At 69.4% G+C, this 113,630-nt stretch carries 86 protein-coding genes and 15 pseudogenes (1 of these 101 cut by a window edge); 53 read left to right on the forward strand and 48 right to left on the reverse strand.

The genetic code is table 11. The features are described 5' to 3' along the window. From ACHMXE_RS21605 to ACHMXE_RS21635, 7 genes are all read left to right on the forward strand, one after another. Positions 1 to 8,428 carry the 3' portion of a hemagglutinin repeat-containing protein gene (locus ACHMXE_RS21605; RefSeq protein ID WP_395351204.1) on the forward strand. The gene continues 1,925 nt to the left of window position 1, outside the view, so the window shows 8,428 of its 10,353 coding nt (coding positions 1,926-10,353); its start codon lies beyond the left edge, outside the window; the stop codon is at positions 8,426 to 8,428. After that, on the forward strand, positions 8,425 to 8,862 hold the full coding sequence (locus tag ACHMXE_RS21610) for a hypothetical protein (RefSeq protein WP_395351205.1): 438 nt from the start codon (positions 8,425 to 8,427) through the stop codon (positions 8,860 to 8,862). The genes ACHMXE_RS21605 and ACHMXE_RS21610 overlap by 4 nt, the downstream gene beginning before the upstream one ends. After that, positions 8,859 to 9,518 (forward strand): hypothetical protein, encoded by a 660-nt coding sequence (locus ACHMXE_RS21615; protein WP_395351206.1) that lies wholly within the window; start codon positions 8,859 to 8,861, stop codon positions 9,516 to 9,518. The genes ACHMXE_RS21610 and ACHMXE_RS21615 overlap by 4 nt, the downstream gene beginning before the upstream one ends. A gap of 34 nt (positions 9,519 to 9,552) precedes the next feature. Continuing rightward, entirely contained in the window at positions 9,553 to 10,215 is a 663-nt protein-coding gene (locus tag ACHMXE_RS21620) for a hypothetical protein (protein WP_395351207.1), read from the forward strand. Positions 10,216 to 10,247: 32 nt separating this feature from the next. Continuing rightward, on the forward strand, positions 10,248 to 10,871 hold the full coding sequence (locus tag ACHMXE_RS21625) for a hypothetical protein (protein WP_395351208.1): 624 nt from the start codon (positions 10,248 to 10,250) through the stop codon (positions 10,869 to 10,871). A gap of 138 nt (positions 10,872 to 11,009) precedes the next feature. Next, on the forward strand, positions 11,010 to 11,594 hold the full coding sequence (locus ACHMXE_RS21630) for a hypothetical protein (RefSeq protein ID WP_395352740.1): 585 nt from the start codon (positions 11,010 to 11,012) through the stop codon (positions 11,592 to 11,594). Positions 11,595 to 11,605: 11 nt separating this feature from the next. Next, positions 11,606 to 13,345, forward strand: coding sequence for a ShlB/FhaC/HecB family hemolysin secretion/activation protein (locus ACHMXE_RS21635; RefSeq protein WP_395351209.1), 1,740 nt, complete (start codon positions 11,606 to 11,608; stop codon positions 13,343 to 13,345). 682 nt (positions 13,346 to 14,027) lie between these two features. Here the strand turns inward: ACHMXE_RS21635 and ACHMXE_RS21640 are convergent. After that, positions 14,028 to 14,219 (reverse strand): hypothetical protein, encoded by a 192-nt coding sequence (locus ACHMXE_RS21640; RefSeq protein WP_395351210.1) that lies wholly within the window; start codon positions 14,217 to 14,219, stop codon positions 14,028 to 14,030. 392 nt (positions 14,220 to 14,611) lie between these two features. Between ACHMXE_RS21640 and ACHMXE_RS21645 the strand changes: the two genes are divergently transcribed. Next, a complete protein-coding gene (locus tag ACHMXE_RS21645; protein ID WP_395351211.1) occupies positions 14,612 to 15,262 on the forward strand; it encodes a DNA-3-methyladenine glycosylase I in 651 nt (216 codons plus the stop codon). Between the two features lie 193 nt (positions 15,263 to 15,455). Here the strand turns inward: ACHMXE_RS21645 and ACHMXE_RS21650 are convergent, their stop codons facing one another. Further along, positions 15,456 to 15,737: a hypothetical protein gene (locus ACHMXE_RS21650; protein WP_281081431.1), complete on the reverse strand. Its 282-nt coding sequence runs from the start codon at positions 15,735 to 15,737 to the stop codon at positions 15,456 to 15,458. On the opposite strand from ACHMXE_RS21650, the gene ACHMXE_RS21655 reads away from it, so the two are divergent. Both ACHMXE_RS21655 and ACHMXE_RS21660 read left to right on the forward strand, forming a co-directional pair. Continuing rightward, positions 15,628 to 17,223 carry an Ig-like domain-containing protein gene (locus ACHMXE_RS21655; RefSeq protein ID WP_395352743.1) on the forward strand — a complete coding sequence of 532 codons (1,596 nt, stop codon included), beginning with the start codon at positions 15,628 to 15,630 and terminating at the stop codon, positions 17,221 to 17,223. The two genes, ACHMXE_RS21650 and ACHMXE_RS21655, sit on opposite strands and share 110 nt — an antisense overlap. Before the next feature lie 34 nt (positions 17,224 to 17,257). After that, positions 17,258 to 18,337, forward strand: a complete 1,080-nt coding sequence (locus ACHMXE_RS21660) for a hypothetical protein (protein ID WP_395351212.1) — start codon at positions 17,258 to 17,260, stop codon at positions 18,335 to 18,337. 69 nt (positions 18,338 to 18,406) lie between these two features. Here the strand turns inward: ACHMXE_RS21660 and ACHMXE_RS21665 are convergent, their stop codons facing one another. The 9 genes and pseudogenes from ACHMXE_RS21665 to ACHMXE_RS21705 all read right to left on the reverse strand — a co-directional run bounded on the left by ACHMXE_RS21665 (position 18,407) and on the right by ACHMXE_RS21705 (position 28,195). Continuing rightward, positions 18,407 to 20,194 carry a tannase/feruloyl esterase family alpha/beta hydrolase gene (locus ACHMXE_RS21665; protein WP_395351213.1) on the reverse strand — a complete coding sequence of 596 codons (1,788 nt, stop codon included), beginning with the start codon at positions 20,192 to 20,194 and terminating at the stop codon, positions 18,407 to 18,409. A 137-nt stretch (positions 20,195 to 20,331) separates the two neighbouring features. After that, complete coding sequence (locus ACHMXE_RS21670) at positions 20,332 to 21,234, reverse strand: SDR family NAD(P)-dependent oxidoreductase (protein ID WP_395351214.1); 903 nt, start codon at positions 21,232 to 21,234, stop codon at positions 20,332 to 20,334. A gap of 36 nt (positions 21,235 to 21,270) precedes the next feature. Beyond that, a pseudogene (locus ACHMXE_RS21675) lies at positions 21,271 to 22,268 on the reverse strand (3-keto-5-aminohexanoate cleavage protein). Then, complete coding sequence (locus ACHMXE_RS21680; protein WP_209543521.1) at positions 22,253 to 22,972, reverse strand: ABC transporter ATP-binding protein; 720 nt, start codon at positions 22,970 to 22,972, stop codon at positions 22,253 to 22,255. The pseudogene ACHMXE_RS21675 and the gene ACHMXE_RS21680 overlap by 16 nt, the downstream one beginning before the upstream one ends. Next, on the reverse strand, positions 22,969 to 23,724 hold the full coding sequence (locus ACHMXE_RS21685; protein ID WP_203201984.1) for an ABC transporter ATP-binding protein: 756 nt from the start codon (positions 23,722 to 23,724) through the stop codon (positions 22,969 to 22,971). Before ACHMXE_RS21685 ends, ACHMXE_RS21680 begins: the two co-directional genes overlap by 4 nt. Beyond that, the gene (locus ACHMXE_RS21690) at positions 23,721 to 25,013 is read right to left on the reverse strand and encodes a branched-chain amino acid ABC transporter permease (protein WP_395351215.1); all 1,293 of its coding nucleotides are present in this window, start codon (positions 25,011 to 25,013) and stop codon (positions 23,721 to 23,723) included. The genes ACHMXE_RS21685 and ACHMXE_RS21690 overlap by 4 nt, the downstream gene beginning before the upstream one ends. Positions 25,014 to 25,030: 17 nt before the next feature. Then, the gene (locus ACHMXE_RS21695) at positions 25,031 to 25,972 is read right to left on the reverse strand and encodes a branched-chain amino acid ABC transporter permease (protein ID WP_209543516.1); all 942 of its coding nucleotides are present in this window, start codon (positions 25,970 to 25,972) and stop codon (positions 25,031 to 25,033) included. 116 nt (positions 25,973 to 26,088) lie between these two features. Then, positions 26,089 to 27,354 carry a branched-chain amino acid ABC transporter substrate-binding protein gene (locus tag ACHMXE_RS21700; RefSeq protein ID WP_203201981.1) on the reverse strand — a complete coding sequence of 422 codons (1,266 nt, stop codon included), beginning with the start codon at positions 27,352 to 27,354 and terminating at the stop codon, positions 26,089 to 26,091. 49 nt (positions 27,355 to 27,403) lie between these two features. Next, positions 27,404 to 28,195 (reverse strand): SDR family oxidoreductase, encoded by a 792-nt coding sequence (locus ACHMXE_RS21705; protein ID WP_395351216.1) that lies wholly within the window; start codon positions 28,193 to 28,195, stop codon positions 27,404 to 27,406. 568 nt (positions 28,196 to 28,763) lie between these two features. Here ACHMXE_RS21705 and ACHMXE_RS21710 point away from each other — a divergent pair. The 4 genes and pseudogenes from ACHMXE_RS21710 to ACHMXE_RS21725 form a co-directional block, all read left to right on the forward strand. Beyond that, a pseudogene (locus tag ACHMXE_RS21710) lies at positions 28,764 to 29,084 on the forward strand (GAF domain-containing protein); the annotation flags it as partial. 1,021 nt (positions 29,085 to 30,105) lie between these two features. Beyond that, positions 30,106 to 30,438: a PucR family transcriptional regulator gene (locus tag ACHMXE_RS21715; RefSeq protein WP_395352745.1), complete on the forward strand. Its 333-nt coding sequence runs from the start codon at positions 30,106 to 30,108 to the stop codon at positions 30,436 to 30,438. Positions 30,439 to 30,538: 100 nt separating this feature from the next. Further along, on the forward strand, positions 30,539 to 31,276 hold the full coding sequence (locus tag ACHMXE_RS21720; protein WP_395351217.1) for a type IV toxin-antitoxin system AbiEi family antitoxin domain-containing protein: 738 nt from the start codon (positions 30,539 to 30,541) through the stop codon (positions 31,274 to 31,276). Next, positions 31,273 to 32,184 carry a nucleotidyl transferase AbiEii/AbiGii toxin family protein gene (locus tag ACHMXE_RS21725; RefSeq protein ID WP_395351218.1) on the forward strand — a complete coding sequence of 304 codons (912 nt, stop codon included), beginning with the start codon at positions 31,273 to 31,275 and terminating at the stop codon, positions 32,182 to 32,184. Before ACHMXE_RS21720 ends, ACHMXE_RS21725 begins: the two co-directional genes overlap by 4 nt. A gap of 25 nt (positions 32,185 to 32,209) precedes the next feature. On the opposite strand, the gene ACHMXE_RS21730 is transcribed toward ACHMXE_RS21725, so the two are convergent. From ACHMXE_RS21730 to ACHMXE_RS21740, 3 genes are all read right to left on the reverse strand, one after another. Then, positions 32,210 to 33,538, reverse strand: a complete 1,329-nt coding sequence (locus ACHMXE_RS21730; RefSeq protein ID WP_395351219.1) for a sulfatase — start codon at positions 33,536 to 33,538, stop codon at positions 32,210 to 32,212. 121 nt (positions 33,539 to 33,659) lie between these two features. Next, positions 33,660 to 34,649, reverse strand: coding sequence for a Bug family tripartite tricarboxylate transporter substrate binding protein (locus tag ACHMXE_RS21735; RefSeq protein WP_395351220.1), 990 nt, complete (start codon positions 34,647 to 34,649; stop codon positions 33,660 to 33,662). A gap of 31 nt (positions 34,650 to 34,680) precedes the next feature. After that, on the reverse strand, positions 34,681 to 35,688 hold the full coding sequence (locus ACHMXE_RS21740) for a Bug family tripartite tricarboxylate transporter substrate binding protein (RefSeq protein WP_395351221.1): 1,008 nt from the start codon (positions 35,686 to 35,688) through the stop codon (positions 34,681 to 34,683). Positions 35,689 to 35,831: 143 nt separating this feature from the next. Here ACHMXE_RS21740 and ACHMXE_RS21745 point away from each other — a divergent pair, with 143 nt between their 5' ends. The 4 genes from ACHMXE_RS21745 to ACHMXE_RS21760 all read left to right on the forward strand — a co-directional run bounded on the left by ACHMXE_RS21745 (position 35,832) and on the right by ACHMXE_RS21760 (position 39,103). Next, positions 35,832 to 36,386, forward strand: a complete 555-nt coding sequence (locus ACHMXE_RS21745; RefSeq protein ID WP_395351222.1) for a MarR family winged helix-turn-helix transcriptional regulator — start codon at positions 35,832 to 35,834, stop codon at positions 36,384 to 36,386. 45 nt (positions 36,387 to 36,431) lie between these two features. Continuing rightward, positions 36,432 to 37,160, forward strand: a complete 729-nt coding sequence (locus ACHMXE_RS21750) for a hypothetical protein (protein ID WP_395351223.1) — start codon at positions 36,432 to 36,434, stop codon at positions 37,158 to 37,160. 76 nt (positions 37,161 to 37,236) lie between these two features. Then, on the forward strand, positions 37,237 to 37,899 hold the full coding sequence (locus ACHMXE_RS21755; protein WP_395351224.1) for a suppressor of fused domain protein: 663 nt from the start codon (positions 37,237 to 37,239) through the stop codon (positions 37,897 to 37,899). Positions 37,900 to 37,906: 7 nt separating this feature from the next. After that, on the forward strand, positions 37,907 to 39,103 hold the full coding sequence (locus ACHMXE_RS21760; protein WP_395351225.1) for a DUF418 domain-containing protein: 1,197 nt from the start codon (positions 37,907 to 37,909) through the stop codon (positions 39,101 to 39,103). Positions 39,104 to 39,139: 36 nt separating this feature from the next. Here the strand turns inward: ACHMXE_RS21760 and ACHMXE_RS21765 are convergent, their stop codons facing one another. The 4 genes from ACHMXE_RS21765 to ACHMXE_RS21780 are packed head-to-tail and all read right to left on the reverse strand — an operon-like array spanning position 39,140 to position 43,981. Beyond that, positions 39,140 to 39,532 carry a YbaN family protein gene (locus ACHMXE_RS21765; protein ID WP_203201969.1) on the reverse strand — a complete coding sequence of 131 codons (393 nt, stop codon included), beginning with the start codon at positions 39,530 to 39,532 and terminating at the stop codon, positions 39,140 to 39,142. 29 nt (positions 39,533 to 39,561) lie between these two features. Then, positions 39,562 to 40,644, reverse strand: a complete 1,083-nt coding sequence (locus ACHMXE_RS21770; protein ID WP_395351226.1) for a mechanosensitive ion channel family protein — start codon at positions 40,642 to 40,644, stop codon at positions 39,562 to 39,564. A 5-nt stretch (positions 40,645 to 40,649) separates the two neighbouring features. Further along, positions 40,650 to 42,929 (reverse strand): FUSC family membrane protein, encoded by a 2,280-nt coding sequence (locus tag ACHMXE_RS21775; RefSeq protein ID WP_395351227.1) that lies wholly within the window; start codon positions 42,927 to 42,929, stop codon positions 40,650 to 40,652. Further along, complete coding sequence (locus tag ACHMXE_RS21780; RefSeq protein ID WP_203201967.1) at positions 42,929 to 43,981, reverse strand: inositol monophosphatase family protein; 1,053 nt, start codon at positions 43,979 to 43,981, stop codon at positions 42,929 to 42,931. The genes ACHMXE_RS21775 and ACHMXE_RS21780 overlap by 1 nt, the downstream gene beginning before the upstream one ends. Before the next feature lie 197 nt (positions 43,982 to 44,178). On the opposite strand from ACHMXE_RS21780, the gene ACHMXE_RS21785 reads away from it, so the two are divergent. From ACHMXE_RS21785 to ACHMXE_RS21795, 3 genes are all read left to right on the forward strand, one after another. Further along, complete coding sequence (locus ACHMXE_RS21785; protein WP_395351228.1) at positions 44,179 to 44,910, forward strand: RNA methyltransferase; 732 nt, start codon at positions 44,179 to 44,181, stop codon at positions 44,908 to 44,910. 92 nt (positions 44,911 to 45,002) lie between these two features. Beyond that, positions 45,003 to 45,773: a serine O-acetyltransferase gene (cysE, locus tag ACHMXE_RS21790; RefSeq protein ID WP_203201965.1), complete on the forward strand. Its 771-nt coding sequence runs from the start codon at positions 45,003 to 45,005 to the stop codon at positions 45,771 to 45,773. 1 nt (position 45,774) lies between these two features. Further along, positions 45,775 to 46,524: a DUF4303 domain-containing protein gene (locus ACHMXE_RS21795; protein WP_395351229.1), complete on the forward strand. Its 750-nt coding sequence runs from the start codon at positions 45,775 to 45,777 to the stop codon at positions 46,522 to 46,524. Between the two features lie 16 nt (positions 46,525 to 46,540). On the opposite strand, the gene cadR is transcribed toward ACHMXE_RS21795, so the two are convergent. Then, positions 46,541 to 47,005: a Cd(II)/Pb(II)-responsive transcriptional regulator gene (gene cadR / locus ACHMXE_RS21800; RefSeq protein ID WP_203201964.1), complete on the reverse strand. Its 465-nt coding sequence runs from the start codon at positions 47,003 to 47,005 to the stop codon at positions 46,541 to 46,543. A gap of 122 nt (positions 47,006 to 47,127) precedes the next feature. Between cadR and ACHMXE_RS21805 the strand changes: the two genes are divergently transcribed. Next, positions 47,128 to 49,476: a heavy metal translocating P-type ATPase gene (locus ACHMXE_RS21805; protein WP_395351230.1), complete on the forward strand. Its 2,349-nt coding sequence runs from the start codon at positions 47,128 to 47,130 to the stop codon at positions 49,474 to 49,476. A 1-nt stretch (position 49,477) separates the two neighbouring features. Here the strand turns inward: ACHMXE_RS21805 and ACHMXE_RS21810 are convergent, their stop codons facing one another. Then, positions 49,478 to 50,041, reverse strand: coding sequence for a carboxymuconolactone decarboxylase family protein (locus ACHMXE_RS21810; protein WP_395351231.1), 564 nt, complete (start codon positions 50,039 to 50,041; stop codon positions 49,478 to 49,480). A gap of 112 nt (positions 50,042 to 50,153) precedes the next feature. Here ACHMXE_RS21810 and ACHMXE_RS21815 point away from each other — a divergent pair, with 112 nt between their 5' ends. The 5 genes from ACHMXE_RS21815 (at position 50,154) to ACHMXE_RS21835 (ending at position 55,019) form a co-directional block, all read left to right on the forward strand. Then, on the forward strand, positions 50,154 to 50,471 hold the full coding sequence (locus tag ACHMXE_RS21815; RefSeq protein WP_203201961.1) for a helix-turn-helix domain-containing protein: 318 nt from the start codon (positions 50,154 to 50,156) through the stop codon (positions 50,469 to 50,471). 156 nt (positions 50,472 to 50,627) lie between these two features. Then, positions 50,628 to 51,878, forward strand: a complete 1,251-nt coding sequence (locus tag ACHMXE_RS21820) for a cation:proton antiporter (protein WP_209543495.1) — start codon at positions 50,628 to 50,630, stop codon at positions 51,876 to 51,878. A 257-nt stretch (positions 51,879 to 52,135) separates the two neighbouring features. After that, positions 52,136 to 52,981, forward strand: coding sequence for a MipA/OmpV family protein (locus ACHMXE_RS21825; RefSeq protein WP_395351232.1), 846 nt, complete (start codon positions 52,136 to 52,138; stop codon positions 52,979 to 52,981). Positions 52,982 to 52,996: 15 nt separating this feature from the next. After that, positions 52,997 to 53,674, forward strand: a complete 678-nt coding sequence (locus ACHMXE_RS21830; protein WP_395351233.1) for a response regulator transcription factor — start codon at positions 52,997 to 52,999, stop codon at positions 53,672 to 53,674. Beyond that, the gene (locus tag ACHMXE_RS21835; protein WP_395351234.1) at positions 53,652 to 55,019 is read left to right on the forward strand and encodes an ATP-binding protein; all 1,368 of its coding nucleotides are present in this window, start codon (positions 53,652 to 53,654) and stop codon (positions 55,017 to 55,019) included. The genes ACHMXE_RS21830 and ACHMXE_RS21835 overlap by 23 nt, the downstream gene beginning before the upstream one ends. Before the next feature lie 6 nt (positions 55,020 to 55,025). Here the strand turns inward: ACHMXE_RS21835 and ACHMXE_RS21840 are convergent, their stop codons facing one another. From ACHMXE_RS21840 to ACHMXE_RS21855, 4 genes and pseudogenes are all read right to left on the reverse strand, one after another. Continuing rightward, positions 55,026 to 55,967 carry a lipase secretion chaperone gene (locus ACHMXE_RS21840; protein WP_395351235.1) on the reverse strand — a complete coding sequence of 314 codons (942 nt, stop codon included), beginning with the start codon at positions 55,965 to 55,967 and terminating at the stop codon, positions 55,026 to 55,028. Beyond that, a pseudogene (locus ACHMXE_RS21845) lies at positions 55,964 to 56,912 on the reverse strand (esterase/lipase family protein). Before ACHMXE_RS21845 ends, ACHMXE_RS21840 begins: the two are co-directional and overlap by 4 nt. Positions 56,913 to 57,097: 185 nt before the next feature. Next, on the reverse strand, positions 57,098 to 58,138 hold the full coding sequence (locus tag ACHMXE_RS21850; RefSeq protein WP_395351236.1) for a heavy metal sensor histidine kinase: 1,041 nt from the start codon (positions 58,136 to 58,138) through the stop codon (positions 57,098 to 57,100). Positions 58,139 to 58,482: 344 nt separating this feature from the next. Further along, positions 58,483 to 59,161 (reverse strand): annotated as a pseudogene (locus ACHMXE_RS21855) (heavy metal response regulator transcription factor). A gap of 162 nt (positions 59,162 to 59,323) precedes the next feature. On the opposite strand from ACHMXE_RS21855, the gene czcI reads away from it, so the two are divergent. The 6 genes and pseudogenes from czcI to ACHMXE_RS21885 all read left to right on the forward strand — a co-directional run bounded on the left by czcI (position 59,324) and on the right by ACHMXE_RS21885 (position 67,215). After that, positions 59,324 to 59,701 carry a cation efflux protein, CzcI family gene (gene czcI, locus ACHMXE_RS21860; protein ID WP_395351237.1) on the forward strand — a complete coding sequence of 126 codons (378 nt, stop codon included), beginning with the start codon at positions 59,324 to 59,326 and terminating at the stop codon, positions 59,699 to 59,701. Between the two features lie 104 nt (positions 59,702 to 59,805). Further along, on the forward strand, positions 59,806 to 61,191 hold the full coding sequence (locus tag ACHMXE_RS21865) for a TolC family protein (protein ID WP_395351238.1): 1,386 nt from the start codon (positions 59,806 to 59,808) through the stop codon (positions 61,189 to 61,191). Positions 61,192 to 61,200: 9 nt separating this feature from the next. Next, on the forward strand, positions 61,201 to 62,619 hold the full coding sequence (locus ACHMXE_RS21870; RefSeq protein WP_203201952.1) for an efflux RND transporter periplasmic adaptor subunit: 1,419 nt from the start codon (positions 61,201 to 61,203) through the stop codon (positions 62,617 to 62,619). A gap of 9 nt (positions 62,620 to 62,628) precedes the next feature. Then, positions 62,629 to 65,890: pseudogene (locus tag ACHMXE_RS21875) on the forward strand (CusA/CzcA family heavy metal efflux RND transporter). Continuing rightward, positions 65,880 to 66,782: a cation diffusion facilitator family transporter gene (locus tag ACHMXE_RS21880; protein WP_395351239.1), complete on the forward strand. Its 903-nt coding sequence runs from the start codon at positions 65,880 to 65,882 to the stop codon at positions 66,780 to 66,782. Before ACHMXE_RS21875 ends, ACHMXE_RS21880 begins: the two are co-directional and overlap by 11 nt. 58 nt (positions 66,783 to 66,840) lie before the next feature. Continuing rightward, positions 66,841 to 67,215, forward strand: a complete 375-nt coding sequence (locus tag ACHMXE_RS21885) for a hypothetical protein (RefSeq protein ID WP_395351240.1) — start codon at positions 66,841 to 66,843, stop codon at positions 67,213 to 67,215. A gap of 4 nt (positions 67,216 to 67,219) precedes the next feature. Here the strand turns inward: ACHMXE_RS21885 and mog are convergent, their stop codons facing one another. Continuing rightward, the gene (mog, locus tag ACHMXE_RS21890; protein ID WP_395351241.1) at positions 67,220 to 67,810 is read right to left on the reverse strand and encodes a molybdopterin adenylyltransferase; all 591 of its coding nucleotides are present in this window, start codon (positions 67,808 to 67,810) and stop codon (positions 67,220 to 67,222) included. Beyond that, positions 67,807 to 68,463: a ribosome biogenesis factor YjgA gene (gene yjgA, locus ACHMXE_RS21895; protein ID WP_203201948.1), complete on the reverse strand. Its 657-nt coding sequence runs from the start codon at positions 68,461 to 68,463 to the stop codon at positions 67,807 to 67,809. Before yjgA ends, mog begins: the two co-directional genes overlap by 4 nt. Before the next feature lie 105 nt (positions 68,464 to 68,568). Here yjgA and pmbA point away from each other — a divergent pair, with 105 nt between their 5' ends. The 11 genes and pseudogenes from pmbA to ACHMXE_RS21950 all read left to right on the forward strand — a co-directional run bounded on the left by pmbA (position 68,569) and on the right by ACHMXE_RS21950 (position 80,695). Continuing rightward, positions 68,569 to 69,939: a metalloprotease PmbA gene (gene pmbA / locus ACHMXE_RS21900; protein WP_203201947.1), complete on the forward strand. Its 1,371-nt coding sequence runs from the start codon at positions 68,569 to 68,571 to the stop codon at positions 69,937 to 69,939. Between the two features lie 70 nt (positions 69,940 to 70,009). Then, the gene (locus ACHMXE_RS21905; RefSeq protein WP_395351242.1) at positions 70,010 to 70,981 is read left to right on the forward strand and encodes a helix-turn-helix domain-containing protein; all 972 of its coding nucleotides are present in this window, start codon (positions 70,010 to 70,012) and stop codon (positions 70,979 to 70,981) included. A 166-nt stretch (positions 70,982 to 71,147) separates the two neighbouring features. Then, positions 71,148 to 72,441, forward strand: a pseudogene (locus ACHMXE_RS21910) (ABC transporter substrate-binding protein). A 34-nt stretch (positions 72,442 to 72,475) separates the two neighbouring features. Then, positions 72,476 to 73,346: pseudogene (locus ACHMXE_RS21915) on the forward strand (carbohydrate ABC transporter permease). Continuing rightward, complete coding sequence (locus ACHMXE_RS21920; protein ID WP_395351243.1) at positions 73,343 to 74,242, forward strand: carbohydrate ABC transporter permease; 900 nt, start codon at positions 73,343 to 73,345, stop codon at positions 74,240 to 74,242. The pseudogene ACHMXE_RS21915 and the gene ACHMXE_RS21920 overlap by 4 nt, the downstream one beginning before the upstream one ends. 38 nt (positions 74,243 to 74,280) lie before the next feature. Continuing rightward, positions 74,281 to 75,384 (forward strand): ABC transporter ATP-binding protein, encoded by a 1,104-nt coding sequence (locus ACHMXE_RS21925; RefSeq protein ID WP_395351244.1) that lies wholly within the window; start codon positions 74,281 to 74,283, stop codon positions 75,382 to 75,384. 40 nt (positions 75,385 to 75,424) lie between these two features. Next, positions 75,425 to 76,474 (forward strand): annotated as a pseudogene (locus ACHMXE_RS21930) (NAD(P)-dependent alcohol dehydrogenase). Between the two features lie 185 nt (positions 76,475 to 76,659). Then, a pseudogene (locus ACHMXE_RS21935) lies at positions 76,660 to 77,310 on the forward strand (SDR family NAD(P)-dependent oxidoreductase); the annotation flags it as partial. A 117-nt stretch (positions 77,311 to 77,427) separates the two neighbouring features. Then, positions 77,428 to 78,768 carry a flavin-containing monooxygenase gene (locus tag ACHMXE_RS21940; RefSeq protein WP_395351245.1) on the forward strand — a complete coding sequence of 447 codons (1,341 nt, stop codon included), beginning with the start codon at positions 77,428 to 77,430 and terminating at the stop codon, positions 78,766 to 78,768. A 26-nt stretch (positions 78,769 to 78,794) separates the two neighbouring features. After that, positions 78,795 to 79,697: a bile acid:sodium symporter family protein gene (locus ACHMXE_RS21945; protein WP_395351246.1), complete on the forward strand. Its 903-nt coding sequence runs from the start codon at positions 78,795 to 78,797 to the stop codon at positions 79,695 to 79,697. Then, positions 79,694 to 80,695 carry an NAD-dependent epimerase/dehydratase family protein gene (locus tag ACHMXE_RS21950; protein ID WP_395351247.1) on the forward strand — a complete coding sequence of 334 codons (1,002 nt, stop codon included), beginning with the start codon at positions 79,694 to 79,696 and terminating at the stop codon, positions 80,693 to 80,695. The genes ACHMXE_RS21945 and ACHMXE_RS21950 overlap by 4 nt, the downstream gene beginning before the upstream one ends. On the opposite strand, the gene ACHMXE_RS21955 is transcribed toward ACHMXE_RS21950, so the two are convergent. Next, on the reverse strand, positions 80,692 to 81,588 hold the full coding sequence (locus ACHMXE_RS21955) for a LysR family transcriptional regulator (protein WP_395351248.1): 897 nt from the start codon (positions 81,586 to 81,588) through the stop codon (positions 80,692 to 80,694). The two genes, ACHMXE_RS21950 and ACHMXE_RS21955, sit on opposite strands and share 4 nt — an antisense overlap. A 102-nt stretch (positions 81,589 to 81,690) precedes the next feature. Between ACHMXE_RS21955 and ACHMXE_RS21960 the strand changes: the two genes are divergently transcribed. Further along, positions 81,691 to 82,464: a sulfite exporter TauE/SafE family protein gene (locus ACHMXE_RS21960; RefSeq protein WP_395351249.1), complete on the forward strand. Its 774-nt coding sequence runs from the start codon at positions 81,691 to 81,693 to the stop codon at positions 82,462 to 82,464. A 16-nt stretch (positions 82,465 to 82,480) separates the two neighbouring features. On the opposite strand, the gene ACHMXE_RS21965 is transcribed toward ACHMXE_RS21960, so the two are convergent. From ACHMXE_RS21965 to ACHMXE_RS22035, 15 genes and pseudogenes are all read right to left on the reverse strand, one after another. Next, positions 82,481 to 82,972 (reverse strand): NUDIX domain-containing protein, encoded by a 492-nt coding sequence (locus ACHMXE_RS21965; protein WP_395351250.1) that lies wholly within the window; start codon positions 82,970 to 82,972, stop codon positions 82,481 to 82,483. Between the two features lie 5 nt (positions 82,973 to 82,977). Further along, positions 82,978 to 83,427 (reverse strand): GatB/YqeY domain-containing protein, encoded by a 450-nt coding sequence (locus ACHMXE_RS21970; RefSeq protein ID WP_093339432.1) that lies wholly within the window; start codon positions 83,425 to 83,427, stop codon positions 82,978 to 82,980. 128 nt (positions 83,428 to 83,555) lie between these two features. Continuing rightward, entirely contained in the window at positions 83,556 to 83,768 is a 213-nt protein-coding gene (gene rpsU / locus ACHMXE_RS21975; protein WP_007833691.1) for a 30S ribosomal protein S21, read from the reverse strand. Between the two features lie 112 nt (positions 83,769 to 83,880). Then, positions 83,881 to 85,112: pseudogene (locus ACHMXE_RS21980) on the reverse strand (NAD(P)/FAD-dependent oxidoreductase). 61 nt (positions 85,113 to 85,173) lie between these two features. Further along, positions 85,174 to 85,704, reverse strand: coding sequence for a hypothetical protein (locus ACHMXE_RS21985; RefSeq protein ID WP_395351251.1), 531 nt, complete (start codon positions 85,702 to 85,704; stop codon positions 85,174 to 85,176). Between the two features lie 258 nt (positions 85,705 to 85,962). Then, positions 85,963 to 87,093, reverse strand: a complete 1,131-nt coding sequence (locus tag ACHMXE_RS21990) for a sterol desaturase family protein (RefSeq protein WP_203201933.1) — start codon at positions 87,091 to 87,093, stop codon at positions 85,963 to 85,965. Positions 87,094 to 87,154: 61 nt separating this feature from the next. Continuing rightward, complete coding sequence (locus ACHMXE_RS21995; protein WP_395351252.1) at positions 87,155 to 88,045, reverse strand: ABC transporter permease; 891 nt, start codon at positions 88,043 to 88,045, stop codon at positions 87,155 to 87,157. A gap of 296 nt (positions 88,046 to 88,341) precedes the next feature. After that, entirely contained in the window at positions 88,342 to 89,259 is a 918-nt protein-coding gene (locus tag ACHMXE_RS22000; protein WP_395351253.1) for an ABC transporter permease, read from the reverse strand. 4 nt (positions 89,260 to 89,263) lie between these two features. Next, positions 89,264 to 90,007 (reverse strand): annotated as a pseudogene (locus tag ACHMXE_RS22005) (PotD/PotF family extracellular solute-binding protein); the annotation flags it as partial. After that, positions 89,992 to 90,531 (reverse strand): hypothetical protein, encoded by a 540-nt coding sequence (locus ACHMXE_RS22010; RefSeq protein WP_395351254.1) that lies wholly within the window; start codon positions 90,529 to 90,531, stop codon positions 89,992 to 89,994. The gene ACHMXE_RS22010 and the pseudogene ACHMXE_RS22005, both read right to left, overlap by 16 nt. 58 nt (positions 90,532 to 90,589) lie before the next feature. Continuing rightward, positions 90,590 to 91,693 carry an ABC transporter ATP-binding protein gene (locus ACHMXE_RS22015; protein WP_395351255.1) on the reverse strand — a complete coding sequence of 368 codons (1,104 nt, stop codon included), beginning with the start codon at positions 91,691 to 91,693 and terminating at the stop codon, positions 90,590 to 90,592. 92 nt (positions 91,694 to 91,785) lie between these two features. Next, positions 91,786 to 92,598 (reverse strand): uroporphyrinogen-III C-methyltransferase, encoded by an 813-nt coding sequence (gene cobA / locus ACHMXE_RS22020; protein WP_395351256.1) that lies wholly within the window; start codon positions 92,596 to 92,598, stop codon positions 91,786 to 91,788. Beyond that, positions 92,595 to 93,499 (reverse strand): annotated as a pseudogene (gene ybiB, locus ACHMXE_RS22025) (DNA-binding protein YbiB). The gene cobA and the pseudogene ybiB overlap by 4 nt, the downstream one beginning before the upstream one ends. Positions 93,500 to 93,704: 205 nt before the next feature. Continuing rightward, on the reverse strand, positions 93,705 to 96,482 hold the full coding sequence (locus tag ACHMXE_RS22030; protein WP_395351257.1) for a molybdopterin-dependent oxidoreductase: 2,778 nt from the start codon (positions 96,480 to 96,482) through the stop codon (positions 93,705 to 93,707). A 2-nt stretch (positions 96,483 to 96,484) separates the two neighbouring features. After that, positions 96,485 to 97,750 (reverse strand): annotated as a pseudogene (locus tag ACHMXE_RS22035) (NAD(P)/FAD-dependent oxidoreductase); the annotation flags it as partial. 73 nt (positions 97,751 to 97,823) lie between these two features. Between ACHMXE_RS22035 and ACHMXE_RS22040 the strand changes: the two are divergent. Further along, on the forward strand, positions 97,824 to 99,542 hold the full coding sequence (locus ACHMXE_RS22040) for a protein kinase (protein WP_395351259.1): 1,719 nt from the start codon (positions 97,824 to 97,826) through the stop codon (positions 99,540 to 99,542). A gap of 92 nt (positions 99,543 to 99,634) precedes the next feature. Here the strand turns inward: ACHMXE_RS22040 and ACHMXE_RS22045 are convergent, their stop codons facing one another. Continuing rightward, positions 99,635 to 100,891 (reverse strand): nitrate/nitrite transporter, encoded by a 1,257-nt coding sequence (locus tag ACHMXE_RS22045; protein WP_395351261.1) that lies wholly within the window; start codon positions 100,889 to 100,891, stop codon positions 99,635 to 99,637. 276 nt (positions 100,892 to 101,167) lie between these two features. Here ACHMXE_RS22045 and ACHMXE_RS22050 point away from each other — a divergent pair, with 276 nt between their 5' ends. Further along, complete coding sequence (locus ACHMXE_RS22050) at positions 101,168 to 102,454, forward strand: ANTAR domain-containing protein (protein ID WP_395351263.1); 1,287 nt, start codon at positions 101,168 to 101,170, stop codon at positions 102,452 to 102,454. 24 nt (positions 102,455 to 102,478) lie between these two features. Here ACHMXE_RS22050 and ACHMXE_RS22055 read toward each other — a convergent pair. From ACHMXE_RS22055 to ACHMXE_RS22070, 4 genes and pseudogenes are all read right to left on the reverse strand, one after another. Beyond that, positions 102,479 to 103,289: pseudogene (locus ACHMXE_RS22055) on the reverse strand (ABC transporter ATP-binding protein). After that, complete coding sequence (gene ntrB, locus ACHMXE_RS22060; protein WP_395351265.1) at positions 103,286 to 104,203, reverse strand: nitrate ABC transporter permease; 918 nt, start codon at positions 104,201 to 104,203, stop codon at positions 103,286 to 103,288. The pseudogene ACHMXE_RS22055 and the gene ntrB overlap by 4 nt, the downstream one beginning before the upstream one ends. Positions 104,204 to 104,213: 10 nt before the next feature. After that, positions 104,214 to 105,458 carry a CmpA/NrtA family ABC transporter substrate-binding protein gene (locus ACHMXE_RS22065; protein ID WP_395351268.1) on the reverse strand — a complete coding sequence of 415 codons (1,245 nt, stop codon included), beginning with the start codon at positions 105,456 to 105,458 and terminating at the stop codon, positions 104,214 to 104,216. 339 nt (positions 105,459 to 105,797) lie between these two features. Beyond that, positions 105,798 to 107,090 carry a nitrate- and nitrite sensing domain-containing protein gene (locus ACHMXE_RS22070; RefSeq protein WP_395351270.1) on the reverse strand — a complete coding sequence of 431 codons (1,293 nt, stop codon included), beginning with the start codon at positions 107,088 to 107,090 and terminating at the stop codon, positions 105,798 to 105,800. Positions 107,091 to 107,170: 80 nt separating this feature from the next. Between ACHMXE_RS22070 and tsaD the strand changes: the two genes are divergently transcribed. Beyond that, positions 107,171 to 108,223: a tRNA (adenosine(37)-N6)-threonylcarbamoyltransferase complex transferase subunit TsaD gene (gene tsaD, locus ACHMXE_RS22075; protein ID WP_395351272.1), complete on the forward strand. Its 1,053-nt coding sequence runs from the start codon at positions 107,171 to 107,173 to the stop codon at positions 108,221 to 108,223. Between the two features lie 69 nt (positions 108,224 to 108,292). Here tsaD and ACHMXE_RS22080 read toward each other — a convergent pair whose 3' ends face one another. Then, positions 108,293 to 108,667 (reverse strand): Hsp20/alpha crystallin family protein, encoded by a 375-nt coding sequence (locus tag ACHMXE_RS22080; RefSeq protein ID WP_093339397.1) that lies wholly within the window; start codon positions 108,665 to 108,667, stop codon positions 108,293 to 108,295. Between the two features lie 122 nt (positions 108,668 to 108,789). On the opposite strand from ACHMXE_RS22080, the gene ACHMXE_RS22085 reads away from it, so the two are divergent. From ACHMXE_RS22085 to rpsO, 5 genes and pseudogenes are all read left to right on the forward strand, one after another. Further along, complete coding sequence (locus ACHMXE_RS22085; protein ID WP_395351274.1) at positions 108,790 to 110,070, forward strand: branched-chain amino acid ABC transporter substrate-binding protein; 1,281 nt, start codon at positions 108,790 to 108,792, stop codon at positions 110,068 to 110,070. Between the two features lie 44 nt (positions 110,071 to 110,114). Further along, positions 110,115 to 111,279: pseudogene (locus ACHMXE_RS22090) on the forward strand (pyridoxal phosphate-dependent aminotransferase). Further along, on the forward strand, positions 111,280 to 112,077 hold the full coding sequence (locus tag ACHMXE_RS22095; RefSeq protein ID WP_395351277.1) for an AraC family transcriptional regulator: 798 nt from the start codon (positions 111,280 to 111,282) through the stop codon (positions 112,075 to 112,077). 81 nt (positions 112,078 to 112,158) lie between these two features. Beyond that, entirely contained in the window at positions 112,159 to 113,076 is a 918-nt protein-coding gene (locus ACHMXE_RS22100; RefSeq protein ID WP_395351279.1) for a DMT family transporter, read from the forward strand. Between the two features lie 90 nt (positions 113,077 to 113,166). Continuing rightward, positions 113,167 to 113,433 carry a 30S ribosomal protein S15 gene (gene rpsO, locus ACHMXE_RS22105; RefSeq protein ID WP_007837783.1) on the forward strand — a complete coding sequence of 89 codons (267 nt, stop codon included), beginning with the start codon at positions 113,167 to 113,169 and terminating at the stop codon, positions 113,431 to 113,433. Positions 113,434 to 113,630 lie beyond the last annotated feature (197 nt).

Genomic DNA, 113,630 nt, shown 5'->3' on the forward strand with positions numbered 1-113,630 from the left:
CAAGCTCGGTGCTGCCCGGTTGCGGATCGGGGTCTCGAACATCGCCAACACGAACAAGGGCGAGATCGTGCAGACCGGCAACGGAGTCACCCGGATCGTGGCCTCCGGCGCCATCGACAACAGCGGTGGGACGTTGGCGAGCAACGGTGGCTTCGATCTCGTCGCGGCGAGCCTGAGCAACAGGAGCGGCATCCTGCGGGCGGCTCAGGCGTCGGACCTGGTGGTCGCGGTGGCGGGCCTCGTGGACAACCGCCAGGGCGAAATAAGCGCGGGCGGCAACGCCGCGCTTCGAGCGGGCGGTCTCGACAACGAGAACGGACGCATCGCGGCCGCTGGCGATGTATCGAGCGCCACGAGCGGCGAGATCAGCAACCGTGGCGGCACGATGGCCGCGAACGGGCGTGTCACGCTGAACGCCGCAAGCCTGGACAACACGGGCGGCAAGGTGTCCGCGCTGGACTCCTTGACGGCCAGTGTCCAGGGCGCGGTGAACAACGCCTCAGGCACGTTGGTCGCCGATCGGGCACTCGTGCTCGATGCGGGCTCGCTGGCCAACGACAAGGGTGCCATCCAGTCGACGCAGGCCTCGACCCGCTTGAACATGAGCGGTGCGCTGGCCAATGGCTCGGGCTTCGCGGGGGGCGCGACCGATCTGCGCATCGAGGCGGGCAGTCTGTCCAATGCAGGCAGCCTGCGCGCTGGCAACAATCTCGCCGTCGCGGTGGCGGGGCTGTTGGTCAACGATGGCGACATCACCGCGGGACACAACACCACCATCGCGGCCGGCGGCGTGCAAGGCGGCAGCTCGGGGGTTGTCGGCGCCGGCATCCAGAGCGACGGCAAGCTCGGCGCGGCGGGAGACCTCGTGGTGAGTGTTGGCGGGGCGCTCGTGGCAACGGGAACCCATCTCGCGGCCGGCAACGCCACCTTGCAAGGGGCGAGCGTCGACCTCTCGAACAGCCAGGCCAGTGCGGCGAACATCGCGCTCGTTGCAACGCAGGGCGACGTCACCACCAGCAGGGCCAAGGTACTCACCGCGGGCACGCTGGCAGTTCGCGCCAACGGCAACGCCGGGCAAGCGCTCGTGAACGATGCGGGCCTGCTCAGCGCCGGCCGATTGCTGATCGATGTTTCGAACCTTGCCAACACCAACGGTGGCGAGATCGTGCAGACCGGCATGGAGGCGACCACCATCGCCATGGCTGGCACGCTGAACAACGATGGCGGGCGCCTTGCCAGCAACGGACGCGACCTCGGCCTGCGCGCCGGCGCGATCACGAACAAGGCGGGCACCATCGAGCACGCAGGCAGCGGCGCGTTGGACATCGCTGGCGGCAGCTTCGATGGAACGAACGGGCGGATCACGACGAACAACGCGTTGACGGTCGAAATGTCGGGAGCTTTCGACCAAGGCGGCGGCACGACCAGCGCCAAGCGGATCACGATCGACGCCGGCTCGCTGGACAATCGCGGCGGCCAGATCCTCCAGACCGGCACCGATGCCACGCGCATCGCCGTGGCCGGTACGCTCGACAACGGCAATGCGGGCGTCATCGCCAGCAATGGCGACACGACCATCGTGGCCGGCAGCCTGTCCAACCGGGGCGGCTCGATTCGTGCGGCACAGGCTGCCGGCCTCGCCGTGAATGTGAGCGGTCTGGTCGACAACAGCGACAAGGGCTCGATCGGCGCTGGCGGCGACGTTGCCATCCGGGCCGGCAGTCTCAGGAATGACGCGGGCAGCCTGATGGCCGTCGGCAACCTCGATGCCACGGTGTCGGGCGTGGCCACCAACGTCGGCGGCACGCTCGCGGCCAATGGCAACACAACGCTCACGGCCGACAGCCTGGACAACAGCGCGGGGACGGCTGCGGCCGTCAACGGCAACCTGAGCGTGATGACCACCGGGCCGACGCTCAACGTAGGCGGCATGTTGCAGGCGGGCGGCGGCACCACGCTGAGCACCGGCGGCCTCGTCAACCGGGGCGGCAAGGTCTTCGGAAAGACCTTGTCCGTTGATACGCACGACAACACCCTCGACAACAGCGGGAACGGCACCATGGTCGCGACCGCCACGGTGGCCATTCGCTCCGGCACGCTCCTCAACGATGCCGGCCTGGTGCAAAGCGGCGGCGCGATGACCCTCGACACGAATGGCCGCAGCCTGAGCAATACCAACGCCGCGGGCCATGGCAGCAAGCAGGGTGGCATCGTCAGCGCCAGCACGCTCACGCTCGACACTGGCGCGCTCGACAATGCGGCCGGCTTCATCGGCGCGAAGAACGCGCTGGCGGCCAGCACGCGGGACTTTTACAACACGCAGGGCGGCATCGTTCTCGGCCAGTCCAGCGTCGCGGTCGTCACCCATGGCGCCACCTACGACAACAGCGGCGGCAAGACGCAGGCGGTGGGCGATCTCAGAATCGAGTCCGCGGATGTCCGGAACTCGGGCGGCCTCGTGCGCTCCTCCGCAACGACGACGCTGAGAGCCGGCACCGTCGTCAACACGAACACGCAGGGCCAGGATCAGGGCATCGAGGGCAGGAACGTCGTCGTCGATGCCGTCAACCTGGACAACGACGGGGGAGCGATCCGTGCCGACATCGACGCCACCATCGGCAGCAGCGGCACGGTCAGCAACAGGAATGGCCTGATCTCGGCTGGCGACACGCTCGCCATCGTCGACCCTCATGCAGCGAATCCCGGCGCGAAGACACTCAATCTCATCAACACCGACGGCACGCTGGTGGCCGACAAGGGCCTGAAGATCGATGCCGCCGCGTTCAGCGGAGACGGCAAGGTCGTCTCGGGCAAGGACCTGCGCATCGCGCTCACACACGACATCGTCAACAACGGCGAGGTGGCTGCCAACGGAGACCTCAGCTATACCACCACCGGCCATCTCACGAACAACGGCAAGCTGCTGGCGGGCCAGACCCTCACGGTGGGCGGCAACACCATCGACAACTCCGCCAATGCGGAGATGTCGGGGCAGCACACCGTCGTCCAGGCGAGTGGAACGCTCACCAACCGAGGCTTGATCGACAGCCGGGGAACGACCCGGATCGATGCGGGCGCGCTGACCAACACCGGCACCGGACGCATCTACGGCGATGCTGTCTCCATCGGCGCCGGTACGCTCGACAACGCGGCCGAAACGGTCGCAGGCGTGACCAAGGCGGGGACCATCGCGGCGCGTGGCGACCTGAACATCGGCGCGGCGAACATCCGCAACCGTGAGCATGCACTGATCTTCAGCCAAGGCAACATGTCCATCGGTGGAGCGCTCGATGCCGAGCGCAAGGCCACCGGGCAAGGTGCCGTGCTCGATAACCTCAGTGCCGACATCGAGTCCATCGGCAACATGCGCATCGCGATGGCGCAGGTCAACAACCGCGACGTGTACATCCGCAAGGGCACGCCCACCGTGACGTTCGGCGGCGCCATAGCCATTGCTCCGACGACGCCCGTGGGCAGCGGCATCGGCAGGACGACGCTCTACACCCTGGACGAGGTCAACGTCGATGCCGCCAACGGCCTTGTCTTCCGCAAGGACACCGGCGAACTCGTGGGCATCGGCGGCTATGGCATCTGGCAGAACGTCACCACGACCACGGAAGACACGGCGGCCGACGCCGCTCCCGCGCGACTCGTCGCGGGCGGCAACATGAACGTCGACGGCCGTCTCTACAACGAGAACAGCCAGGTGCTGGCCGGCGGAACGATCACCGCCACCAGCTACCAGTCTTCCCAGCTGTCGGGCACGCGCTCTGTCGTCGGCTCGGCCACTGTGATCGACAACACAGGGCAGTTGCAGACGCCGGTCCCCATACCGATCGTCATACCACCGCAGACGATCTCGCTGGGTGGCTACAAGTACCAGTCGAACCTGAACGCGACCACGGGCTACGACGCCGGGACAGCACCGGTCGGTGGCGCCACGGGCGGCGCGGCCGGCACGGGCGGTGTGAGCGGTGGCATCGGCCCTGGCGCCATCGTCGAGGTGGCGGCCAGCGTGGGCGAGGTGATCAAGACCGATGGTCGGAGCGTGGGCAGTTCGGCGGGCTCGAGCGGACCTGGAGGCACCGCGCCGACGGAGGCCGGCGTGGGCACCACGACCGTTGCCGCGAATGGATCGGCACAGGGCACAGCGTCCTCCGCCCAGGCCGGCGCAAGCCGGACCGTTCCGATGGTCGTGCGCACCAGCGCGCCGAGCACGGGGATTCCCAACGCCAGCCTGTTCAGCCTGCGCACGAGCGGCGGCTACCTGATCGAGACCGACCCGCGCTTCGCGAACTACCGCAACTGGCTCGGCAGCGACTACCTGCTGAACAACCTGGGCCTCGATCCGAACAACACGCTCAAGCGCCTGGGCGACGGTTTCTACGAGCAGAAGCTCATTCGCGAACAGGTGGCCAAGCTCACGGGCTATCGCTACCTGGAGGGCTTCAGCAACGACGACGACCAGTACACCGCGCTGATGAATGCCGGTGCGACCTTTGCCAGGCAGTACGGGTTGCGGCCTGGTGTCGCGCTGAGCGCGGCGCAGATGGCGCAACTGACCAGCGACATCGTCTGGCTGGTCGAACAGACCGTGACGCTGCCCGACGGCAGCACCCAGCGCGTACTGGTGCCGCAGGTCTATGTGCGGGTGCGGCCCGGGGACATCGATGGTTCGGGGGCGCTGCTGAGCGCCGATGCCACGGTCATCAAGAGCTCGGGCGATCTCGTCAATACTGGGACCATCGCGGGGCGCTCCCTGGTGTCGATCAGCGCCGCGAACGTCAACAACCTCGACGGTGGACGGATTGCGGGGGGCAGCGTCAGCATCGAGGCGAGTCACAGCATCAACAACATCGGTGCCAGCATCACGGCCAGGGATGCTGCTGTGTTGACAGCTGGCGGCGACATCAATGTGGAGACCACCACGCGCTCTCGTGGCACGAGTACGGGCATCGACCGTGTGGCAGGCGTCTATGTCACCAATCCTGGCGGTGTACTGATCGCCTCCGCGGGCCACGACATCAATCTCATCGGCGCAGCCCTGGTCAGCGCGGGTTCCATAGGCGTCGGCGCTGGACACGATGTCAACCTGGGCACAGTGACCGAGGGGTACACCATTTCGTTGGCAAGCAAGAACGGTGCTGGCATCTCGTCGGAGCGTCGTGAAGTCGGTGCGGTCATCCAGGGGCAGGACGATGTGCGGCTTGCGGCGGGCAATGACCTCAGCATCCGCGCGGGGGCGCTCGCCAGCGTCGATGGCGCATTGGTCGCCACCGCCAAGAACGACATCAACGTCACTGCGGGCCAGGCCACGACCGGCGTTTCGGTCGCGACGCAGAAGTCTTCCAGAAGCCTTCTCAAGAAAAGCAGTTCCAGCACCTTTGACAGCACCACCACGACGGACGTGCTTTCCAGCAGCCTGAGCGGAAAGAGCGTGGCGCTGGTGTCGGGCAACGATATCAACCTCCAGGCGGCGCAGCTTCGTTCCGAGGATGCGATGAGCCTGTCGGCTGGGCGGGACATCAACCTCACCACTGCCAATCGGACCACGCAGGAACTGCATGCGGCGCAGAGCCGCAGCAGCGGCACTGTCCTCGGACAGGCACTCGCCGCCGCGACCTTCGGCGGCGACGTGACAGCCGTTGCCATCGCAGGCAACAGAAAGTCCAGCAACAGCGCCAGCGCCAGTATCGAAACCCAGGCCATCGGCACCAGCATCTCGGCTGGCAACCTGCAGGCGGTGAGCGGACGCGACACCAGCTTGCAAGGCGCCACGGTCGTTGCGGACAACAACATCACCCTGATGGCGGGACGCAACCTGACCATCGAGAGCGCACAGAGCACGCGCGTGGAGAGCAGCTACGACGCCAGCAGCAGGTCCGGGATGATCGGCCAGTGGTACAACCCGGCCATCGGCAACGTCAAGGGCTCGCAGGCGAACGCGACCACCAGCACGACGCAGCAGGCCAGCCAGGTGGCCAGCCTGCAGGGCAACGTGACCCTGGTGGCCGGCAACGAATACCGGCAGACCGCGAGCAGCGTGTTGGCCGCCGGGCAGGCCGGCGCGCTGGCGGGCGGTGACGTCAACATCCTCGCGAAGAACGTCGTCATCAACGAGGCCTCCAACACCACGCAGTCCGTTACGCTGGACAGGAGTTCCAGCATCATCGTGGGCGGTAGTGCGAACTTCATGGGAGTGGGTACCGACACCATCAGGGGCGCATCCAGCACGATCAAGGTCATGGGTGACATCGGGAGCGGGGACGGCCGTATGCAGGCGCTGGGTGCCATCAATTTGGCGATGAGTGGCAAGCAGGCCTACGACAACGTCAGCACACTGGCCAACGGGTCGAAGCCGAGTTACGGCGTGAGCGTGAATGTCAGCCGCAACAGCAGCCAGAGCACAAGCTTCACCCATGGCACCCAGGCGGTAGGCTCGGGCATCGTGGGAGCGAACAATGTCAATATCGTTTCGACCGGTGCGGGCAAGGATTCCAACATTCGCATCACGGGTTCCGCGATCGCGTCGGGCAGCACGGCCAATCTGACGGCGGACAACGACGTTACCTTGGAAGCCAGCAAGAACACGAGCGTGGCGGCTGGCCAAAACGCCAGTCGGGGTGCCAGTGTGGGAGTGACATTCGGGGCCGGTGCGCAGAACGGATTCAGCGTCCAGTTGGGTGTGAACAGCGGCAAGGGCAGCAGCAACCAGAACGACGTCGGCAACAACGTCTCCCTGGTCTCCGGCGGCAATGCGGTGAACGTCACCAGTGGCGGCGACCTGAACATGCGCGGAGGCATCATCGAAGCCAACCGCGTCGTGGCCGATGTGGGCCGCAATCTGAACATCGAGTCCTTGCAGGATGTGAGCGTGGGCCGGAGCCGCCAGTCCAGCGGGGGTTTGGGCGTGAGCTTGTGCATTCCGCCAATCTGCTACGGCGCGGTGGCCTCCGTCAGCGGCAGCGCGGCAGCAGCGAAAGCGGACGGAATCTTCGTCAGCCCGTCCGTGCAATCGGGCATCAAGGCCGGAGACGGCGGTTTTGATGTGAAGGTCGCAGGCAACACCGATCTCAAGGGCGCGGTGATCGAGGGAACGCAGGCGGCGATCGACAGGAAGAGGAACAACTTCAGTACTGGTGGCTCGCTCACGACGAGTGATCTGCAGAACCTCAGCCAGTCCAGCGGCAGCAGTTACTCGGTCAGTGGGGGCTTGAACCTGGGCTACACCACGGCGCCGGCCGCAGCCACGGATACGGCGCCTGCCAGGGACATGACGGCATCGTGGACCGGACCGGGTGATCGTCCTAGCGGGGCCGCCGGAGTAGGCAGTGACAGCGGCAACAGTCAGGCCAGCATCACGAGATCCGGTATTTCGGGTATCGCGGGCGATCACAGTGTGCGAACGGGAGACAACAGCAGCGCTGGCACGCTGGTCAAGGACTGGAACACCCAGACCATCGTCAAGAACGTCCAGGCACAGGCTCAGATTACGCAGCAGTTCAGCCAAAACGCGACCAGGGCCTGGGGCGACTTGGCGAACGACAGGCTGCGAGAAGCCAAGACCAAGGGCGACAAGGATGCCATCGCCTGCTGGGAAGCGAACGGCGCCTGCCGTGCGGCGGGCCATGCGGTCATCGGTGGGCTGGCGGGAGGAGCGGCGGGTGCCACGGGCGCAGTTCTCAGTACACAGATTGCGCCGATGCTCGACAGGGTGGCTGGAGAGATGGGGCTGAGCGAGGCCAGTCGGAATCTGGTTGTGTCTGGCCTCACCACCGTAGTGGGGGGCGCTGCGAGCGGAGCGGCCGGTGCTGCTGCGGCTTTCAACGAAGTCAACAACAACTTCCTGACGGGCAAACAGGTGGCTCGGAAGCAGAAAGAACTCGTCGACTGCAAGAGGACCGACACCTGCAAGGCAGTCATCGACAAGTGGGACCGGATCGATATCGAGCAGCAAAGCCTGCTTAATCAACTTCACAGCGCCGAACGGGCCGTGCTGAGCAATCCGTCCGAGGAGGGCGTCAAAGAGCTTGCCGAGGCCAAGAAGGAATGGGCCGATCTCTACGAGAAGTTCAGGTCTGAAGGCGATACCGGAGGCATGAAATTTGTCAAGGACGTGTACTTCACGGCCAACCTGAGCTATCAGTTGGAGTGTTCCAAGACGGCGACGTGCGTCGTACCCACTCGCAGCGAGATCATGACCGGGTTGGCGATGAACATCGATATCGCGCTGGCCACGGATGGGGCGTTGGCAGGCGTGGCTCGGAGCGTGACGCGGAATCTGAGCGGTGCGATGGAAGATGCGGCGACGGCCCGACAGGCTGCCATCGACAAGAAATGCAGCGCGCATCGACAACAACGCCAATCGGGATGCCAGGCTGATTCGGACGCCGCCGACACGCGAGCAGATCAATGCCTTGATCGGTGAGCATTCGCCAGCAGGTCAAGACGGGAGGTGTTCCACTGAGCGATGCGGCGGCCGAGTCGATCATTGCGAGGGTCAATCCACCGGGCACGACGCTTGTGGTGCATGGAAAGAATGCCGAAGGTCCAGATATCACCGTGAGGAATGCAGCGAATGCCGCGGAGGTGACAACGGTACAGGTCAAGTCGGTCGCGAATGCCAGAAAGTTCGAGGCAAATCTTCGAGATGACTTGAGAAAAGCAATTGGTCCCGAAGGCGGCAGCGAGATTGTCGCCGTGCAGGTGCCCTATGGGACGAGTGCAGCGCAACTGGAAGGAAAGTTGCGCAATAACTTTGGAAATATTGATTTCACCAATCGCAATATACTGGTGGTTGATCAATTTGGAAAAATAATAATTCCACTTCAGCCCATGCAAAACTTCAAGAAGGCACCATGAGCGTTAATCACGATTATTTTGGGCACGATACCCTGACCGCAATTGGAGTAGGGAGAGGGCGACGCGCTTGGCGTCGCTGGGGACTGATGGATCACACCGGGCCATTCTTCACGCTTCATGACCTAGGCTATCCGTTCCAGCGATATACCTATCTTCCTTTGAGTTTGATGGAGCTTCTTTACGAGCGCTTTCGTGTTGCCAATCCAAGTGGCGTAACGCTGACGGATGACGATATGTTTGAAAAGACCGTCGCAGGCGATCGATACAGCGAACAAAAAATGAGCGACATGTATGACCGGCGCGAGGCTTTTTTTCGCATCGATGTCGAGGAGAGTTGGAAAGGCTATCCGTATGTCCGCCCCTACCTTCCTGAGCTCCACGAGCCAGACACGGTTGAGCGTTTGGCTAACGACCCATGGCTGGATTTGCAGTTGCTCGAGTGGGCGGAATTTCTCGGCCCAGATCGCGGCGGTATTCCCCATGACCTGTGGGTAGATCGTAGTGCCCGCTGGTCACCCGAATGGCGAGTGTTCTGCGACAGGCTCACCCCGGCCGACTGGTCCCCGGAGAACGGCTGGAAAGAATCGACGCGTTGTCCCGAATCGAAATTCCATCAATACAGGAACGAAAAGAAACCCTATTGGATAACGTCTTGAAAAACCACCGGTGAGAAAAGCTTAGAAAATCGCCATGAGCAACAGTTACTACTACTGGGGTCACGACACGCTCACCAAAATACATGTAGGGAGTGGCCGTATTGCATGGGTACGTTGGGGTTTGATGGACCACGCCGGCCCGTTTTTTCACTTCGATTCCTCGAAGGCATCCACGAGCCGCTATGCGTACTTGCCGCCGGATCTGCTTGAGTTGTTGTACGGACGCTTTCGAATGGACAACCCAAGCGGCACGACATCGAGTGTGAACGACTTGTTCGAAGCCGGTTTGAGAGAACAAGGGCGATTCACGGAGCAAGAAATGGATGAGATGTACGACCGGCGCGAGGCGCTGTTCAGCATTGACGTTGAGAAATCGGACGAAGGCTATCCCCACGTTCATCCGTATCTCCCAGAATTGTTCGAGCCAGCAACGGTACGGCGTCTGACGTCAGACCCATGGCTTGATATGTCTTTGCTGCAACGCGCCGAGTTTCTTGGCCCAGATCGCGGCGGCATTCGTCACGACCTGTGGGTAGACGGCAGCGCCCGCTGGTCGGTGGAATGGCGAGCGTTCTGCGACCAACTCACCTCGATCGACTGGTCCCCGACGAACAGTTGGGAGGAATCGACACTTCATCCCGAATCGAGGTTCTATCGATACAGGGATGAAGAAGTACCCTATTGGGTAATGGCTTGAAAAACCGTCGTTGAAAAATTCAGGGATTCGCCGTGAGCAACAGTTATTGCTATTGGGGTCACGATACGCTCACAGACATCTGGGTGGGCGAGGGCCGTAGCTCTTGGGTACGTTGGGGATTGATGGACCACCGAGGATCATTCTTTCGCCTTGACTATTTGGGCTATCCCACAGAACGTCATGTCTACCTCCCGATGGATTTGCTCGAGTTGCTCTACGAGCGCTTCCGACAGGCAAACCCAAGCGGCGTGACGTTGGACGCCAACGACTTGTTCGAGGCTGGTTTGAAAAACCAAGGCAGATTCACGGAACAAGAAATGGACGAGATGTACGACCGGCGCGAGGCGCTGTTCAGCATCAACGTTGAGAGGTCGGAGGAGGGCTATCCTCACGTTCGTTCGTATCTCCCAGAATTGTTTGAGGCAGCTACGGTACGGCGCCTGGCTTCAGACCCATGGCTTGATATGTCCTTGCTGCAACGAGCCGAATTTCTTGGCCCGGACCGCGGCGGCATGCGCCATGACCTGTGGATAGACCGCAGCGCCCGCTGGTCGATGGAATGGCGAGCGTTCTGCGACCAACTCACCTCGATCGACTGGTCCCCGACGAACAGTTGGCGGGAATCGACACTTCATTCCGAGTCGAGGTTCTACTGATACAAGAATGAAAAGAGTCCCTAACGGGGGCGATATCTTGAGAAAACCGTTCTCGCCCGCGTGCGGGCCAGCGATCAGGTTTCGGTTTTTACAGGGAGCAGAATGAGAAAATCCAAATGGAGTGTTCGGCGTGCCGTGATGGCACTGTGCTTGGCTTCGATGGCGGTCGGTGGCTGCACCTATTCGCAAATCAACCCAGAAGCCGCGTTGGAAGACATCCGCACCAACAACGGCTACTACGAACTGAAAAGCGTCGAGCCTGGCACGGCGAAGCTGGTCTTGCGAACGCCTGGCGCCGTCGCCACCTCGGCCGCGGCCCAGTACGCCGTCAGCACCGCCGAGGCGCCTTGCGAGGGCTTCCAGCACCTGGGCGCGGCAGCGAGTTCGGGCCACGGCGTCGTCTATCCATGGATCGCGCGGGCCACGCGCGTGGGCTCGGGAGCCGAGCCCTTCCTGGTTCACGAGGCGACGCCGGGGCAGCCGATCCAGGTTCGCGGCATCGGTAAATGGAGCACGGGCGGCGCGAACATCGCCTTTCAGCACGGCAGTTGCGGACCTGAGGTCGTGCGCTTCACGCCTCAGGCGGACCGCGCCTACGCGGTGGAGTTCATCTGGGGCAAGGGCATGTCCTGCCGCCTCGCGGTGATGGACGCGACAGACCCCGACGCGCCTCAACCGGTGGCGTCCAGGCCCGTCCCCGGCTGCCCGGCACCCGCGCGCTGAGCGCCATCGCCATGAAGAAGCATCTGTCGGCGGCAGTGGCCGCCACCTTGCCCGTGCTCGCTTCCGCGCAGCTCGCGGCCACGCCGCAACCCTTCGTCGAGCAGCAGCGTCAGCAGGAGCGTGAACGCGCCCTGCGCGAGCAGAACGAACGCAGCGTCGACCAGCGTTCGCAGACGGCTCCTCCAGCGCCCACGCAACGCATCCCCGAGACCGAGGGGCCGTGCTTTCGCATCGATCGTGTGCTGCTGGCGGGCGAGCAGTCCGAACGCTTCCAGTGGGCCATCGCCGACCTGTCCGGCCCCGAGGGCAACGATTCGCCGCTGGGCCGCTGCCTCGGCACGGCCGGCGTCAACGTCGTTCTTGCCCGTGCTCAGCAAGCCGTCATCGCACGCGGCTTCGTCACCAGCCGTGTGCTGGCTGCGCCGCAGGATCTTTCCACGGGCACCCTGACGCTGTCCTTTGTGCCAGGCCGGATCGCGGCCATCCGTCTGACCCCGGACTCCTCATCGACCTTGCTCGGCAACTCGGCCTTGCTGACCACCGCGATCCCCGCCCGCGTCGGCGAGCTGCTGAACTTGCGCGACATCGAGCAGGGGCTCGAGAACCTCAAGCGCACCCCTACCGCCGAAGCCGACATCCAGATCGAGCCCTCGGCCGCGCCCAACGCCAAGCCCGGTGACAGCGATCTCGTCGTCAAATACGTCCAGTCCAGGAAATGGCGCCTGAGCTTCAGCCTCGACGACAGCGGCACCAAGGCCACGGGCCGCAACCAGGCCGGCACCACCTTGTCGTTGGACAATCCATTCGGTCTCAACGACCTGTTCTACGTCAGCGCCAACCACAGCATCAACAGCCACTTCCTGTCCGAGCCCAGTTACGGCACCGAGGGCCAGACGGTGCACTACTCGCTGCCCCATGGCTACTGGATGCTGGGCTTCACCGCCTCCAACAGCCAGTATCACCAGAGCGTGGCCGGCCTGAACCAGGACTACATCTACGCGGGCAAGACCAACAACGCCGAGATCAAGCTCTCGCGCTTGATCTACCGCGACCAGCAGCGCAAGACCACCGTGGCGATCAAGGGCTGGCGCCGCGAGTCGCGCAACTTCGTCGATGACACCGAAATCGAGGTGCAACATCGTGTAGTGGGCGGCTGGGAGGCCAGCCTGAGCCACAAGGAGTTCATTGGCGAGGCGACGCTCGACGGTACCCTGGCTTACAGGCGCGGCACCGGCGGCTTCGGTTCGCGCGCCGCGCCGGAGGAGGAGTTCGGCGAAGGCACCTCTCGGCTGAAGCTCTACACGGCCGAGATCGGCCTCAACGCCCCGTTGAAGCTCGGTGAACAGAGGCTGCGCTATTCGGGTCTGGTGCGCGCCCAATGGAATCGGACGCCGCTGACACCGCAGGATCGCTTTGCGATAGGCGGGCGCTACACGGTGCGCGGTTTCGATGGAGAGACCAGCCTGATGGGAGAGCGCGGCTGGCTCATCCGCAACGACATCGGGTGGGCCATTCCCTGGGGCGACGGCCACAGCGGCGCCGAGCTCTATGCGGGCATGGACTACGGTCATGCAGGCGGACGTTCGACCGTCGATCTCCTGGGCCGCAGCCTGGCGGGCGCGGTCGTCGGCGTGCGCGGTCAGTGGGCCCGCCTGAGCTACGACTTCTTCGCTGGCGCGCCCATCCGCAAGCCGCAGGGCTATCGCACCGCCAAAGTGGCGCTGGGGTTCAATCTCAACGCCAGTTTCTGATGCCGTTCCATGGGCCCCGCATCTCGACTTTGCTCGCCGGAGGTGATCGAATTCCACGCAGATGGCCAGGCTCGACCCCCTGAACACCTCGAGCTACTCGCATGCCCCCGACCTGCCCGGTAGGGACCTGCTGCACGCGGACATTGGTAGCGAGAGCGCCCGACCCGCAAAGAAGCGCTCAAAGGTCGTACGGGGAAGAACAACGTTCTCTTGGTTGTGTCTAAACCCTGAAGGGTTGTGAAATCGGATCGTGTCGGCATCGCAGCCGTGCACCAGGACGAGATGCCCTCCCCGGCGGACATTCGATTCGTCCGGGCGGCGGATCTCGGGCTCACTGAGCACATCACCAGCGAGCCGCTGTCCAGTTCTTGGGCCACTGCGTCGAGCGTGCAGTGCTCCAGCACCCGACCGCTGAGCCCGAAAGCACTCTTCACCCAGGTGAGGAATGGCCGATAGATCAGTCCCTGCACCGCACCCCCCGTGTCGAGTCGATAGGCACCGTGAGTCACGGCCTGCTTCAAGAGGTCTGCGCGCGACGGCCTTGCGATTCCCAGGACGTCGAGGACAGACTCCAAACAGGCCAGGCCACACGTCCTGCGAGCCCAGAACTCGTATTCGTCAGGACCTCCGAAGCAGAACGTGCCTTGCATGGCATCTGCCCGGGCATCCACTCGCCCGGAGACTATGCCGTCCACAAGATCACGGTCTGCCCATTGGCAGTGATACGGAATTGGGTGAAAGACGTGCACATGATCCTCCTGGCGTCGCGGCCCTGTTGGCGGTAGCCCTTGGGCTCGTTGCGGCGGGCAGACTTGATCGTATTGGCGATCAGGTCCTCGTAAATAATGCCATGAGCCTTGGCAATCGTGGCCAAGTTGCAAAGCTCCGTTGGTTCGACTTGGTGGTGCTGTGATCTGCGGTGTCTTCACCCACGCATGGGTCGTGCCTGCCGCGACATATTGATCAGCATTTCTTCGAAAGCATTCTGGCCGGGCGTCCCAGACCCCATCGCCCCCTCGAACGTCGAGCCAGTCTTTCAGGCGCATGGGCTTCGACGACGCAGGGGACCTCCTCAACGCCAAGCCGACCCAGTTCGATTCGCTACCGAGCTGCTGCCATGGCGCAGGCAACGGATGGTTCGAAGAGGCAGGCTCGCGGCCGACCTGTCGCGCGGCGTGGTCGAACTGTTGCGCGCAAGTCGCCGCCAATAGAAGGACCGAAAGCGGCGAGGCACGCACGAGCGTGTTTCGCGAGAATGCCGATCCCATGGACATCGACGACTACGCCTCCCTCGCCGAAGACGCCGGCCTGATCCACGCCGAAGACGGACAACGCTACTGTGCCTGGCATACCCAGATGCCCGACTACCACGCCAACGAGTGGGGCCGCCCGGTCGGCGACGACCGCGCGCTGTTCGAGAAGATCTGTCTCGAGGGCTTCCAGTCGGGCATGGCCTGGATCACGATCCTGCGCAAGCGCGAGGCCTTCCGCGCGGCCTTCGCCAACTTCGACATCGACAAGGTGGCGGCCTTCGGCGAGAAGGACATCGAGCGGCTGATGGCCGATGCCGGCATCGTGCGCAACCGCGCGAAGATCGTCTCGGCGATCAACAACGCGAAGCGGGCGAAGGAGCTGATCGCCGAGGCCGGCTCGCTGGGCGCCTGGCTCTGGCGCTTCGAGCCCGCGCCCAAGGACCGGCCGGCCGTGGTCGACATCGCCTACTACCGCGCCAACCCGACCACGCCGGCCTCGGAACGCATGTCGAAGGAATTGAAGCAGCGCGGCTGGACCTATGTCGGTCCGACCACGCTCTATGCGCTCATGCAGGCGATGGGGTTGGTCAACGACCACATCGAGGGTTGCGCCTGCCACGCTGAGGTGGAAGCGGCGCGCGAGCGCTTCGTGCGGCCGGGCTGAGCCGCCAATTGAAAGACGTCGCTGCTCGAGCGATGTCAAACCGGGGTTGCCGACCGACCTCGTTTGGTTGCTTATTGCAAACACATGTCTTGCAATGGCCAAGAAAAATTGCGTGACTCGCACACATCGGTTTAATTGCATGGGGTTGCACGATTAACATCTCCTCGCGCTCCGGAGAGGGAGGCGCTTTTTTCTAATTAAAAAGAGGAGTGATCGTGTTGAAAAAGACATTGGCCATCGCCTGCGTGGCGACATTGCTTTCAGCCTGCGGCGGTGGTGGTAGTGGCGGCGGTGGGGCCTTCCCGCCATTCCCGGCACCTGCACCCGCGCCGGCTCCCGCGGCCGACACGACGCCACCGAGCGTCGTGGCCTTCAATCCCACGACCAGCACCGACGTCCCTCGCAACACCGAGATCTCGGCCACCTCGAGCGAAGCATTGCTCGCAACGACGGTGACCGACAGCAATCTGCGCATGACCCGTATGGGGGTTGCAGTTCCGGGCTCGTTGAATTACGACGCAGCGAAATACAAGATTTCCTTCGCGCCGACGAAGGCGCTGGATCTGCTGGCCAATTACACCGTGACGGCGGGGACCGGCCTCAAGGATCTGGCGGGCAACAGCCTGGCCGCGGAGAAGTCCTGGTCGTTCCGCACGGCCGATGGGAATTGGGAAGCCCCGCACCAGATCGAGTCCGCGATGGACAACCCGGGCAATGTCGTCGGGGCGCTGGACGACCAAGGAAACATGATTGCCGTCTGGGCGAGCCTGGTTGACGGCGTGTTCCAGATTCGCGCCGCGGCGCAGAGCGCGAGCGGTGATTGGGGTGCCGCCAGCCGGTTGAGCACGCCAGGAAAATACCAGGCCCTGGTCCCGCAGATCCGCTTGGACCGCCAAGGCAATGGCCTGGTCATCTGGGTGCAGTTGGACAACACGGGCACTGAAGTGTGGTCGTCGCGCTTCGTCAAGGGGGCCGGCTGGCAAGCACCGACACGCCTGGACCGTACGGTCAGCCCGACTTCCGCCGCGTCGCTCGCGCTCGACGCCGACGGCAATGCCTTTGCCGTCTGGAGCAAGCGCGAAGCGCAGAACGGCAATTCGGATATCTGGGGCTCCCGCTTCACGCCGGCCGGCGGTTGGCAGGCGCCGGTCCGTCTGGGCAGCTCGGCCAATATCGGTACCTACGACCAGGCCGATCAGCCGCAGGTGGCCGTGGATGCCGCGGGCAACGCCTACGTGTTGTGGGTACAGCGATCCAGTGACGCACCGGTCTGGGTCGCGCGCTATCAGGCGGGCAGCGGCTGGCAGCCCGCGGTGTCGCTGGGCGCCGCTCGCCTGGGTGAGCCGTACGCCCCGAGGCTCGCCGTGTCGGGCTCGGGTCGGGTGATGGCGCTGTGGAACACCTTTGTTTTCTCGGGTACGTCGTATCGCTTCGACCTGTGGTGGAGCGCTCTTGCAACGCCGGGCGGCAATTGGAGCGCGCCGGCCCTGCTCGAAAACGACGATGCGAGCAATGCCATGAATCAGGTGCTGGCAGTCGATGGCGCTGGGAACTTCCATGCCATCTGGGAGAAGCAAGACGTTGCCAACTACCGTAGCGACCTCGTCTATCGCCGGTACATCCCGGGCGCGGGCTGGGAGACGGGCTCGACCGTCATTACGGCGAATGGCAACTATCTCCAGAATCGGATTCCCAGCCTGGTGGCGGACCGCAACGGCAACTTGATGGTGCTGTGGAGCGCCTACAAATCGGGCAATGGCGGAGCAGACGAGGGCACGTTCGCCCGGCGCTACGTGGCCGGTGAAGGATGGCGCACCCCCGTTCGCGTGGGCGCCGCGGGGGCCGCGGCAGCGGCCGGCGCCTTGCTGGATGTGCAGGCGGATGGCTCCATTGCGGCGACCTGGACGGAGCCTGAACCGTCCCGCAGCAGCGGGCCCATCTTCGCGGCGCGGTTCAAGTAAGGCAGGTCGCAAAACAAACCAAGAGGAGAAGAGGATGAGGAACAACACATATAGCGCGCTCGGCATCGCGCTGCTCGCCACGCTGACCGCATGTGGCGGCGGCGGCGGTGGTGGAGGCGGCGGCGGTTTCCCGATCGCGCCCATTGCGATCACGCCGAGCACGCCGCCGCCTGCAGCCAATCCGGACCCGGTGCCGCAGGATCCCGTCCTGCCCGCCCTGTCGCTGGACTTCGAGCTGCTGACCAACGAATTCGATCCGGTGAAGCTGCTCGCTGCGCTGAATGCGGAAGGAGGCAAGGGATTCCGCTGGGTCACCTCGCCCAACTTCAAGAACGACCCGAGGCATGTGCTGTCGAAGGACACCAAGGCGACCGACAAGTACATCTACGAATTCCTGGATGTGGGGCTGTCGCAGGCGGACTACCTCACGCAGATCAATGCCAGGGGCGCCCATGGCTTCAGGCTGCTCAACGACGGAACATTGCTGCGCAACAGCGCGGTGAGTGCCTGGTACAGCTACGCGCTGGAAACGAGCTTGCGCAGGAACAGTTTCAATACCGACCCCAACAACGATCCGGTGAGCCTGGACGGCTTCCTGGCGCAGCTCAATGCGAAGGGTGCGCAAGGCAGTCGATACATCGGGGAAAAGCTTTTCGCATCGTTGCCGGACGGCCGTTTCAACATCCAGAGCGTCTATGAGAATGCCGGGAACGGAGCCTTCCAGTACGAGATGTTGCCGGGGGCCGGAAAGGACGCCGACTTCATCGCGCAGCTGAATGCCCAGGGCGCCAAGGGATTCAGGCTCAACTTCATCGTCTTCCTGAAGAGCGGCGAGACGAAGGCCTTCTACGTGAAGGACAAGGCGCAGACGCCGAAATTCACCTACTGGATCGTCGATCGCCCCGTCGATGCGTCGGCATTCCTGGCCCAGTTGAAGGACAACGCGAGCCGCGGCAGGGCTTTCTTCGTCGACAACTACGCCTCGGGGACCGACAGGGTCACGGGCCCGGGTTCGTCGGAGCCGGTGCAGAAGGTCATCTACTCGGCTTCCGCGCAATGCCAGGGCGTTCTTTGCGGCGACCTGTATGCGTTCTCGATCATGAGCATCTACTGAAGCCGACCACCGCTTCCACGCAGAAATGGCCCGACATCGGGCCATTTCCTTTTGGAGAGTCTCAGCGCCTCAATTCACGCACTGGAACGACCCCGCCAGATTGACGTCCCCCGACCCCTTGTACTGCGGCCACTTCGGGTAGTCGCACAGCGGCCGCGTGCGCCCCGGCACGCCGGCGGTGTCGGTCGTGACCTGGTTGCTCGGCGCGGTGCCCTTCTCGACCCAGCCCTCGAGCGCGGTCAGCGAGTCCCAGGTCGCGTTGAACACGCTGCTGACCGCATGGCCCAGGCCCGCGACCTCGTAGTAGCGCACGAAGCCGTCGACCTCCGAGGGGCCCCAGCGCGACTGCAGGCGCTGGTAGTACTGCTCGGTGGCGCGCGTGCTCACGAGCACGTCGGCCAGGCCGTGGGCGAGCAGCAGCTTGCCGCCGCGCGCCTTGAAGGCCGAGATGTCGGTGCTGGCGTCGAGCTGGGTGCTCAGCGCGCTGATGCGGCTGGCCCACGGGCCCGGGTCCTCGGGGTCGAGCGAGAGCGAATCGAAACTCGCGTCGCGGGTCACCGAGTACTTGATCCACTGGTCGGTCAGCACGCTGATGTAGGGCGCGTTGGCCGGCATCGGGCGCGTAGGCTGCGCGCTGCCGAAGGCCAGGAAGGTCACGGTGGGCTCGAGCGGCGAGGTCCAGGTGCTGATGCCGGGATCGGCGCCCCAGATGTTGTAGCCCGGGTACTGGGTCTCGCCGCTGGCGAGCGCGAAGCGGAAGTTGGTCGCGGTGTTGATGCTCTTCATGGCCGCGATCTGCGCATCCGACAGGCAGCTGTTGCCGGTGTCGGCGCCGCCCGCGCAGCGCACGGGCGCGCCCTTGAGCATGGCGGTGGTGGGATCGAAGCGCGCGTTGCACAGGGTCTGGTTGCTGATCAGGCCATCGGCCACGCCGTCGAGCGCGTCGCAGGTCTCCATGGCGGCGTTGTAGAGCAGCTCGCGCTTGGCGGCATTGGGATAGGCGCCGGGCTGCGCCAGCGCGCGGCTCATGCGGTGGCCACCGAGCAGCGCGGCGGCGTCGTTCCAGGCCGGGTACCAGGCGATGGCGCCGTCCCAGTCGGCCGGCCAGCGCTGGATGGCGGTGACGGCCTCGCGCCCGCCGGTGGAGCCGCCCGCGAAGTACGACCTGGCGGGGCTGGCCGCGTAGCGTGCCTGGACGATCGCGAGCGCGGCGTCGTGCGTCTTCTTGAGCGCATCGCCGCCGAAGTTGCGCACGGCCTCGTCGTTGAGGCCGAAGTGGCCGTCCTGCGAGCCGAGCGCATTGGCCTGGTGGCCCGAGTCGCTCGCGAAGGTGGCATAGCCGCGCGCCAGCGGCACGGGCTGGTCGACCGGACCGTTGGGCACGTTGCCCTTGACGCTGGGAATGCTGCCGTTGAAGCCGCCGCCGCCGAACATCACGACCTTGCGGTTCCAGCTCGTGGGCAGGGCCACGGTGAAGCGGATGTCGGGTGCGCTGGCGTCGACCGGCGAGATCTTGCCCGACACCTCGCAGTACTCGGGCAGCGCGGCCACGCCGGTGCCGGCGGCCGGCACGGTCTTGGTGGCCGTGACGGTGGCGCCCGAGGTCGGCAGGCCGATGGCCGCGGCCGGCACGCTCAAACCAGGCAACTGCTCGCAGCTCAGCGCGGCGCTCGAGGGCGGCGGCGCGGGTGGCGGGGGCGGCGGTGGTGGCGGTGGAGGGGACGGCGGCTGGCTGCCCGCGATGGGCAGCAGGAAGCCGTTGCCGCCACCGCCTCCGCCGCCGCAGCCCACGAGCGTGGCGCTGACGGCGATGCAGGCGGCGACGGCCAGGACGATGTCGCGATGGCTGGATGTCATGGGTCTCCGATGTCGTTGGTGTTGGGACGCGGCACAGTCTCGCGCGCGCGGGTCCCGAAGCCAATGTGCGGGCCGGACACCGCAGGCGGCGTTCCTGTGTGCGCGGCCCATGCCGCGTAAACCCTGAGCGACGGCCCTCAGTGCGGCAGCGGCACCTCGAAGCCGGCCTTCGAGAGCTCCCACTGGTACTGCTCGAAGCCCGTGCCCGGCACGCGCTCGTCGGCGCGGTCGCGGATCTCGTCCATGCGCGCCGCGACCTCGGCCGCGGTGTAGTCGCTGCCGTCGATGAAGATGCCGCGCGTCATCGTGAGGTTGGCGCTCTCGAAGCTGCCCGCGCCCGCGAGCAGGATGGTGCGCGTGGGCGCGTCCTCGCCCACCAGCGCGACCAGCCCGGGGCTCACGTAGTCGGGCTGCAGCCGCGCCAGCGCCTCGGGCGGCAGCACGCCCTCCGTCATGGCGGTGGCGGCGGTGGGCGCGAGGCAGTTCACGCGGATGTCCTGTCGCTCGCCCTCGAGCGCGAGGGTCTGCATCAGCCCGACCAGCGCCATCTTGGCCGCGCTGTAGTTCGACTGGCCGAAGTTGCCGTACAGGCCCGAGGAGGAGGTGGTCATCACGATGCGGCCGTAGCGCTGCGCGCGCATGGTCTCCCACACGGCCTTCACGGCATGCACGCTGCCCATCAGGTGCACGTCCATCACGCGGCGGAAGTCCTCGAGCGTCATCTTCGAGAAGCTCCTGTCGCGCAGCACGCCGGCGTTGTTGACGAGGATGTCGATGCGGCCCCATTCGGCGAGGGCGCGCGCGGCCATCGCCTCCATGGCCGCGAAGTCGGTGACGTCGCCGCCGTCCGCCATGGCGCTGCCGCCCGCGCGCACGATCTCGTCGGCCACGGCGCGGCCCGGCGATCCTTCATGCGCGCCGGCCACGTCGTTGACCACCACGCGCGCGCCATGGCGCGCGAGCGCCAGCGCATGGGCGCGGCCCAGGCCGCTGCCCGCGCCGGTGACGATGGCCACGCGGCCGTCCAGTGTCTTGTTCATTGCTGTTCCCGATGAATGAAAAAAAAGGGGCAAGGCTCAGAACGCGACCGCGTCCTTGCCCTTGAGGCCCAGCATCGCGCGCGCCTCGTCGGGGCTCGCGATCTCGAGCGAGAGCTCCTCGAGGATCCGGCGGATCTTGCGCACCTGCTCGGCGCAGGACTTCGCGAGCTGGCCGCGGGCGAGGTAGAGGCTGTCCTCGAGGCCCACGCGCACGTTGCCGCCCATCACCGCGCCCATGGTGAGCAGCGGCATCTGGTGCCGGCCCGCGCCGAGGATCGAAAAGCGGTAGCCATCGCGGCCGAACAGCCGGTCGGCGGTGGCGCGCATGGTCACGAGGTTCTCGGGATCGGGCCCGAGGCCGCCGAGGATGCCGTAGATGCTCTGGATGAACAGCGGGCCCTTGACGAGGCCCTCGTCGACGAAGTGCGCGAGGTTGTAGAGATGGCCGACGTCGTAGCACTCGAACTCGAAGCGCGTGCCGCAGTCCTCGCCGAGCACCTGCAGGATGTGCTTGATGTCGCGGAAGGTGTTGCGAAAGATCAGGTCCTCCATGCCCTCGACATAGGGCTGCTCCCAGTCGTGCTTCCATTCGGCGATGCGCCGCGCCGCCGTGTGGATCGAGAAGTTCATCGAGCCCATGTTGAGCGAGCACATCTCGGGCTTGGCCTGCAGCGGTAGGCCAGCCGCTCGGCCAGCGTCATGCGCGTGCTGCCGCCGGTGGTGATGTTGATCACCGCGTCGGTGGCGGCCTTGATGCGCGGCACGAACTGGTCGAAGACCTTGGGGTCGGCCGAAGGGCGGCCATCCACGGGATCGCGCGCATGCAGGTGGAGGATCGCCGCGCCGGCCTCGGCGGCTTCTATCGCCTGCTCGGCGATCTGGTCGGGCGTGAGCGGCAGGTGCTCGGACATGCTCGGCGTGTGGACCGAGCCGGTGACCGCGCAGGAGATGATGACCTTGTCTTGGGTGCTTGCCATGGGATGTGTCGCTGAAGAAAGGAAGGGTGGGTGGCGCCGCGTCAGACCGCGAGCCACTCCGAGACGAGTTGCTGGTCGGCCTTGAGCGCCTGCGGCGTGCCCTCGAACACGATGCGGCCGTGGCCCATCACGCAGACCCGGGTCGAGACCTTGAGCGCGATCGCGAGCTTCTGCTCGACCAGCACCACCGACAGCCCCTTGCGGTGCATGTCGACGATGCATTCGCCGACCTGGGCCACGATCTTGGGTGCGAGGCCCTCGGTGGGCTCGTCGATCAGCATCAGCAGTGGATTGCCCAGCAGCGAGCGGCACATGGTCAGCATCTGCTGCTCGCCGCCCGACATGCTGCCGGCCTTGGTGTTGCGGCGTTCCTTGAGGCGCGGGAAGTAGTCGAACATCTGCTCGACGGTCCAGCGGTGCGCGCCGGGCACGGCGCGCTGCTCGCCCATGCGCAGGTTCTCGTCGACCGTGAGGTTGGCGAACACCTCGCGCTCCTCGGGCACGTAGCCGATGCCGGCGCGGCACACGGCATAGGGCCGCGCGCCGGCCAGCTCGCGCTCGCGCAGCCGGATGCTGCCCGCGGACGGAGGCACCAGGCCCATGATGGCCTTCATGGTGGTGGAGCGGCCCGAGCCGTTGCGCCCGAGCAGGCTGATGACCTCGTTGCGCCCCACGCGCAGGTCGACGCCATGCAGCACGTGACTCTTGCCGTAGTGGACATGGAGGTCCTGGACGCTCAGCAGCGTGTCGCTCGTGCTCATGCCGTCACCTCCTCGCCGAGATAGGCCTCTTTCACGCTGGCATTGGCGCGGATCTCCTGCGGCGTGCCGGTGGCGATCACCTGGCCGTAGACCAGCACGCTGATGCGGTCGCTCAGCGAGAACACCACGTCCATGTCGTGCTCCACGATCATCAGCGCGCGGCCCTTCGTGACCTCGCGGATCAGCTCGGCCGTGTAGTGCGTCTCCTCGGTCGACATGCCGGCCATCGGCTCGTCGAGCAGGATCACCTTGGGGTCGGAGGCCAAGGTCATCGCGATCTCGAGCGAGCGCTGTTCCGAATAGGCCATCTCGCCCGCGATCGTCGCGGCGCGCGCGTTCAGCCGCACCAGCTCGAGCAGCCGTTCGGTCTCCTCGCGGATGGCGCGGTCGCGGTCGATGAAGCGCCAGAAGACGTACTGCAGCCCATGGCGGCGCATGACCGCGAGGCGGATGTTCTCGAACACGGTGAGCTTGGGAAAGATGTTGGTGATCTGGAACGAGCGCGCGAGCCCGAGCCGGTTGATGGCCTGCGGCGTGCGCCCGGCGATCGACTGGCCGTCGAAATGGATGCTGCCGGCCGTGGGTGCGAGCTGCCCCGAGATCAGGTGGAACAGCGTGGACTTGCCCGCGCCGTTGGGGCCGATCAGCGCATGGCGCTCGGCGCCCAGCAGGTCGAGGTCGACGCCGCGCATGATCTCGGTGGGGCCGAAGGACTTGCGCAGGCCGCGGATGCTCAGGATCGGGTCGTTCATGCGGCGCCTCCGGTGCGCTCGGTGAGGGGCGCGGCCTGCGCCGCAAGGGGCGCGTCGGCTTCGCGCTGCGCCAGGGTTCGCAGTCGTTGCCGCGCGAAGCGCGCGAGCAGCCCGCCGATTGCGAGCAGCGCGAGCGGCATGGCCCAGGTCGCGAACGACAGCGGCAGCCAGGCGCGGCCCAGGAACTGGATCGGCGGCCAGCCGCCACCCGGTTGCAGGTTGGCGAGCGAGCGGTAGTCCTGCGAGAAGGCGCGCTGCAGCATCTCGATCGCGAAGGCGCCGCCGAAGCTCAGCAGCAGCGCCGCGCCCACCGACAGCGCCATCACCGGCAGCAACCGGGCCAGGCCGAAGCGCTGGCGCAGCCGCGCGGTGGTGCCCACCAGGCCCGCGAGGCCGGCCGGCATGAACATCATCACCAGCACGAACAGGATGCCCTGGTAGAGCAGCCACGAGCGCGTGAGGTCCGACACGGTGTAGCCGAAGAAGGTCATGAGCGCGGCGCCCAGTGCCGGGCCGAGGAACACCTGCACGCCGCCGATGTAGGTGTTGAGCACCACCGCGGCCGACAGCGCGGGATCGAACACCACGTAGTTCGCCGATTCGTTCGACACCACCTGCAGCCCGCCCGCGATGCCCGAGAACATGGCCGAGACCGCGAACACCAGCACGCCCAGACCGTGCACGTTGTAGCCCAGGAAGCGCAGCCGATGGCTGTTCTCGCGCAGGCCGCAGGTCAGCCGGCCCAGCGGCGTGCGGGTGTAGAGGTAGAGCAGCGCGAGCGACAGCAGCACCCAGCCCAGCGTGAGGTAGTAGACCTCGGTGGTCGAGCCGAAGCCGAAGCCCCAGGCCGGCATGCGCATGGTCGACACGCCGGCCTCGCCGCCGAACAGGCCCTTGAGGTGCGGCGCCAGCGAATGGATCAGCTCGGCGATGGCCAGCGTGATCATCGCGAAGTAGGTGCCGCTGCGCTGGGTCGCGAACCAGCCCGCGATGCCGCCGATGGCCAGGCCGCAGACCGCGCCGGCCAGCGGCATCAGCGGGGTGGGCAGCAGGCCGGCGCCGCCGAGCGCGTTCATCGCGTGCACGGTGCCGAAGGCGCCGACGCCGAAGTAGGCCGCATGGCCGAAGGACAGCATGCCGGCCTGGCCGCACAGCAGGTTGTAGGCGCTCGCGAACAGCGCGGCGATCAGCATCTGGATGGCCGCGTTGAGCAGCCCCTGCGACAGCAGGAAGGGCAGGGCCAGCAGCAGCGCGACGCCGGCGGCGAGCAGGGCGAGGGTGGTCTTCATCGTTTCGGCCCTCCCGCTCAGTTCTTCTCGCCCATCAGCCCGCTCGGCCGCACCAGCAGGATCAGCAGCATCAGCGCGAACGGGATGGTGGCCGACAGGCTCGACACCTTGAGCGTCATCAGCCCGCCGACGCCGCGCGCCCAGTCGCCCGCGCCGACCAGCGCGAACAGGTCGGCCAGGCTGCGGTCGATGCCCACGGCCAGCGAGGTGATGACGCCGATCAGCAGCGAGGCCAGCATCGCGCCGCCCAGCGAACCGAGGCCGCCGACCACCACCACCACGAACACCATCACGCCGAGCTCGAGCGCCATGTTGGGGTTGGTGGTGTAGAAGGCACCGGCCACCGCGCCCGCCAGGCCCGCGAGGCCGGCGCCGACGCCGAACACGCCCATGAACACCAGCGGCACGTTGTGGCCCAGCGCCTCGGCCATGCGCGGCTTGTAGATCGCCGAGCGCACCACGATGCCGACGCGGGTGCGCGTGAGCAGCAGGTAGATGGCCACGAACATCGCGATCGCGATGCCGCCCATCAGCAGGCGGTAGGCCGGGTACTGCGCGCCGCCAATGGCGAAGGCCGGCACGTCGAGCGTGAGCGGGATGCGGTAGTCGACCGGGAAGTTGCCGAAGAACAGCTTGATGGTCTCGGCGATGATGAACGACAGGCCGAAGGTCAGCAGCAGCTCGTGCGCATGGCCGTGGTGGTGCACGCGGCGCAGGAAGAAGCGCTCGACCACGACGCCGATCAGGCCGACCAGGATCGGCGCGGCGATCACGGCGGCCCAGAAGCCGATGGTGCCCTGCAGCGTGTAGGCGAAGTAGGCGCCCAGCATGTAGAACGAGGCATGCGCGAAATTGAGCACGCCCATCATTCCGAAGATGAGCGTGAGGCCGGCCGACACCATGAACAGCAGCAGTCCGTAGACGATGCCGTTCATGAGCGAGACGATGAGCTGGTCCATGGTTGTCCTTGCGAGCAGCCGGGGCTGCGCCGGCGGGACGCGCGCGTCCCGCCGGTGAGGGGATTCGGGGAACGGGGCCGCGCGGCGCGGCCCCGGAGAGAAGAGCGCGCGGGCGCTCAGCCCGGGCGCTTCATCGCGCAGCTCGACTGCGCGGGCGTCGAGGCTTCCTCGGCCGTGAAGCGCTTCACCGGCTTGAAGCCCATGTCGGTGTCGTCGGCCTTGTAGCGCGCATCCTTGGTCACGGTCGACACCACCATCGGCAGCAGCACCTGGTGGTCGGCCGCGCGCATGCTCATCTCGCCCATCGGGGTCTTGATCTTCGCGGTCTCGATCGCGCGGGCCAGCGCGTTGACGTTGAGCGCGCCGTTCTCGGGCTTGGTGCGCTTGAGCGCATCGGCCACCATCGCCATGCCGAACACGGTCTGCGGCTCGATGAAGGCCGGCGCGTGGCCGGTCTTGGCCTTGTAGTCGGCCACGAAGCGCTCGCCCTCGGCGCCGGCGGCCTCGGCGTTGAAGGTGTGGGCCACGAAATGGCCGACCGCGAGATCGCCCGCGTTCGCGATGTTGCCGGGCTGGTCGAGGAAGACCGTGCCGAAGCGCACCTTCAGGCCGGCCGACTTCGAGGCCTTCATCAGCAGCAGCAGGTCGTTCGACCAGTTGCCGGTGAGCACCGAGTCGGCCTTGGCGGCGCTGATCTTCGCCACGTAGGGCGCGAAGTCCTGCACCTTGTTGACGTCGTGCAGGGTCTTCTCCACCACCTGGTAGCCGCCGGCCGATGCGTTGTCGACGATGGCGCGCTCCATGTCCTGGCCCCAGGAGTAGTTCTGGTTGATCGAATAGACGCGGGTGCCGAGCGCGTTGGCCTGCTTCATCGCGCTGACCAGGGCCTTGGTGCGGATCTGCGCATCGCCGCTGAAGCGGAAGTGGTGGAAGTTGCACTTCTCGCCCGTGAGCTCCAGGGCTTCGGCGCCCACGTTGATGTAGATCATCTCCTTGCCGGGATTGCGCAGGTTGTACTTGCGCACGTCCTCGGTGATCTGGCCGCCGATGGCCGAGGAGGCGCCCTGCACGATCAGGTGCACGCCATCGGCCGCGGCCGCCTTGAGCTTGTCGGCCGCGCCCGCGGGGCCGCCCTGGTTGTCGTACTCGAGCAGCTGCACCGGCTCGCCGTTCCATCCGCCGGCCGCGTTGATCTGGTCGATGGCGAAGCGCACGGCGGTGCGATAGGCCTGGCCCGAGGAGGCCTGCGGGCCCGACAGCGTTTCGAGCACGCCGATCTTCACGGGCGCGGCCGATGCACCGGCCGACAGCAGGGCCAGCGAGCAGGCCAGAGCCGACGCGGCGGCATTGAACGAGAGGGGGAAGGGGGCGGATCTGCGCATTGATGTCTCCATGCTTCTTGAAAAAAAGGGGTGGGCCGCTCGCCGGCGTTCAGAGGTATTCCATGTTCCCGTCGACGCTGATCGCCTGGCCCGTGAGGTTGCGGGCCGCCGGCGAACAGAGGAACAGCGCCATCGCCGCCACGTCGTCGAGCGTGACCATGCGGCGCAGCGAGATCTTCTGCAGGTACTCGGCGCGCATGGCCTCGACCGACACGCCCGCGGTGGCGGCGCGCGCGCCGATCACGCTGTTCATGCGCTCGCCCTCGACCGTACCCGGCAGGATCGCGTTGACGCGCACGCCATGCGGGCCGAGCTCGATGGCCAGCGACTTCATGAGGCCGACGATGGCCCACTTGGTCGATGCGTAGGGCGTGCGGAACGGATAGCCGAGCCGGCCCGCGACCGAGCTCATCGCGATCAGGCTGGGATTGGCCTGCGAGCGCTTGAGCAGCGGGATCGCGCGCTGCGCGAAATAGAACTGGCTGTTCAGGTTGACCGCCACCGTGCGCTCCCAGTCGCCGCGCTGCAGGTCCTGCAGCGCGCCGGTGGGGCCGGCGATGCCGACGTTGTTGATCAGCACGTCGAGCCCGCCGAGCGCGCCTTCCACGTCGTCGAACACCCGCGCCACGTCCTCGGGCACCGAGGCGTCGGCCATGCTCGAGGTGATCTCGGGCGCCTCGCGCGCCATGCGGTCGAGCGCGAGGCGGTCGATGTCGCAGACATGCACGCGCGCGCCGGTCTCGCGAAAGGCCAGCGCGATGGCCGCGCCGATGCCGGACGCGCCCGCGCTGATCAGCACCCGCAGGCCGGGCGCGGGCCGCAGTGAATCGATGATGCTCATGGGTTCCTGTGGTGTCTCGTTGTGTCCATGCGGGCGCCATGGCGCTCTCGCTTCATGGGCAGTGTCTTGAAAGCACCGCTTCAAAACTATGTGCGTCGCGCACACTGGACACCCCCTCCCGATGTGATGCGGTGCTCGCGATCGCCATCGCGGCGCCAGGGGAGAGGGATCGGACCCATGGGCATGGCCGCATCGTTCTGCTAGCCTTCGCGGCCCTATGTCATCCCTGTCCACCGAACGACCGCGCGCGGCGGGCTCCTCGCGCGATGCGAGCGAGCAGGCGGCCGACGAGATCGCCGCCGAACTGATCGGCCTGCTGCACCGGAATGCGCCCGCGGAGGAATTCGCCGGCCGGCTCGCGGCCGTGGAAGCCCTGCCCGATGCGCTGCGGCGCAAGTCCAGCCTGGTCGAGCTGGTGCGCATGGCGATGGCGCTGCGCAACCGGCTCGAGCTGCACGAACAGCGCGAGCGCGGCATGCTCGCCGTGATCGAATCGGCGCAGGACCTCTCGGGCCGGCTCGACCTCACGGGCCTGCTCAAGACCATCGTGAAGCGCGCGCGCCACCTGATGGGCTCGCACCTGTGCTGGCTCACGGTCTACGACAGCGCGACCGGCGCCTTCCAGGTGGTGGTGGCCGACGGCGCGATCTCCGACCGCACCGGCCGCATGACCGTGGGCCGCAACCTCGGCATCGCGGGCATCGTGATGAGCACGCGGCTGCCCTTCTTCACGCCCGACTACCTGCACGACAACCGCTTCGCGCACGACCCCACGCTCGACGACATCTTTCGCGACGAGGGTGTGGCCGCGCTGGTGGGCGCGCCGCTGATGCGCGACGACGAGGTGATTGGCCTGCTGTTCGTGGCCGACCGCTACCACCGCACGCACACCGCGCTCAACGTGTCGATCCTGTGCACGCTGGCCGCGCATGCCGCGGTCGCGATCGAGAACGCCAAGGCCTTCGCGGAAGCCAAGGACGCGCTCGCGCATGCCGACGAGGCGCGCGGCGAACTCGAGCGGCATGTGCGCGACGTGCAGGGCGCGGCCGAGGCGCACGAGCAGCTGACCTCGCTGCTGGCCAAGGGCGCGTCGCTGGGCGCGCTGTGCGAGTCGATCGCGCAACTGCTCAACGGCGGCGTGCTGGTGCTCGACGAGGCCCACCAGGTCATCGGCCGCGCGGTGGCGCCCGGCTACGAGGGCACGGCCGCCGATGCCTATGCGCCGAACGACGAACACAGCGCCGCGCTCGCGAAGGCGCTGCGGGAGAGCCGGCAGGCCGGCCGCTCGGTGGTGGCCTACGAGCGCGACGGCGAGCTGTGCCGCGCCATCGCGGTGCTCGGCGGCAACGAGGTGCTCGGTGCCGTGCTGCTGTTCCGGCACCAGGACCTGCGCGAGACCTCGCTGCGCACCTTCGAGCGCAGCTCCAGCATCATCGGCATCGTGCTGCTGTCACAGGAGCGCGTGGAGGCTGGCAAGAGCCGCGAGGTGGCGGCGCTGCTGCGCACCTTGATCTCGCCGCGCCAGGACGAGCCCGCGCTCACGCGCGACCGCGCCGAGCGCTTCGGGCTCGATCTGTCGCAGCCGATCTCGCTGATGGTGGTCGAGATGGCCGAGCCCCGGCCCGGCTTCTCGGGCCCGGCGTTTGCGTGCCGGCACGCCGATGTCCGAGCAGGTGTTCGACGAGGTCGACGGCGCCCTTGCCATCGTCTGCGCCGCCACCCGCGCGCAGGACGTGCTCGAGGCCGTCACCGCCTTCGCGCGGCGCGAGCTCGGCGATGCCTACCGCGGCGTGCTGTCGCGGCCGGTGCAGTCGCCGGCCGAGATGCCCGCGCTGTATGCCGCGCTGCGCCGCGCGCTGCCCGTGCTGGGTCGGTTGGGCATGCGCGGTGCCATCGTCGGGCAGAACGAGATGGCGCTCTATTCGGTGCTGTTCGAGACCCACGACCAGGGCAGCCTCAACACCTTCCTCGACGCCACCATCGGCGCGCTCACCAGCCACGACAGGAAGCGCGGCGCGGAGCTCACGTCGACCCTGCTGGCCTATTTCGACTGCAACCAGAACGCGAAGACCACGGCGGCGCGCATGGGCATCCATGTGAACACCGTGCGCCAGCGGCTCGCGAGCGTGGAGGAACTGCTGGGGCACTGGGGCAGCGCGAGCCGGGCGCTGGAGATCCATGTGGCGCTGCGGTTGTGGAGCCTGGGGATGTCCAGGACGACCCTGGAATCCGAGGCGACGTGATCGGATGATTTCGATTTTTCCGTGAAATCGTAGTCAAACTACGATAAATCAGACAAAACAAACGCTTGTTGGAGCTTGGGATTGTCTGAATAATCGTAGTATGGCTACGATAAATCGGTCAAAGCTAAATTCTTTGCTGAGCCGGCTGCCGGGCGGAACCCCCGTCACGACGGAGGACCTGGCGCGCGAGGGTATCTCCGGCGACCTGGCGGTCCACTACGTGCGCTCGGGATGGCTGGTACGGCTGGCGCGCGGCGTGTACTGCCGCCCCGACACGCCCTTGCAGCGCGATCCGAGCCTGCTGCTGCTCCAGCGCCAGATTCCCGGCCTGCATGTGGGCGGCAGATCGGCGCTCGACTGGCATGGGGTGCGCCACTACGTTTCGCAGGCACCGATGCTGCATCTCTACGGCCTCGAGTCGGCCAGCCTGCCGGACTGGTTCACCCGGGTCTTCGCGGCCGACTACCACCGCAAGCACCTCTTCAGCAGCGACGTCACTGGCATGGGGCACGCGGGCCCCTTCGAAGGCCGTGCCGATGCGCCGAATGTGTCGGCACCTGAGCGCGCCTTCCTCGAGTTGCTGAGCGAGGTGGGCGTCCGCCAGCCGCTGGCGGAGGCGCGCGAACTGGCGGAGGGCGCCTACGGCCTGCGCTCCTCGGTGCTCGCGGAACTGCTGCACCAGTGCACCAGCGTGAAGACGGTGCGCCTGTGCCTTCAGCTCGGACGCGAGCTGTCGCTGCCGTGGGCGAAGAAGCTCGACTCGGCCAAGCTGCCGACCGGTGGCGACCGACCCTGGGTCGGCCAGACCCGCGAGGGCCTGCTGGTCCTGAAGTCGTGAACGAGATCTACCTGCGAACCGCGCGCCTGCTGACGCAGATCGCGCCCCTGGTCTTCGAGGACGACACCTTCGCGCTCAAGGGTGGCACGGCCATCAATCTCTTCGTGCGCGACATGCCGCGGCTGTCGGTCGACCTGGACCTCGTCCTGCCCGACCACACGCTGTCGCGCGGCGCGGCGCTCGACAGGATCAAGGCGTCGCTCGGCAAGGCCGCCGCCACGCTCGGGCACAGGGGTTTCCATACCCGTCTCGCGGGCGCTCCCGACGCGGGTGAGAGCAAGCTCCTGGTGAAGCGCGATGGCATCGAGGTCAAGGTCGAGGTCAACTACGTGATGCGCGGAACCGTGCGGCCCGTTGCCCTCGCGGGGCTGAGTGCCAGGGCGCAGGAAGTGCTGCAGGCCGAGCTGGACATCCCTGTCGTATCGATCGAGGACGTCTATGGCGGCAAGCTGGTCGCGGCCATGGATCGCCAGCATCCGCGCGATCTCTTCGACGTCATGCAACTGCTGGCGCACGGTGGCATCACCGATGGCATCCGGCGCGCATTCGTGGTCTATCTGGCGAGCCACAACAGGCCGATCGACGAGGTCCTGTTTCCGCCGCTGCGCGACGTGCGCCAATCGTTCGAAAGCAACTTCGTGGGCATGACCACCGAGCCCGTGGAACTGGATGCGCTGCTTGCCGCGCGCGACCGAATGATCGCCACGCTCCAGCAGGGCCTCGATTCGGACGAGCGGGCCTTCCTCCTGAGCCTGGCCGATGCCGCGCCCGATTGGGAGCGGCTCGATGTGCCGCATCTTTCAGAGATGCCGGCGATCCAGTGGAAGCTGCAGAACCTCGTGAAGCTGAAGGCCTCGAACCCGGCCAAGTTCGAGGCGCAGTCGGAGGCGCTGGCCGAGAAGCTCTAGTCCCGCCAGGACCATCGCGCAGCGCTCAGCGCTGCGGCATGTCCTTCACCGAATACCCCAGGCTCACCGTCGCATCCTCCGGAATCGGCGGCATGGTCGCGTTCCAGGCGAGCCAGTCCTCGCGCATCGCGGCGAGCCGTTCGGGCTCCTGCTTGGCGCGGTTGGCGCGCTCGCGCTCGTCCGCGGGGATGTTGAACAGGTACTCGTTGCCGTCGACCTTCAGGTACTTCCAGTCGCCGTCGCGCAGCGCCTGCTGGCCGCGGTGGTTCATGCGCCAGTGCAGCGGGCGGCGGAAGCCGTGCTTCGCATCTTTCAGCACCGGCATCAGCGAGACGCCGTCGAGCGGATAGGCCGGGTCGGCCTGCACGCCGGCCGCGTCGAGCATGGTGGCCGACCAGTCCATGGTCAGGCAGTGCTGGGTGCTCTCGCCGCCGGGCGCGATGACGGCGGGCCAGTGGGCGATCCATGGCACGCGGATGCCGCCTTCGGTCAGGTCCATCTTGCCGCCGACCAGCGGCCAGTTGTCGGAGAAGCGCTCGCCGCCGTTGTCGCTGGTGAAGACCACCAGCGTGTTCTCGGCCATGCCGTGCTTCTCGAGCGCGGCCATGATCCAGCCGATGCCCTCGTCCATGTGATGGATCATGCGGCGGTAGACGTGGATGTTGCCGCCCGCGAGGTCGAACAGGTTGTCCTTCACCAGCGGCGCCTTGTCGGCATCGTCGCGCGTTTCCCACGGCCAGTGCGGCGCGGTGTAGTGCAGGCTCAGGAAGAAGGGCTTGGCTTCTTCCGAAGGCTGCTGCGCCATGCGCTCGACGAAGTCGACGGCGCGCTTCGAGAGGATGTCGGTGAGGTAGCCCTCTTCCTGCTTGTCCTCCTCGCCGTACCAGAGGTCGTGGCGGCCGCTCGAGTCGCAGTGGGTGAAGTAGTCGACGCCGCCCGACATCGGGCCGAAGAACTCCTCGTAGCCCGAGCGCAGCGGGCCGAAGCTCGGCGGATAGCCGAGGTGCCACTTGCCGATCAGCGCGGTGCGGTAGCCGCTGGCCTTGAGCAGCGAGGGCAGGGTGGGATGGTCGACCGGCAGGCCCAGCGTGCTGCTGCCGCGGCTCTTGCTGTTGATCGGCTCCTCGGCCGCGCCGCGCAGCCGGTACTGGTAGCGCGCGGTGATCATCGCGAAGCGCGTGGGCGAGCACACGGGCGAGTTCGCGTAGCCCTGCGTGAGCTTGAGGCCGTTGGCGGCCAGGCCGTCGAGCACCGGCGAGACGGGGCCGAAGACGGCCTCGCGGCCGCCGTAGCAGCCGAGGTCGGCATAGCCGAGGTCGTCGGCGACGATGAAGATGATGTTGGGTCTTGGCATGGTGTCCGAATGGCGTTGTCGATCTTTTCGTGCCCACGCCGCCGTTCGCGCTGAGCTTGTCGAAGCGTCGCGCAGGGCTTCGACAGGCTCAGACTGAACGGTTGCGCGTGGATCGAGAGACTCAAGGCTGGTAGCCCGATTTCTGCACCACCGGACCCCATTGCAGCCGGTAGGCCTTGAGCATCGCGGCGGTCTGCGCCTGGGTGCTGACCACCGGCGTCATCTTGGAGTCGGTGAACTTGCGCACCGTGTCGGGGTCCTGCATCACCTCGCGGATCGCGGTGGCGAGGCGCTCGACCTTCTCGCGCGGCATGGTGGTGGGCGCGAAGAAGGTGTTCCAGCCGCTGGCCGCGAGGTCGAGGCCGGCTTCCTTGAAGGTGGGCACCGAGGGCGCGAAGGGCGAGCGCTTGGCGCCCGAGATCGCGAGGATGCGCAGCTTGCCGCCGTCGTGCTGCGGGATCACCACGTCCTCGGTGTCGACCGCGATCGGCACCTGGCCGCCGATCAGGTCGTTGAGCAGCGGCGCCGAGCCGCGGTAGCCGATGACCTGGGTCTGGACCTTGGCCTTCTCGCCGACCATGAGGCCGAAGAAGTGCGGCAGGCTGCCGGTGGCCGGCACGCCGACGTTGGCCTGCTTGGGGTTGGCGCGCATCCAGGCCAGCAGATGGTTGAGTTCGCGCACCGGCAGCGTGGGCGACACGGCGAGCGCGAAGTCGTAGTCGTTGACGTGCGAGACCGGCACGAAGTCGTGTTCTGCGTCATAGCCGTTGTCCTTGAACACCAGCGGCGCCACCACCATCACGGCGGGGTTGGCGAGCATCAGCACGTTCTGGTTCGCGGGCGTGACCTTGACCTGCTGCGCCGCGAGGCGGCCGCCGGCACCGGGCTTGTTGTCGACGATGACCGGCACGCCGAGCTTGGGCGCGAGCTTGTCGCCGACGATGCGCGCGACGCGGTCGGTGGCGCCGCCGGGCGCGTAGCCCACGACGATGCGCAGCGGGCCGTCGAGCGGCTGCTGCGCGGCGGCGCCGATGGCCGTCAGGGCCGTGGCGAGGCCGGCGATGGCCATCAGGCCGGCGAGGCGGCGGGTGATCGGGTGCTTGGGTTGCATGGGGTCCTCCTTGCGTTTCATGTATCGGGTGTCAGTCGTTGGCCTGGAAATTCACGGCCTTCATGATGCCGGCCCAGCGTGCCGTGTCCTCGCGCATGGTCTTCACGAGCGCATCGCCCGTGTCGGCCACCGGGTACATGCCGTTCTGCAGCAGCATCTGGCGCACCTCGCGCCTGTTGACGGCGCGCGCGAACTCGGCGCGCAGCTTCTCGACCACGGGCTGCGGCGTCTTCAGCGGCGCGTAGTAGGCGAACCACGCGGTGGCGACCACGTCCTTGTAGCCGGCCTCGACGAAGCTCGGCAGGTTGGGCATCAGCGGCGAGCGCTTCTCGCCGCTGGTGGCCAGCACCTTGACGCGGCCCGAGGGCAGCATCTGCTGCGCGCCGCCCACGGTGTCGAAGTAGACCGGCACGGTGCCGCCCATCACGTCCTGCCGCGCGGGCGTGGAGCCGCGGTAGGGCACGTGGACCATCTTCAGCCCGGCCGCGCGGTTGAGCATCTCGCCGAGGAAGTGCGAGGGCGTGCCGGCGCCGTACGAGGCGAAGCTGACCTTGTCGCCCTGCGCCCTGGCCCAGGCGATGAACTCGGGCAGCGTGTTCGCGGGCACGTCCTTGTTGAGCACCAGCGCGAGCTCGAAGCGCGCGGCGTTGAGGATCGGCACGAAGTCCTTGATCGGGTCGTAGGAGAGGTTGCGGTAGGCGCTCGGGAACATCGTCATCATGCCGGCCGTGCCCAGCAGCAGCGTGTGGCCGTCGGGCGGCGCGGTCTTGACCGTCTCGACCGCGATGCGGCCGGCCGCGCCCGAGCGGTTGTCGACGATCAGCGGGCCCAGGCTGTCGCGCACTTCCTGCGCGATGGCGCGCGTCAGCACGTCCTGCGTGCCGCCCGCGGGCACGCCGATCAGCACCTTGATCGGCTGGCCCGGCGCGAAGCCCTGGGCGCGCGACAGCGCGGGTGCGAGCGCGAGGCCGCCGAGCGCGGCGACCAGCCGGCGGCGGCCGGGGGCGGGCAGGTGGGAAGCGTGCGAGGGGGAAGGCATGGGGTGAGGTCTCCGAAAGGCGCCGGTTCTGCGGGTCGTGTGCCCGCGGCTGCGGACGATTCTGGAGACGCTACAGTCGATTGATCAAATCAACCATTCCCCGGATTAACCCGAGCGCGATGCCCCAGCCCATCGATGTGCCCGTGAAAGCGACCGCTCGCAAGACGGCCAAGGCCACCATCGAGGCGGCCGAGGACGCCAGCCTCGCGTTGCCGCGCCGCCCGCTCGACGACCTGCTGCTCTACCGCCTCTCGCGCCTGCTCGCGGTGGCCGGCAGCATGGTGATCCGCCTGTGCGAAGGCCGCTTCGGCATCACGCGCCGCGAATGGCGGCTGATCGCCACGCTCGCGAGCCGCGGCGAACTCGGCTCCTCGCAGCTGGCCGAGCATGCGCAGCTCGACCGCGCGCGCACCTCGAAGGCCGTGGGTTCGCTGGTCGAGAAGAAGCTGGTCTCGCGCGTGGCGCGCGCGGGCGACCGGCGGCAGGTGCGGCTGCGGCTCACCGACAGCGGGCAGGCGCTCTACGACGAACTTTTTCCGCTCGTGACGGCGATCAATGGCGAGCTGATGGGCGCGCTCGACGCCGGCGAGGCCGAGCGCTTCGACGCGGCGCTGCACCGGCTGCAGGAGCGGGCCGAGCGCATGGTGGCGCAGGCGGTGTTGCCGAAGGCGGACCGGGGCAGGCACGCGGTGCGTTGAGGCCGGGTGACCGGGCACGGCGATCCAACGAGAGAAGAGGACCTCATGTTCGAGAAGATCAAGGCGCTGTTCGCGGCGCGACCGGCAGCGGCAACCACGCAGGCGCCCGCGCCAACCCCAGCGCCGGCAGCGGCGTCGCCCCAGGCCCCCGCCCCGCCCGACGAGGCGGTGCGGCTGCTGTCCGCCGACGATCCGGCGAATCCCTTCGTCTTCGAGGGCTACGACTGCGCGGCCTTCGCGCGGTCGATGATCTCCACCACGAAGGACCCGGGCATCGCGGCCCAGTTCTCGGCCGGCCGCACGGACCCGGGGTCGGCCCACATCGGCCAGCTTCCCGCGCAGGCCGTGGCGCTGGAATGCAGCCTGGCCTACGACGCGAAGGAGCCGCCGACCGAAGGCGTGCTGTTCAAGGCCTCGGCCATGGAGGAGAAGTGGGACATCTATCTCTACGGCGGCCGCCTCTATTTCGCGCGCAGCTGGACGGCCGCGCTGGCTTTCGTGGCCGAGTTCGAGCTGGGCGAAGGACGGCTGAGGATCCCGCGCGTGTGGGCGTCGGCCGGCAACGAGGCGCTCGCGGTTCGGCAAGTGGACTACCTGATCAAGAGCCACCTGCAACGGCGCGTCGTGCCGCATCCGCTGCCGGCCGACTTCGAGCGCGATCCCCACACGGTGGGGCTCTATTCGTTCAGCCAGTACGGCCGCGTCTGCTGGTTCGGCACCTTCGCCGACACGCTGGTCGACCGGCCCCTGAAGGCCACCGGCGCGACAGCCTGAGTCCTTTTTTGTCTTGGACGCGGGGCAGAATGGCCCGAGACCGAGGCCCGGTCGGCACACCACGAGGAGCAGCCCGATGAGTTCGATGGAAGAAGTCTGGAAATACCGCGAGGAAGTCCTCTACCCGCAGCTCTTCGGCGAGAAGCGCAAGGGCATCTTCGTGCTGGGCGCTGAAGACTTCTCGGCGCTGGGCGCGCAGGACATCGATCCGCGCTGGCTGCACCTGGGCGTGTTCGAGTTCGAGCCGACGCCCGTGCGCAACTCCTGGCTCTACGTGAGCTCGGGCGGCTCGACGCCCTGGGAGGGCGAGCCCGCCGACTACGACCCCGAGGACTATTCGTGGATCGGCACCGAGCTCGTGCTCGAGGTCCCATCGCAGGCCGGCGACACCTGGCCGATCAAGCTGCTGCAGAAGCTGCTGGCCTACAACGTGCTGCTCGCGCACGGCCGCTTCGGCGAGGACAAGCCGCCGCTGGACTACGGCGACCGCATTCCGCTGGGCGGGCCGATCGGGCAGAAGGCCGCCTCGGTGCTGCGCCATGTGGTGCTGGCGCGGCCGAGGCACTGTCCGGCGACGGCGCAGCTGGACTCGGGCAAGTTCGATTTCCTGCAGGTGGTGGGCATCTCCGACACCGAGCGCGACTGGGCCAAGGCGCGCAGTTCCGAGGACCTGGTGCGGCTGCTCGAGGTGCATGGCCACTGCCCGGTGACCGACCCGAAGCGCGCACCGGTGGCCTGAGCGCCGCATGCAGGGAGTCAGCGAGGCCGACGCGCCGCAGCGCCAGACCACGGTCGATGCGCTGCGCGGCTTCGCGCTGCTGGGCATCCTGGTGGTCAACATCGCGACCTTCGCCTCGACCTACTACGGCATGGGGCTGCCCGATCCGCTTGCGAACGCGCTGCCCGAGCGCCTCGCGGTGATCGTGCGCACCTTCGTCTTCGAGACCAAGTTCTACCTGCTGTTCTCGTTCCTGTTCGGCTACAGCTTCCAGCTGCAGAAGGCGGCAGCGCAGCGCGCCGGCCGTGCCTTCGCGCCGCGCATGGCGCGCCGGCTGCTGGCGCTGTGGCTGCTGGGCGTGGCGCATGGGGTGCTGCTCTACCAGGGCGACATCCTCACGACCTATGGCGTGATCGGCGTGGTGGTGCTGCTGCTGCACCGGCGCGGCGATCGCTTGCTGCTGGGCGCCGGCATCGCGCTGGTGCTGGGCACCGCGCTGCTGTGGGCGGCCTTCAGCGCGCTGCTGTCGTTCGCGCTGGGCGGTGGCCCGATGGACCTGCGCAGCGCCTATGCGGAAGCCGCTTCGGCGCTGCTGGCCTACCGCGGCACGCCGATGACGGTGATCGTGCAGCACCTGCGCGAGCTGTCGCAGATCTGGTGGCTCACGGCGCTGGTGCAGGCGCCGACGGCGCTCGCGATGTTCTTCGCGGGCTTCGTCGCGGCGCGGCATGCGCTGCTGGCCGATACCGGCGCGCGCCTGCCGCTGTTCCGGCGCGTGCTGGCCTGGGGGCTGGTGGTGGGGCTGCCGGGCGCGGCCTTCTATGCGCAGTCGGCGATGCGTGTCGATGGCTCGGTGCGCGACTTCCTCGGACTCTCGGTCACGCTGCTCACGGCGCCGTTCCTGAGCGCCGCCTATGCGTGCGCGCTGGTGCTGCTGTTCCGCACGCCGCGTGGTCGCGTGCTCGAAAGCTGGCTCGCGCCCGCGGGGCGCATGGCGCTGTCGAACTACCTGCTGCAGTCGGCCGTGTGCGCCTGGCTGTTCCTGGCCTACGGGCTGCGCTGGATCGGCGCGACGCCGCCGCTCGCGGCGATGGGGATCGCCTTCGCGATCTTCGGCTGCCAGCTGCCGCTGAGCCGGTGGTGGATGGGGCGCTTCGCCTATGGGCCCGTCGAGTGGCTGCTGCGGGCGTTCACGAACCTCGCGTGGCCACCGCTGCGGCGCTGAGCCCGCGGCGTATGCCGCGTACGCCGCGTATCCCGCTCAAGGCGGCGGCAGCGGCCGCGACCACAGCCAGGCCAGCACCACCGCCATGCAGCCGATGGCCAGCACCGCGGTCCAGGCCCGGTGCGCGGTGTACGAGACGATCACGGCGCACAGCGCCATGGTGACGGTGGCGCTCCACTTGGCGCGCCGGCTCACGGTGCGGCCGTGGGCCCAGTTGTGCAGCAGCGGCCCGAAGATGCGGTGGCCGAGCAGCCAGGCATGCAGCCGCGGCGAGCTGCGCGCCGCGGCCCAGGCGGCCAGCAGGATGAAGACGGTGGTCGGCATGCCCGGCACCACCACGCCGATGAGCCCGAGCACCAGGCACAGCACGGCGAAGGCATAGAACAGCGCGCGTACCAGCGGGCCTCTAGGTTCGGGGTCGGGCTTCAACGCGGCACGCTCGTGGTGGAAGGCGCGGCTCAGGCCACGGCCTGCGGCTGGAACGGCCCGGGCTCGCGCTCGGCGGGGTGGTCGTTGCCCACGCGCACCTTCGGCAGGTGCTGCGGGTACTCGCGCTGCATGAAGTCGATCAGGCCCTCGCGCACGTTGCAGCGCAGGTCGAAGGCCATGCCCGAGGTGGCGGCAGTGCACAGCACGCGGATCTGCATGGTGCGCTCGGTGGCGTCGGTCACGCGCAGGTTGAAGAAGCGGCCGTCCCATTCGGGCGAGGCCTTCACGATGCGCTCGACCTCGGCGCGCAGCGGCGCCAGCGGCATGCCGTAGTCGGCATAGACGAACACCGAGCCGAGGATCTGCGACGAATGGCGGGTCCAGTTCTGGAACGGCTTCTCGATGAAGTAGGTCAGCGGCAGGATCAGCCGGCGCTCGTCCCAGATCTTCAGCACGACGAAGGTGCCGGTGATCTCCTCGACGCGGCCCCATTCGCCCTCGACCACGAGCACGTCGTCGATGCGGATCGGCTGCGCGAGCGCGAGCTGCAGGCCGGCGATGAGGTTGCTGAACACCGGCTTGGCCGCGAGGCCGGCCACGATGCCGATGACGCCGGCCGAGGCCAGCAGGCTGGCGCCGACCTGGCGCGCGCCGGGGAAGGTCATGAGCATCATCGCGCCGCCGGCGATCACCACCACGGTCATGGCGGTGCGCGCGAGCACGCGGGTCTGCGTGAGCACGCGGCGCGCCTGCAGGTTGTCGGCAATGTCGGACGGATGCTGCGCGAGCACGCCGTCGGCGAAGCCGCCGATGGCCTTGAGCGCGAGCCAGGTGGTGGCCGCGATCAGCAGCAGGCCGTTGAGGTGGCGCACGTTCTCGATGTAGCGCAGGTCCTCGGGCGTGGCCTGCCACACCATCTGCAGCGCGATCAGCGGCAGCACCGCGCGCGCCGGGGCATGGCAGGCGACCACCATGGCATGGATGGCGGGCGCGGGGCGCGTGATGCGCTTGAGCACCATGCCGCCGATGCGGTGGACGACGAGGGCGACGGGAACGGCGATGACGGCGGCCAGCCAGGTGCCGAACCAGGGATGGGAGAGGATGGATTGCATCAGGGTCATGCCGATGCGAGTCCCGAAGCTTCCTGTTCGTTCAATGCTTGAAGAATTCGGGCCGCATCGTCTCGCAATTGGGTCGACAGCGCGGTCGCCAGGTCGAGCCGGCGCAGCAGCCAGGGGCTGATGTCGTTGTCGAAGGGATCGGGCAGCGGGATCGGGCCGCCGACGGCGGTGGAGGCCGTGCTCTCGGGCTGCGTGGGGCCCGAGGTGGGCACCGCGCCGATCGCGGCCTCGATGCGCTGCGTGGTGCGCGCGAGCGGGCCCTCGACCTCGCCGGGCGTGAGGCGGTCGCGCCGCAGCACCAGCATCGACTTGACCGCGCTGAGCTGCGCCAGCAGCTGGTAGCTGTGGGCCTGCAGGTGCTCGAGCGGCTCGACCGGCGGCTGCACCGCGCGCGGTTCGGACAGCGAACGCTGCGTGGCCTGCACCAGCGCCGAGAGGCTGTCGAAGGCCTCGCGGCGCGCGAGCCGCCATTCGAGCTCGGGGCTGCTGTCGACGGTCTGCAATTGGCCCAGGCCCAGCGCGAGCCGCGCATGGCGTGCCTGCGCGGTCAGCACGCGCGCCACCAGCGCGGGGATCTGGCTGCGTTCCCACGAGGGCAGCACGTAGCAGAAGGCCCAGGCGAGCGCGGCGCCGATCAGCGTGTCGGCGATGCGCTCGAACAGCGCGAACAGCGGTGCCGCGCCGGTGTTGAGCATGTGGGCCTGCAGCAGGCCCAGCACGGTGGCGGCCACCGCGGTGATCAGGTAGCGCCGCACCGCGAAGCTGTGGGCGATGGCCTGCGCCACGGTCAGCACCGCGAGCAGCCCGAGCGCCGAGAGATGCGCCGACAGCAGGCCGACCGCGAGCACGCAGCCCAGCAACGTGCCGGCCACGCGGTGGTTGCGCCGCTCCAGCGTCTGCGAGAGGCTGCCGCGCAGCACCACCACGATGGTCAGCAGGATCCAGTAGTCGTGCGAGCCCCAGGGCATCGACACCGCGACCGCGTAGCCGGCCGCGATCGCGAGCGCGGCGCGGATCGCGTGGCGCAGCGGCGGCGCGTCCCAGCGCCACAGGGTGAAGAAGGGGCGCCACGACCAGTCGGTGGGGCTCACGAACATCTGCCAGTTGGCGCGCACCACGGCGAGGTTGGGCTCGGCGTCGCCGCGCGCCATGGCCGACAGGCGCAGCACCTCGTCGTTGATGTGGCCGATGCGGCTCGCGAGGCCGCGCGCGAGCATGGCGGCGTTGGGGCCTGGCAGCATCGGGTGCGGGTGGCCCGAGGCCTGGTCCTCGCCATCGACGTGGATCGCCGCGAGGCGCGGCCGGCGGTCGGCCACCAGGTGCGGATGGCGGCCCATGAGCAGCGCGTCGGCCAGCCCGATCATGTCCTCGGCCAGTTCCTCGAGCACGCGGCGCATCTCGACCAGCGCGTCGGCATGGGCGGGATGGGTCTTGAGGGCGTCGAGGTCGAGTTCGCTCGCGAGCAGCTGGTCGCGCATCTCGAGCACGATCACCAGCATCGCGGCCAGCCGCTGGCGGCGCGGCGTGCGCGGCGACTCGAGCACGATGTCGCGCGTGGCCTGCAGCTGGTCGGCCAGCGCGGCCTGTTCGCGCAGCAGGCGGCCCAGCATCGGCGCGGGGGTCTCGCGCACGTCGCCGGTCTCGTCCCTGGGCGTGAACTGGCTGGCCTCGGTGCGCATCAGCGCGGCCAGCGAATACAGCACGTCGGCCACCGACTGCACGCGAAAGCGCGTGTTGAGGATCAGGTTGGCGAGCACCGACCACAGCACGTACAGCCCGGCGCCGAGGCCGAAGTGCCAGGTGCGCTCGATGGCCTCGGCCATGCCGTGCGGCGTGGGCGTGGCCATGGAGAAGATCATCGAGAACATCACCGCGATGGCGATCGGGATGCCGCGCTTGCCCCAGGCCATGGCCAGGAAGGCGAAGAAGGTGGCCGGCACCAGCAACAGGCCGAGCCGGATCGGCGCGGCGTGCAGCAGCTGCACGGCGAAGAACAGCGGCAGCCCGATCAGCGGCGCCGGCAGCATCTGCCAGAACTTGCCGCGGCGCGGGCCCGGCAGGTCGGGTGGGGCGGTGACGATCACGCCGACCGCGGCCGAGGAGGCCGCGACGGTGCCGAGCCAGAAATGCACGCCGCCCGAGATGAACAGCAGGCCGAGCGCGACCGTGAGGCCGCTGGCGACGTAGTGGCTCAGCGCGATGCGCAACGCGGCGCGCAGGCGCTGCTGCAGCACCGAGGCCTGGGTCTCGCCGCCGATGGCGCGGGCCCCTGCCATCACTTGGCGGAAGCGTCGCCCTCGAACGGGCCGGTGGCGGCGGGGGCGTCGCGGCGGATGCGGGTGAGCTTGCGCTTGGCCGGGGCGGCGGCGGGTGCCTCCGCGTTCTGGTCGTCCTCGGCGGGGCCCATCTCGGTCACGGTGCTGCGCGCGTAGATGTCTGCCGAGCCCTCGGTCTGGGGCTTGCTCGCGGCGGCCACCGCGCGCACGCGGTCGCTGGCGCGCAGCTTCTCGTCGACGCTCGCGAACTTCGAGTACTTGGCCAAGAGCGGCACCAGCTGGCCGTAGATGCGCGGCGCGCCGGCCAGGCATTCGCGCTGGTCGATGAAGTCGGGCTCGCCCGTGAAGTTGCCGATCAGGCCGCCGGCCTCGGTCACCAGCAGCGAGCCGGCCGCCACGTCCCAGGGGTTCAGGCCGGTCTCGAAGAAGGCGTCGGTGAAGCCGGCCGCCACGTAGGCGAGGTCGAGCGCGGCGGCGCCGGGGCGGCGCAGGCCGGCCATGCGCGGCATCAGGTCGGCCATGATGGCCAGGTACTGCTTGAAGTTGTCGCCGGTGCGGAACGGGAAGCCGGTGGCGACCAGCGATTCGGACAGCCGGGTGCGCTTGGACACGCGGATGCGGCGGTCGTTGACGTAGGCGCCGCGGCCCTTGGTGGCGGTGAACAGGTCGTTGCGCGTGGGGTCGTAGACGACCGCCTGCTCGATCTTGCCGCGCACCGACAGCGCGATCGACACGCAGTAGAACGGGAAGCCGTGGATGAAGTTGGTGGTGCCGTCGAGCGGATCGATGATCCAGACGTAGTCGGAATCCTTGGCGCCGTGCTCGGAGCCCGATTCCTCGGCCAGGATGCCGTGCCCCGGATACGCCGTGAGAAGCGTTTCGATGATGGCCTGCTCGCTCGCGTGGTCGATCTCGGTGACGAAATCGTTCACATGCTTCTGGGAGATGCGCACGGCCTCGACGTCGAGCGCGGCGCGGTTGATGATGGCGCCGGCGGCGCGAGCGGCCTTCACGGCCACGTTGAGCATGGGATGCAGGTTGGGGGACGACATTCTGAATTGTGAGCGTGAGCGGAACGCCTGCACGGACCCGGCAAAGGCCCGGGTGGCCGTGGCTGTCGTTCCTGACTGACTGGAAGAACTGGGGGGTGGGACCCTGAAGGACCCGGAAACCGGCCCGGCGATGCGGGCGGCGAGAATCGGGGGATTTTACCGGCTCGGCCGGTCCCCTGTCTCCCCACCCCTTTTTCATGCGCACCCGTTTCATCCTGATCCAGACCAGCCACGCCGGCAACGTGGGGGCCGCCGCCCGCGCCATGAAGACCATGGGTTTCGGCGAACTCGTGCTGGTGGCGCCGCGCTGGGCCAACGTGCTGCGGCGCGAGGAAACCATCCAGCGCGCGAGCGGCGCGCTCGACGTGCTGGCCAATGCGCGCATCGTCGAGACGCTCGACGAAGCCCTCGACGGCGTGACCCACCTGTGCGCCACCGCGATGGTGCCGCGCGACTTCGGCCCGCCGACGCGTACCCCCCGCGAGCACCTCGGCCCGCTGGCGGCCGAGGGCGATGCGCACGTGGCCTTCCTGTTCGGCTCCGAGCGCTTCGGCATGCGCAACGAGGACGTCTACCGCTGCCACGTCGCCCTGAGCATTCCGACCGACCCGAACTTCGGCTCGCTCAACCTCGGCGCCGCGATCCAGGTGATCGCCTACGAATGGCGGCTCGCGCTCGGCGGCTTCGAGGTGCGCGACGCGGTCGCGCCGCCGCCGGCGGCCGATGCCCAGGCGGTGGCCGGCATGCTCGAGCACTGGGAGCGTTCGCTGGTGGAGGTGGGCTTCCTCGATCCCGAGGCGCCCAAGAAGCTGATGCCGCGGCTGCAGCAGCTGTTCAACCGCGCCCAGCCCACGGCCGAGGAAATCCACATCCTGCGCGGCATCGCCAAGGCGATGAGCGAGGCCGCGGCCGGCAAGATCCGGCGCTGAGCGGGCCTAAAACCCCATCGCCCGTACGCGATGAGGGCCGGCTATAGACTGCGCGGCCCCCATCGTCATAACCAAAATATCCGAAGGCAGCGATGTTCTCTCGCCTGCGCGCCGACATCCGGTGCATCCTCGAACGCGACCCGGCCGCGCGCAGCGCCTGGGAGGTGCTCACGGTCTATCCGGGCCTGCATGCCGTGGTGCTGCATCGCTGGGCGCATGCGTGTTGGAACCATGGCTTCAAGTGGCCCGCGCGCTTCATCGCGCACATGGCGCGCTGGCTCACCGGCATCGAGATCCATCCGGCCGCCAAGATCGGCCGCGAGGTGTTCTTCGACCACGCCATGGGCGTGGTGATCGGCGAGACCGCCGAGGTCGGCGACGGCTGCACCATCTACCAGGGCGTGACCCTGGGCGGCACCTCGCTCTACAAGGGCACCAAGCGCCATCCGACCTTGGGCCGCAACGTGGTGGTGAGCGCCGGCGCCAAGGTGCTGGGCGGCTTCGTGGTGGGCGACGGCGCCAAGATCGGCAGCAACGCGGTCGTCATCAAGCCGGTGCCCGCGGGCGCGACCGCGGTCGGCATCCCGGCGCGCATCATCCCGTCGAAGGCCGGCGAGAGCGCCGACGTGGCCGTGCCGCAGAAATTCAGCGCCTACGGCATCACGCAGGACGACGACCCGCTGAGCCAGGCGATGCGCGGCCTGATCGACAACGCCTCGAGCCAGGAGCACCAGATCGCGCTGCTGTGGCAGGCGATCGAGAAGCTCTCGGCCCATCCCGGCACCCGGGATTGCGTGCCCGGCGACGCGGCGCGCGACGAGTGCTTCGAGGCCGAGAAGCTCACGCAGTTGGTGGGGAAGTGACGTGAGCTGGGCGCTGTTCCATCGCTTCGAGGACGAGCGGCCCACCGACTTCCACGAGCTGCGCCAGTTCGGCAATTCGCTGTGGGCCGCGAGCGGCAAGGTGCAGACCTGGGGGCGCTCCAGCGTCGCCGAGTTCGCCAGCCCCGAGGCCGCGATGGAGGCCCTGGCGCAGCGCGGCCGCGAGATCGAGGCCCAGGGCTACGTGCGGGTGCGTGAAGGCATCCACGACCCGGCCCGCGTCGACTTCGCGCTGCTCACGGCCGAGATCCGCGAGGGCGCCCGCCGCGCCTTCGAGGCCATCCGCGCGGGCGATCCCGAGCGGACCTTCCGGCTTTTCGCGCTGGGCAGCGACGAGAGCGCGATGACCATCGTCCATGCCGCCAGCGACCTCGCCCTGGGCGAGCCGGGCGAGATGGAGGACGAGAGCGAGATCTGGAGTTCCGGCGAGTGGTCGCACGACGAGGGCGGCGAGTTCCTCGACATCGCCTACCGCATGCTCCTGGCCTGCCACCGCGACGACCTGCCCTGCAGCGTGGAGTTCGACGTGCTGCACGACGGCCTGTTCGAGGCCTGCATCGCCGCGATGGCACAGCTCGATGGCGAGGAATTCTTCGGCACCGGTTCGGCACGCGAAGCGGTGGTGCTGCTGTGCCAGGTCGAGGGCGGCGAGGACATGGAAGGCTCGGTTGCCCGCCTCAACACCGCGCGCGTGGTGGACCGGCTTCGGCGCTGGATCGATCTGTGCGAATGAAGGCCGGGCCGGGCTGCTAGCGCCGCGCGGGCGCGTGCAGCGCGCCGTGCACATGCCCCGCGTGCTGGCCGAAGCCCTCGGCCTCGAGCGCGACCGCGTCGAGCTCCTGGATGATCCCGCAGGGCTGGGCCGAATCGGCGCCGCCGCATTGCCGGCGCAGCGCCTTCAGCTGCTTCTCGAGCGTGCGCAGTTCGGCGATGCGCGCCGCCACGTGGCCGATGTGGTCGTCGAGCAGCTGGTTGACCTCGCCGCAGTCCTCCTGCGGCGCATCGCGGAATTTCAGCAGGCTGCGGATCTCGTCGAGCGTCATGTCGAGCGAGCGGCAGCGCCGCACGAAGCCCAGGCGCTGCGCATGGTCCTCGCCGTAGATGCGGTAGTTGCCCTCGGTGCGCGCGGGCGCCGGCAGCAGGCCTTCGCGCTCGTAGTAGCGGATGGTCTCGACGGGCGTGTTCGCGGCCTTGGCCAGATCACCGATTTTCATGATGCGGCAGATGGATGGAAGGCTGGCGGGCGGGCCGGGCCGTGGAGGCCGGCGAAGCCCCGCCAGCGGGTGGGGGAACTGCGTTTGACTCTACACCTGCTTCAGGGTTTTCAATCGAGCCCATGACGAACCAGAACACGCTCGACAGGGACATTCGGGAGGGCGCGGCGCCCGCCGGCGCGCACGGCCATGACCATGGCCATGCGCACGATCACGGTCATGCGCCGGCGGCCGCGCCGCCCGCGCATGACGCCTGCTGCAGCCACATTGGCTGCGGCTCGGCCTCGGTCTCGGCCTTCGTGTCGGCGCCGGAGCCGGCCGACCTGCCCAAGGGCGCGACCTTGTTCCGCATTCCCACCATGGACTGCGCGGTCGAGGAGTCCGAGATCCGCCGCGCGCTCGAGCCCGTGGCCGGCATCGGCGCGCTGCGCTTCCGGCTCGGCGAACGCACGATGGCGATCACCGCCGACGCAGCGGCGCTGGCCGAGGCCCTGGCGGCGATCCGCAAGGCCGGCTTCAAGCCCGAGCCGGTGGCCGCGCCCGCGCCGGGCGCGGCGCGCAGCATCGAGCCCGCGGGCTGGAAGAGCGCCGGCCTCGCGCGCCTCATCGCGGCGCTGGTGCTGGCCATCGGCGCCGAGTCCGTTTCCTTCCTTGCGCTCGAGGGCCGTGGCTTCATGGTCTTCGAGATGGGGCTCGCGCTCGCGGCCATCGCGCTCGCGGGCCTCGACACCTACAAGAAGGGCTTCGCGGCGCTGGTGCGCGGCCGGCTCAACATCAATGCGCTGATGGCGGTGGCCGTGACCGGCGCCTTCTTCATCGGCCAGTGGCCCGAGGCCGCGATGGTGATGGCGCTCTATGCGATCGCCGAGCTGATCGAGGCGCGCGCCGTGGACCGCGCGCGCAACGCGATCCAGAGCCTGCTGGCGCTGGCGCCCGAGCAGGCCGAGGTGCGCCAGCCCGATGGCGGTTGGCGGACCGTACCCGCGAGCGAGGTGCCGCTGGGCGCGGTGGTGCGCATCCGCCCCGGCGAGCGCGTGGCGCTCGACGGCGTGGTCACGGCCGGCAGCAGCGCGATCGACCAGGCGCCGGTCACGGGCGAGAGCATCCCGGTCGACAAGACCGTGGGCGACACCGTCTTCGCCGGCACCATCAACCAGACCGCGGGGCTCGAGTTCCGCGTCACCGCGGTGGCCGCCAACACCACGCTGGCGCGCATCATCCACGCCGTGGAGGAGGCGCAGGGCACGCGCGCGCCCACGCAGCGCTTCGTCGACCGCTTCGCCGCGATCTACACGCCGGCCGTGTTCGCGCTCGCGCTGGCCATCGCGCTGTTCACGCCCTGGGCCATGGGCTGGACCTGGCTCGAGGCGATCTACAAGGCGCTGGTGCTGCTGGTCATCGCCTGCCCCTGCGCGCTGGTGATCTCCACGCCGGTGACGGTGGTGAGCGCGCTGGCCTCGGCCGCGCGCCGCGGCATCCTGATCAAGGGCGGCACCTACCTCGAGGAGGCGCGCAAGCTCAAGGCGGTGGCGCTCGACAAGACCGGCACCATCACCGAGGGCAAGCCGAAGCTGGTCGAGTCCGAGGTGCTCGGCGCCACGGCCGGCGGCGACGCGGCCGTGCTCGCCATCGCGGCCAGCATCGCGGGGCGTTCCGACCACCCGGTGTCCAGGGCCATCGCCGAGGGGCTGAAGTCGGTCGACCCTGCACTCGAGGAAGTGAATGACTTCGCCGCGCTGCCCGGCCGCGGCGTGGAAGCCGTGCACGGCGGCCAACGCTATGCGCTGGCCAACCACCGCCTGATCGAGGAGCGCGGCCTGTGCACGCCCGCGATCGAGGCCGCGCTGAAGCGCCACGAGGAAGCCGGCCGCACCGTCACCCTGCTGGCCTCGGAACAGGCGGTGCTCGCGCTGTTCGCGGTGGCCGACACCATCAAGCCCTCGTCGCAGGCGGCGGTGGCCGAGCTGCGCGCGCTCGGCGTGGTGCCCGTGATGCTGACCGGCGACAACGCCGCCACCGCCCGGACCATCGGCGCGCATGCCGGCATCGAGGACGTGCGCGGCAACCTGCTGCCCGAGGAGAAGCTCGACGCCGTGAAGGCGATGCAGCAGCGCTACGGCATGGCCGCCATGACCGGCGACGGCATCAACGACGCGCCCGCGCTCGCGCAGGCCGACATCGGCTTCGCGATGGGCGGTGCCGGCACCGACACCGCGATGGAGGCGGCCGACGTGGTGATCATGAACGACGACCTGCGCCGCATTCCCGAGACCATCCGGCTGTCGCGCCGCGCGCATGCGGTGCTGTGGCAGAACATCACGCTGGCGCTCGGCATCAAGGGCGTGTTCTTCGTGCTCGCGGTGTTCGGCAGCGCGACCATGTGGATGGCCGTTTTCGCCGACATGGGCGCGAGCCTGCTGGTGGTGGCGAACGGGCTGCGCCTGATGCGCGCCGAGAAGAACGCCGCCTGAGCTACCAGCGCGCGCCCCAGCGCTCGAGCGGCACGCGCGCCGCGTTGCAGACGTAGCTCACCGCGTGGTACCAGCCCGCGAGCATCATCAGCTCGAGCAGTTGCGCGTGGTCCCAGTGCTCGCCGAGGGCGTCCCACAGCGCGTCGTCGATGTCGCCGGTGTCGTGCAACTGGTCGACCATGCGCAGCAGCAGGGCGTCGCGCGGCTGCAGCGCGTCCAGGTCGGCATCGCGTTCGGCGGTCGCGCGCCGCTCGGCCTCGCCGAGGCCGGCCGCGTCGGCGAAACCGCTCCAGTGCACGCCCCATTCGTACTCGGCGCCGCAGCGCGCGCACACGCGCAGGATCACGAGCTCGCGCTCGCGCAGCGAGATCGAGGCCTTGCGGCCCAGGAAGTGGCGGCCCAGCTCGAGCGTGCGCTCGGCGAGCCGGGGATTCACGGCCATCACCCGAAACAGGCCCAGCACCTCGGGGGCCTGCGGTGGCGTCATGCGCGCGAGCAGTTCGGCGATGCCTTCGGGGTAGGGCGCCTCGAGCGGCGGGATGCGGGGCGCGGTCTCTGCAGTCATGGGAATTCCTTGCATAGAATGGCTCGAAATCGCTACGAAATCCGTAGCGTTGCTCCAGTCTATCGCTACGGAATGCGTAGCGCAGTAACGCACGCGACTCGCCCAACGAAACATGCAAGAGAACGAACCCGCCGAAGCCCCCACGGTGCACCGCCGCCCCGTCATGCGGCTGCTCGAGCAGCTCGGCCGAAAGGGCACCCTGCGCGTGCTGTGGGAGCTGCGCGACGGCCAGCCGCAGAGCTTTCGCGCGCTGCGCACCAGCTGCGACGAGATGTCGCCCTCGGTGCTCAACGATCGCCTGAAGGAACTGCGCGCCACCGGGATCGTGGCGCTGGTCGACGCGGGTTATGCGCTGACCGAGTCGGGCGCCGAGCTGGTGCGGCGGCTGAAGCCGCTCAACCAGTGGGCCGACCGCTGGTTCGTCCCATGACTCGGGGCACTTCCGGGCGCCGGGGGCGGTCTCCAGGATCGTCCGGATGACCGGCGCCGCAGCCTGCGATCCGAACGGCGAGCACTTGGCGTCGTTCCGCGCGCCATGGCCGCGCTGCGGACCGAGGCCGGGCGCGGCGGGACTTAACATCCGCCCATGTCCGCCACGACCCTGCTGCTGCAACTGATCGTCATCCTCGGCACGGCCCGCGTCTGCGGATGGGTGCTGCGCCACCTCGGCCAACCGGGCGTGGTCGGCGAGATGGCCGCCGGCCTGATGCTCGGGCCGGCCGTCATGGGCGCGCTGTTCCCCTCGCTGCATGGCCAGATCTTCGCGAAGGAGTCGCTGGGCGGCCTGTCGGCGCTCGCCACCGTGGGCCTGGTGCTGTTCATGTTCGTGGTCGGCCTCGAGCTGCGCGCCTCGCAGGGCGTGAAGGCGCAGCTCCAATCGGCCGGCTGGGTCGGCATCGCGAGCGTGATCGCGCCGCTGGGCCTGGGGCTGGCGATCGCGCCCGCGCTGCACCCTTCGCTGGCGCCGGCCGGCGTGGGCTTCTGGCCCTTCGCGCTGTTCATCGCGGCGGCGCTGTCGATCACTGCGTTCCCCGTGATGGCGCGCATCCTCAAGGACCGCGGCATGACGCGCACCCCATTCGGCCAGCTCTCGCTGGGCGCGGCCGCGGTGGTCGACGTCTTCGCCTGGGTGCTGCTGGCCTTCGTGGTGGCGCTGGCCGGCGCGGGCGAGGGGTTCCTCGGGCTGCTGCGCACCGGCGGCGGCGCGGTGGCGCTGTTCGCCTTCCTGTTCCTCGGCCTGAAGCCGGCCTATGCCTGGCTGCTGCGCACCCGCGCGCCCGACGGCGAGCCGTCGACCACGGTGCTGGCCTCGCTGATGATCGGCCTGCTGGTCTCGGCCATGCTGACCGAGTGGCTGCACCTGCATGCGGTGTTCGGCGCCTTCCTGTTCGGTGCCTGCCTGCCGCGCGACGACCGCCTGCTGCGCTCGCTGCAGGAGCGCATCGAGCCGCTGTCGATCGTGCTGCTGATGCCGCTGTTCTTCGCGCTCGCGGGGCTGGGCACCACCGCCAGCGCCTTCTCGGGCGCGGGCATCGGCGCGCTGCTGCTGATCGTCGCGGTCGCGAGCGTCGGCAAGCTGGCCGGCGGCGCGATCGGCGCGCGCCTGGCCGGCTACGGCTGGCGCGACAGCCTGGCCACCGGCGCGTTGATGAACGCGCGCGGGCTGATGGAGCTGATCGTCATCAAGATCGGCCTCGACGTCGGCCTGATCGGCCCCGAGCTCTTCACCATGCTGCTGGTGATGGCGCTGGCGACCACGGCGATGACGGGGCCGCTGATCCATCTGGTGCTGGGGCGCAAGGCGCGCGCGGCCGAGGCGGCGCGCGCGGAATCGTAGGCGCGGGCGTCCGCGTCTTGCGCGCGGACCAGGGCGAGGGCACCCAGGGCGCGGGCATCAGCGCGGCGCGCTGCATCGCGCAGCGGAAAGTCGGGTCGAGAAAGGCAGGGGCATCGGCGGCTCCGGTTCGAAGAGGCGCGCATCCTCTGCCCGGCCGTCTTTCCACGGGCTTACCGCGCGCAGGCGGGCCGGTAAGACCGCGGTAAGACTGCCGCATCGAGCATCCGGGCTTCCCTGACAACCCGATTGGCTTCGCCATGCCGCGTGCTTCCTCGCTCTCTTGCTTCTCCTTCTTTTCCCGTTGCCTGCCCGTGCTCGCGGGCCTGTCGCTGGCCCCGTGGGCCGTGCCCGCCTGGGCACAGGACACGGCCCTCGAACAATCGCTCGCCGAGCCTTCGGCCGCCCCGTCCGACGACCGCGCCCGCTGGGGCCTGGGCATCGCGGCCGGCGTCAAGCAGCAGCCGTACACCGACGCCGGCAACAAGACCCAGGGCCTGCCGCTGGTCTATTTCGAGAACCGCCATGTGCGCGTGTTCGGCACCGGCGCCGAACTCAAGCTGCCGGCGCTTGAGCTGGGCGGCCGCTCCTCGCTGTCCTTCGGCCTGCGCGCCCGCTACGGCCTGGGCGGCTACAAGCCCGACGACGCACCCGTGCTCTCGGGCATGGAGGAGCGCAAGGGCAGCATCTGGCTCGGCGCCGGCCTCGTCTGGCGCAACGAGCTGGCCGACGTCTCGCTCGAATGGCTCGGCGATGCCTCGGGCAAGAGCAAGGGCCAGCACCTGCGCCTGGGCGTGCAGCGCGACTTCCGCGCCGGCCGCTTCACCTTCACGCCGCGCCTCGAGGCCGTGTGGGTCGACGACAAGTACGTCGACTACTACTACGGCGTGCGCGCGCAGGAGGTCCGCATCGGGCGGCCGCTCTACCTGGGCCGCTCCAGCGTCAACACCGAGATCGGCCTGCGCGTGGGCTATGCCATCGACCGCCACCAGTCGGTGTTCGTCGACGTCGGCTCCACCCAGCTGGGCAAGCAGATCAAGAACAGCCCGCTGGTGAACCGCTCCAGCCTGGGTTCGGCCTCGCTCGGCTATCTCTACCGCTTCTGAGGCATCCTCGGACGCATGAACCGCATCGCGCTGATCGAGGACCACGAACGCATGGCCGCGCTGGTCTGCAAGGCGCTGTCGGGCGCGGGCATCGAGGCCGATGTCTTCGGCCGCATCGACAGCGCCGCGCATGCGCTGCGCGGCACCGACTATGCGGCGCTGGTGGTCGACCGCGGCCTGCCCGATGGCGACGGCCTGGAGCTGGTGCGCCGGCTGCGCGCGGCCGGCACGCGCACCCCGTGCCTGATGCTGACCTCGCGCGATGCGCTGCACGACCGCGTCGATGGCCTCGAATCGGGCGCCGACGACTACCTGGCCAAGCCCTTCTCGATGGAGGAACTGGTGGCGCGCGTGCGCGCGCTGCTGCGCCGGCCGGTGCAGCTGCAGAGCCTCTCGCCGGCCCATGGCGACATCCGCATCCAGCCTGACAGCGGCACGCTGGCCTGCGGCTCCGAGGCGGTCACGCTGGCGCCGGCCGAGCTGCAGATCATGCTGTGCCTGGTACGCGCCGGCGGGCAGACCGTGCGGCGCGGCGCGCTCGAATCGGCCGCCTGGGGCCTGTCGGAAGCGGTCACGCCCAATGCGCTCGACGTGGCCCTGCACCGGCTGCGCAGGAAGCTGCAGGCCGTGGACTCGAGCCTGCAGATCGCCAACGTGAGAGGCCACGGCTATGCGCTTCGCGCCGCCGCGTAGCCTCGGCACGCGCCTGCTGGCCACCTACGTGGCCGGCGTGCTCGTGTGCATCGTACTGATCGCCGCGGGCGGCGCCGTGGCGCTCTCGCTGCGCGGCCAGGTGTTCAACGAGAGCATCGCCAACCATGCGCGCCTGATCGGTCGCGCGTTGCGCTTCGACGGGGCCGGGCAACCGGTCGGCTTCGACGAATCGCGGCTCGCGATGTGGCTCTACGCGGGCATGGGGCGCGAGACCTCGGTGCGCGTGTTCGACGCGGCGGGCCGGGTCGCGCTGCCCGCGGGGCACGGCCTGGCGGCGCTGCGCGCGGAGAACGGCAGCTTCGAGCCGGAGGGCCATTCCTTCGACGCGGTGGCGGACGGCGTGCCGGTGCGTGCCGCGACCCAGGCCATCGAGCATGGCGGGCAGCGCTGGTACGTGCAGGTGGCGATCAGCCAGCGCCTGATCGAGCTCATGGACCGCGGCGTCGGCCTGCCGGCGCTGGGGCAGGGCATGCTGTTCGCGGGGCTGGCGTCGGTGCTGCTGTTCGCCATCGCCATGTACTTCACGCTGGGCCGCATGCTGCGGCCGCTGCGTGCGGCGTCCGACAGCGCCGCGCGCATCACGCCGCGCACGCTCGATGCGCGGCTCGAGGTGCGCGGGCTGCCGTCCGAGATGCTGCCGCTGATCGAGGCCTTCAACCGCGCGCTCGACCGGCTCGAGCGCGGCTATGTCGCGCAGCAGGATTTCCTCGGCACGGCGGCGCACGAACTCAAGACCCCGCTGGCGCTGATCCGCGCCCAGATCGAGCTGCATGGCGCGGGCGATGCCGGCTTCGATCGCGAGGCGCTGCTGCGCGACGTCGACCAGATGGCCCGGCACGTGAACCAGCTGCTGCACCTGGCCGAGGCCACCGAGCTGCGCAACTACGAGATCGGCCTGGTGCACCTGGCCGCGCTGGTGGACGAGGTGGGCGACTACCTGGCGCGGCTGGCCGAACGGCGCCAGGTGCGGCTCGACCTGCGCGTGGCCTCCGAGTCGCTCGGCTGGCGCGCCGACCGCGGGGCGCTGTTCACGCTGCTGAAGAACCTGCTCGAGAACGCGATCCAGCATTCGCCGCCGAACGCGACGGTGCGGCTGGTGGCCGACGAACAGCGGATCTCGGTGCGCGACCAGGGGCCCGGGCTGAGCGCCACCGAGTTGCCGAAAGTCTTCGAGCGCTTCTGGCGCGGCGCCGGACGGCGCGACGAAGGCTCGGGCCTGGGGCTTGCGATCTGCCAGGAGATCGCGCTCGCGCATGGCTGGCAACTGACGGTGCGCAGCGCGGCACCGGGGGCCGAGTTCGTGGTCGCGCGCGAAGCCTCCTAGCGGGTCCTAGCGCGGCGTCATCGACGGCGCCGCGGCCGCCGCCTGCGCGCGCAACTGCAGCGCCGCTTCCAGCCGCAGCCGTTCCTCGGGCGTGAAGAGCTGCTGCTTCATCTGTTCGAGCGACTGCGCATCGGCCTTCGCCGACTGCAGTGCCGCGTACTGCGCGAGCCGCCCCTGCCAGTCGCGCTCCTCGCGGTCGAGCTGGGCGAGCTGCTGCGCGGCCGGCGCGCCGTACTGCGCACTGCGCTCGGCGAAGCGTTCCTGGTCGCTGGCGCCGCGCGCCTCGAGCGCCGCGGTCTGCGAGGCCACCTGGAGCTGGGCCACGGTCCCGGCGCGCTGGGCGCGCTGCGTCTCGCCGAGGCTGCGCTCGTTGTCCTCGAGCGCGGCCTGGCGCTGCGCGGGCGTGAGGCCGGCGTTGCGCTCGATCTCGAGCCGCGCGAGGCTGTAGCGGTCGAAGTCGTCGTCGGCAGCGAACAGCGCCTGGTATTCGTCGGGCATGAAGTGCCGCTCGCGCACCCGGCGGCGCGCCTCGACCGTGTCGCGCAGCGCGCGCGGATCGCCGAGGTCGGCCGGCAGCTGCAGCGCGCCGAGCGCCACGCGGTAGTCGACGTAGCGGCCCAGCAGCGCGCGGGCGCGCGCCGCCTCGTGCGGCGCGAAATGCGTGGGCACCAGCGCCTCGACGCGGCGCTTGAGCTCCTCGGGGCTCGCGGCCTCGCCGGCTTCGAGCAAGAGCGCCTCGATGCGGTCGCGCAGGTGCGGCGTGAGGAAGCTGTCGGCGATGGCGGCGGGCGCGGTGGCCGCGGGTGCCTGCGGCAGCGGCGCGGGGCCGGCCGATGTGGCCTCGCCGGTGCGCGCCTCGCCGTCCGCCGGGCCCGACGCGCCGAACCACCAGCCGCCGAGCGCCACCACCGCGACCGCGGCCAGAACCAGGGGCCAGCGGCGCGTCACAGGCCGATCTGCTTGAGGCGGGTGGCGTGCTGGCGGTACAGCGCGACCGGATCCGGCGCGAGCCAGTCGCGCACGCCGAGCAGCTGGTTCACCTCGTCGAGGTGGTTCTGGCGGTAGTTGCCCCAGATGCTTGCCCAGGCGCGAGGAGCACACGGCCACGAGGCCGTCGTTGGTCTCGCCGAAGCTCAGGCCCAGCAGGCCGAGCGAAGCATCGCTGGGGTCGAGCAGGTTGGTCACGGGCTGCTTGCCGGTCCACGAGTAGTAGCGCACGCCGCTGACGACCTCGGCGCCGTCGCCGCAACCCGTGGGCACGGCCTGCGGGAAGCGGCGCGTGAAGTCGGCCGAGCCGGCCGCGGTCAGCGAGTTCAGCGCGGCCACCGGCATCTGCGGCAGGCCGGTGCCGCCCGAGCCGAGGTTGATGAGCGCGACGAAGGCGTTCACCGCGCCGTTGAGCACGCTCTCGCCGAGCGAGCCGGCCGGCACGGTGCCGCGCAGGATGTCGGCCACGCGCGAGCCCTTGTGCGGGCCGGCCACGGAGGTGACCGAGGCCACCAGCTGCGGCGCCACGCCGGCCACGTAGCGCACGGTCGGGCCGCCATGCGAATGGCCCACCAGGTTGACCTTGGCGGCGCCCGTGATCGCCAGGATGTTCTTCACCTGCGCGAGCAGCTGTTCGCCGCGCACCTCGGTGCTGTTGGCGGCCGACACCTGCGCCACGAACACGCGCGCGCCGCTGCGCTGCAGCGCCGAGGGAATGCCGTACCAGTAGTCGACGCCGAACAGCGAATCGAAACCGAACAGGCCGTGCACGAGCACGATCGGGTACTTGGTCTGCGTGGCGGTGTCCTGCGCCTGCGCGGTGGCCGCGAAACTGACCATGCCCAGCAGGGCGAGGACCGTGGAAAGCGCCAGGCGGCGCAGCAGGCCACCGAAAAATCCATTCATGCTGATCTCCTTGGGTGCCGGTCAATAAACGAACGTCCGTGCTTTTTATTGAGGGCGGATTCTTGGGGGCGCAGCCCCTGCGTCGTATCGGGATAAACCCGGCTTGGCCGACGAAAGGTACGCGCAGTTCCGCGAAGGAAGCCCAAAGTTCTCGGGCGTTGCGGGGACGATGAAGAAGAAAGGCGTCAGCGGCTCGCGGCGGCCGACCGCTGGCGCATCACCGGTTGCGTTGGCACCGTGAAGCCGATGCGCGTGGTGCCGTCCTGGCTCGATGCGAACACGCGGCCGCCATGCATCCGTGCGATCGCCTCCACGATGGCCAGGCCCAGCCCATGGTGGCGGGCCGAGCCGTCGCGCGCCGGGGCCGCGCGGTAGAAGCGCTCGAACAGGCGCGGCAGTACCTCGGGCGCGATCGGCGCGCCGCGGTTGACGAGCGCCAGTGCGATCGCATCGCGCTGGCTCCCGGGGCCGCTGTCGGGCCCGATCTCGATCGCGATGGCCGAGTCCGGCGCGGCGAAACGGATGGCATTGCCCAGCAGGTTCGACAGCGCGCGCCGCACCAGTGCGGCATCGACGTCGACCCTGGCATCGCCTTCGACGCGAGCCCGCAGCCCGGCCTCCTCGAGCATCGCGTCGTGGAAGTCGATCACGTCCAGCGCCTGCGCCGCCAGGCTCACGGTGGCGCGCGAGCGCGTCGCGCCGCCGCGCTCGGCCTGCGAGAGGAACAGCATGTCGGTCACGATGCCCGAGAGGCGCCCGATCTCCTCGAGGTTGGAGGCCAGCACGGCCTGCAGTTCCTCGTTGCCGCGCGGCCGGGTCAGCGCGAGTTCGGTCGAGCCGATCAGGTTGGCCAGCGGCGTGCGCAGCTCGTGCGCCACGTCGGCGTTGAAGGACTCGAGCTGCACGTAGGCGCGCTGCACACGCAACAGCAGTGCGTTGAACTGCGTGATCCAGGGTTGCAGCTCCTCGGCGAATGCCTGCGCGTCGATCGGCTCGTTGGGCCGGTCGGGCGCCATCGCCGCGGTGCGCTCGGCCAGCGCCTTCAGCGGCCGCAGCCCGCGCCGCACCAGCCAGAAGCCGGTCAGCGAGACCAGCGCCGTGCCCAGCAGCACCGCGCCCAGCAGGGTCCAGGCCAGGCGCTCGAGCAGGCGCGCGTCGTTGGTCACGCTGATGCCGATCGAGACCGTGAGCGGCCCCGCCTGCGCGCCCGGCGCGCGCCACGGCATGCGCCGATCGCTGCGCACCCAGCGCCCGCCGGCCGGCGGCGCGGGAGCGGAAGATGACGTCGCCGGTGGCGGTGACGATGGAGAGGCTGAACTCGTCCTCCATCGAGAAGAAGTCCTCGAGCTTGTGCCGCAGGGTCGAGAGATCGCCGGCCCTCTCGCTCTCGGCCAGCAGGTGCTGCACCAGCTCGGCCTTGTGCGCGATCTCGGTGTCCTGCTTGGCGCCGAAGTTCCAGGCCGTGACGAGGTAGACCGCGAGGCACACCACGCTGAGGCCGAAGAAGGTCTGGGCCGCGAACCAGAGCGACAGCCGGCGGCGTATCGAGGGCGCGCGCATGCTCGGGCCTTCAGGCCCAGGAGCGGTCTTCGAGCACGTAGCCCATGCCGCGCACCGTGTGCAGCAGCTTCACCTCGAAGGGATCGTCGATCTTGCCGCGCAGCCGACGGATCGCCACCTCGACCACGTTGGTGTCGCTGTCGAAGTTCATGTCCCACACCTGCTCGGCCAGCGTGGTGCGCGAGAGGATCTGGCCGCGCCGGCGCAGCAGCACCGTCAGCAGCATGAATTCCTTCGAGGTCAGGTCGACGCGCTTGCGCGCGCGCTGGCACTTGCGGCTCGCGAGGTCGAGTTCCAGGTCGGCCAGACGCAACAGTGTGGCGTCTTGGGCCTGGCCGCGGCGCAGCAGGGCCTGGATGCGCGCGAGCAGTTCCGAGAACGAGAAGGGCTTGACCAGGTAGTCGTCGGCGCCCTGCTGCAGGCCGTTGACGCGGTCCTCCACCTTGTCGCGCGCGGTCAGCACCAGCACCGGGACGTTCTTGGTGCGGCGTATCGCCTTGAGCACCGCGAATCCGTCGATGCCCGGGAGCATCACGTCGAGCAGGATCAGGCCGTAGTCGCCCTCGGTGGCCAGGTAGCGGCCTTCGATGCCGTCGCGCGCGATGTCGACGACGTAACCGTTCTCCTCCAGGCCCTTCTTGAGGTAGTCGCCCAGCTTCGGGCTCGTCCTCGATGACAAGAATTCGCATCGCCGGATGGTAATGAAACAGGGGCTCCGCAGGGGGTTACAAATTCGTAATCCGCATGACGGACAAGGGCCCATCGAGGCGTCGTACTGTGCGCTGCACCCGCATTCCGTGGGGTCTTGAGAGGCCCGGCACCGCAAGTGCCGTCGATATACTCCCGCTCCCATGCGCCGCTGGCTGTTGATCTTCCTGGTGTTCCTGCTTCCGCTCCAGTACAGCTGGGCGATGTCGGCCGCCTATTGCGCGCACGAGCAGGACGCGCAGACGCAGCACTGGGGCCACCACGAGCATCCGGGCAACGCGGCCGAGGATCGCAGCCACGCCGACGCCGGCACGTCGAAGGACGCCGGCAACGCGCCGAACCCCGCGATCGGCGATTGCGCCCTGTGCCACTTCGGTCATGCGCAGCACGCGGTGGCCGCGCCCGCGGTGATGCCCGGCCTCGCATTCGATCCGCAGGGCCCGCGCGCCGTGCTCGCCGAGTCCTTCGACTCGCACATTCCCGAAGTGCCCGTGCGTCCCGCATGGACTCTCGCCGCCTGATCCGGCGAGAGCACGCCTTCATAACCTTTCAGCACTGACACCGTTCATGCACTGAGCTCTCGCCGGATTTTCCCGTTCGTTGTTTCGCAACCCAGGAGAATCCGATGCGCACGCTCTTCGTGCCGCTGGCCGTGTTGGCCTTGGCGGTACCCCCGGTCTTCGCCGAGCCTTCGCTGCCCGCGCAGCAGGCCGCGGCCGGCACTTCCATCTCTTCATCGCAGGCAGCCGCCAGCCTCGAGCCCGCGGGCCCGCTGACCCTGCGCGGCGCGCTCGCGCTGGCGTTCCAGGCCGATCCCGGCCTGTTCGCGGCGCGGCGCGAGCGCGAGGCCACCGATGGCGCGCTGCTGCAGGCCGGTGCCTGGCCCAATCCCACGCTCGACGTGACGCTCGAGGACACGCGGCGCGACAACCGCACCACCACGGTCCAACTGAGCCAGCCGATCGAACTCGGCGGCAAGCGCGCGGCGCGCGTGAGCGCGGCCGAACGCGCGCGCGACCAGGCCGAAGCCGCGCTCGCGGCCAAGCGCGCCGATCTGCGCGCCACCGCGATCACGCTGTTCTTCGAGGTGCTGTCGGCGCAGGAACGACTGCGGCTCGCGCAGGACTCGGTCGGCCTCGCGCAGGCGGCCACGCGCGCCGCGGCCAACCGCGTGGCGGCCGGCAAGGTCTCGCCGCTGGAGGAGACGCGCTCGCGCGTGGCCGAGGCCGGCATCCGCGTCGAGCTGATGCAGGCCGAGGGCACCCTGCGCACCGCGCGCCAGCAGCTCGCGGCGCTGTGGGGCAATCCGGCGCCGCGCTTCACGCAGGTCGACGGCGCGGTCGACAGCCTGCCCCAGCCCCTGGGCGAGCAGGAGCTGGCGCTGCGCCGTGCCGAGGCACCGGCGCTGCGCCAGGCGCGGCTCGAGGTCGAGCGCCGGCGCGCGCTGTCCGAACTGGAGCGCGCCAGGCGCATTCCCGACGTGACCGTGTCGCTGGGCGCCAAGCGCGTGCCGGCCTCCGAGGCCGAGGGCGGTGCCGGCGGTTCGCGCCGTGACCAGGTGGTGCTGGGGCTGTCGGTGCCGCTGCCGATCTTCGACACCAACCGCGGCAACCTCGCCGAGGCCCTGAGCCGCGAGGAGAAGGCGCGCGACGAGCTCGCCGCGGCCGAACTGCAGCTGGGCGCCGACCTGGCGCAGGCGAGCGAACGGCTGCGCTCGGCGCGTGCCACGGCCCAGACCCTGCAGCGCGACGCGCTGCCCGGCGCGGCCGAGGCCTGGCGCGCAGCCACCAAGGGCTTCGAGCTCGGCAAGTTCAGCTTCCTCGAGGCGCTCGATGCGCAGCGCACCTTGTTCCAGGTGCGCGCGCAGTACCTGCTGGCGCTGGCCGAGGCGCACCGCGCCGCGGGCGAGCTCGACCGGCTGCTCGGCACCGAGGGCCTGGCCGACGACCTCGCCACACCGGCCCCCATGGCCACCACTCCGTCTTCCGCTTCTTCCGCTGTCACCCGCTGAGGTTTTTTCATGAGCATCGAACAAGAACGCAAGAGCCCCACGTCCGCGGTGGGCCGCAAGCAATGGATCGCGATCGCCGTCGTGCTGGCCGCGGGGCTGGGCATCGGCGCGCTGATCCTGCGCGGCGAGCCCGGCAAGTCCGGTGGCGGCGGCCATGCCGAATCGGCCGCGCATGCCGACGAGGAGCATCACGAGAAGAGCGGCAAGGAAGCCGCGGGCCACGGCCATGACCACGAGCATGCGAAGGGCCATGCCGATGGCGAGCACCACGAGGAGGAAGGAGGCAAGGGCGAGAAGAAGGCCGGCGACGACGGCCACGGGCACGGGGCCAAGGAGGAGGCCAAGGGTGAAACGAAGGCCGAGCCCAAGGCCGCCGGCGGCCACGAAGACGAGGACCGCAGGATCGCCTTCACCGAGGCCCAGATCCAGGCCGCCGGCATCGCGATCGAGACCACCGGCCCCGCGAACATCCGCACCGCGCTGCAGCTGCCGGGCGAGATCCGCTTCAACGAGGACCGCACGGCGCACGTGGTGCCGCGCGTGCCGGGCGTGGTCGACAGCGTGCCGGCCAACCTCGGGCAGGAGGTCAAGCGCGGCCAGGTGCTGGCGGTGATCTCGAGCCCGGCGCTGTCGGAGCTGCGCAGCGAGCTGCAGTCGGCGCAGCGCCGGCTCGAGCTCGCGCGCAGCACCCACGAGCGCGAGAAGAAGCTGTGGGAGGAGAAGATCTCGCCGCAGCAGGACTACCTGCAGGCGCAGCAGGCGATGCAGGAGGCGCAGATCGCGGTCGCCAACGCGAACCAGAAGCTGCTGGCGCTCGGCGCCGTGCCGGGTTCGGGCGGCGGCGCGCTGGGCCGCTACGAGCTGCGCGCGCCGTTCGACGGGCTGGTGGTCGAGAAGCACATCTCGCTCGGCGAATCGGTCAAGGAGGACGCCAACGTCTTCACCGTCTCCGACCTCTCCAGCGTCTGGGCCGAGATCAGCGTGCCCGCGCAGCACCTGCCGCTGGTGCGCACCGGCGAGACGGTCAACATCCGCTCCACCGCCTTCGACCAGGTGGCGCAGGGCAAGGTCTCGTACGTGGGCGCGCTGCTCGGCGCGCAGACGCGCACCGCGACCGCGCGCGTGACGCTGGCCAACCCGCAGCGCGTGTGGCGCCCGGGGCTGTTCGTCAACGTCGAGCTGGTGGCCTCCGAACTGCAGGCGCCGGTCACGGTATCGGCCGAGGCGGTGCAGAGCGTGGAGGACAAGCCCACCGTGTTCCTGCGCGTGCCCGGCGGCTTCATGCCGCAGGCCGTGCAGACCGGTCGCAGCGACGGCCGGCGCATCGAGATCACCGGCGGCCTGAAGCCGGACCAGCCCTATGCCGCAGCGGGCAGCTTCGTCGTCAAGTCGCAGCAGGGCAAGGCCTCCGCGACCCACACCCACTGAGGGCGCACGATGTTCGAACGTGTGATCCGATTCGCCATCGAGCAGCGCTGGCTGGTGCTGCTCGCGGTGCTGGGCATGGCCGCGCTCGGCGTGTTCAGCTACCAGAAGCTGCCCATCGACGCGGTGCCCGACATCACCAACGTGCAGGTGCAGATCAACACCGCCGCGCCCGGCTACTCGCCGCTCGAGACCGAGCAGCGCGTGACCTATCCGATCGAGACCGTGATGGCCGGCCTGCCGGGCCTGCAGCAGACGCGCTCGCTGTCGCGCTACGGCCTGTCGCAGGTGACGGTGATCTTCAAGGACGGCACCGACATCTACTTCGCGCGCCAGCTCGTCAACGAGCGCATCCAGTCGGCGCGCGAGAAGATGCCCGAGGGGATCTCGCCGGTGGTGGGGCCGATCTCCACCGGCCTGGGCGAGATCTACCTCTGGACCGTGGAGACCGAGGAGGGCGCGAAGCGGCCCGACGGCCAGCCCTACACCTCCACCGACCTGCGCGAGATCCAGGACTGGATCATCAAGCCGCAGCTGCGCAACGTGCCGGGCGTGACCGAGATCAACTCCATCGGTGGCTACGCCAAGGAGTTCCAGATCGCGCCCGATCCCGCTAAGCTGCTCGCGCACGGCCTCACGATGACCGACATCGTGACCGCGCTCGAGCGCAACAACGCCAACGTGGGCGCGGGCTACATCGAGAAGCGCGGCGAGCAGTACCTGATCCGCGCGCCGGGCCAGGTGAAGTCGGCCGAGGACATCGGCAACGTGATCCTCGGCAACGCGCAGGGCGTGCCGCTGCGCGTGTCCGACGTGGCGCAGGTCGGCATCGGCCAGGAGCTGCGCACGGGCGCGGCCACCGACAACGGCCGCGAGGTGGTGCTCGGCACGGTGTTCATGCTGATCGGCGAGAACAGCCGCAGCGTCTCGCAGGCGGTCGACCGCAAGATGCAGGAGATCAACCGCACGCTGCCCGAGGGCGTGAAGGCGGTGACGGTGTACGACCGCACGGTGCTGGTCGACAAGGCCATCGCCACGGTGAAGAAGAACCTGCTCGAGGGCGCGGTGCTGGTGATCGCGATCCTGTTCCTGTTCCTCGGCAACATCCGCGCGGCCATCATCACCGCGCTGGTGATCCCGCTGTCGATGCTGTTCACCTTCACCGGCATGGTGAACCAGCGCATCAGCGCCAACCTCATGAGCCTGGGCGCGCTCGACTTCGGCATCATCATCGACGGCGCGGTGGTGATCGTGGAGAACTGCGTGCGGCGCCTGGCCCATGCGCAGGCCCACAAGGGCCGGCCGCTCACGCGCAGCGAGCGCTTCCACGAGGTCTTCGCGGCCTCGCAGGAGGCGCGCCGGCCGCTCTTGTTCGGCCAGCTGATCATCATGATCGTGTACCTGCCGATCTTCGCGCTCACCGGCGTCGAGGGGAAAGCTGTTCCACCCGATGGCCTTCACGGTGGTGATCGCGCTACTGGGCGCGATGATCCTGTCGATCACCTTCATCCCGGCCGCCGTGGCGCTGTTCATCGGCAGCAAGGTCGGCGAGAAGGAGAACCGGCTGATGACCTGGGCGCGGCGCGCCTACGAGCCGCTCTTGGCGCGCGTGATGAAAGCCAAGCCGCTGGTGATCACGCTGGCCTCGGTGGCGGTGGTGCTCTCGGGCCTGCTGGCCACGCGCCTGGGCACGGAGTTCGTGCCCAGCCTCGGCGAGGGCGATTTCGCGATCCAGGCGTTGCGCATCCCGGGCACCAGCCTCACGCAGTCGGTCGAGATGCAGCAGCAGCTCGAGCGCACGCTGAAGGCGAAATTCCCCGAGATCGAGCGCGTGTTCGCTCGCACCGGCACGGCCGAGATCGCTTCCGACCCGATGCCGCCGAACATCTCCGACGGCTACATCATGCTCAAGCCCGAGAGCGAATGGCCCACGCCCCGGCGCAGCCGCGCCGAACTGCTGGTGGCGGTGCAGGAGGAGGTCGAGCAGCTGCCGGGCAACAACTACGAGTTCTCGCAGCCGATCCAGCTGCGCTTCAACGAGCTGATCTCGGGCGTGCGCAGCGACGTGGCGGTGAAGATCTTCGGCGACGACATGGCGGTGCTCGAGAAGACCGCCGCGCAGGTGGCGGGCGTGCTCAACGGCATCGGCGGCGCGGCCGAGGTCAAGGTCGAGCAGACCACGGGCCTGCCGATGCTCACGGTGGAGATCGACCGCGGCAAGACCGCGCGCTACGGCCTCAACGTGGGCGACGTGCAGGACGCGGTGTCGATCGCGGTCGGCGGCCGCGAGGCGGGCACCCTGTTCGACGGCGACCGGCGCTTCGGCATCGTGGTGCGCCTGCCCGAGAACCTGCGCACCGACCTGGAGGCGATCCAGCGGCTGCCGATCGCGCTGCCGCGCGGCACGGCGGCGCCCGCGGGCATCGCCGGCGGCACGGTGCAGGGCGCCACCGGCGCCGCGCCCGAGGGCCAGCGGCTGAGCTTCATCCCGCTCGGCGAGGTCGCCACCTTGTCGCTCGCGCCCGGTCCCAACCAGGTCAGCCGCGAGGACGGCAAGCGCCGCATCGTGGTCAGCGCCAACGTGCGCGGGCGCGACCTCGGCTCCTTCGTCGCCGAGGCCGAGCAGGCAATGCAGTCGGTGCGCATTCCCGTGGGCTACTGGACCGACTGGGGCGGCCAGTACGAGAACCTCGAGTCGGCGACGAAGCGGCTGCAGATCGTGGTGCCGGTGTCGCTGCTGCTGGTGTTCGTGCTGCTGTTCGCGATGTTCGGCAACCTCAAGGACGGCCTGCTGGTCTTCACCGGCATTCCGTTCGCGCTCACGGGCGGCATCGTGGCGCTGTGGCTGCGCGACATCCCGCTGTCGATCTCGGCCGCGGTGGGCTTCATCGCGCTGTCGGGCGTGGCGGTGCTCAACGGGCTGGTGATGCTGTCGTTCATCCGCAACCTGCGCGAGGGCGGCCTGCCGCTCGACGCGGCGATCCGCGAGGGCGCGCTGACGCGGCTGCGGCCGGTGCTGATGACCGCGCTGGTGGCCTCGCTGGGCTTCGTGCCGATGGCCATCGCCACCGGCACCGGCGCCGAGGTGCAGCGGCCGTTGGCCACGGTGGTGATCGGCGGGATCCTGTCCTCGACCGCGCTCACGCTGCTGGTGCTGCCGCTGCTCTACCGGATCGCGCACCGGCGCGACGAGGACGAGACCGAGGAGGAGATCCGCGAACGGCAGCAGGGCGCGCCCATCGAGCCCGAACCGCAGGCATCCCATGGCCCATGAGCATTCGCACGGCGCGGGCGCCAACGAGAAGGCGCTGCGCTGGGCCTTGCTGCTGACCTCGACCTACCTCGTGGCGGAGGTGGTCGGCGGGCTGGTCTCGGGCAGCCTCGCGCTGCTGTCCGATGCCGCCCACATGTTCACCGACACGGTGGCGCTGGCGATCTCGCTGGCCGCCATCCGCATCGGCCAGCGGCCGGCCGACCGGCGCCGCACCTTCGGCTACCACCGCTTCGAGATCCTCGCGGCGCTGCTCAACGCGGTGCTGCTGTTCCTGGTGGCGATCTACGTGCTCTACGAGGCCTGGCGGCGCATCGCGGCGCCGGCCGAGATCCAGTCGACCCTGATGCTGCTGGTGGCCGCGGGCGGGCTGGTCGTCAACCTGGTCGGCATGCGCCTGCTGGCCGGCGACAAGGACAGGAGCCTCAACGTCAAGGGCGCCTACCTCGAGGTCTGGGCCGACATGCTGGGCTCGGTGGGCGTGATCGTCGGCGCCCTGGTGATCCGCTTCACCGGCTGGGCCTGGGTCGATTCGCTGATCGCGGTGGCCATCGGCCTGTGGGTGCTGCCGCGCACCTGGCGCCTGCTGCGCGAGAGCCTCAACGTGCTGCTCGAGGGCGTGCCCGACGAGGTCGACCTGCCCGAGGTCGAGCGCGCCCTGCTCGCGAGCGAGGGCGTGGCCAGCCTGCACGACCTGCACGTGTGGGCGCTGTCCAGCGGCAAGGTGAGCCTCAGCGTGCACGTGGTGAGCGCGCCCGGCGTCGACGACCTCGCGCCGCTGGTGCAGCGGCTGCGCGCGCTGCTGGCCGAGCGCTTCGACATCCACCATTCGACCGTGCAGGCCGAGCGCGTGCCTTGTGAGCAGGCGGGGGAGACGCACGGCTTCGGCGCCTGAGCGGTTCGTGACTCGCGGATGGCGCACAATCCGCCGCGAATCACAGCACACAGGACCGATGAGCCGCAGCCACCGCCAGTCTTATTCGCCCGCCATCGAGGCCGCCGCCGCCCGCGAGCCGCGGCGCCGCAAGGGCGACGCACCCGCGCATGCGCCGATGGCCTTCGACGCGGCATCGGCGCCCGCGACCTCCGCGCCTCCCACGAGGACCTGGCGCTCGACCGTGGTCGGCGCCGCCATCGGCTTCGGCATCGTGCTGGCGCTGGCCATGCAATGGCTCATGACCTGGCAGATCGACAGCGCGCAGCAGCGCCGCGAGCAGCAGAAGCAGCTGCGCGCGGCCGCCTCGCGCTGCTACGAGCAGGCGTCGAATGCCGCGGTGCAGGCCTGCCTCAAGGAGGTCGAGGCCAGGAGCGCGGCGGTCCAGCCCTGAAGCTTCAGCGCGCCGGCCGGATCGCCGACTTCGGACGGAAGGCCTTGCAGACCGAATCGTCGGTCTCGAGGTAGGGCCCGCCGATCAGGTCGATGCAGTAGGGCACGGCCGCGAAGATGCCGGGCACGAGCTGCGTGCCCTCGGCGTCCTTCAGGCCTTCGAGCGTTTCCGCGATGGACTTGGGCTGGCCGGGCAGGTTGATGATCAGGCTCCTGCCGCGGATCACCGCGACCTGGCGCGAGAGGATCGCGGTCGGCACGAAGCGCAGGCTGATCTGGCGCATCTGCTCGCCGAAGCCCGGCATCTCCTTGTGCGCCACGGCCAGCGTGGCCTCGGGCGTCACGTCACGCAGCGCGGGGCCGGTGCCGCCGGTGGTCAGCACCAGCGAGCAGCCGGCGTCGACCAGCTCGATCAGCGCGGCGCTGATGCCGGGGGCTTCGTCGGGGATCAGCCGGGGCTCGAAGTCGATCGGATTGCGGAGCGCGCGGCGCAGCCAGTCCTGCAGCGCGGGCAGGCCCTTGTCCTCGTAGGCGCCGCTCGAGGCGCGGTCGCTGATCGAGACGATGCCGATGCGTACTGGATCGGGTCCGCTCATGCATCTTCCTCCCGGCCCTGTTCCGCCGCGGCCGCCGCATGGTCGTCGCCGCCATGCACCGCGAGCTGCTCGCGCACGAGCTGGAACACCTCGCGGTAGGCCTTGCCCTGGCGCGGCGCCTCGCCGGCCGGGCCGGCCTTGATGTCCTTGCGCGCCTGGCGCACGAGGGCGCGCAGCTGCTGGGCATCGGTGGCCGGGTGGGTCTCGATCCAGCCGCCGAGCGCATCGTCGTCGGCGATCAGGCGGTCGCGCCAGCGCTCGGCCTCGTGCAGCAGCGCGGTCTCGGCGGCCGGCCCGCTGGCCTGCTCGGCCAGCGCGGCACGGATCGCCTCGACGGTGGGCTCGTCGAGCTTGCGCATCAGCTTGCCGATGAACTGCATCTGGCGGCGCTTGCCCTCGAAGTTGGTGATGCGTTTGGCCTCGCGGATCGCCTCGACCAGCTTCTCGTCGAGCGGCAGCGCGTCGAACAGCGCGGCGCGCAGGGTCATGAGCTCCTCGCCGAGCTTCTGCAGTTCGGCGCTCTCGCGCTTGAGGTCGGTGCGGCTGGCGTCATCGGTGCCCTTGAGCTCGCGCTTGAGCTCCAGGTCGAGTTCGCTGCCTTCGGCGACGAACTGGCCGCGGACGAAGTAGCCTTTTTTGGGTTTGCGGGACATGGGGATGGATTCTGTGCCGCGCCGCGCGGCGGTGCAACGCGGCGGGAGCGAGGGGAAAACGCTGCCAAACGGGAAACGGGGGGCGCAAGTATCATAGCCACCCACATGACGACCTCTTCCTCGCGCGCCGACTCCGGCTTCGCCTACAGCCGCTCCTTCTTCGAAAACCTGGTCGATTCGGCCCTGGCCCACGCCAAGAAGCTGGGGGCCACCAATGCGGGTGCCGAAGCCTCCGAGGGCTGCGGCCTCAGCGTCTCGGTGCGCAAGGGCGAGCTCGAGAACGTCGAGCGCAACCGCGACAAGTCGCTGGGCATCACCGTCTACGTCGGCCACCGGCGCGGCAATGCCAGCACCTCCGACTTCTCCGAGGCGGCCATCGCGCAGACCGTGCAGGCGGCCTACGACATCGCGCGCTTCACGGCCGAGGATCCGGTCAGCGGCCTGCCCGACGAGGCCGACATCGCCAAGGAGCATCCCGACCTCGACCTGTTCCACCCCTGGGAGGTCACGAGCGAGCAGGCCGCGAAGCTGGCGCTCGAATGCGAGGCGGCGGCGCTGTCGACCGACAAGCGCATCACCAACAGCGAGGGCGCGGGCGTCTCGGCCCAGCAGAGCCACTTCTTCAGCGCCCACACCCACGGTTTCCGCGGCGGCTACGCGAGTTCGCGCCACTCGATCTCGGTGGCGCCGATCGCCGGCAAGGGCGACAACATGCAGCGCGACGCCTGGTACAGCTCGATGCGCTCGGCCGACGAGCTCGCGAGCCCGCAGGCCGTGGGCCGCTATGCCGCAGAGCGCGCGCTGAGCCGGCTGAAGTCGCGCAAGATCAAGACGGTCGAGTGCCCGGTCCTGTTCGAGTCGCCGCTGGCCGCGGGCCTGCTCGGCGGGCTGGTGCAGGCCACCAGCGGCGGCGCGCTCTACCGTAAGAGCACCTTCCTGCTCGACTCGCTCGGCAAGCCCGTGCTGCCCTCGCACGTCGACGTGAGCGAAGACCCGCACGTGCTGCGCGGCAAGGGCAGCTCGCCCTTCGACGACGAGGGCGTGGTCACGCGGGCGCGCAAGGTGGTCGACGCGGGCCGGCTCGAGGGCTACTTCCTCTCGACCTACTCGGCGCGCAAGCTCGGCATGAAGACCACCGGCAATGCCGGCGGCTCGCACAACCTGGTGCTGAGCTCGCGACTCACGCAGGCCGGCGACGACCTCGACGCGATGCTGCAGAAGCTGGGCACCGGCCTGTTCGTCATCGAGCTGATGGGGCAGGGCGTGAACTACGTGACCGGCGACTACTCGCGCGGCGCCAGCGGCTTCTGGGTCGAGAAGGGCCGCATCGCGTTCCCGGTGGAGGAGATCACCATCGCCGGCAACCTCAAGGACATGCTGATGGGGATTGAAGCCATCGGGGCCGATGCTTACACTTTCGGCGCCAAGACGACGGGCTCGCTGCTGGTCAACCGCATGAAGGTCGCTGGCGCCTGAGCCCACGCGGCACGGGCGCCGCGGCGGCGGCACCGGGGTTCGAGCCTTGCCGATCCCCGGGGAGACAACAATGAGCAGAACACAGCGCGCCGCCCGCAAACCCGAGCTCGAACACGAACTGCTGCGCGACCCGCGCCTGGGCTTCGAGCCCGCGGGCGGCGGTACCGTGCGCTGCCTGCAGCACGGCGTGCCCTGGCCCTTCGACTGCTGGCACTACCACGACGAGTACGAGCTGCAGATCATCAACCGCACCACCGGCCAGGCCTTCGTGGGCAACCACATCGGCCGCTTCGAGCCCGGCTACGTGGCGCTGGTGGGTTCGCGGCTGCCGCACACCTGGATCTCCGACGACGTGCCCGCCGAGGGCATCGCCGACCGCAGCATGGTGATCCACTTCCGCGAGGAGCCGCTGCGCAAGGGCTCGGCGCTGTTCCCCGAGATCGACGCGGTGCTGCCGATGCTCGACCGCGCGCGCCGCGGCATCGAGTTTTTCGGCATCGGCGGAGTGGCGCGCGAGCGCTTCCAGCGCGTGCAGGCGCACGAGGGCATGGCGCGGCTGGCGGAGTTCATCGGCCTGCTGCACGAGCTCGCGCGCTGGGAGGACTGGCGCCTGATCTCGAGCGAGGACGAGCCCTCCGACGGCGATCCCGCCACCAGCACGCGCATGCGCCGCGTGCTCGACCACCTCGACGAGCACCTGGCCGAGGAGATCTCGCTGGCCTCGGTCAGCGCCATCGCGAACATGGCCGAGAGCAGCTTCTCGCGCTACTTCCACCGCCAGATGGGCAGCACCTTCACCGAGTTCGTGACCCGGCTGCGCATCGCCAAGGCCTGCCAGATGCTGCAGACCTCGGACCGCCTGGTCAGCGACATCTGCTACGAGGTCGGCTTCTTCAACATCGCCAACTTCAACCGCCGCTTCCTGCAGCACAAGGGCATGACGCCCAGCGCCTACCGCCAGCAGGCGCAGGAGCGCTTCGGGCTGCGCACGGTCCACTATCCGCCCACGACCCCGGTAAAACCCCAGTCGGCCTGGTCATGAAAGTACCAGTACCCCGTTTGGGGGGTACGCGGCACCGCTGAGCCGCTGCATACGCTTCACCCCGTCCCGTCGCTGTCGCGCCGCCCCCCGAAAGGGGCGCCCGGCACGGCGGGCTTGTTCCCCGGCTTCGGTCGGCGATCCGCAACAAGTTCAACGGAGACAAGCGATGTTCAAGGAATCCGCAGGGAGGCGCGCCCGCGTCCGCACGCTGCTCGTGGCGCTGCTGGCGGCCGGTGCCGCCGGTGCCGCACTGGCGCAGGCCGCGTCGTGCAAGGAGGACGTGCGGGTGCTGGCGCAGCCGCGTGACGGCCTGACCTTGCTCGAAAAGTACAAGGACGAGTTCAAGGCCCTGGCCGGCGCCTCGTTCAGCATCGACAACCTCAACGAGAACGACCGCCGCACCAAGACGCGCGCCGACGCCTCGACCGTGGGCAGAATACCACGTCTACTACGTCGACGAGGCCAACGTGCCGCTGTTCGCGCAGTCGAAGTGGATCGTGCCGCTCGCGAAGTACTACCCGGCCGACTACGACTACGCCGACTTCGATCCAGGCCGCCAGAAGGTCGCCACCTATGCGGGCGAGGCCTGGTTCGCGCCGCTGACCGGCGGCGGCGACCTGATGGTCTACCGCAAGGACCTGCTCGAGAAGGCCGGCATCAAGCCGCCGGCCACGCTCGAGGAGTTCGTGGCCGCCGCGAAGAAGCTCAACGACCCGGCCAACGGCGTCTACGGCGTGGCGCTGCGCGGCCAGCGCGGCTCGGGCGCCAACGTGTGGCGCTGGATGCCGTACTTCCGCGGCTACGGCGGCCAGTGGTTCGACGGCGACAAGCCGGTGTTCGACTCGCCCGCCGCGCTCAAGGCCACGCAGACCTACCTCGAGCTCTTCAAGTATTCGGCGCCCGGCACCAAGACCGGCGGCTGGGACGAGGCCACCGGCGCCTTCCTCGCGGGCAAGGTGGCGATGCTGGTCGAGTCGACCCCGCTCGCGGGCAATGCGCTCGATCCCAAGATGTCGACCGTGATCGGCAAGATCGCCTATGCGACGCCGCCCGCGCCGCTGACCGGCGGCGGCTACGGCCACGGCCTGGCGATCGGCGCCAAGGCCAACAAGAGCGAGGAGGCGAAGAAGTGCGCCGGCCTCTTCATCGCCTGGGCCACCTCGAAGAAGAACGAGCAGCGCCGCCTCGCCGAGGGCCAGTTCGGCGAACTGAACCGCACCAGCGTGCTGGGCAGTCCCGAGTTCTCCAAGCGCTATGGCGCGGACCTCGGCAAGGCGCTGGCCGACACCGGCAAGCTCACCGCGGTCAACTTCTGGCAGGACCCGGCCTGGCCCGACCTCGGCGACCGCTGGGGGATCATCCTCGAGGAGTTGATCACCGGTTCGCGCACCGACATCCAGGCCGGCCTCGACGAGCTCGACGGCTATGCGAAGCAGCTGATCGCGCGGCGCCGCAAGTGAGCCGCCCGGCCCCGCGTTCCTTGCGAGTCCCGCGATGACCCTTCACAAGACCCGATTGCCGCTCGTCTTCATCGGCCCCGGCCTGCTCGTGCTCGCGGTGCTGGCGCTGGTGCCCACCGTGTTCGCCATCGCCGTGTCGCTGCAGGACCGCGAGCTCGGCCAGTCCGACATCGGCTGGGTGTGGTTCTCCAACTACCTGCAGCTGTTCTCGGACCGGCGTTTCCTCAACGCGGTCGGCGTCTCGCTGACCTGGGAACTGCTGACCGTGAGCGCCACGATGGGGCTCGCGGTGCTGCTCGGCGTGCTGCTGTTCCAGAGCGCCACGCCGCGCTGGCGCAACCTGCTGTGCATGCTGTTCATCGTGCCGGTGCTACTGCCCGCGCGTGTCGGCCGCCTTCGTCTGGAAGTTCGCCTTCCATCCGCTGTTCGGCCTCTTGACCTGGCCCTACAAGGCGATCACCGGCGAGCCGCTGGACCTGCTCGCGCAGCCGCTCACGGCGCTGCTCACGGTGGCTTTCGTCGATGTCTGGCAGTGGGGCCTGTTCTTCGCGGTGATCGTGCTCAAGCTGCTCGAGACCCTGCCGCCGCAGCCCTTCGAGGCGGCGCGCATGGACCATGCGAAGCCCTGGGAGGTCTACGCCTTCGTCGCGCTGCCGATGCTGCGCGCGCCGCTCATCAGCCTGAGCTTCGTGAAGATGATCGAGTCGCTGCGCGCCTTCGACCTGATCTACGTGATGACGCGCGGCGGCCCCGGCATCTCGACCGAGACCCTCGACATGTACGCCTTCTCGCAAGGCTTCATCGAGTCGGGTCGCATCTCCTACGCCTCGAGCATGGCCGTGCTGATGATGGTGGCCTCGACCGTGGCCTTCACCTACCTCTGGAAATGGACCCGGCCCGCATGAACTCCGCCACGACTTCCGCCGCACCCGTGCTGCGCGCCGGCGATGCGCCCGCCATCCGCCCGGCCGCGCGCCGGCGCCCGGGCCTCGGCACCCTGGTGGCGCGGCTGGTGCTCGCCGCCGCCGCGCTCTCGGCGCTGGTGCCGGTGCTCTGGACCTTCCTCAACTCGTTCAAGAACCGGGTCGACATCGTCTCGGCGACGCCGAAGTTCTTTTTCACGCCCACGCTCGAGAACTACGCCTACGTGCTGGGCCGCGAGGCGGTGGCGCAGGGGCTCGTCAACTCGCTCGTGGTGGTGGGCTCGGCGGTGCTGATCGGCGCGCTGCTGGGCCTGCCCGCGGCCTATGCGCTGGCGCGCTACCCGGTGCGGCGCGCCGACGACATCCAGTTCTTCGTGCTGTCGATGCGCTTCCTGCCGCCGGTGGCGGTGGCGATCCCGCTGATGGTGATCTGGCTGCAGCTCGAGCTCTACGACACGCGCATCGCGCTGATCGTGACCTACACGCTGCTCACGCTGTCGACCGTGATCTGGCTCGCGATCCCGGCTTTCAAGGCGGTGCCCCGGGAGGTGGAGGAGGCCGGCCGCGTCGACGGCTACGGCCCCTACGCGATCTTCCTCAAGGTGGCGCTGCCGATCGCCGCGCGCTCGCTGGTCGGTGCCATCGCCTTCGGCTTCGTGCTGGTGTGGAACGAGTTCCTGATCGCGCTGATGCTGACCACCTCGGACGCCAAGACGCTGCCCATCGTGGCCTCGGAGCTGAGCCAGCTCGGGCGCGACGTGCCCTGGGGCATCTTGAATGCCTCCGTGATCCTGCTGTCGCTGCCGCCGCTCCTGATGATCGGCGTGCTCAGCGGCTTCCTCAACGCGGCGTTCAAGCGCAAGCGCGACGCGGCATGAAGGCCGCACGCCCCCTTCCCGAAGAAAGAACGAACGACATGTCCGCGATCAGCTGCCACCAGATCATCAAGCGCTACGGCGACACCCAGGTGGTGCACCAGTTCGACCTCGACGTCTGCGACAACGAGTTCGTCGTCTTCCTCGGCCCCTCGGGCTGCGGCAAGTCGACCATCCTGCGCATGCTCGCGGGCCTGGAGGACATCAGCGGCGGCGAGCTGCTGATCGGCGGCACGCGCGTCAACGACCTGCCGCCGCAGGAGCGCGGCATCGCGATGGTGTTCCAGAACTACGCGCTCTATCCGCACATGAGCGTGCGCGACAACATCGCCTTCGGGCTCAAGCGCCTGAAGGTGCCGAAGAGCGAGATCGCGCGCCGCGTGAAGGAGGTGTCGGACACGCTGGGCCTGGAGCGCTACCTCGAGCGCCGGCCGACCGAGCTCTCGGGCGGCCAGCAGCAGCGCGTGGCGATCGCGCGCGCAATGATCAAGACGCCCAGGGTGTTCCTGTTCGACGAGCCGCTGTCGAACCTCGACGCCAAGCTGCGCAACCACATGCGCGTGGAGATCGCGCGGCTGCACCAGACGCTGCGAACCACCACGGTCTACGTCACGCACGACCAGCACGAGGCCATGACCCTGGCCGACCGCATCGTGCTGCTGCGCGACGGCCGCATCGAGCAGGTGGGCACGCCGCGCGAGATCTACGAGAACCCGCGCTCGGCCTTCGTGGCCGGCTTCATCGGCACGCCGCCGATGAACCTGCTCGAGATGACGGTGGCGCACGGCGACGGCGGTGCCGTGCTGCGCGGGCACGGCGGCACGGTGCGCGTGGATGCGCGCCGCTTCGCGCTCGAGGGGCGCGAGCGCGTCACGCTCGGCATCCGGCCGGCCCACCTGCTGGCGCTGCCCGACGACGCGGGCGCCTTCGTGGGCGAGGTGCAGCTGGTGGAGTATCTCGGCAACGAGGTGCTCGTGAGCATCGGTGACGCCCCCGGCAGCGAGATCGCCGCGCTGGTGCATTCGGCGCGCGCGCCGCGGCTCGGCGAGCGCGTGCGCTTCGGCATCGACGCGGCCCAGCTCCACCTGTTCGACGCGCAGACCGGCGCCTCGCTGCGGCGCGACGCGGTGGCGCCGCTGCACTGAACCCCTTCATCGACTTTCCTCTCAGAAACACCCGTCCTCCATGAAAGCCCTTGTCCTCGAGAAAGCCCACGAACTCGCGCTGCGCGAGATCGCGCTGCCGCCGCAACCGGTCGGCCCGCGCGACGTGAAGATCCGCATGCACACCGTCGGCGTCTGCGGCAGCGACGTCCACTACTACCAGCACGGCGGCATCGGGCCCTACGTGGTCGACGCGCCGATGATCCTCGGCCACGAGGCCTCGGGCACGGTGGCCGAGGTCGGCGCCGAGGTCACGCATCTGCGGCCCGGCGACCGGGTCTGCATGGAGCCCGGCATTCCGCAGCTCGACTCGCGCGCGGTGCGCGAGGGCATCTACAACCTCGACCCGGCCGTGCGCTTCTGGGCCACGCCGCCGATCCATGGCTGCCTCACACCCTACGTGGTGCATCCGGCGGCCTTCACCTTCCGCCTGCCCGACAACGTGAGCTTCGCCGAGGGCGCGATCGTCGAGCCGCTGGCGATCGGCCTGCAGGCCGCGAAGAAGGCCGTGCTCAAGCCCGGCGACGTGGCGGTGGTGGTGGGCGCCGGCACCATCGGCGCGATGACCGTGCTGGCCGCGCTCGCGGGCGGCGCGGCGCGCGCGTGATCCTGGCCGACCTGGTGCCCGAGAAGCTCGCGCTGTTCGCCGGCAACCCGGCCGTGAGCACGGTGAACATCCGCGAGCGCAAGCTGGCGGACGCGGTGCGCGAGCTGACCGACGGCTGGGGCGCCAATGCGGTGTTCGAGGCCAGCGGCAGCGTGCGCGCCTTCGAAGGCATCTTCGAGCTCGCCTGCCCCGGCGGCTGCGTGGTGCTGGTCGGCATTCCACCGGCGCCGGTGGCCTTCGACATCGTCGCGATCCAGGCGAAGGAGCTGCGCATCGAGTCGGTGTTCCGCTACGCCAACATCTTCCCCGCGCGCGCTCGCGTTGATCGCCTCGGGCCAGGTCGACGTCAGGCCCTTCATCTCGCGCACCTTCGCGTTCGAGGACGGCATCCGCGCCTTCGAGGAGGCCGCGGCGGGGCGGGCGACGGACGTGAAGATCCAGATCGAGTTTCCGGCCGAGGCCTGAGCGGCGCCGGGCCCCGCGGCCCGGCGTGCAAGGGAAAACGCCGGGGCGGCGCGGCAAAACGCGCCGCTACATTGGGGCGCATCTTTTTTTCGAGCCGCGCTTCCCCGATGCCCCCTCGCTTTCGCAATGCCGTGCTGACGGGCGCCTGTGGCGGCCTGGGCCAGGCCTTGGCGCGCGGGCTGATCGCCGACGGCACGCGCGTGGCGCTGGTGGGGCTCGACCGCGAACGGCTGCGCGCGCTCGAGGCACTGGCGCCCGGGCGCTGCGCGGTCTACACGCCCGACGTGGCCGACACGGTGGCGATGCAGGCCATGGCCGCCGACTGGATGGCCCGGGCCGGCACGCCCGACCTGGTGATCGCCAACGCGGGCGTGGCCGGCGGCTTCGACACCGCGCAGGCCGAGGACCTCGCGGTGCTGCGCCGCATGCTCGAGATCAACCTGCTGGGCGCCGCGACCACCTTCCAGCCCTTCGTGGCCGCGATGCGCGGCGAGGCGCGCGGCGCGCTGGTCGGCATGGCCAGCATCGCGGGCTGGCGCGGCATGCCGGGCAACGGCGCCTACTGCGCGAGCAAGGCCGGGCTGATCCGCTACCTCGAGAGCCTGCGCGCCGAGCTGCGCGGCAGCGGCGTCGGGGTGCACACGGTGAGCCCGGGCTACATCCGCACCGCGCTGACCGCCGGCAACCGCTTCGCGATGCCGGGGCTGCTCGAGCCCGAGGAGGCCGCGCGCCGCACGCTCGCGGCGGTGGCCGCGGGCCGCGAGCGCATCGTGCCTGCCGCGGCGCATCGGCTGGCTCTCGAAGGCCCTCGATTGCCTGCCCGAGGCACTGCATGACCGGCTCTTGCGCGGCCAGCCGCGCAAGCCGCGCGCGGGCGAGGCCGGCGCCACGCCGATCCCCGGGCTGCCACCCTTTTCATCACCGCCCTCGCCGAAGGAAGGCTAGCCGCCAACGTGACAGTGACAGTGCCCACCCACGAACAGATCGCGCTGATCGGCGCCGGCCCCTCGGGCCTCGCCGGTGCCCGCAACCTGCAGAAGCACGGCATTCCCTTCCAGGGTTTCGAGGCGCACAGCGACGTGGGCGGGCTGTGGGACATCGACAACCCGCGCTCCACGGTCTACCACTCGGCGCACCTGATCTCGAGCAAGAGGACCACCGAGTTCAGCGAATTCCCGATGCCCGACACGGTGGCCGACTACCCGAGCCACCGCGAGCTGCGCCGCTACTTCAGCGACTTCGCCACGCGTTTCGGGTTGCGCGAGCACTACCGCTTCGGCACGCGCGTGCTGCGCGTGGAACCGACCTCGGACGCACCCGACACCACCTGGCAGGTCAGCGTGGGACCGGCCGACGGCGATGGCGAGGAGGGCGTGGAGACCTTCGAATTCAAGGGCGTGGTGATCGCCAACGGCACGCTGTCCGAGCCCAAGCATCCGCGCTTCGACGGCCACTTCGAGGGCGAATTGCTGCACACCAGCGACTACAAGCATGCCGAGATCTTCAAGGGCAAGCGGGTGCTGATCGTGGGCGCGGGCGACTCGGGCTGCGACATCGCGGTCGACGCGGTGCACTACGCGAAGTGCGTCGACATCTCGGTGCGGCGCGGCTACTACTTCGTGCCCAAGTACGTGTTCGGCAAGCCGGCCGACACGCTCGGCGGCAAGAAGCCGCTGCCGCCATGGCTCAAGCAGCGGCTGGACGCCAAGGTGCTGCAGTGGTTCACCGGCGACCCCACGCGCTTCGGCTTTCCGAAGCCCGACTACCGCATGTACGAGTCGCACCCGATCGTCAATTCGCTGATCCTGCACCACATCGGCCATGGCGACATCGCGGTGCGCGCCGACGTCGAGCGGCTGGCCGGCCACACCGTGTACTTCAAGGACGGCGGCACGCGCGACTACGACCTGATCCTCACCGCCACCGGCTATGCGCTGCACTATCCGTTCATCGACCGCGCGCTGCTCGACTGGCAGGGCATGGCGCCACGGCTGTACCTCAACATCTTCTCGCCGCGCTTCGAGAACCTTGCCGTGCTCGGCATGATCGAGGCCAGCGGCATCGGCTGGCAGGGGCGCTACGAGCAGGCCGAGCTGGTGGCGCGCTATCTGCGCGCGCAGGCGGCGGGCTCGCCCAAGGCCGCGGCGCTGCGCGCGGCCGCCAAGGGACCGCCGCCCGACCTCTCGGGCGGCTACAAATACCTGCAGCTCGAGCGCATGGCCTACTACGTGCACAAGGACACCTACCGCGCCGCGGTGCGCGCTGCCTCGGCGGCGCTGGCCGATCCGGGCTGAGCCGACGAAGAAAAGGACACGCGCCCATGCTGCCCGTCGACGAGATCCGCCTGCACTTCAATCCGGCCTCGCTGGTGCTGCTCAACGTGGTGCTGGGCTTCCTGATGTTCGGCATCGCGCTCGACACGCGCATCGAGGACTTCAAGCGCGTGGCGCGCATGCCCGGCGCGATGGCGGTGGGCATCGGCGCGCAGTTCGTCGTGCTGCCGGCCGTGACCTTCGCGCTCACGCTGGTCCTCAAGCCGGCCCCGAGCATCGCGCTCGGCATGATCCTGGTGGCCTGCTGCCCGCCGGGCAACATCTCGCAGATCCTCACCCACCGCGCGGGCGGCAACGTGGCGCTGTCGGTGTCGATGACCGCGATCTCGAACGCGCTGTCGATCGTGCTGATGCCGCTGAACTTCGCCTTCTGGGGCGGGCTGCATCCGAGCGCCGCGCCGCTGCTCCAGACCATCGCGCTCGATCCGCTCGACATGCTGGGCCACATCGTGATGATCATCGGCATCCCCTTCGTGCTCGGCGTGACCTGCGCGCACCGGCTGCCGGGGCTCACGGCGCGCATCAAGAAGCCGGCGCGGATCCTGAGCTTCCTCGCGCTGATCGCCTTCATCGTCGGCGCGATCGCGGGCAACTGGCGCTACTTCCTCGACTACGTGGGGCTGGTGCTGCTGGCCGTGGTGCTGCACGATGCGCTGGCCTTCGGCACCGGCTACCTCTGCGCGCGGCTGTCGGGGCTGGCCGACTACGACCGGCGCGCGGTGGCGATCGAGGTCGGCATCCGCAACGCGGGGCTCGGGCTGGTGCTGATCTTCAGCTTCTTCGGCGGGCTCGGCGGCATGGCCGTGGTGGCCGGCGTCTGGGGCTTCTGGGACATCATCGCGGGCCTCGCGCTCGCGAGCTGGTGGGGCCGCCGGCCCGCACGGCCATGACGGCCGCCGCGCGCCGCGTGCTGGTGACCGGGGCCGACGGCTTCCTGGGCCGCGGCGTGCTCGCCGCGCTCGCGCCGCGGCTCGGCCATGGGCAGCTCGAGGGCCTGGTGGCGCTCGACGTGCGCGAGGTGCCGCGCGAGCGCCGGCTGCCGGGCGTGGCCTACCTGGCGCAGGACGTGCGCGAGGCCGGCATCGGCAAGGCCTTCGCCGACCATGCCATCGACACCGTGGTGCACCTGGCCTCGATCGTCACGCCGGGCAGGGACTCGAACCGCGAGTTCGAGCATTCGGTCGACGTGGGCGGCACGCGCAACGTGCTCAAGGCCTGCACCATGTACCGGGTCGCGCACATCGTGGTGTCGTCGAGCGGCGCGGCCTACGGCTACCACGCCGACAACCCGGCCTGGATCGACGAGCGCCAGCCGCTGCGCGGCAACGCGGTGTTCGCCTATGCCGACCACAAGCGCCAGGTCGAGGAGCTGCTGGCCGACTGGCGCGCGCGCCATCCCTCGCTGGCGCAGACGGTGCTGCGCATCGGCACCATCCTCGGCGAGCGGGTCGACAACCAGATCACGGCGCTGTTCGAGAAGCGGCGGCTGATCGCGATCCGCGGCAGCGCGAGTCCCTTCGTCTTCGTCTGGGACGAGGACGTGACCGGCGCCATCGCCCATGCGCTCGAGGGCGGCGCGCCGGCCGGCTGCTACAACCTCGCGGGCGACGGCGCGCTGCCGATCCACGAGATCGCGGCGCGCCTGGGCAAGCGCACCATCGACTTTCCCGCGGGCGTGCTCAAGACGGCGCTGGCGGTGGGCTCGGCGCTCGGCGTGAGCCGCTACGGGCCCGAGCAGCTCGATTTCCTGCGCTACCGGCCGGTGCTGTCGAACACCGCGCTGAAGGAGCGCTTCGGCTATCGCCCGCGCAAGACCAGCGCCGAGGCCTTCGAGGCCTTCGTGGCGGCGCGCGCGGCGCAGGGGCGGCCGGTCACGCGCGAGGCCTAGGTTTTTTCGACGGGTTCGAGCAGGTAGGCGAGCATGCGCCGCGCGTTCAGCGGCAGCTCCTCCGAATTGCGCACGCAGGCCATCAAGGTGCGCTCGGCCCAGGCGTCGGCCAGCGAGGCGCGCGCGATCTTCATCGAACGCGCGCAGCGCGCGGCCGCGGTCTGCGGCAGGATGCCCACGCCGATACCCTGCTCGACCATGCGGCACACGGCCTCGAAGTTGCGCACCCGCACGCGGTAGGACAGGTGGCGCCCGAGCGCGCGCGCATGCATGGTCACGAGCTGCTGCAGCGCGCTGTCGGCGGGCAGGCCGACGAACTCGCTGTCGACCACCTCGGCCAGCTTCACGCGCCGGCGCCCGGCCAGCGCATGGCCGCGCGGCATCACCAGCACCAGGTCGTCGCGCCGGAACGGATGGCATTCGAGGCCCTCGGTGTCGATGGCGTCGGAGACGATGCCGATGTCGCACAGGCCGGCACGCAGCGCCTCCACGGTGTCGGGGCTGGGCCGTTCCTCGAGGTCGATCGACACCCGCGGATGCTGCGCCAGGAAGCGCGCCAGCACCTCGGGCAGGTGCTCGGTCAGCGCCGAGGTGCCGCAGAGGAAGCGCACGTGGCCCTTGAGGCCCTGGCCGTATTCGCCGAGCTCGCCGCGCAGCCGCTCCATCTGCTGCAGCACCACGCGCGCATGGTGCAGCAGGGTGCGGCCGGCCTCGGTGGGGCGCACGCCCTGGGCATGGCGCGTGAGCAGCGGGGTGCCGAGCGCATCCTCCATGCCGCGCACGCGCTGGCTGGCCGAGGCCAGCGTCATGTGCGAGCGCTGCGCGCCGGCGGTCAGGCTGCCGGCCTCGACGACGTGGAGGAAGAGCCGCAGGTCGGTGAGATCGAATCGCATGGTGAGCCCGCAAGGTAGCACGCCGGCCTCAGTCTGTGCCTGAGGCTCGCTGCGCGAATGCCGGATTCCCGGCCGGCGCCGCGGCCGGCAGACTGCGCGCCGATGACGTCTTCCTCCTTCTCGAACGAACTGGCCGGCCTCGCGGGGCACGGCTTCGCCGCCGCGGCGGTCTTCCTGCTGGCCGGCGTGATCAAGGGCGTGATCGGCCTCGGGCTGCCGACGGTGTCGATGGGCCTGCTCGCGCTGTGGATGCGGCCGGTGCAGGCGGCGGCGCTGCTGATCGTGCCTTCGCTGGTCACCAACGTCTGGCAGACCGGGCCGCGCGCGACTTTCCTGCCGGTGCTGCGGCGCATCGGCGGCATGCAGGCCGGCATCGTGGCGGGCACGCTGGGCGGCGCCTGGTGGCTGGGCGTGCCGGCCGGCGCCTGGGCCTCCGTGGCGCTCGGCGTGGCGCTGGTGGCCTATGCGCTGTGGGGGCTGACCGGGCGGCAACTGAAGGTGGCGCCCGCGCACGAGCGCTGGCTCGGACCGCTTGTCGGCATCGCGACCGGGCTGGTGACGGCCGTGACCGGTGTGTTCGTGGTGCCGGCCGTGCCCTACCTGCAGGCGCTGGGCTTCCAGCGCGACGCGCTGATCCAGGCGATGGGCATCTCGTTCACCACCTCGACCGTGGTGCTGGCGATCGGGCTCGCGGGCAACGGCGGCTATCCGCTGGCGGTGCTCGGCGGCTCGGCGTTGATGCTGGTGCCGGCGATCGTGGGGATGGTGCTGGGCACCTGGCTGCGCCAGCGGCTGCCGGTGCCGGTGTTCAGGCGCTGCTTCCTGGTCGGGCTGGGGCTGCTCGGTGCCTACATGGCCGTGCGGGCCATGGGATGAGCGCGCTGGGGTTCGTTCAGCCCGCGGCCACGGGCTGGGCCGCCGCCAGGGCCTGCGCGGCGCGCACGCGCTCGATGGCCTGGCGGTAGGGCAGGGCGTAGCCGTCGATCGGCGCCTCGGGCGCCAGCCAGCTGAACGAGAACACCAGGCCGTCCTCTTCGGGGCTGCCCATGGCCACGTGGTCGAAGTGCTCGGGCAGCGGCCCTTCGGCATGGATCAGGAACAGGTGCCACAGCTGCGGATGGCGGTGGGTGTTGCCCTCGACGCCGGCCTCGCAGTCGCGCTGCAGGGTGCCCAGCGAGACCAGCGCGCCGGCATGGTCGATGCCCGATTCCTCGAGCAGCTCGCGCCGCACCGCGAACTCGGGCGACTCGCCCGGTTCGATGGTGCCCTTGGGCAGCTGCATGTTGCCGTCCTCGGGATGGCTGAACACCAGCAGCCGGCCGCGCGCGTCGACCAGGCAGGCGCAGGCCTTCGGGATCGCGGCGGTCTCGGTGCAGGCGGTCATGGCGATCAGGCGCCGGTCAGCGCGGCCTTGACCGCGGCGCTCACCAGGCCCATGTCGGCCTTGCCGGCCAGGCGCGTCTTGACCGCACCCATCACCTTGCCCATGTCGCCCGGGCCCGCGGCGCCGAGCTCGGCCACGATGGCCTTGACCTCGGCGGCGATCTCGTCGGCGCCCAGGCGCTGCGGCAGGTAGACCTCGAGCACCTTGATCTCGGCCGCTTCCTTGTCGGCCAGGTCGGTGCGGCCGCCCTGGGTGAAGGCGGTGACCGAGTCCTTGCGCTGCTTCACCAGCTTGTCGACGATGGCCACGACCATGGCGTCGTCGAGCTCGACGCGCTCGTCGACTTCCTTCTGCTTGAGCGCGGCCAGCAGCAGCCGGATCGTGCCCAGGCGCTCGGAGTCCTTGGCGCGCATCGCGGTCTTCATGTCTTCGGTGATCTGTTCTTTGAGGCTCATGGGGTCTCCTGCGGGAAAAAACAAAGCCGCGGCAGGTTTCCCTGGCGCGGCTGGAAGGCAGTTGGCGGGGCGGAGGGCGGCGGGTTCGGTGTTGTCGAATCGGCCGCTGTCTCCGATGCCAGGGTGCGTCAGTACAGCTTCTTGGGCAGCTGCATGCTGCGAACGCGCTTGTAGTGGCGCTTCACGGCGGCTGCCTTCTTGCGCTTGCGCTCGGCGGTCGGCTTTTCGTAGAACTCGCGGGCGCGCAGGTCGGTCAGCAGGCCGAGCTTTTCGATGGTGCGCTTGAAGCGGCGCAGGGCGACGTCGAAGGGCTCGTTTTCTTTAACGCGGATGGTGGTCATCAGGAATCGTTGATTTGAAATTTGGCCGGGGGAGGATCGAGAGCCCCAGGCCGGGGTTCCTCAACAAGAAAAAGTGTGTGGCCGTTGAGGGAAGGCCAAAGTTAGCCGGCGATTATAGCGCGTTTGCGCAGGCGTGGGCACTCGCCCAGGCCCATTGGAAGTTGTAGCCGCCGAGCCAGCCGGTGACATCGACCACTTCGCCGATGAAATACAGGCCCGGCTGCTTCGATTCCATCGTCTGGGACGACAGGTCGCGCGTGTCGACGCCGCCGGCCGTGACCTCGGCCTTCTTGTAGCCCTCGGTGCCCGAAGGCACGATCTGCCAGCGCGCGATGCGCTCGGCCAGCGCGGCCAGCGCGCGGTCGGCCGCCTCGTTGATCGGCCGCTGCAGCGCGCCGTCCTGGCCGACCCAGGCATCGGCCAGCCGCGAGGGCACCAGGGCGGCGAGCTCGTTGGCGATGCGCTTCTTCGAGCGCAGCTTGGCCTCGGCGAAGGCCGCGGCCACGTCCACGCCAGGCGCGAAATCCAGCGTGAGCGGCGCGCCAGGCTTCCAGTAGCTCGAGATCTGCAGCACGGCCGGGCCCGAGAGGCCGCGGTGGGTGAACAGCAGGTCCTCGAGGAAGGCCATCTTCTCCTTCTGGCGCCGGTCTCGATGCGCACCGGCAGCGCCAGCCCGGCCAGCTCGGCATAGGGCGCCCAGGCCTCGCCGCCGAAGGTCAGCGGCACCAGCGCCGGGCGCGGCGCCACCATGCGCAGGCCGAACTGCTCGGCGATGCGGTAGCCGAAGTCGCTGGCGCCGATCTGCGGGATCGACAGGCCGCCCGTGGCGACCACGATCTTCGGCGTTTCGATGGGCCCGCGGCTGCTCTCGATTCGATAGCTGCCGACGCTCGTCCCATCTGCGTTTTCGGCCGAGAACGTGATCTGGCCGATGCGGCAGGGCTGCCAGCGCTCGACCCCGCCGGCCGCGCATTCGGCCAGCAGCATGTCGACGATCTGCTGCGAGGAGCCGTCGCAGAACAGCTGCCCCTTGTGCTTCTCGTGGAAGGCGATGCCGTGCTTCTGCACGAGGTCGACGAACTGCTGCGGCGCATAGCGCGACAGCGCCGAGCGGCAGAAATTCGGGTTCTCGCCGATGAAATGGCGCTGCGGCGCGCGCACGTCGAGGTCGCGGTTGGTGAAGTTGGCGCGGCCGCCGCCCGAGATGCGGATCTTCTCGCCCACCTTCTCGCTGTGGTCGAGCAGCAGCACCCTGAGCCCGCGCTGGCCGGCCACGCCCGCGCAGAACAGGCCGGCGGCGCCGGCGCCGATCACCACGGCGTCGAAATGCGAGATATCGCTCACTGAAGTACCTCCGTGCTTCGCACTGCGGTGCGAGCTTGCTTGGGGCGGCCCGGCGCGGCGCTCATGGCCCGTCGGCCGCCAGCACCGGCGGCGGGTTGTACTTGAGGTGGCCCACGTAGCGCAGCGGCTGGGTGGCGGCGATCGAGGGCACGTCGCCCTCGCGCATGTGCAGCAGGTCGGCCGGGCTGACCCAGCGCGGGTCGGCGCTGGTGATCGGCAGGCCGGCCCGGTTGTAGGCCTCGAGCACGAACTGCGAGCAGAAGAACTGGTCGTCGCGGCTCGCGCCGAGCTGCACCATGGCCATGCCGCTCATGCAGTAATGGCTGACCGCGCCCGGCATCAGCGGCAGCTCGCACAGCCGGCGGTTCAGCACGAAGGGCGCGTTGAGCAGCACGCCCACGGTGTTGTAGCGCACGCCGACCTGCGACAGCGCCCAGGCACGCATGCGCTCGGCGCCGGCCGCGTCCACGCCGGGCACACGGAAGGCCACCACCATCTGTTCCTCGTCGACCACCTCGGCCAGCGCCCCGCGCGCGCACGCCGGTGCCCACGGCCTCGGCGATCCGGCCGTCGCCGAGGTAGAGCACGGCATGGCTCACGGGCGAGAAGGTGCCCAGCCGGATGCCGAAGGAGTTCACCGTGGCGATCGAGGTCAGCAGGATGTCGCCGGGCTCCAGTGCATCGGCCGCGATCAGCTCGCCGCCGTTGCCCGGCGCGATCACCGAGCTCTGCACCCGCAGGCGCAGGCCGTTGTCTTCCGATGGCAGGTCGAGGCGGGTGGCGCAGGCCCCGAGCAGCAGGGTGGCGCCCGCGGCAGCGAGGGCCGCGCAGGTCTGGCGGAACGAGCGCATCAGCCCTTCCAGAGGAACGGGAACTTCAACTGCTTGAAGAAGCCGTTGGGCACGTAGTCGCCGAGCACGCCGTACTTCTCTGGCCAGAGCCTGGTGGTCTTCACGGCCGTGCCGAAGAGGTAGTCGAGGAACGCGTAGTGCGCCGCGTAGTTCTTGTCGAGCGCTTCCTGGTCCTGGCTGTGGTGCCAGTGGTGGAAGTTGGGCGTGACGATCACGTAGCGCAGCGGGCCGAGCCGCACGCTCACGTTGCAGTGGTTGAACACCGCCTGGAAGCCCACCACCACGATGTAGGCGTCGATCACTTCCTTGCTGAAGCCCAGCACGTAGATCGGCGCCAGCACCAGCGTGCGCGTGATCAGCAGCTCGAGGATGTGCTGGCGCGAGCCGGCCATCCAGTCCATGCTCTTCACGCTGTGGTGCACCGCGTGCAGCCGCCACAGCACCGGCACCTCGTGGTAGGCGCGATGGGTCCAGTACTGCACCAGGTCGGCCACCAGGATGATCAGCAGCAGCCCGGCCCAGAACGGCAGGTTGCCGACCCAGCCGCGGATGCCGTCGTTGGCGGCCCAGCCGAACAGCTTGTGCACCATGAGGTTGGTGGCCAGCAGCACGAAGCCCACAATCATGTGGTTGACCACGAAGTGGTGGAAGTCGGTCTGCCACTCGGCGCGGAACACGGGCTGGTCCTTGCGCAGCGCGAACAGCTTCTCGATGAAGATGAAGATCAGCGAGGAGCCGAGCAGGTCGAGGATGAACCAGTCGAGGCCGATGTAGGGCGTGTTGTCGGCGAAGTCGTTGACCGGGACCTTGTGGCCGCCGAGCAGGGCCGACAGCACGATCAAGAGGAAGGCGAAGGACGAGAGCCAGCGCGTGCGGTTGAAGATGATGTTGACCAGCGAGAGGCCGCCCGAGACCACCATGGCGACGAGCAGCACCCAGCGCATGAGGTCGACGTTGTAGCTCTTGCGCAGCTCGGGCGTGCTCAGGTACTGCGGGAAGTGGAACACCAGTACGCCGAGGAAGCACAGCACCGCGAGGCTGATGGCGATGGTGCCCGTGACCATGCCCTTGCCGCGGCGCAGCTCGCCGTGGCTTTCGGCGAGTTCGTTGAGTTTGTCGATTTCCAGCATGCCCGCCTCTGTCTTGCTTTTTTGTAGGGGCGCGATTTTAGGTCGGGCGGCGCGAAAGCGGTCACCCCCTTCGGGTGGAGCGTCGCCGCAACAACGCGGCCGCCCCCAGCGCCGCCGCCATGACCAGCAGCGACACGACGGTCGTCACCGTGCCGAGGGCATAGATCGAAGGAGTGGTCACGGTCGAGGTCAGGCCCTGCAGCTCGAGCGGCAGGGTGTTGACGTCGCCGATGGCCTGCGAGGTGCGGGCGATCTCGTCCCACGAGAGGGTGAAGCCGAACATGCCGATGCCCACGATCGAGGGCCCGATCAGCGGCAGCACGACGAAGCGGAAGGTCTGCCAGGGCGTGGCGCCGAGGTCGCGCGCGGCCTCCTCGTAGGCCGGGTTGAAGCGGTTGAAGACCGCGAACATGATGAGCAGCCCGAAGGGCAGGGTCCAGGTGAGGTGGGCGCCGAGGGCGGAGCTGAACAGGCCGAGCGCGGTGCCGTAGCCCTCGAGCAGGGTGGTGGCGTCGATGGCGGTCAACAGGGCCTTGATGCCGGTGTCGAGCAGCCGGAACTGCAGGCCGATGCCCAGCGAGATGATGATCGACGGCATGATCAGGCTCGCGACCGTGACGAAGAACAGGGTGTTGCCGCCCGCGAGCTTCTTGCGGAACGCGAGGCCGGCGAGCACCGAGAGCACGACGGTGAAGCCCATGACCACGGCACCCAGCGCGAGCGAACGCCGGAACGCGGCGCCGATGTCGACCGTGCCCAGGCCCTCGGCGAGCTTGTAAAACCAGTGCAGCGAGACGCCGCGCAGCGGGAAGGTCAGGCCGCCCTCGGGGCCCTGGAAGCTCAGCACGAAGATCGTGATCATCGGGCCGTAGAGGAACAGCACGAACAGGGCGAAGACGGTGGCCAGGGGCCAGAAGCCCTTGTTGCGTTTCTCTCGGATGTGGGGGGTCATGGCAAGTCTTTTTTCGGGGTGGATGCACGGGGCACCGGGTACTCCCCTCCGCGAATGTCCCCCGCCCTTCGGGCTCCTCCTTGATTTCGCTGCGGGGAGCACCCGGTACCCCGTGCATCTGGACGCGACCGTGGTGCCCGGCCCGTCATCACCGCTGCGCCTCGCTCGCGTCGATGGGGTGCTCTGCGCAGCGAAATCAAGGAGGAGGCCGAAGGCCGGGGGACATTCGCGGAGCAGAGCACCCCGTCGGCGCGAGCGCGCCCCGCAGGTCGAAATCGGCAATGCAAGAACACCACCTAGAGCTCCTTGCGTATGTCCACCAGCCGCGTCAGCCCCCAGATGATCATCAGCACCACGGCCAGCAGGATCATCGCGTTGGCCGCCGCCAGCGGGAACTGCAGGTACGAGGTCTGCACCTGGATGATCTTGCCGATCGAGGCGATCTGCTGGCCGCCCATCACGCCGATGGTCACGAAGTCGCCCATCACGATCGTGATGACGAAGATCGAGCCGATCAGGATGCCCGTGCGCGACAGCGGCACCACCACGTTCCACAGCGTCTGCCAGCCCGAGGCGCCCGCGTCGTTCGCGGCCTCGAGCAGCGAGCGGTCGATGCGCATCATGCTGTTGAAGATCGGCACGATCATGAACATCGTGTAGAGGTGCACGAAGGCCAGCACCACCGAGAAGTCGGAGAACAGCAGCCACTCCACCGGCTGCTGCACCAGCCCCAGGCCCATCAGCGCCTGGTTCACCAGCCCGTTGCGGCCCAGAAGCGGCACCCACGAGATCATGCGGATCACGTTCGAGGTCCAGAACGGCACCGTGCACAGCACGAACAGCACCGTCTGCATCGTCGACGAGCGCACGTGGAAGGCCAGGAAGTAGGCCACCGAGAAACCGATCAGCAGCGTGATGCCCCAGACCAGCAGGCAGAACTTGAAGGTGCTCAGGTAGGTGTTGAGCGTCACGCAGAGGTCGCCGTTGTCGGTCAGCCGCGAACAGCCCTCGAACAGGCTCAGGTAGTTGCGCAGCGTCAACGCCGGGATCAGCTCGTACTCGTTGAAGTTCCACAGGCTCACCATCGCCACCAGCGCCAGCGGAACCAGGAAGAACAGCAGGAACACCAGCGCGAACGGCGCCGCCTGCCACCATGCCTTCACGGCATGCAGCGGCTCGGTGGCGGCGTTCGCGCGGGCGGCGGGTGCGCTCACGGGATCAGGCCGCGACGAACTCGTTCCATTTACGGACCATGTACTCGTTCTCGTCCATCACCGCGTTCCAGCAGGCGATGCCGCCCATGCGCTGCTCGTAGCTGCCGCCGTCGCGCACCGCGCCGGCCTTGGCGATCACGTCGCCCTGCGGGCTCTTGATGTCCTGCGCCGCGGGCTTGCCCTCCATCCAGTAGGCCCACTCGTAGGCTTCCATCTTGGACTTCGCCGTGTCGAGCACCGCGCTGTAGTAGCCCTGGCGGTTGAGGTAGGCGCCGGCCCAGCCGTCGAGGAACCAGTTGATGAACTCGTAGGCCGCGTCGAGCTTCTTGCCCGACAGCGTGGCCGGCAGGCCGAAGCCCGAGGCCCAGGCGCGATAGCCTTCCTTGAGCGGCTGGAAGGTGCAATCGATGCCCTTGCTGCGCACGGCCGTCACGGCCGGCGACCACATCGACTGGATCACGACCTCGCCCGAGGCCATCAGGTTCACCGATTCGTTGAAGTCCTTCCACAGCGCGCGGAACTGGCCGGCCTTCTTGGCTTCGATCAAGGTCTTGATCGTGAGGTCGATCTCGGCCTTGGTCATGTTGCCCTTGTCGGCGTACTTGTGGATGCCCTTGGCCTCCACCACCATCGCCGCGTCCATGATGCCGATCGAGGGAATGTTGAGGATCGCGGTCTTGCCCTTGAATTCGGGGTTCAGCAGCTCGGCCCAGGAGCCGATCGGGCGCTTGATCAGGTCGGGCGGATGCCCAGCGTGTCGGCGTTGTAGGTGGTCGGGATCAGCGACATGAACTGCGTGGCCGACTTGGCGAAGGCCTTGCTCTTCTCGCCCTCGAGGTAGATCACCTTCACGGGCGCCGTGCCCTGGTCGCCGACCTTCTTGCCCGCCACCTCGCCCTTGGTGAACAGCGAGGTGATCTTGTCGGCGTTCTTCACGCGCTTGCTGTCGATGCCCTTGAGGTTGCCGGTCGGCACGATCTTCTTGAGCGAGAAGAACTCGGTGTCGATCAGGTCGAAGCTGTTGGGCGCCGTCACCGCGCGCTTGGTCACGTCGTCGGTGGTCACGGCCACGTACTGGATCTCGATGCCGGTGTCGGCCTTGAACTTCTCGGCGATCGCCTTGTCCTGGTTCACTGCCGTGCCGAGGTAGCGCAGCACCACCTTGTCCTGCGCATGCACGAAGGGCGCGATGCCCGTGGCCAGGATGCCGGCCGTGCCTTGCAGCAAGGTGCGGCGCTTGAGTCCGAGGGTGGAGTCGAGGGTGTCGGTCATGCTGAGTCTCCTGAAAGAAAGGGGAGGAACGCGGAAGGGAAGAAAGAAAAGAGGGGGCTCAGAGCGTCATCGCGATCGCCGCCGTGTCGTCGCGCAGCGCGGCCGTGGGCTCCGGCGTGCGCTCGCCCGGCGGCTTCGCGCCCGGCCCGAGCACGCGCGCATCGGCGTCGGCCCACGACAGCCGCACGGCCTCGCCGAGCGCGTACGGCTTTGCGAGGAACGCGGCCTCGCCGAGCTGCACCGACACGTTCGCGCGACCGGGCGCGGCCGCGTCGAGCGCGAGGCCCAGCAGCACGTAGGTGCCCTGGTATTCGACGTCGGTGACGGTGGCGGCGAGGCCCTCGGCCGTCTCGGCGGCCGGCGCGATCCGCATGCGGTCGTTGCGCACCGCGATCGGGCCGGCGGGCGTGTCGAGCACGTTGTGGCCGCCCATGAAGCGCGCCACGAATTCGCTGGCCGGATGGTTGTAGACCGCGTGCGGCGAGCCGACCTGCTCGATCACACCGTGGTTCATCACCACCATGGTGTCGGCCAGCGCCATTGCCTCTTCCTGCGAGTGCGTGACGTGCACGAAGGTCAGGCCCAGCTCCTTCTGCCAGCGCCGCAACTCGGCGCGCATCTGGATGCGCAGGAAGGGGTCGAGCGCCGACAGCGGCTCGTCGAGCAGCAGCACGCGCGGCTCGGTGATGAGCGCGCGCGCCAGCGCCACGCGCTGCTGCTGGCCGCCCGAGAGCTCGCCGGGCTTGCGCGCGGCCAGGTGGCCCATCGCGACGCGCTCGAGCAGCGCATTGGCGCGCTGCTGGCGCTCGGCCTTGGCCACGCCCTTCATCTTGAGGCTGAAGGCCACGTTGTCGGTGGCTGACAGGTGCGGGAACAGCGCGAAGCTCTGGAACATCATCGCCGTGCCGCGCGCGGCGGCCGGCAGGTCGGTGATGTTGCGGTTGTCGAGCAGGATGTCGCCGCTGGTCACCGACTCGTGGCCCGCGATCATGCGCAGCGTGGTGCTCTTGCCGCAGCCCGAAGGGCCGAGCAGGCAGCAGTAGCTGCCGCTGGCGATGCGCAGGTCGATCCGATCGACGGCGGCCGGGGTGCCCGGGGCGTAGCGCTTGCTCAGCGCGACGATCTCGATGGCGGCGGGGACGGGCGTGGCGACGGCATTCATTGCCCGTGGCCGAGCACGATCCATGCCCGCGGCGGCCGCGCTGCGCCGCCTCTACGCCTTAGGGCGTACGGCGCGCACGGCGCGTGCGGGGATCAGGTGCCGAAGCGGTTCGCGTCCGCGGGCAGGCCGGCGGCGGCCAGGCCGCGCAGCACGTCGCCCACCACGATCACCGCCGGGCTCGCGAGGCCGGCCTCGGCGATGGCGCGCTGCAGCCGGCCCAGCGTGGTCGCGACATGGCGTTGCTGCGGCAGGCTCGCATGCTGGATCACGGCCACCGGCGTGCTGGCCGGCAGGCCGTGCAGCAGTTCGCGCTCGATGTGGGCCGCGCCCGACACGCCCATGTAGATCACCAGCGTGAGCCGCGCGCCGTGCGCGGTCGCGGCCAGCGTGCGCCAGTCGGTCGGGTCGTCGGCGGCGCCGGCGCCCGTCTTCGCATGGCCGGTGACGAACACCACGCCCTGCGCATGGTCGCGGTGCGTGAGCGGCACGCCCAGCGCGGTGACGGCCGCGAGGCCGGCCGTGATGCCGTTGACCACCGCGCATTCGATGCCGGCCTCGCGCAGGTGCTCGACCTCCTCGCCGCCGCGGCCGAAGATGAAGGGATCGCCGCCCTTGAGCCGCACCACCGTCTCGCCCTCGCGCACCGCGGTGATCATCAGCCGCTCGATGAAGGCCTGCGGCGTGCTCTTGCAGCCGCCGCGCTTGCCCACGTGCACGATGCGCGCATCGGGCCGGGCATAAGCCTGCACGATGGCGTCGTTCACGAGGTCGTCGACCAGCAGCACCGTGGCGGCCTGGATCGCCTTCACGGCCTTGACGGTCAGCAGCTCGGGGTCGCCCGGGCCGGCGCCCACCAGCGTGCAGCGGCCGGCGATGAGGGAGGGGGTGGGGGCGTTGGTTGTCATGCGTGGGATGCCAGTTGCGTGATGTGCCGGACCTGCGTAGTGATCGCTGCGGGCACGGGAGCTCGCCCGCCAGCACGCGGCGCGTGTAGTCGGCCGTGGTCGCGACGTCGATGTCCTTCGGCAGGCCGGGCACCTCGGGGTCGGTGCCGGGCTGCTGGGCCTGCAGCTCGGTGCGCACGCCGCGCACGAAGCCGTCGATCTGGGCAGTGCGGCGCGGGTCCGACACGACCTCGCCCTCGAGGCCGCGCGACAGCAGCGCCGTCATGCCGGTGAGCTCGAAGGTGGCGGCCATGACGCGCGCGTATTCGGGATGGGTGTAGCTGCCGACCACCACGCAGGCGCCGGCGCCGGGCTGCATCAGCTTGACCACGCTGTGGCCCGGGTTGCGCAGGCCGACCACGCGGCGCACGTCGAGCAGCCGCTTGAGGCCCGGGCTCATCAGCTCGGTGGCGGCGAAGGCGACCTCGCCGGCGGCGATTTCCCGCACCGCGGCCAGCGGCGCGGTGCCCAGCGCCTCGAGCACGTTGGAGGCCAGCACGCGCGCGGTTTCGGTGGCGCTGCCGTGCACCAGCACCGGCAGCCCCTCGCGCGCCAGCAGCAGCGCCAGCAGCGGCGTGAGCACCGGCAGCTTGCGCGCGCCGTTGTAGCTGGGCAGCACGACCAGCGCCCGCTCGCTGGCGGGAAAGCGCGCCAGCCGCGCATGCGTGGCGTCGAGGAAGCCGGCCATCTCCTCGGGCGTTTCGCCCTTGATCCGCATCGCGAGGCAGAAGCCGCCGATCTCGAGGTCGGTGACGGTGCCGTCGAGCACCTGGCCGAACAGGTCGCAGGCCTGTTCGCGCGACAGCGGCCGGGCGCCGCGCGCGCCCCGGCCGATTTCCTTGATGTAGTGGCTGATTCCCATGGGTAGGCGGATTGTCCCGCAAGGCTTATGCCGGAATGAGAGTTCGCTTATGCCTGTCCTGGACGCGGGGGCTTGTGCTCCCTCCCCCGCTGGGGAGGGCTGGGGTGGGGGCACCGGGCGATGGATGCGTGCGTAACGATGGAACGGCCCGGTGCCCCCATCCCGGCCTTCCCCCAGCGGGGGAAGGAGCAAGGCAGGACACGGCTCACGCCAGCGCCTCCACCGGAGTCGAGCGCACCCGCCGCTTGAGCTCGGGAATGCACGAACCGCAGTTGGTGCCGCATTTCAGCGCCCCCTGCAGCGCGGCCAGCCGTTCCGCGGGCGAGCCGTCGCAGCGCCGCAGCTGGCGCTCGATCGCGAGGTCGGTGACGTTGAAGCAGGTGCAGACCGGCTTGCCGCGCGACTGCACCGCCACCGGCGCGCGCGCACCGGGCGACAGCAGCAGCCGGCCGTAGTCCTGCGCCGGCAGCTCCTCGCGCAGCACGGTGGCGATCCAGGCCTCGGCGCTGGTGTCGCCGCCCAGCAGGAACGCTTCGAGCCGCGCGCCGTCGGCCCGGCGCGCCAGCCGCGCCGCGCGGCGCTGGCCGCGGCGGCGGTCGGCATAGCGCAGGGTGTCGGGCGCCTGCAGGCCCAGCAGGCCCTCGATGCGCGAGAGCAGGGCGTCGTCGGGCGCCTCGTAGGCGGCGGCGCGGAACAGCAGGCCGCCGCGGCTGCCGTCCGCGCCCGAGAAGGGTACGCAGGCCGCGAACGGAAAGGCCGCCATCAGCGCCTGCAGCGCGCGGCGCGCGGCCAGCGCGTCGTCGTCGGGCAGCCAGGCCATGGCCAGCAGCGACCAGGGCAGCTCGGCCTTGAGGATCTTGACCGGCACGTGCTTGAGCTCGGGCTGCTTCGAGATGGGGCAGTACGCCGGCGTGGTGACGGCATTGATGCCCGCCAGCGGCGTGCCGGTGGAGGACGAGCCGCCCAGGTACTCGCCGCCCCAGTGCATCGCGACGAAGGCCTGGTCGGGCGCGATCTCCTCGCTGGCGCGCGCGGGCAGCAGGATCGAGCCGCGCCTGGAGCTCAGGTGCACCAGGTCGCCCTCGCGCAGCGCGCGCCGCGCCATGTCCTGCGGGTTCATCTGCACCGCGGGCTCGGCCACGTGGCCGAACAGCCGGCCGACGTTGCCGGTGCGGCTCATGCCGTGCCACTGGTCGCGCAGCCGGCCGGTGTTGAGCGAGAACGGCCAGCGCGGCTCGCGCGGCTCGGCCAGCGGGCGGTGGACGGTGTCGACGAAGCGCGCTCGGCCGTCGGGCGTGGGGAACACGCCGTCTTCGTAGAGGCGCGCGCGGCCGGCCGTCTCGCCCTCGCGCAGCGGCCATTGCTGCGGGCCGGCGTGCTCGAGCATCGCCCAGCTCAGGCCGGTGATGTCGAGGTCGCGCCCGCGCGTCGATTCGCGGTGCTCGTTCCAGACCGATTCGGCGTTCTCGTAGGGGAACAGCGTGGCCGCGCGGCCCAGCCTCGCCTCGAGCCGGCGCGCGAATTCGGCCGCGATCGACCAGTCGTGGCGCGCTTCGCCGGCCGGCGGCACGGCGGGGCGCACGCGCGAGATGCGGCGCTCGCTGTTGGTCACCGTGCCTTCCTTCTCGCCCCAGGTGGTGGCCGGCAGCAGCAGGTCGGCATAGGCGCAGGTGGCGGTGGTGGCGAAGGCTTCCTGCACCACCACGAACTCGGCGCGCTCGAGCGCGCGGCGCACCGTGGCCTGGTCGGGCATGGACTGGGCCGGGTTGGTGCAGGCGATCCAGAGCGCGCGGATCTCGCCGTCGGCCGCGGCCTGGAACATCTCGACCGCCGTCTTGCCGGGCCGCGCGGGCACCGAGGGCACGCCCCAGAGCGCCGCCACCTCGGCGCGGTGCGCGGGGTTCGCGAGGTCGCGGTGCGCGCTCAGCAGGTTCGCGAGGCCGCCGACCTCGCGCCCGCCCATCGCATTGGGCTGGCCGGTCAGGGAGAACGGCCCCGCGCCCGCGCGCCCGATCTGGCCCGTGGCCAGGTGCAGGTTGATCAGCGCGGCATTCTTCGCGGTGCCGCTCGAGGACTGGTTGAGTCCCTGGCAGTACAGGCTCAGCGTGGCCGGCGAGGCGGCGAACAGCCGGGCCGCCTCGAACAGCTGCTCGGTCGACAGGCCGCAGACCCGCGCCACCGTCTCGGGCGTGCAGTTGCCCACCGTGGCCTTGAGCGCCTCGAAGCCGCTGGTGCGGGCCGCGATGTAGCCGGCGTCGATCCAGCCTTCGCGCAGCATCAGGTGCAGCATGCCGTTGAACAGCATCACGTCGGTGCCCGGCAGCAGCGGCAGGAACAGGTCGGCGATCTCCACCGTGTCGGTGCGGCGCGGGTCGGCCACCACGATCTTCAGCGCCGGGTTGGCGGCCTTCGCGTCCTCGATGCGGCGAAACAGGATCGGATGGGCCCAGGCGGTGTTGCTGCCGACGATGAACAGGCACTGGGCATGCCGCAGGTCGTCGTAGCAGGCAGGCGGCGCGTCGGCGCCCAGCGTCTGCTTGTAGCCGGCCACCGCGCTGCTCATGCACAGGCGCGAGTTGGTGTCGATGTTGTTGGTGCCGACCAGGCCCTTGGCGAGCTTGTTGAAGACGTAGTAGTCCTCGGTCAGCAGCTGGCCCGAGACGTAGAAGCCGACCGCGTCGGGCCCGTGGGCCTGCACGATGCCGGCGAAGCGCCCGGCCGCCTGGTCGAGCGCCGTGTCCCAGTCCAGCGGCTGCGGCGCCTCGCCGCGGCGCGCGCGCTGCATCGGGCGCAGCAGCCGCGTCTGGCGCGTGATCGGCGCGCTGGCCGTCAGGTGCAGGGTCGAGCCCTTGGTGCACAGGCGGCCGAAGTTGGCCGGATGGTCGGGGTCGCCGCGCACGCCGGTGATCTGCGCACCCTCGGACTCGATGATCACGCCGCAGCCGACGCCGCAGTAGGGGCAGGTGGAGCGGGTGTCGGTCATGCGGCCGCCTTGGGTTCGCCGGCGGGGACCGCTTCGTTCTCGCCACCGGCATCGCCCGTGGCCGCCTCGCCGAACATCAGCCGGTCGCGGATCTCCTGCACGCTGCGCCCCTCGCGCACCAGCTCGTAGTACCAGCTGCCGTCCACCGTGTCGCCGTAGAGGCAGGCGCCCACCAGCTTGTCGTCCTTGAGCACCAGCTTCTTGTAGACGCCGCCGAAGGGATCGCTCATCACGATCTCCTCCGTGCCTTCGCCGCCCATGAACTCGCCCGCGCTGAACAGGTCGATGCCCGTGACCTTGAGCTTGGTCGAGGTCAGCGAGCCCTGGTAGCGGCCGATGCCGAACTGCGCGAGGTGGTTGGCCGCCACCTTGGCCTGCTCGAACAGCGGCGCCACCAGGCCGTAGGCGATGCCGCGGTGCGCCGCGCATTCGCCGACCGCGTAGATCCGCGCATCGGTCACGGTCTGCAGCGTGTCGGTGACCACGATGCCGCGGTGGCAATGCAGCCGCATGCGCTCGGCCAGCTCGACGTTGGGGCGGATGCCCACGGCCATCACGACCAGGTCGGCCGGGACCTCGGTGCCGTCCTTGAAGCGTATCGCGGTGACGCGGCCCTGTTCGCCGCCGACGAGTTCCTGGGTCTGCGCGCCCATGCGGAACTTCAGGCCGCGTTCCTCGAGCGACTGCTGCAGCAGCCGGGCCGCGGCCTCGTCGAGCTGGCGTTCCATGAGCCAGGGCATGACGTGCACCACCGTCACCTCCATGCCGCGCCGCATCAGGCCGTTGGCGGCCTCCAGGCCCAAGAGGCCGCCGCCGATCACCACCGCGTGGCGGTGCGTGCGCGCGGTCTCGATCATGCAGTCGGTGTCGGCGATGTCGCGGTAGGCGATCACGCCCTCGAGATCCTTGCCGGGCACCGGCAGCATGAAGGGGGTGGAGCCGGTGCAGACCAGCAGGCGGTCGTAGGCGGCCTCGGTGCCGTCGTCGGCGCGCACGATGCGCTTCACGCGGTCGACCTCGACCACCTTCCTGCCGGCATGCACCGCGATGCCGTGGTCGCGGTACCAGTCCCAGCCGTTGAGCACGATCTCGTCGAGCGTCTGCTCGCCCGCGAGCACCGGCGACAGCATGATGCGGTTGTAGTTGGGATGCGGCTCGGCGCCGAACACCGTGATGTCGTAGAGGCCGGGCGCGATCTTCAGCAGCTCCTCGAGCGTGCGCACGCCGGCCATGCCGTTGCCGATCAGCACGAGTTTCATCTTCTCCATGGGGCCCTGCCTTTCTGCGAACTGGGGGACATCAAGCGAGCGCGTGCTCATCGCGCGCGGTCAGAATCGCGCCATGAGCTTCGAGGTGGACATCGGCTACAGCAGCCAGCGCGGCCCGCGCGAGGCCAACGAGGACTTCGCCGGCGCGGTGCATGCCCCGCCGGGCGACGAGGCGCGCGGGCTGATCGCGGCCATCGCCGACGGCGTTTCGGCCGGCGGGCGCGGCCGCGAGGCGGCGCAGACCACGGTGATGGGCCTGCTGGCCGACTACTTCGCCACGCCCGCCACCTGGGAGCCGACCGCCGCGCTCGACCGGCTGATCGGCGCGCAGAACGGCTGGCTGGCCGACCACAACCGCCGGCGCCAGGGAGCGAAGGGCGAGGAGGGCGGCGCCGCCCTCACCACGCTGACCGCGCTGGTGCTGCACGGCCAGGGCTACACGCTGGCCCACGTGGGCGACACGCGCGCCTGGCGCGTGCGCGCCGGCGAGGCCGCCGCCGTGCCGCTGACGCAGGACCATGCCTTCGACCATCCCGACCTGCGCAGCCGGCTCACGCGCGCCATCGGCCTCGACGACCAGGTGCGCGTCGACTACCTGCAGGGCGACCTGCGCGTGGGCGACTGCTTCGTGCTGAGTTCCGACGGCGTGCATGGCGTGCTCGACGCGCGGCGACTGGCCGCGCTGGCGCTGCAAGGCGATGCCGAGGCAGCGAGCGAGGCGCTGGTGAACGCGGCGCTCGATGCCGGCACGCGCGACAACGCGACCGCGCTGGTGATCCGCGTGCTGGGGCTCGACGCGCGCCGGCTCGACGACGAGCTCGGCGATGGCCGCCGGCTCGCACCGCCGCCCGCGCTCAAGGTGGGCGAGGCGCTCGACGGCTACGTGGTGACCGCGCTGGTGGCCGACACCGGCGTGCACCTGCTCTACCAGGCGCGCGATCCCGTCACGCGCGCGCTGGTCGCGCTCAAGACCCTGCATCCCGCGCGCGCCGGCGACCCGCAGGAGCGCGCGATGCTCGCGCACGAGGCCTGGCTCGGGCTGCGCGTGGGCGGCGACGGCTTCGTGCGGGCGCACGAGCGCGCGGCCGATGCCAGCGCGCTCTACATCGTGTTCGACTGGCATGGCGGCCGCACGCTCGAGCAGCTGCGCAAGGCCGATCCGCGCGGTGCCGTGGCCGAGGTGGTGGCGGCCGCCATCGCATGGAGCCGCGCGCTCGGCCGGCTGCACCGCCAGGGCGTGGTGCATCGGGACATCAAGCCCGGCAACCTGCACCGCGGCGACGACGGGCGCTGGCGCATCCTCGACCTGGGCGTGGCGCTGTCGGGCCGCGAGAGCGCGGCGCAGCGCGAGCTGCATGCCGGCACGCCGAGCTACATCAACCCCGAACAGTGGGAGGAGGGCGGCACGGCCGACGCGGGCAGCGACCTGTTCGCGCTCGGCGTGACCCTCTACCAGTGGCTCACCGGCCACCTGCCCTACGGCGAGATCGAGCCCTACCAGGTGGGGCGCTACCGGCGCGACCCTGTGGCGCTGTCGCGCCTGCGGCCCGACGTGCCGATCTGGCTCGACCACCTGGTGCGCAAGGCCGTGGCGCGCGATCCGCGCGAACGCTTCGAGACCGCCGAGGAGCTGCTGCTCGCGCTCGAGCGCGGCGCCTCGCGCCCGGTGGGCGCGCCCGTCGCCACGCCGCTGATCCGCCGCGATCCGCTGGCGCTCTACCAGCTCGCGCTCGGCGTGTCGGTGCTGTTCAACCTGCTGCTGGTGGTGTGGCTGCTGTTCCTGCCACGCTGAGAGCCGCCATCCCCGTTCGGGCCGGGCTTGTCGAAGCCGTGCGCGCCGTGGGTACAGCCCTTCGACAGGCTCAGGGCGAACGGAGGGGATGTTCACGCGGTCCTCCGGTGCGAGGCGGCCGCCGGTGCCGGTGCCGGCGCCACGCGCGCCCGGCCGCCCTTCTCGGCCCAGGTGCGGGTCCAGCGGATCTGCATCACGCGCATCACGCCCAGCATCACGAGCGACAGCACCGCGAAGAAGACGAAGCCCCAGAGGTAGCTGCCCAGGTACTGCTTCGACAGGCCCATGGCGTTCGGCACCAGGCCGCCGCCCAGGGCGCCGATCTCGCCGATCATCGAGCCGGCCACCGCGGTGCTCAGCGGCCAGCGCAGCGGCACCAGCTGGAACAGCGCGCCGTTGCCCGCGCCCAGCGCCGCGAAGCAGACGATCAGCAGCAGGGTGGTGAGCACCAGCGAGCCCGAAGCCAGGCCCACGAGCGCCAGCGCCACGGCCACCACCAGCAGCACCACCGTCAGCGTGTTCACGCCGCCCCAGCGGTCGGAGATCCAGCCGCCGGCGATGCGCACCGCCGCGCCCATGAAGGCCGCGAGCATGGTGAGCTGGCCCGCCTGCACCTTGCTGACGCCGAACTGGTCGTAGTAGTACGAGGGCAGGAAGGTCGTGAGGCCGATGAAGCCGCCGAAGGTCACGCCGTAGATCAGGCTGAACACCCAGCCGTCCTTCTCGAACAGGCAGGCGATGTGCTCGCGGAAGCTCGAATGCGCGTTCACGTCGGGCGGTTCCTTGGCGAACACCACCATCACCACCATCGGGATCAGGATCGCGCCCGCGGCCACGCCGTAGACCGCCTGCCAGCCCAGCCACTGCGCGAGCGGCGGCGCGATCAGCACCGACACCGCCGTGCCCACGTTGCCCGCGCCCACCAGGCCCATCGCCAGGCCCTTGTGCTGCGGCGGGAACCAGCCCGAACCGAGCGACAGCGCCACGCCGAAGCTCGCGCCCGCGATGCCCAGCAGCACGCCCATGGCCAGCAGGTCGTTGAAGCTGCGCACGAAGAAGAAGCCGAACAGCATCGCCACCGCGATCAGCGCCATCTCGACCAGCGTGGCCTTCTTGCGGCCGATGTACTGCGACAGGATGCCGAGCGGGAAGCGCATGAGCGCGCCCGCGATGATCGGCACCGAGAGCATCAGCCCCTTCTGCGCCGGCGAGAGGTCGAAGCTCTCGCCGATGAAGGGCGCCATGGCGCCGTTGAGCACCCAGATGCAGCAGGAGAACGAGAAATACAGGAAGGCCGCGAACAGTGTCGGGCCGTGGCCTGAGCGCAAGAAATTCCTGAAACCGGGCATGGTGTTCGTGGGTGCGAAAAGCCGCGGCCCGGCCCTGTGGAGACCGAGTCGACGGACGGGGGTGGGACGGGGGAGCCGGCGGCGCGGGCCGTCGGCATGAAGGGTGTAGCCGGCATCGTTGCTGCCGGAACGGACGCAGGAGCCTGCGGCCTCACCAAAGCGGTGCTTCGTTACACCGCGGTCCGTTTCATGCAAGACGCATGCCGCGCACGAAAGACGCGACGGGCATCGGCCCTCGCCTATGCTCGCGGTGCCCGTCCCCACGTCCTTCGACCGATGTCCCTTCTCGTTGTTCTTCCCGATGAACCCGGCCCGCCCACCTTGCCCGCGGCGATGGGCGCCGCGCTGGCCGAGGCCGGCATCGAGCTGCTCGGCTGCACGGACCTGCCGGGCTTCGCGCGCGAAGCCGAAGCGCTCGCGCCGCGCCAGGTGCTGGTCTGCACGGCCGCGCCGACGCATGCGCTGCTCGAGGTGCTGCGCGCCTGGTCGGGCCTGCCGCCCTGCGCGCTGAGCCTGGCGAGCGCGCCGCTCGATGGCGCGCGGCACGAGGAACTGGCCGCGCTCGGCGTGCATGCCTGGTCGCCGTTCGAGTCGCTCGAGACGTTCGATGCGGCATCGCTGCTGGCGCTGCTCGCGCGCGCGCAGGCCCGCTGGCAGCGCGAGCACGCGCTGCGCACCGAGTTGGAGAACCTGCGCACCCGGATGGACGAGCGCAAGTGGGTCGACCGCGCCAAGGGCTTGCTGATGTCCGCGCGCGGCATCGGCGAGGACGAGGCCTTCGGCCTGATTCGCGGCGCCGCGATGCATGCGAACCTGCGGCTCGGCGAGGTCTCGCGCTCGGTCATCGAGGCCGCGCAGTGGGCCGAGGCGATCAACCGCGCGGGCCAGCTGCGCATGCTCTCGCAGCGGCTGGTGCGGCTGGCCGCGCAATTGCTGGGCGGCATCGACGTGCAGCGCGCGCGCGTGCTGCGCACGCAGTCGGCCGAACGGGTGCAGAGCAACCTCGATCACCTCGCGACCCTCGGCCTGCAGGCGGCCGGCGCCCTGGCGCTGGCCGAGGCGCGGGCGGCCTGGACCGTGCTGTCGACCGCGCTCGCCGCGCGCCCCAGCGCCGCGGGGCTGGCCGACATCGACCATCGCGCCGAGGTGCTGCTCGCGGCCGCCGAGGCGCTGACCGAGGCGCTCGAAGCCTCGGGCGCGCGGCGCGCGCTGCGCATCGTCAACATCTGCGGCCGCCAGCGCATGCGCGCCCAGCGGCTGGCCAAGGACGCGCTGCTGGCCTCGGCGCTCGAGCAGCAGGCCGCCCAGGCGCGGCTGCTGCCGACCATGGACGAGTTCGAGGCCGCGCTGCTCGAACTCGAGCGCGCGCCGCTGAGCACCGCGGAGATCCGCGCCGGGCTCGCGAGCGCGCGCGACGAATGGCTACGGCTGGTGGGCGGCGTGCGCGCGCTCGAGAGCGCCGACGGCCGCGCCGCGCTGGTGCGCTCGAGCGAGGCGCTGGTCGACACCTTCGAGAGCCTCACGGCCTCGTACGAGCACAGCCTCCAGGTCATCATGTCGTGATGCGCCCGGGGGCCGCGTCGCGGTTCAGGCCGCTGCCTTCTCCACGTGCCCCTGCCGCGTGTAGAGGAAGTCGATCACGGCCTTGCGCGCATGCACGTAGGCCGGGTCCTCCGCGAGCTCGACGCGGTTGCGCGGGCGCGGGATGTCGACCGCGAGCACCTCGCCGATGGTGGCGGCCGGGCCGTTGGTCAGCATCACGATGCGGTCGCTCAGCAGCACGGCCTCGTCCACGTCGTGCGTGACCATCACGACCGTGCTGCGGGTCTTCTGCACGATGGCCAGCAGCTCGTCCTGCAGCTTGGCGCGCGTGAGGGCGTCGAGCGCGCCGAAGGGCTCGTCCATCAGCAGCACCTTGGGTTCCATCGACACGCGCGCGCGCGATGCCCACGCGCTGCTTCATGCCGCCCGAGATCTCGCCGGGGCGCTTCTGCGCGGCTGGCGTGAGGCCGACCAGCGCCAGTGCCGCATCGGTGCGCGCGCGCAGCTGGGCCTTGTTCTCGGTGGCGGCGAACACGCGCTCGACCGCGAGGTAGACGTTCTCGAAGCAGGTGAGCCAGGGCAGCAGCGAGTGGTTCTGGAACACCACGGCGCGCTCGGGGCCCGGGCCTTTGATTTCCTTGTTGGCGCACAGCAGCGCGCCGGCGGTGGGCGTGGTGAGGCCGGCGATCAGGTTCAGCAGCGTGGACTTGCCGCAGCCCGAGTGGCCGATCAGCGTGATGAACTCGCCCTTGGCCACACCGAGGTGCACGTCGCGCAGCGCGACGAAGCGGCCCTTGGGCGTCTTGAAGGCCTGCTCGACGCCGTGGATCTCGATGTACTTCGACTCGTCGATCATGATTTCACCTCTTCGAACGTGAAGGCCGTCGCGAGCTTGATCAGCGCGAACTCGAGCACCAGGCCGACGATGCCGATCACGAAGATCGCGATGATGATGTTGGCGACGTTGAGGTTGTTCCACTCGTCCCAGACCCAGAAGCCGATGCCCACGCCGCCGGTCAGCATCTCGGCCGCCACGATCACCAGCCAGGCGGTGCCCACGGCCAGCCGCACGCCGGTCAGCATGTAGGGCAGCACGGCCGGGAACAGGATCTTGGTGAGGATCTTCCATTCGCTGAGGTTCAGCACCTTGGCCACGTTCATGTAGTCGCTCGGCACGCGCTGCACGCCCACGGCGGTGTTGATCACCATCGGCCAGATCGAGCAGATGAAGATGGTCCAGATCGCGGCCGGGTTGGCGCCCTTGAACACCAGGAGGCCGATCGGCAGCCAGGCCAGCGGCGAGACCGGGCGCAACAGGCTGATCAGCGGATTGAACATGCGCGCAAGGAACTCGAAGCGCCCGATCGCGAAGCCGGCCGGAATGCCGACCAGCGCCGCGAGGCCGAAGCCCAGCGCCACGCGCTGCAGCGAGGACAGCACGTTCCAGCCCACGCCCTGGTCGTTGGGTCCCTTGCTGTAGAAGGGATCGCTGAACACCGTGAGCGCCTGCTGCCAGACCGCCAGCGGCGAGGGAAAGCCGGTGGTGCTGCGCATGGCCACGATCTCCCACACCAGCAGCAGCAGGCCGAAGCCCGCGAGCGGCGGCAGCACGCGCATCCAGAAGGCGCGCAGGTCGAGCGGTGTGCGTGTCCGCGTCTCGCGCACGGGGCGAACGGGCGCCGCGGTGGCGGCGACCGGCTTGGCCGTGATGGCCGGGGCCGACGGCGCTGCGACCGCCTCGAGCGGCGAATGGAAGACTGCGCTGACCATGGTGTTCTCCCTATGCATGAAGCTTGAAGGACTCGGCGTACTTCTTCGGGTCCTTGCCGTCCCAGACCGAACCGTCGAACAGCTTGCTGCTGCGCATCGGGTCCTTGGGCACCGGCGTCTGCGTGGCGGCGGCGGCCTGCTTGTAGATGTCGATGCGGTTGATCTCGGTCGCGACCTTGAGGTAGTCGGGATGCTCCTTGAGCAGGCCCCAGCGCTTGTGCTGCGTGAGGAACCACATGCCGTCGGACAAGTAGGGGAACGTGACCGCGCCGCCGTTGTAGAACTTCATGTGGTTGGGGTCGTCCCAGCTCTTGCCCAGGCCGTTGACGTAGCGGCCGAGGATGCGCTGGTTGATCGCGTCCACGCTGGTGTTGACGTAGCTCTTGTCGGCGATGGTCTCGGCCATCTTGTTCTTGTTCTGCAGGCCGGTGTCGATCCACTTGCCCGCCTCGAGCACGGCGGCGGTCACGGCGCGCGCGGTGTTCGGGTACTTCTTCGCGAACTCGGCCGTGGTGCCGAGCACCTTCTCGGGATGGTCCTTCCAGATGTCCTGCGTGGTGATGGCCGTGATGCCGATGCCGTCCATGATCGCGCGCTGGCCCCAGGGCTCGCCCACGCAGTAGCCGTCCATGTTGCCCACGCGCATGTTGGCCACCATCTGCGGCGGCGGCACGGTGATGTTCTTGACGTCCTTGAACGGGTCGATGCCGGCCGAGGCGAGCCAGTAGTAGAGCCACATCGCGTGGGTGCCGGTGGGGAAGGTCTGGGCGAAGGTGTATTCGCGCTTCTCGCTGGCGATCAGCTTGGCGAGCGAGGCCGCGTCGACCGCGCCCTTGTCGGCCAGCTTCTTCGACAGCGTGATCGCCTGGCCGTTGTTGTTGAGGGTCATGAGCACGGCCATGTCCTTCTTCGGGCCGCTCAGGCCCAGGTGCATGCCGTAGACCAGGCCGTAGAGCACGTGGGCCATGTCGAGGTCGCCGTTGGCCAGCTTGTCGCGCACGCCGGCCCAGCTCGCCTCCTTGCTCGGCACGATCTTCACGCCGTACTTCTTGTCGATGCCCAGCACCGAGGCCATCACCACGCTGGCGCAGTCGGTCAGCGGAATGAAGCCGATCTTCACTTCCTCCTTCTCGGGCTTGTCGGAGCCCTGGGCCCAGACGGCGGCGCGCAGCGCGGGATCGATCCCGGCGGCGCCGATGGCGGCGGCCTGCAGCACGCGGCGCCGGCTCAGTTTGGTTTGCAGCGTATCGGACATGGGGCGGACTCCAGCTGAAGAGAAAGGAGGAAGACAAAAACGAAAAGGCGTCCTCACCGCCGCAGGGGGCTGCTCGCAAACGAGCCAGCCCCGCGGGATAAGGACGCCTTTGTCCGGGTCGGTGGACGGCCCCCGCCATTGGGGGCCCTCTGCCTGGAGGCCCGAAGGCCTCATGAACTGTCTTGAGCAAAGCGCGTGCCAGCCTCGGCGCGCGTGGTTTGCTATGGCTTTGCTAGCTCGATGCGCCGTATGGGTGCGCCCGGGCCCTCGATTCGGTGGGGAGGGGCGGCCGGCGCGTCGGCAGGCACGCTTGTTGTGCACTGCACCAGGGCGGACCGATCAGCGTGGCAGGTAGTCGGCCATCGCGAGCACCGACTCGGCCACGTCGACCAGCCGGCGGTTCTGGTTCATCGCGGTCTGGCGCAGCATCTTGTGCGCTTCTTCCTCGCTCATCCGGCGGTGCGCCATCAAGAGGCCCTTGGCGCGCTCGACCAGCTTGCGCTCGTTGAGCGAGGCGCGCACGGTCTCGAGCTCGTCGCCCATGGCCTGCAGCCGGCGCGACTGGGCTTGGACCATGTCGAGCACCGAGCGCTCGAGCGTGCGGCCGTAGAGCGTGGCCGCTTCGGGCGCCGCCGGGCGCGCGGCGGGCGGCACCGGCGCCAGCACGTCGTCGAAGAATCGCTCGCCGTCGTCGCGCGGCGCCAGGGTGTCGAGCAGGCGCTGGTATTCCTCGAGCTCGTGCCGCGCCTGTTCGGTCTTGTGGCCGCACTGCAGGCGCAGGTCGCAGGCCAGCCGGTCCTCGACGGTGCGCATGGCGTCGATGCGCGCGCTGCAGCAGTCGAACCAGGCCTGGCTCAGCCGTGGATCGGGCAGGCCGCCCGCGGGCGCCGCGCCCGGATGCACGGTGCCGATGCGGCGCATGCGCTCGAGCTCGGCCAGCGTGCTGTCGCTCTGGCTCTGGCGCCACAGCGCGAGCAGCGCGGGGTTCGAGAACTCGGTGAAGACCTGGAAGCAGCGCTCCTGCGACTCGACCAGGTGCAGCCACTGGGCGCGCTGGGCGTCGTCGACGCGGCCCATGGCGAGGGCGGCGGCGCCGAGGGCGCGTTCCTGGCCCGCGAACTCCTTGCCCTGCATGAAGTTGAACAGCGCCACCAGCAGGCGCGATATCTCGGGGTCGGTGGCGCCGTCGGCCGCTTCGAACACCACCGACAGCAGCCCCGCGACCAGCTTGGCGAAGGCCGCGGTGGCCTGCGCGGGCTGCAGTTCGAGCGCGGCGATGCGCCGGCGCAGGGCCGGCAGGCCATCGAGGCCCGGCAGCACCCAGGCGATGCGGCTGAACAGCCGCGTGTGGTTGCCGTCGCCCGCGCGGCCCTGCGCCTCGGCCTCGAGCCGGTCGAAGCCCAGCCGCACCGCCTGCTCGAGCGCCATGCATTCGGCGATCTGCGGATCGCGCTGCGCGGCGAAGCGCGCCCCGCGCGAGGCCAGGAACACGTTCGACATGCCGCGCTCGCGCTGCAGCGCATGCACGAGCCGGCCCACGGCGCCGACCAGCTCGCTGGTGCGCGCGAGCTGCTCGAGCGCGTCGATCTCGCTGCGCCGCGCGGCGATCAGGAAGTGCAGGCCGGATTTCATGGGGTGCCGGACCATGTGCAACATCCGTGCCGTACCCCCGCGCCAGCAACCCCTACCGCCCGCCGCCTACACTCCCGGCCATGCTGCTTCTAGGAATCGAATCCTCCTGCGACGAGACCGGCGTGGCGCTGGTCGAGTCGCATGGCGACGCGCTGCCGGTGCTGTGCTCGCATGCGCTGCACAGCCAGATCGCGATGCACCAGGCCTATGGCGGCGTGGTGCCCGAACTCGCGAGCCGCGACCACATCCGCCGCGTGCTGCCCTTGACCGATGCCGTGATGGCCGAGGCCGGGCGCACGCTGGCCGAGGTCGACGTGGTCGCCTACACGCGCGGCCCCGGCCTCGCGGGCGCACTGCTCGTGGGCGCGGGCGTGGCCTGCGCGCTGGGTGCGGCGCTCGGCAAGCCGGTGCTGGGCGTGCACCACCTCGAGGGCCACCTGCTGTCGCCGTTCCTGAGCGCCGACCCGCCCGAGTTCCCCTTCGTGGCGCTGCTGGTCTCGGGCGGCCACACCCAACTGATGCGGGTGGACGGCGTGGGCCGCTACGAGCTGCTCGGCGAAACCATCGACGACGCGGCCGGCGAGGCCTTCGACAAGAGCGCCAAGCTCATGGGCCTGCCGTACCCCGGCGGCCCCTGGCTCGCCAAGCTGGCCGAGGGCGGCGATCCGGCGGCCTTCAAGCTGCCGCGCCCGCTGCTGCACAGCGGCGACCTCGACTTCTCCTTCGCCGGCCTCAAGACGGCCGTGCTCACGCAGGCCAGGAAGCTCGGCGACGCACTCGAGGCGCGCAAGCCCGACCTCGCTGCTTCCACGCAGGCGGCGATCGTCGAGGTGCTGCTGAAGAAATCGCTGGCCGCGCTCGACCAGGCCGGCCTCAAGCGTTTGGTGGTGGCCGGCGGCGTGGGCGCGAACCGCATGCTGCGCGAGCAGCTCAATGCCGCCTGCGCCAAGCGCGGCGTGCGCGTGCACTACCCCGAGCTGCACCTGTGCACCGACAACGGCGCGATGATCGCGATGGCCGCGGCGATGCGGCTGCAGTCGGGGCTGTCGCAGCCCACCGAGCGCTATGCCTTCGACGTGAAGCCGCGCTGGCCGATGGCCTCGCTGTCGGCGGACCTGCCCGCCACCGCCTGAGAACGCCCATGAAAAAGCCCGCGCGGCTCGTCGCCGCGCGGGCTTTTTCGCAGCTCGGTTGCGCTTGGATCAGTTGATCTGCAGCTGCGAGACCTGGCTGACCGGCACCACCTTGGCGAGCTTCAGGGTCAGCACGCCGTTCTCGAGCTTGGCTTCGCTCGCAGCGGCGTCGATGTCCAGCGGCAGCTCGTAGGCGGCCTTGAACTGGCGCTTGGCGTCGGCCTTGCTCTCGATGCGGACCACGGCGCCTTCGATGCCGATGCTCAGGTCCTCGCGGGCGAAGCCGGGCACGTCGAGCGACAGGGTCCAGCTCTTGTCGTCCTGCTCGACCAGCGGCGAGCGGCGCGCGGTGCCGGCGAAGGCATCGTTCACGAAGCGTTCGAAGGCGCGGTCATGGGCGCGGGGGGTGAAGCGGGTGGCGCGGAGGGCGGGTGCGAAAAACATGGAAGTACTCCTGAATGAACACAATGGGGACATGGAATGTGTGTCCCTTACACTGCGCGGCCGTTCAATCCTGAGTGCCGCTTGAAACCTCATCTAGGCCCAGCGGCGCGCGTTTCAAGTCAATGAATTCCAGCTTTTTCGAGCGCCGCCAGGCCTTGAAATTCGCGGCACTGTCGCTATGCGCGAGGCCCTTCGCGGCGCTCGCGCAGACCCCGCCCGCACCCATCCGCCTCGCGCTGATCGAGAGCATGAGCGGCCCGTTCGCCAACACCGGCGAGGCGGTGTTCCGCAACCTGCTGTGGGCCGTGGAGCGCGTGAATGCACGCGGCGGCATCAAGCTGCCGGGCGGCGCGCGGCCGCTGCAGCTCGACCGCTACGACAGCAAGGGGCAGAACGAGGAAGCGCTGTCGGCACTGCGCGCCGCGATCGACGACGGCGCGCGCATCGTGCTGCAGGGCAACTCCTCGGCCACCGCGGCGGCGCTGATCGATGCGATCGACAAGAACAACGAGCGCGACCCGCAGCGGCGCATGCTGTTCCTCAACTACGCGGCGGTCGAGCCTTCGCTGACCAACGAGCGCTGCAGCTTCTGGCACTTCCGCTTCGACGCCCATGCCGACATGCGCGTGGCCGCGCTGATGGACGTGGTGAAGGACGACGCGGCGCTCAAGCGCATCTACCTGCTGGGGCAGGACTACAGCTTCGGCCAGGCGGTGCTGCGCGAATCGCGGCGCCAGCTCGGCGTGCTGCGGCCCGACGTGGAGATCGTCGGCGACGAGCTGCATCCGCTGGGCAAGGTCAAGGACTTCGCGCCCTACGCCAGCAAGATCATCGCGAGCGGCGCGCAGGCGGTGGTCACGGGCAACTGGGGCAACGACCTCACGCTGCTCGTGAAGGCCGCGCGCGAGGCCGGTTTCAACGGCACCTTCTACACCTTCTACGGCAATGCGCTGGGCGCGCCCGCGGCCATCGGCGATGCCGGCATCGGGCGCGTGATCGCGGTGGCCGACTGGCTGCCGAACGTGCAGACGCCGCAGTCGGAGGCCTTCTACCGCGCCTTCCGCACGCGCTTTCCGAAGCCCGCGGACGACTACGTCCACATGCGCATGCAGCTCTTGATCGAGTCGCTGGCGCAGGCGCTCGAGCGCGCGGGCAGCACTGACACCGTGGCGGTGGCGCGCGCGCTCGAGCAGGCCGACGTCACGCTGTACGGCCAGCGCGGGCGCATGCGCGCGGCCGACCACCAGTTCCAGCAGCAGCTCGTGGTCGGCGTGATGGACAAGCAGGGCCGAGCGGGCGTGCAGTTCGACGTCGAGGGCTCGGGCTACGGCTTCCGCGTGATCAAGACCATTGCCCCCGAGCGCGCGGAGCTGCCGACTTCGTGCAAGATGAAGCGCCCCTGAAGGCACGAAGCGAAGACACGACGACAACGAAAGAAGAACACGACATGCGCCAAGCCATCCACAACCTCGAAGCCTCCAAGATCCGCGAAGTCGCCAATGCCGGCCTCGGCCGCAGCGACGTGCTCGCCTTCTGGTTCGGCGAGAGCGACGAGGTCACGCCCGAAGTCATCCGCCAGGCGGCGATCGATTCGCTGCAGCGCGGCGAGACCTTCTACGCCCACAACCTCGGTCTGCCCGAGCTGCGCGCGGCGATCGCGCGCTACACCAGCAGCCTGCATCCCGCGGTCGATGCCTCGCGCATCGCCGTCACCTCGGGAGGCGTGAGCGCGCTGATGCTCGCGGTGCAGGCGCTGGTCGATGCCGGCGACGAGGTGGTCGCGGTGACGCCCGTGTGGCCCAACCTCACGGCGCAGCCGGCGATCCTCGGCGCGACGGTGCGCACGGTGCCGCTGGTGCCGATTGAGGGCGAATGGACGCTGGACCTGCGGGCGCTGCGCGCGGCGGTCACGTCGAACACCAAGCTGCTGATCGTCAACGCGCCGAACAACCCGACCGGCTGGACGATGACGCGCGAGGAGCAGCAGGCCGTGCTCGACCATTGCCGCGAGACCGGCACCTGGATCCTCGCGGACGAGGTCTACGAGCGCCTGTACTTCGAACCCACGGCCAACGGCTGCGCGCCTAGCTTCCTCGACATCGCGCGGCCCGACGACCGGCTGGTCGTCACGCACAGCTTCTCGAAGAGCTTCCTGATGACCGGCTGGCGCCTGGGCTGGCTGGTGCTGCCGCCCGCGCTGGTCGATGGCATCGGCAAGCTGATCGAGTTCAACACCTCGTGCGCGAGCGTGTTCACCCAGCGCGCCGGGGTGGTGGCGATCGAGCACACGGCCGAGATCACGCCGCGCGTGGTGGCGCACCTCAAGCATTGCCGCGACACGCTGGTGCCGCTGCTGGCGGCCGTGCCGGGCGTGCAGGTGGCGCCGGCCAGGGGCGGCATGTACGCCTTCTTCCGGCTCGAGGGCTTCGACGATTCCTTCGAGGTGGCCAAAACGGCTGGTGGTCGAGGCCGGGCTCGGGCTCGCGCCCGGCAACGCCTTCGCGCCCGAAGGGCAGGGCTGGCTGCGCTGGTGCTTCGCCTCGAAGGATCCGCAGCGGCTGGTGCAGGGCGTGGAGCGGCTGCGCGGCTGGCTCTCGAAGCAGCGGGGCTGAATGACGCCGAGGCCCGCGCCCGTCGACGCCGTGCGCATCCGCGGCTCGGCGCTGCCGGGCATGCAGACGATCGCGGCCGAATCGGCGCGCAGCTTTCCGCGCCACATGCACGACGTCTACGGCATCGGCGTGATCGACCGCGGTGGTCAGCGCTCGGCCAGCGGCCGCGGCGTGGTCGAGGCGGTGCGCGGGGACGTCATCACGGTCAATCCCGGCGAGGTGCACGACGGCGTCGCGCTGCGCGGCGAAGCGCGCGCCTGGCGCATGCTGCACCTGGCGCCCGCGCTGCTGGCCGATGCCGCGCCCGGGCTCGAGCTGACGCGGCCGGTGCTCAACGATCCGGCGCTGCGGCGCGGGGTCGAGCGGCTGTTCGCGGGCGTGGCCGAGGGGGCCGATGCGCTGGCGCTCGAGCAGGGCGTGCTCGAGCTGCTGCGCGATGCGCCGGGCGCGTTAACGCCGGAACCCGTGCCTCGCATCGCTGCCGTGGCGCTGGAGCGAGCGCGGGCACGCATCGCCGATGACTGCGTGGTCGCGCCCACGCTGGCCGAGCTCGCGCACGAGGCCGGCCTGAGCCGCTGGCAGCTGCTGCGCGGCTTCGCGGCCGCCTTCGGGCTGCCGCCACATGCCTGGCTGCAGCAGTGCCGGCTGTCGCGCGCGCGGCGGCTGATCGCGCAGGGGCGGGCGCTGGCCGATGCCGCGGCTGGCGCGGGCTTTGCCGACCAGAGCCACATGACGCGGGCCTTCGTGCGCTTCCTGGGTTTCACGCCCGGGGCCTATGCGGCCGCGCACGGCGCCTGACCTGGTCCTGCAATTTCGTTCAAGACCGCCGCGCCCGCGGCGGGAGACGCTCGCGCCTTCTGCAAATGAAAGGCGATAGGCATGTCGGAACGCAGCAAGGGAATGTGGCTGTGCGCGCTCGCGATGGTCACGGTCGGCAGCACGGTGGTCGCGAGCAAGCAGATCGCGGGCGGCCTGCCGCCGTTCACGGCGACCGCGCTGCGCTTCGCGCTGGCGCTGCCGGTGTTCGTGGTGCTGATGCGGGGGATGCGCGTGCGCTGGCCGCGGCCGAGCCGGCACGATGCCTGGCTGCTGCTGTGCCAGGCGGCCGCGGGCAGCGTCGGCTACACGGTGCTGCTGATCCTGGGCCTGCGCTGGGCGCCGGCGGCCGACGCGGGCGTGGTGGCCGGCACCCTGCCGGCCATCGCCGCGCTGGTGGCGGTGCTCGCGCTGCGCGAGCGGCCCGGGCGCTACCTGCTGGGCGGGATCGTGCTCGCGAGCCTGGGCGTGCTGGCGATCACGCTGCGGCCGGGCGGGGAGGGCGGCGCCCGCACGCCGGCCGCGCTGCTCGGCAACCTGCTGGTGCTGGGCGCGGTGGCCTTCGAATCGCTGTTCATCCTGCTCAACAAGCGGCTGCGCGTGCCGCTGCCGCCGCTCGCGCAGTCGACCGCGATGACCGCGCTGGGGCTGCTGCTGTCGCTGCCGCCCGCGCTGCTCGAGCGCGCCTGGCTGCAGGCGGTGCCGGCTGAGGCGCTGGCCGGTGTGGCCTACTACGCGCTGGTGCCGACGGTGGCGGGCTTCCTGCTCTGGTACGCGGGCGCGGCCCGACTCAGCGGCGCCGAGGCGGCGCTGTTCACGGCGCTGATGCCGGTGTCGGCGCTGGCCCTGGCCGCCTGGTGGCTGGGCGAACCGGTGGGCTGGCCCCAGGTGGCCGGCGCGGCCTGCGTACTGGGGGCGGTGGCGCTGGTCTCGCTCGACGGACGGCGCCGCGAAGGGGCGTCCGGGACGGCCGATGTATAATCCCAAGGCTTTGCATGCCGCAAGGCGCACGGTGGGCGCAGTTCCAGCACCCACCGCAAGTCAAACACCACCGGAACAAAGGAAAAACCAATGATCGCAGCCTCCATCAAGGCCGAAGTCGTCAAGGACAACGCCCGCGCAGCCAACGACACCGGCAGCCCCGAAGTGCAAGTCGCACTGCTGACCGCCCGCATCAACGAGCTCACCCCCCACTTCAAGACGCACGCCAAGGACCACCACGGCCGTCGCGGCCTGCTGCGCATGGTGAGCCGCCGTCGCAAGCTGCTCGACTACCTGAAGTCCAAGGACGCCGACCGTTACACCGCGCTGATCGCCAAGCTGGGCCTGCGCAAGTAAGCCGAATCGCAAGAAAAAACGCCTGGGTTAGTCCGCTAGCTCAGGCGTTTTTTACTTCGCGAACCACTTTCGGGTGCCCTACAGAGCGAAGCTGTGTCATTCCAGGGAAGTTCGAGACGAGCTTCGCTGGAATGGCATCGTGTTCTGAGAAAGCCCTCCGAGTCCTGCGGATCTTCGATGATCTGCTACTAAAACAG

The sequence above is a fragment of the Variovorax sp. UC122_21 genome, from assembly GCF_044056785.1.
Lineage (GTDB): Bacteria > Pseudomonadota > Gammaproteobacteria > Burkholderiales > Burkholderiaceae_C > Variovorax.

Excerpts from the sequence above, each read along its gene's own strand:
- ACHMXE_RS21995 (WP_395351252.1), bottom strand. The coding sequence starts at position 88,045 with ATGACCCCCCACATCCGAGAGAAACGCAACAAGGGCTTCTGGCCCCTG.
- ACHMXE_RS21950 (WP_395351247.1), top strand. The coding sequence starts at position 79,694 with ATGACGGCCGCCGCGCGCCGCGTGCTGGTGACCGGGGCCGACGGCTTC.
- ACHMXE_RS21695 (WP_209543516.1), bottom strand. The coding sequence starts at position 25,972 with ATGGACCAGCTCATCGTCTCGCTCATGAACGGCATCGTCTACGGACTG.
- ACHMXE_RS21670 (WP_395351214.1), bottom strand. The coding sequence starts at position 21,234 with ATGAACAAGACACTGGACGGCCGCGTGGCCATCGTCACCGGCGCGGGC.
- ACHMXE_RS21620 (WP_395351207.1), top strand. The coding sequence starts at position 9,553 with ATGAGCAACAGTTACTACTACTGGGGTCACGACACGCTCACCAAAATA.
- ACHMXE_RS21920 (WP_395351243.1), top strand. The coding sequence starts at position 73,343 with ATGAACTCCGCCACGACTTCCGCCGCACCCGTGCTGCGCGCCGGCGAT.
- ACHMXE_RS21775 (WP_395351227.1), bottom strand. The coding sequence starts at position 42,929 with ATGGCAGGGGCCCGCGCCATCGGCGGCGAGACCCAGGCCTCGGTGCTG.
- ACHMXE_RS22010 (WP_395351254.1), bottom strand. The coding sequence starts at position 90,531 with ATGACCGACACCCTCGACTCCACCCTCGGACTCAAGCGCCGCACCTTG.
- ACHMXE_RS21730 (WP_395351219.1), bottom strand. The coding sequence starts at position 33,538 with ATGCCAAGACCCAACATCATCTTCATCGTCGCCGACGACCTCGGCTAT.
- ACHMXE_RS21630 (WP_395352740.1), top strand. The coding sequence starts at position 11,010 with ATGGCACTGTGCTTGGCTTCGATGGCGGTCGGTGGCTGCACCTATTCG.
- ACHMXE_RS21815 (WP_203201961.1), top strand. The coding sequence starts at position 50,154 with ATGCAAGAGAACGAACCCGCCGAAGCCCCCACGGTGCACCGCCGCCCC.
- ACHMXE_RS21830 (WP_395351233.1), top strand. The coding sequence starts at position 52,997 with ATGAACCGCATCGCGCTGATCGAGGACCACGAACGCATGGCCGCGCTG.
- ACHMXE_RS21880 (WP_395351239.1), top strand. The coding sequence starts at position 65,880 with ATGGCCCATGAGCATTCGCACGGCGCGGGCGCCAACGAGAAGGCGCTG.
- ACHMXE_RS21825 (WP_395351232.1), top strand. The coding sequence starts at position 52,136 with ATGCCGCGTGCTTCCTCGCTCTCTTGCTTCTCCTTCTTTTCCCGTTGC.
- ACHMXE_RS21870 (WP_203201952.1), top strand. The coding sequence starts at position 61,201 with ATGAGCATCGAACAAGAACGCAAGAGCCCCACGTCCGCGGTGGGCCGC.
- ACHMXE_RS21990 (WP_203201933.1), bottom strand. The coding sequence starts at position 87,093 with ATGCTGGAAATCGACAAACTCAACGAACTCGCCGAAAGCCACGGCGAG.
- ACHMXE_RS21945 (WP_395351246.1), top strand. The coding sequence starts at position 78,795 with ATGCTGCCCGTCGACGAGATCCGCCTGCACTTCAATCCGGCCTCGCTG.
- ACHMXE_RS21615 (WP_395351206.1), top strand. The coding sequence starts at position 8,859 with ATGAGCGTTAATCACGATTATTTTGGGCACGATACCCTGACCGCAATT.
- yjgA (WP_203201948.1), bottom strand. The coding sequence starts at position 68,463 with ATGTCCCGCAAACCCAAAAAAGGCTACTTCGTCCGCGGCCAGTTCGTC.
- ACHMXE_RS22065 (WP_395351268.1), bottom strand. The coding sequence starts at position 105,458 with ATGTCCGATACGCTGCAAACCAAACTGAGCCGGCGCCGCGTGCTGCAG.
- ntrB (WP_395351265.1), bottom strand. The coding sequence starts at position 104,203 with ATGGTCAGCGCAGTCTTCCATTCGCCGCTCGAGGCGGTCGCAGCGCCG.
- ACHMXE_RS22015 (WP_395351255.1), bottom strand. The coding sequence starts at position 91,693 with ATGAATGCCGTCGCCACGCCCGTCCCCGCCGCCATCGAGATCGTCGCG.
- ACHMXE_RS21740 (WP_395351221.1), bottom strand. The coding sequence starts at position 35,688 with ATGCCTTCCCCCTCGCACGCTTCCCACCTGCCCGCCCCCGGCCGCCGC.
- ACHMXE_RS21805 (WP_395351230.1), top strand. The coding sequence starts at position 47,128 with ATGACGAACCAGAACACGCTCGACAGGGACATTCGGGAGGGCGCGGCG.
- ACHMXE_RS22040 (WP_395351259.1), top strand. The coding sequence starts at position 97,824 with ATGAGCTTCGAGGTGGACATCGGCTACAGCAGCCAGCGCGGCCCGCGC.
- ACHMXE_RS21660 (WP_395351212.1), top strand. The coding sequence starts at position 17,258 with ATGAGGAACAACACATATAGCGCGCTCGGCATCGCGCTGCTCGCCACG.
- ACHMXE_RS22030 (WP_395351257.1), bottom strand. The coding sequence starts at position 96,482 with ATGACCGACACCCGCTCCACCTGCCCCTACTGCGGCGTCGGCTGCGGC.
- ACHMXE_RS21750 (WP_395351223.1), top strand. The coding sequence starts at position 36,432 with ATGTTCGAGAAGATCAAGGCGCTGTTCGCGGCGCGACCGGCAGCGGCA.
- ACHMXE_RS21960 (WP_395351249.1), top strand. The coding sequence starts at position 81,691 with ATGACGTCTTCCTCCTTCTCGAACGAACTGGCCGGCCTCGCGGGGCAC.
- ACHMXE_RS21835 (WP_395351234.1), top strand. The coding sequence starts at position 53,652 with ATGCGCTTCGCGCCGCCGCGTAGCCTCGGCACGCGCCTGCTGGCCACC.
- czcI (WP_395351237.1), top strand. The coding sequence starts at position 59,324 with ATGCGCCGCTGGCTGTTGATCTTCCTGGTGTTCCTGCTTCCGCTCCAG.
- tsaD (WP_395351272.1), top strand. The coding sequence starts at position 107,171 with ATGCTGCTTCTAGGAATCGAATCCTCCTGCGACGAGACCGGCGTGGCG.
- ACHMXE_RS21690 (WP_395351215.1), bottom strand. The coding sequence starts at position 25,013 with ATGAAGACCACCCTCGCCCTGCTCGCCGCCGGCGTCGCGCTGCTGCTG.
- ACHMXE_RS22100 (WP_395351279.1), top strand. The coding sequence starts at position 112,159 with ATGTCGGAACGCAGCAAGGGAATGTGGCTGTGCGCGCTCGCGATGGTC.
- ACHMXE_RS21770 (WP_395351226.1), bottom strand. The coding sequence starts at position 40,644 with ATGCAATCCATCCTCTCCCATCCCTGGTTCGGCACCTGGCTGGCCGCC.
- ACHMXE_RS22095 (WP_395351277.1), top strand. The coding sequence starts at position 111,280 with ATGACGCCGAGGCCCGCGCCCGTCGACGCCGTGCGCATCCGCGGCTCG.
- cysE (WP_203201965.1), top strand. The coding sequence starts at position 45,003 with ATGTTCTCTCGCCTGCGCGCCGACATCCGGTGCATCCTCGAACGCGAC.
- mog (WP_395351241.1), bottom strand. The coding sequence starts at position 67,810 with ATGAGCGGACCCGATCCAGTACGCATCGGCATCGTCTCGATCAGCGAC.
- cadR (WP_203201964.1), bottom strand. The coding sequence starts at position 47,005 with ATGAAAATCGGTGATCTGGCCAAGGCCGCGAACACGCCCGTCGAGACC.
- ACHMXE_RS21955 (WP_395351248.1), bottom strand. The coding sequence starts at position 81,588 with ATGCGATTCGATCTCACCGACCTGCGGCTCTTCCTCCACGTCGTCGAG.
- rpsO (WP_007837783.1), top strand. The coding sequence starts at position 113,167 with ATGATCGCAGCCTCCATCAAGGCCGAAGTCGTCAAGGACAACGCCCGC.
- rpsU (WP_007833691.1), bottom strand. The coding sequence starts at position 83,768 with ATGACCACCATCCGCGTTAAAGAAAACGAGCCCTTCGACGTCGCCCTG.
- ACHMXE_RS22045 (WP_395351261.1), bottom strand. The coding sequence starts at position 100,891 with ATGCCCGGTTTCAGGAATTTCTTGCGCTCAGGCCACGGCCCGACACTG.
- ACHMXE_RS22085 (WP_395351274.1), top strand. The coding sequence starts at position 108,790 with ATGAATTCCAGCTTTTTCGAGCGCCGCCAGGCCTTGAAATTCGCGGCA.
- ACHMXE_RS21720 (WP_395351217.1), top strand. The coding sequence starts at position 30,539 with ATGGCTACGATAAATCGGTCAAAGCTAAATTCTTTGCTGAGCCGGCTG.
- ACHMXE_RS21680 (WP_209543521.1), bottom strand. The coding sequence starts at position 22,972 with ATGAGCACGAGCGACACGCTGCTGAGCGTCCAGGACCTCCATGTCCAC.
- ACHMXE_RS21785 (WP_395351228.1), top strand. The coding sequence starts at position 44,179 with ATGCGCACCCGTTTCATCCTGATCCAGACCAGCCACGCCGGCAACGTG.
- ACHMXE_RS22080 (WP_093339397.1), bottom strand. The coding sequence starts at position 108,667 with ATGTTTTTCGCACCCGCCCTCCGCGCCACCCGCTTCACCCCCCGCGCC.
- pmbA (WP_203201947.1), top strand. The coding sequence starts at position 68,569 with ATGACGACCTCTTCCTCGCGCGCCGACTCCGGCTTCGCCTACAGCCGC.
- ACHMXE_RS21735 (WP_395351220.1), bottom strand. The coding sequence starts at position 34,649 with ATGCAACCCAAGCACCCGATCACCCGCCGCCTCGCCGGCCTGATGGCC.
- ACHMXE_RS21780 (WP_203201967.1), bottom strand. The coding sequence starts at position 43,981 with ATGTCGTCCCCCAACCTGCATCCCATGCTCAACGTGGCCGTGAAGGCC.
- ACHMXE_RS21665 (WP_395351213.1), bottom strand. The coding sequence starts at position 20,194 with ATGACATCCAGCCATCGCGACATCGTCCTGGCCGTCGCCGCCTGCATC.
- ACHMXE_RS21925 (WP_395351244.1), top strand. The coding sequence starts at position 74,281 with ATGTCCGCGATCAGCTGCCACCAGATCATCAAGCGCTACGGCGACACC.
- ACHMXE_RS21820 (WP_209543495.1), top strand. The coding sequence starts at position 50,628 with ATGTCCGCCACGACCCTGCTGCTGCAACTGATCGTCATCCTCGGCACG.
- ACHMXE_RS21970 (WP_093339432.1), bottom strand. The coding sequence starts at position 83,427 with ATGAGCCTCAAAGAACAGATCACCGAAGACATGAAGACCGCGATGCGC.
- ACHMXE_RS22050 (WP_395351263.1), top strand. The coding sequence starts at position 101,168 with ATGTCCCTTCTCGTTGTTCTTCCCGATGAACCCGGCCCGCCCACCTTG.
- ACHMXE_RS21685 (WP_203201984.1), bottom strand. The coding sequence starts at position 23,724 with ATGAACGACCCGATCCTGAGCATCCGCGGCCTGCGCAAGTCCTTCGGC.
- ACHMXE_RS21705 (WP_395351216.1), bottom strand. The coding sequence starts at position 28,195 with ATGAGCATCATCGATTCACTGCGGCCCGCGCCCGGCCTGCGGGTGCTG.
- ACHMXE_RS21905 (WP_395351242.1), top strand. The coding sequence starts at position 70,010 with ATGAGCAGAACACAGCGCGCCGCCCGCAAACCCGAGCTCGAACACGAA.
- ACHMXE_RS21865 (WP_395351238.1), top strand. The coding sequence starts at position 59,806 with ATGCGCACGCTCTTCGTGCCGCTGGCCGTGTTGGCCTTGGCGGTACCC.
- ACHMXE_RS22070 (WP_395351270.1), bottom strand. The coding sequence starts at position 107,090 with ATGAAATCCGGCCTGCACTTCCTGATCGCCGCGCGGCGCAGCGAGATC.
- ACHMXE_RS21635 (WP_395351209.1), top strand. The coding sequence starts at position 11,606 with ATGAAGAAGCATCTGTCGGCGGCAGTGGCCGCCACCTTGCCCGTGCTC.
- ACHMXE_RS21985 (WP_395351251.1), bottom strand. The coding sequence starts at position 85,704 with ATGCCGTGCTCTACCTCGGCGACGGCCGGATCGCCGAGGCCGTGGGCA.
- ACHMXE_RS21885 (WP_395351240.1), top strand. The coding sequence starts at position 66,841 with ATGAGCCGCAGCCACCGCCAGTCTTATTCGCCCGCCATCGAGGCCGCC.
- ACHMXE_RS21760 (WP_395351225.1), top strand. The coding sequence starts at position 37,907 with ATGCAGGGAGTCAGCGAGGCCGACGCGCCGCAGCGCCAGACCACGGTC.
- cobA (WP_395351256.1), bottom strand. The coding sequence starts at position 92,598 with ATGACAACCAACGCCCCCACCCCCTCCCTCATCGCCGGCCGCTGCACG.
- ACHMXE_RS21700 (WP_203201981.1), bottom strand. The coding sequence starts at position 27,354 with ATGCGCAGATCCGCCCCCTTCCCCCTCTCGTTCAATGCCGCCGCGTCG.
- ACHMXE_RS21650 (WP_281081431.1), bottom strand. The coding sequence starts at position 15,737 with ATGCGCAGATTGCTGTCGGTCACCGTCGTTGCGAGCAATGCTTCGCTC.
- ACHMXE_RS21810 (WP_395351231.1), bottom strand. The coding sequence starts at position 50,041 with ATGACTGCAGAGACCGCGCCCCGCATCCCGCCGCTCGAGGCGCCCTAC.
- ACHMXE_RS21645 (WP_395351211.1), top strand. The coding sequence starts at position 14,612 with ATGGACATCGACGACTACGCCTCCCTCGCCGAAGACGCCGGCCTGATC.
- ACHMXE_RS21965 (WP_395351250.1), bottom strand. The coding sequence starts at position 82,972 with ATGACCGCCTGCACCGAGACCGCCGCGATCCCGAAGGCCTGCGCCTGC.
- ACHMXE_RS21850 (WP_395351236.1), bottom strand. The coding sequence starts at position 58,138 with ATGCCGTGGCGCGCGCCGGGCGCGCAGGCGGGGCCGCTCACGGTCTCG.
- ACHMXE_RS21715 (WP_395352745.1), top strand. The coding sequence starts at position 30,106 with ATGGCGCTCTATTCGGTGCTGTTCGAGACCCACGACCAGGGCAGCCTC.
- ACHMXE_RS21755 (WP_395351224.1), top strand. The coding sequence starts at position 37,237 with ATGAGTTCGATGGAAGAAGTCTGGAAATACCGCGAGGAAGTCCTCTAC.